Annotated in this window: 111 protein-coding genes, 3 tRNA genes and 6 pseudogenes (2 of these 120 only partly in view); 65 read left to right on the top strand and 55 right to left on the bottom strand. The window is 40.9% G+C overall.

The window, feature by feature from the left end:
- The 3 genes from K1T76_RS04090 to K1T76_RS04080 all read left to right on the top strand — a co-directional run.
- Positions 1 to 994 carry the 3' portion of a sulfate/molybdate ABC transporter ATP-binding protein gene (locus K1T76_RS04090; protein ID WP_230244161.1) on the top strand. Its footprint begins 68 nt before the window's first position, so 994 of the gene's 1062 nt are visible here — the last part of the coding sequence; the start codon falls outside the window, past its left edge; its stop codon occupies positions 992 to 994.
- A 53-nt stretch (positions 995 to 1047) separates the two neighbouring features.
- Positions 1048 to 1971 carry a CysB family HTH-type transcriptional regulator gene (locus tag K1T76_RS04085; RefSeq protein WP_230244160.1) on the top strand — a complete coding sequence of 308 codons (924 nt, stop codon included), beginning with the start codon at positions 1048 to 1050 and terminating at the stop codon, positions 1969 to 1971.
- Positions 1972 to 2160: 189 nt separating this feature from the next.
- A complete protein-coding gene (locus tag K1T76_RS04080; RefSeq protein WP_230244159.1) occupies positions 2161 to 3357 on the top strand; it encodes an outer membrane protein transport protein in 1197 nt (398 codons plus the stop codon).
- Positions 3358 to 3415: 58 nt separating this feature from the next.
- On the opposite strand, the gene carO is transcribed toward K1T76_RS04080, so the two are convergent.
- Positions 3416 to 4162, bottom strand: a complete 747-nt coding sequence (carO, locus tag K1T76_RS04075; protein ID WP_230244158.1) for an ornithine uptake porin CarO — start codon at positions 4160 to 4162, stop codon at positions 3416 to 3418.
- A 303-nt stretch (positions 4163 to 4465) separates the two neighbouring features.
- Here carO and dapD point away from each other — a divergent pair, with 303 nt between their 5' ends.
- From dapD to K1T76_RS04050, 5 genes are all read left to right on the top strand, one after another.
- Entirely contained in the window at positions 4466 to 5287 is an 822-nt protein-coding gene (gene dapD / locus K1T76_RS04070; RefSeq protein ID WP_070154148.1) for a 2,3,4,5-tetrahydropyridine-2,6-dicarboxylate N-succinyltransferase, read from the top strand.
- Between the two features lie 79 nt (positions 5288 to 5366).
- Positions 5367 to 6077, top strand: a complete 711-nt coding sequence (gene queE, locus K1T76_RS04065; RefSeq protein WP_230244157.1) for a 7-carboxy-7-deazaguanine synthase QueE — start codon at positions 5367 to 5369, stop codon at positions 6075 to 6077.
- An 89-nt stretch (positions 6078 to 6166) separates the two neighbouring features.
- The gene (gene queC / locus K1T76_RS04060; protein WP_230244156.1) at positions 6167 to 6838 is read left to right on the top strand and encodes a 7-cyano-7-deazaguanine synthase QueC; all 672 of its coding nucleotides are present in this window, start codon (positions 6167 to 6169) and stop codon (positions 6836 to 6838) included.
- A gap of 13 nt (positions 6839 to 6851) precedes the next feature.
- Positions 6852 to 7256 carry a hypothetical protein gene (locus tag K1T76_RS04055; RefSeq protein ID WP_230244155.1) on the top strand — a complete coding sequence of 135 codons (405 nt, stop codon included), beginning with the start codon at positions 6852 to 6854 and terminating at the stop codon, positions 7254 to 7256.
- 70 nt (positions 7257 to 7326) lie between these two features.
- Complete coding sequence (locus tag K1T76_RS04050) at positions 7327 to 7785, top strand: peroxiredoxin (protein WP_230244154.1); 459 nt, start codon at positions 7327 to 7329, stop codon at positions 7783 to 7785.
- 66 nt (positions 7786 to 7851) lie between these two features.
- Here K1T76_RS04050 and K1T76_RS04045 read toward each other — a convergent pair whose 3' ends face one another.
- Positions 7852 to 8439 carry a nicotinate-nicotinamide nucleotide adenylyltransferase gene (locus K1T76_RS04045; protein WP_230244153.1) on the bottom strand — a complete coding sequence of 196 codons (588 nt, stop codon included), beginning with the start codon at positions 8437 to 8439 and terminating at the stop codon, positions 7852 to 7854.
- A gap of 100 nt (positions 8440 to 8539) precedes the next feature.
- On the opposite strand from K1T76_RS04045, the gene K1T76_RS04040 reads away from it, so the two are divergent.
- Together K1T76_RS04040 and K1T76_RS04035 are read left to right on the top strand one after the other, a co-directional pair.
- Positions 8540 to 9340, top strand: a complete 801-nt coding sequence (locus tag K1T76_RS04040; RefSeq protein WP_230244152.1) for an enoyl-CoA hydratase-related protein — start codon at positions 8540 to 8542, stop codon at positions 9338 to 9340.
- 221 nt (positions 9341 to 9561) lie between these two features.
- Complete coding sequence (locus tag K1T76_RS04035) at positions 9562 to 10266, top strand: nitroreductase family protein (protein WP_230245614.1); 705 nt, start codon at positions 9562 to 9564, stop codon at positions 10264 to 10266.
- On the opposite strand, the gene K1T76_RS04030 is transcribed toward K1T76_RS04035, so the two are convergent.
- A complete protein-coding gene (locus tag K1T76_RS04030; RefSeq protein ID WP_230244151.1) occupies positions 10263 to 10580 on the bottom strand; it encodes an NGG1p interacting factor NIF3 in 318 nt (105 codons plus the stop codon). The two genes, K1T76_RS04035 and K1T76_RS04030, sit on opposite strands and share 4 nt — an antisense overlap.
- A gap of 264 nt (positions 10581 to 10844) precedes the next feature.
- Here K1T76_RS04030 and K1T76_RS04025 point away from each other — a divergent pair, with 264 nt between their 5' ends.
- The 3 genes from K1T76_RS04025 (at position 10845) to ruvB (ending at position 14066) form a co-directional block, all read left to right on the top strand.
- Positions 10845 to 12185 (top strand): deoxyguanosinetriphosphate triphosphohydrolase, encoded by a 1341-nt coding sequence (locus tag K1T76_RS04025; protein ID WP_019837718.1) that lies wholly within the window; start codon positions 10845 to 10847, stop codon positions 12183 to 12185.
- Positions 12186 to 12314: 129 nt separating this feature from the next.
- The gene (gene ruvA, locus K1T76_RS04020; RefSeq protein ID WP_230244150.1) at positions 12315 to 12917 is read left to right on the top strand and encodes a Holliday junction branch migration protein RuvA; all 603 of its coding nucleotides are present in this window, start codon (positions 12315 to 12317) and stop codon (positions 12915 to 12917) included.
- A gap of 147 nt (positions 12918 to 13064) precedes the next feature.
- Entirely contained in the window at positions 13065 to 14066 is a 1002-nt protein-coding gene (ruvB, locus tag K1T76_RS04015; protein ID WP_230244149.1) for a Holliday junction branch migration DNA helicase RuvB, read from the top strand.
- A gap of 84 nt (positions 14067 to 14150) precedes the next feature.
- Here ruvB and K1T76_RS04010 read toward each other — a convergent pair whose 3' ends face one another.
- Complete coding sequence (locus K1T76_RS04010; protein WP_230244148.1) at positions 14151 to 14729, bottom strand: hypothetical protein; 579 nt, start codon at positions 14727 to 14729, stop codon at positions 14151 to 14153.
- Positions 14730 to 14957: 228 nt separating this feature from the next.
- Here K1T76_RS04010 and ybgC point away from each other — a divergent pair, with 228 nt between their 5' ends.
- The 6 genes from ybgC to pal all read left to right on the top strand — a co-directional run bounded on the left by ybgC (position 14958) and on the right by pal (position 19896).
- Positions 14958 to 15365, top strand: a complete 408-nt coding sequence (gene ybgC / locus K1T76_RS04005) for a tol-pal system-associated acyl-CoA thioesterase (protein WP_230244147.1) — start codon at positions 14958 to 14960, stop codon at positions 15363 to 15365.
- Between the two features lie 27 nt (positions 15366 to 15392).
- Complete coding sequence (gene tolQ / locus K1T76_RS04000) at positions 15393 to 16091, top strand: protein TolQ (RefSeq protein WP_230244146.1); 699 nt, start codon at positions 15393 to 15395, stop codon at positions 16089 to 16091.
- Positions 16091 to 16540: a protein TolR gene (gene tolR, locus K1T76_RS03995; RefSeq protein ID WP_230244145.1), complete on the top strand. Its 450-nt coding sequence runs from the start codon at positions 16091 to 16093 to the stop codon at positions 16538 to 16540. The genes tolQ and tolR overlap by 1 nt, the downstream gene beginning before the upstream one ends.
- A 3-nt stretch (positions 16541 to 16543) precedes the next feature.
- Positions 16544 to 17779, top strand: coding sequence for a cell envelope integrity protein TolA (gene tolA / locus K1T76_RS03990; RefSeq protein WP_230244144.1), 1236 nt, complete (start codon positions 16544 to 16546; stop codon positions 17777 to 17779).
- Between the two features lie 193 nt (positions 17780 to 17972).
- Positions 17973 to 19256, top strand: coding sequence for a Tol-Pal system beta propeller repeat protein TolB (tolB, locus tag K1T76_RS03985; RefSeq protein WP_180038069.1), 1284 nt, complete (start codon positions 17973 to 17975; stop codon positions 19254 to 19256).
- A gap of 70 nt (positions 19257 to 19326) precedes the next feature.
- Positions 19327 to 19896 carry a peptidoglycan-associated lipoprotein Pal gene (gene pal / locus K1T76_RS03980; RefSeq protein WP_230244143.1) on the top strand — a complete coding sequence of 190 codons (570 nt, stop codon included), beginning with the start codon at positions 19327 to 19329 and terminating at the stop codon, positions 19894 to 19896.
- A 154-nt stretch (positions 19897 to 20050) separates the two neighbouring features.
- Here the strand turns inward: pal and K1T76_RS03975 are convergent, their stop codons facing one another.
- Entirely contained in the window at positions 20051 to 20236 is a 186-nt protein-coding gene (locus tag K1T76_RS03975) for an NF038105 family protein (RefSeq protein WP_230244142.1), read from the bottom strand.
- A 177-nt stretch (positions 20237 to 20413) separates the two neighbouring features.
- Between K1T76_RS03975 and K1T76_RS03970 the strand changes: the two genes are divergently transcribed.
- The 5 genes from K1T76_RS03970 to K1T76_RS03950 all read left to right on the top strand — a co-directional run bounded on the left by K1T76_RS03970 (position 20414) and on the right by K1T76_RS03950 (position 23694).
- Entirely contained in the window at positions 20414 to 21388 is a 975-nt protein-coding gene (locus K1T76_RS03970) for a class 1 fructose-bisphosphatase (protein WP_230244141.1), read from the top strand.
- Positions 21389 to 21438: 50 nt separating this feature from the next.
- Positions 21439 to 22215: a TrmH family RNA methyltransferase gene (locus K1T76_RS03965; protein ID WP_230244140.1), complete on the top strand. Its 777-nt coding sequence runs from the start codon at positions 21439 to 21441 to the stop codon at positions 22213 to 22215.
- Positions 22216 to 22371: 156 nt separating this feature from the next.
- Positions 22372 to 22986: an RNA polymerase sigma factor gene (locus K1T76_RS03960; RefSeq protein ID WP_230245613.1), complete on the top strand. Its 615-nt coding sequence runs from the start codon at positions 22372 to 22374 to the stop codon at positions 22984 to 22986.
- Positions 22983 to 23303, top strand: a complete 321-nt coding sequence (locus K1T76_RS03955) for a hypothetical protein (RefSeq protein WP_230244139.1) — start codon at positions 22983 to 22985, stop codon at positions 23301 to 23303. Before K1T76_RS03960 ends, K1T76_RS03955 begins: the two co-directional genes overlap by 4 nt.
- Entirely contained in the window at positions 23293 to 23694 is a 402-nt protein-coding gene (locus K1T76_RS03950; RefSeq protein ID WP_230244138.1) for a DUF3106 domain-containing protein, read from the top strand. Before K1T76_RS03955 ends, K1T76_RS03950 begins: the two co-directional genes overlap by 11 nt.
- Before the next feature lie 105 nt (positions 23695 to 23799).
- On the opposite strand, the gene K1T76_RS03945 is transcribed toward K1T76_RS03950, so the two are convergent.
- Entirely contained in the window at positions 23800 to 26214 is a 2415-nt protein-coding gene (locus K1T76_RS03945; protein WP_230244137.1) for a CSLREA domain-containing protein, read from the bottom strand.
- A gap of 57 nt (positions 26215 to 26271) precedes the next feature.
- A complete protein-coding gene (gene rbtA / locus K1T76_RS03940) occupies positions 26272 to 27636 on the bottom strand; it encodes a rhombotarget A (protein ID WP_268259883.1) in 1365 nt (454 codons plus the stop codon).
- Between the two features lie 95 nt (positions 27637 to 27731).
- Between rbtA and K1T76_RS03935 the strand changes: the two genes are divergently transcribed.
- Positions 27732 to 29057 carry an ISNCY family transposase gene (locus tag K1T76_RS03935; protein WP_079393426.1) on the top strand — a complete coding sequence of 442 codons (1326 nt, stop codon included), beginning with the start codon at positions 27732 to 27734 and terminating at the stop codon, positions 29055 to 29057.
- 33 nt (positions 29058 to 29090) lie between these two features.
- Here K1T76_RS03935 and K1T76_RS03930 read toward each other — a convergent pair whose 3' ends face one another.
- From K1T76_RS03930 to cxpE, 3 genes are all read right to left on the bottom strand, one after another.
- Positions 29091 to 29576 (bottom strand): CSLREA domain-containing protein, encoded by a 486-nt coding sequence (locus K1T76_RS03930; protein ID WP_230244135.1) that lies wholly within the window; start codon positions 29574 to 29576, stop codon positions 29091 to 29093.
- A gap of 122 nt (positions 29577 to 29698) precedes the next feature.
- The gene (hda, locus tag K1T76_RS03925; RefSeq protein ID WP_019837935.1) at positions 29699 to 30403 is read right to left on the bottom strand and encodes a DnaA regulatory inactivator Hda; all 705 of its coding nucleotides are present in this window, start codon (positions 30401 to 30403) and stop codon (positions 29699 to 29701) included.
- Between the two features lie 14 nt (positions 30404 to 30417).
- Positions 30418 to 31638: a chloramphenicol efflux transporter CxpE gene (cxpE, locus tag K1T76_RS03920; RefSeq protein WP_230244134.1), complete on the bottom strand. Its 1221-nt coding sequence runs from the start codon at positions 31636 to 31638 to the stop codon at positions 30418 to 30420.
- A gap of 134 nt (positions 31639 to 31772) precedes the next feature.
- Here cxpE and purM point away from each other — a divergent pair, with 134 nt between their 5' ends.
- Positions 31773 to 32843, top strand: coding sequence for a phosphoribosylformylglycinamidine cyclo-ligase (gene purM / locus K1T76_RS03915; protein ID WP_230244133.1), 1071 nt, complete (start codon positions 31773 to 31775; stop codon positions 32841 to 32843).
- Between the two features lie 10 nt (positions 32844 to 32853).
- A complete protein-coding gene (purN, locus tag K1T76_RS03910) occupies positions 32854 to 33483 on the top strand; it encodes a phosphoribosylglycinamide formyltransferase (RefSeq protein ID WP_230244132.1) in 630 nt (209 codons plus the stop codon).
- Positions 33484 to 33570: 87 nt separating this feature from the next.
- Here the strand turns inward: purN and K1T76_RS03905 are convergent, their stop codons facing one another.
- A complete protein-coding gene (locus K1T76_RS03905) occupies positions 33571 to 34389 on the bottom strand; it encodes an alpha/beta fold hydrolase (protein ID WP_230244131.1) in 819 nt (272 codons plus the stop codon).
- Entirely contained in the window at positions 34386 to 35408 is a 1023-nt protein-coding gene (gene sppA / locus K1T76_RS03900; RefSeq protein WP_230244130.1) for a signal peptide peptidase SppA, read from the bottom strand. Before sppA ends, K1T76_RS03905 begins: the two co-directional genes overlap by 4 nt.
- Positions 35409 to 35535: 127 nt before the next feature.
- Between sppA and K1T76_RS03895 the strand changes: the two genes are divergently transcribed.
- Positions 35536 to 36525 (top strand): lysophospholipid acyltransferase family protein, encoded by a 990-nt coding sequence (locus tag K1T76_RS03895; RefSeq protein ID WP_230244129.1) that lies wholly within the window; start codon positions 35536 to 35538, stop codon positions 36523 to 36525.
- On the opposite strand, the gene K1T76_RS03890 is transcribed toward K1T76_RS03895, so the two are convergent.
- From K1T76_RS03890 to K1T76_RS03880, 3 genes are all read right to left on the bottom strand, one after another.
- Positions 36482 to 38917, bottom strand: a complete 2436-nt coding sequence (locus K1T76_RS03890; protein ID WP_230244128.1) for a DNA internalization-related competence protein ComEC/Rec2 — start codon at positions 38915 to 38917, stop codon at positions 36482 to 36484. The genes K1T76_RS03895 and K1T76_RS03890 overlap by 44 nt on opposite strands.
- A 133-nt stretch (positions 38918 to 39050) precedes the next feature.
- Complete coding sequence (lolD, locus tag K1T76_RS03885; protein WP_019837944.1) at positions 39051 to 39734, bottom strand: lipoprotein-releasing ABC transporter ATP-binding protein LolD; 684 nt, start codon at positions 39732 to 39734, stop codon at positions 39051 to 39053.
- Entirely contained in the window at positions 39727 to 40962 is a 1236-nt protein-coding gene (locus tag K1T76_RS03880; protein WP_230244127.1) for a lipoprotein-releasing ABC transporter permease subunit, read from the bottom strand. The genes lolD and K1T76_RS03880 overlap by 8 nt, the downstream gene beginning before the upstream one ends.
- Before the next feature lie 26 nt (positions 40963 to 40988).
- On the opposite strand from K1T76_RS03880, the gene K1T76_RS03875 reads away from it, so the two are divergent.
- Positions 40989 to 41561, top strand: a complete 573-nt coding sequence (locus K1T76_RS03875; protein ID WP_230244126.1) for a PilZ domain-containing protein — start codon at positions 40989 to 40991, stop codon at positions 41559 to 41561.
- Between the two features lie 64 nt (positions 41562 to 41625).
- Here K1T76_RS03875 and K1T76_RS03870 read toward each other — a convergent pair whose 3' ends face one another.
- A complete protein-coding gene (locus K1T76_RS03870; RefSeq protein WP_070154096.1) occupies positions 41626 to 42537 on the bottom strand; it encodes a DMT family transporter in 912 nt (303 codons plus the stop codon).
- 12 nt (positions 42538 to 42549) lie between these two features.
- Positions 42550 to 43017, bottom strand: coding sequence for a YaiI/YqxD family protein (locus K1T76_RS03865; protein ID WP_019837948.1), 468 nt, complete (start codon positions 43015 to 43017; stop codon positions 42550 to 42552).
- 237 nt (positions 43018 to 43254) lie between these two features.
- Between K1T76_RS03865 and K1T76_RS03860 the strand changes: the two genes are divergently transcribed.
- Positions 43255 to 44187 (top strand): hypothetical protein, encoded by a 933-nt coding sequence (locus K1T76_RS03860; protein ID WP_230244125.1) that lies wholly within the window; start codon positions 43255 to 43257, stop codon positions 44185 to 44187.
- Between the two features lie 423 nt (positions 44188 to 44610).
- On the top strand, positions 44611 to 44751 hold the full coding sequence (locus tag K1T76_RS03855; protein WP_230244124.1) for a hypothetical protein: 141 nt from the start codon (positions 44611 to 44613) through the stop codon (positions 44749 to 44751).
- A 94-nt stretch (positions 44752 to 44845) separates the two neighbouring features.
- On the opposite strand, the gene serC is transcribed toward K1T76_RS03855, so the two are convergent.
- The 11 genes from serC to lptM all read right to left on the bottom strand — a co-directional run bounded on the left by serC (position 44846) and on the right by lptM (position 57016).
- The gene (serC, locus tag K1T76_RS03850) at positions 44846 to 45925 is read right to left on the bottom strand and encodes a 3-phosphoserine/phosphohydroxythreonine transaminase (RefSeq protein ID WP_230244123.1); all 1080 of its coding nucleotides are present in this window, start codon (positions 45923 to 45925) and stop codon (positions 44846 to 44848) included.
- A 171-nt stretch (positions 45926 to 46096) separates the two neighbouring features.
- Positions 46097 to 46540 carry a DUF3887 domain-containing protein gene (locus K1T76_RS03845; protein ID WP_230244122.1) on the bottom strand — a complete coding sequence of 148 codons (444 nt, stop codon included), beginning with the start codon at positions 46538 to 46540 and terminating at the stop codon, positions 46097 to 46099.
- Positions 46541 to 46623: 83 nt separating this feature from the next.
- The gene (gene gyrA / locus K1T76_RS03840) at positions 46624 to 49626 is read right to left on the bottom strand and encodes a DNA gyrase subunit A (RefSeq protein ID WP_230244121.1); all 3003 of its coding nucleotides are present in this window, start codon (positions 49624 to 49626) and stop codon (positions 46624 to 46626) included.
- Between the two features lie 434 nt (positions 49627 to 50060).
- A complete protein-coding gene (locus tag K1T76_RS03835) occupies positions 50061 to 50993 on the bottom strand; it encodes an electron transfer flavoprotein subunit alpha/FixB family protein (protein ID WP_230244120.1) in 933 nt (310 codons plus the stop codon).
- An 18-nt stretch (positions 50994 to 51011) separates the two neighbouring features.
- Positions 51012 to 51764 carry an electron transfer flavoprotein subunit beta/FixA family protein gene (locus tag K1T76_RS03830; protein ID WP_230244119.1) on the bottom strand — a complete coding sequence of 251 codons (753 nt, stop codon included), beginning with the start codon at positions 51762 to 51764 and terminating at the stop codon, positions 51012 to 51014.
- A 545-nt stretch (positions 51765 to 52309) separates the two neighbouring features.
- Entirely contained in the window at positions 52310 to 52681 is a 372-nt protein-coding gene (locus tag K1T76_RS03825) for a hypothetical protein (protein ID WP_230244118.1), read from the bottom strand.
- Between the two features lie 281 nt (positions 52682 to 52962).
- Positions 52963 to 53877: a site-specific tyrosine recombinase/integron integrase gene (gene xerA, locus K1T76_RS03820; RefSeq protein WP_230244117.1), complete on the bottom strand. Its 915-nt coding sequence runs from the start codon at positions 53875 to 53877 to the stop codon at positions 52963 to 52965.
- Positions 53877 to 54515 (bottom strand): alpha/beta fold hydrolase, encoded by a 639-nt coding sequence (locus K1T76_RS03815; protein ID WP_230244116.1) that lies wholly within the window; start codon positions 54513 to 54515, stop codon positions 53877 to 53879. The genes xerA and K1T76_RS03815 overlap by 1 nt, the downstream gene beginning before the upstream one ends.
- Positions 54516 to 54648: 133 nt before the next feature.
- Positions 54649 to 55494: a diaminopimelate epimerase gene (gene dapF / locus K1T76_RS03810; RefSeq protein ID WP_230244115.1), complete on the bottom strand. Its 846-nt coding sequence runs from the start codon at positions 55492 to 55494 to the stop codon at positions 54649 to 54651.
- 12 nt (positions 55495 to 55506) lie between these two features.
- On the bottom strand, positions 55507 to 56751 hold the full coding sequence (gene lysA / locus K1T76_RS03805; protein ID WP_004971882.1) for a diaminopimelate decarboxylase: 1245 nt from the start codon (positions 56749 to 56751) through the stop codon (positions 55507 to 55509).
- 25 nt (positions 56752 to 56776) lie between these two features.
- The gene (gene lptM / locus K1T76_RS03800) at positions 56777 to 57016 is read right to left on the bottom strand and encodes an LPS translocon maturation chaperone LptM (protein WP_004971884.1); all 240 of its coding nucleotides are present in this window, start codon (positions 57014 to 57016) and stop codon (positions 56777 to 56779) included.
- 358 nt (positions 57017 to 57374) lie between these two features.
- Between lptM and K1T76_RS03795 the strand changes: the two genes are divergently transcribed.
- The 4 genes from K1T76_RS03795 (at position 57375) to K1T76_RS03780 (ending at position 62779) form a co-directional block, all read left to right on the top strand.
- Positions 57375 to 58730 (top strand): alanine/glycine:cation symporter family protein, encoded by a 1356-nt coding sequence (locus K1T76_RS03795; protein ID WP_019837960.1) that lies wholly within the window; start codon positions 57375 to 57377, stop codon positions 58728 to 58730.
- A 157-nt stretch (positions 58731 to 58887) separates the two neighbouring features.
- Positions 58888 to 60279 (top strand): DNA repair protein RadA, encoded by a 1392-nt coding sequence (radA, locus tag K1T76_RS03790; protein WP_230244114.1) that lies wholly within the window; start codon positions 58888 to 58890, stop codon positions 60277 to 60279.
- Between the two features lie 114 nt (positions 60280 to 60393).
- Positions 60394 to 61380, top strand: coding sequence for a Tim44 domain-containing protein (locus tag K1T76_RS03785; protein ID WP_230244113.1), 987 nt, complete (start codon positions 60394 to 60396; stop codon positions 61378 to 61380).
- A gap of 266 nt (positions 61381 to 61646) precedes the next feature.
- A protein-coding gene (locus tag K1T76_RS03780) for an IS3 family transposase (protein WP_223287772.1) occupies positions 61647 to 62779 on the top strand; the annotation gives its coding sequence in 2 pieces (ribosomal slippage) (positions 61647 to 61899 and positions 61899 to 62779; 1134 coding nt in all).
- A gap of 233 nt (positions 62780 to 63012) precedes the next feature.
- Here the strand turns inward: K1T76_RS03780 and K1T76_RS03775 are convergent.
- A complete protein-coding gene (locus K1T76_RS03775) occupies positions 63013 to 64191 on the bottom strand; it encodes a S1C family serine protease (RefSeq protein ID WP_230244112.1) in 1179 nt (392 codons plus the stop codon).
- Positions 64192 to 64357: 166 nt separating this feature from the next.
- Here K1T76_RS03775 and K1T76_RS03770 point away from each other — a divergent pair, with 166 nt between their 5' ends.
- The 11 genes and pseudogenes from K1T76_RS03770 to K1T76_RS15020 form a co-directional block, all read left to right on the top strand.
- Positions 64358 to 65116 (top strand): Nif3-like dinuclear metal center hexameric protein, encoded by a 759-nt coding sequence (locus K1T76_RS03770; RefSeq protein WP_230244111.1) that lies wholly within the window; start codon positions 64358 to 64360, stop codon positions 65114 to 65116.
- A gap of 179 nt (positions 65117 to 65295) precedes the next feature.
- Positions 65296 to 65922, top strand: coding sequence for a superoxide dismutase (locus K1T76_RS03765; RefSeq protein ID WP_230244110.1), 627 nt, complete (start codon positions 65296 to 65298; stop codon positions 65920 to 65922).
- A gap of 147 nt (positions 65923 to 66069) precedes the next feature.
- A tRNA-Asn gene (locus K1T76_RS03760) sits at positions 66070 to 66145 on the top strand.
- 6 nt (positions 66146 to 66151) lie between these two features.
- Positions 66152 to 66227 (top strand) — tRNA-Asn (locus tag K1T76_RS03755).
- A 215-nt stretch (positions 66228 to 66442) separates the two neighbouring features.
- Positions 66443 to 66745 carry a hypothetical protein gene (locus tag K1T76_RS03750; protein WP_230244109.1) on the top strand — a complete coding sequence of 101 codons (303 nt, stop codon included), beginning with the start codon at positions 66443 to 66445 and terminating at the stop codon, positions 66743 to 66745.
- Between the two features lie 115 nt (positions 66746 to 66860).
- Positions 66861 to 66936 (top strand) — tRNA-Asn (locus tag K1T76_RS03745).
- 84 nt (positions 66937 to 67020) lie between these two features.
- Positions 67021 to 67344 (top strand): annotated as a pseudogene (locus K1T76_RS03740) (DUF2726 domain-containing protein); the annotation flags it as partial.
- Between the two features lie 110 nt (positions 67345 to 67454).
- On the top strand, positions 67455 to 68102 hold the full coding sequence (locus K1T76_RS03735; protein WP_230244107.1) for a hypothetical protein: 648 nt from the start codon (positions 67455 to 67457) through the stop codon (positions 68100 to 68102).
- Between the two features lie 79 nt (positions 68103 to 68181).
- A pseudogene (locus K1T76_RS03730) lies at positions 68182 to 69272 on the top strand (IS3 family transposase).
- Between the two features lie 40 nt (positions 69273 to 69312).
- Positions 69313 to 69788: pseudogene (locus tag K1T76_RS03725) on the top strand (transposase); the annotation flags it as partial.
- Positions 69789 to 69958: 170 nt separating this feature from the next.
- Positions 69959 to 70087: pseudogene (locus tag K1T76_RS15020) on the top strand (DUF2726 domain-containing protein); the annotation flags it as partial.
- Positions 70088 to 70103: 16 nt separating this feature from the next.
- Here the strand turns inward: K1T76_RS15020 and K1T76_RS03720 are convergent.
- The 4 genes from K1T76_RS03720 to glnA form a co-directional block, all read right to left on the bottom strand.
- Positions 70104 to 70361: a hypothetical protein gene (locus K1T76_RS03720; RefSeq protein WP_230244106.1), complete on the bottom strand. Its 258-nt coding sequence runs from the start codon at positions 70359 to 70361 to the stop codon at positions 70104 to 70106.
- A gap of 198 nt (positions 70362 to 70559) precedes the next feature.
- Entirely contained in the window at positions 70560 to 71438 is an 879-nt protein-coding gene (gene ubiA / locus K1T76_RS03715) for a 4-hydroxybenzoate octaprenyltransferase (RefSeq protein ID WP_230244105.1), read from the bottom strand.
- Positions 71439 to 71452: 14 nt separating this feature from the next.
- The gene (locus K1T76_RS03710) at positions 71453 to 71941 is read right to left on the bottom strand and encodes a chorismate--pyruvate lyase family protein (RefSeq protein ID WP_230244104.1); all 489 of its coding nucleotides are present in this window, start codon (positions 71939 to 71941) and stop codon (positions 71453 to 71455) included.
- A 207-nt stretch (positions 71942 to 72148) separates the two neighbouring features.
- A complete protein-coding gene (glnA, locus tag K1T76_RS03705) occupies positions 72149 to 73564 on the bottom strand; it encodes a type I glutamate--ammonia ligase (protein WP_171257426.1) in 1416 nt (471 codons plus the stop codon).
- 861 nt (positions 73565 to 74425) lie between these two features.
- Between glnA and K1T76_RS03700 the strand changes: the two genes are divergently transcribed.
- The 5 genes from K1T76_RS03700 (at position 74426) to folE (ending at position 78249) form a co-directional block, all read left to right on the top strand.
- Positions 74426 to 75010: an anthranilate synthase component II gene (locus K1T76_RS03700; protein WP_168417738.1), complete on the top strand. Its 585-nt coding sequence runs from the start codon at positions 74426 to 74428 to the stop codon at positions 75008 to 75010.
- Positions 75011 to 75027: 17 nt separating this feature from the next.
- On the top strand, positions 75028 to 76074 hold the full coding sequence (gene trpD, locus K1T76_RS03695; RefSeq protein WP_168417737.1) for an anthranilate phosphoribosyltransferase: 1047 nt from the start codon (positions 75028 to 75030) through the stop codon (positions 76072 to 76074).
- A 21-nt stretch (positions 76075 to 76095) separates the two neighbouring features.
- Complete coding sequence (gene trpC, locus K1T76_RS03690; protein ID WP_230244103.1) at positions 76096 to 76902, top strand: indole-3-glycerol phosphate synthase TrpC; 807 nt, start codon at positions 76096 to 76098, stop codon at positions 76900 to 76902.
- A 15-nt stretch (positions 76903 to 76917) separates the two neighbouring features.
- On the top strand, positions 76918 to 77607 hold the full coding sequence (locus K1T76_RS03685) for a Smr/MutS family protein (RefSeq protein WP_230244102.1): 690 nt from the start codon (positions 76918 to 76920) through the stop codon (positions 77605 to 77607).
- 93 nt (positions 77608 to 77700) lie between these two features.
- A complete protein-coding gene (gene folE / locus K1T76_RS03680; protein ID WP_230245612.1) occupies positions 77701 to 78249 on the top strand; it encodes a GTP cyclohydrolase I FolE in 549 nt (182 codons plus the stop codon).
- A gap of 86 nt (positions 78250 to 78335) precedes the next feature.
- Here the strand turns inward: folE and K1T76_RS03675 are convergent, their stop codons facing one another.
- The 6 genes from K1T76_RS03675 to K1T76_RS14925 form a co-directional block, all read right to left on the bottom strand.
- Positions 78336 to 79691, bottom strand: a complete 1356-nt coding sequence (locus K1T76_RS03675; RefSeq protein WP_230244101.1) for a diguanylate cyclase — start codon at positions 79689 to 79691, stop codon at positions 78336 to 78338.
- Positions 79692 to 79770: 79 nt separating this feature from the next.
- Positions 79771 to 81738: an Lnb N-terminal periplasmic domain-containing protein gene (locus K1T76_RS03670; protein WP_230244100.1), complete on the bottom strand. Its 1968-nt coding sequence runs from the start codon at positions 81736 to 81738 to the stop codon at positions 79771 to 79773.
- A gap of 95 nt (positions 81739 to 81833) precedes the next feature.
- A complete protein-coding gene (locus K1T76_RS03665; RefSeq protein ID WP_168417733.1) occupies positions 81834 to 82304 on the bottom strand; it encodes a DUF3015 family protein in 471 nt (156 codons plus the stop codon).
- 155 nt (positions 82305 to 82459) lie between these two features.
- Positions 82460 to 83293: a DUF817 family protein gene (locus K1T76_RS03660; RefSeq protein ID WP_230244099.1), complete on the bottom strand. Its 834-nt coding sequence runs from the start codon at positions 83291 to 83293 to the stop codon at positions 82460 to 82462.
- Positions 83294 to 83365: 72 nt separating this feature from the next.
- Entirely contained in the window at positions 83366 to 84436 is a 1071-nt protein-coding gene (gene hemE / locus K1T76_RS03655; RefSeq protein ID WP_230244098.1) for a uroporphyrinogen decarboxylase, read from the bottom strand.
- Between the two features lie 65 nt (positions 84437 to 84501).
- Positions 84502 to 84627: a hypothetical protein gene (locus K1T76_RS14925; protein ID WP_268259882.1), complete on the bottom strand. Its 126-nt coding sequence runs from the start codon at positions 84625 to 84627 to the stop codon at positions 84502 to 84504.
- Between the two features lie 80 nt (positions 84628 to 84707).
- Here K1T76_RS14925 and K1T76_RS03650 point away from each other — a divergent pair, with 80 nt between their 5' ends.
- Both K1T76_RS03650 and K1T76_RS03645 read left to right on the top strand, forming a co-directional pair.
- The gene (locus K1T76_RS03650; RefSeq protein ID WP_230244097.1) at positions 84708 to 85955 is read left to right on the top strand and encodes a L,D-transpeptidase family protein; all 1248 of its coding nucleotides are present in this window, start codon (positions 84708 to 84710) and stop codon (positions 85953 to 85955) included.
- Between the two features lie 204 nt (positions 85956 to 86159).
- Positions 86160 to 86852: a pirin family protein gene (locus K1T76_RS03645; RefSeq protein ID WP_230244096.1), complete on the top strand. Its 693-nt coding sequence runs from the start codon at positions 86160 to 86162 to the stop codon at positions 86850 to 86852.
- A gap of 129 nt (positions 86853 to 86981) precedes the next feature.
- On the opposite strand, the pseudogene K1T76_RS03640 reads toward K1T76_RS03645, so the two are convergent.
- Positions 86982 to 88037 (bottom strand): annotated as a pseudogene (locus K1T76_RS03640) (ArsO family NAD(P)H-dependent flavin-containing monooxygenase).
- 327 nt (positions 88038 to 88364) lie between these two features.
- On the opposite strand from K1T76_RS03640, the pseudogene K1T76_RS15090 reads away from it, so the two are divergent.
- A pseudogene (locus tag K1T76_RS15090) lies at positions 88365 to 89184 on the top strand (sigma 54-interacting transcriptional regulator); the annotation flags it as partial.
- Between the two features lie 17 nt (positions 89185 to 89201).
- Here K1T76_RS15090 and K1T76_RS03630 read toward each other — a convergent pair.
- The 5 genes from K1T76_RS03630 to K1T76_RS03610 all read right to left on the bottom strand — a co-directional run bounded on the left by K1T76_RS03630 (position 89202) and on the right by K1T76_RS03610 (position 92050).
- Positions 89202 to 89606: a DsrE family protein gene (locus tag K1T76_RS03630; RefSeq protein ID WP_230244095.1), complete on the bottom strand. Its 405-nt coding sequence runs from the start codon at positions 89604 to 89606 to the stop codon at positions 89202 to 89204.
- Positions 89607 to 89880: 274 nt separating this feature from the next.
- Positions 89881 to 90378, bottom strand: coding sequence for a DUF2505 family protein (locus K1T76_RS03625; RefSeq protein ID WP_230244094.1), 498 nt, complete (start codon positions 90376 to 90378; stop codon positions 89881 to 89883).
- Positions 90379 to 90542: 164 nt separating this feature from the next.
- Complete coding sequence (locus tag K1T76_RS03620; RefSeq protein WP_230244093.1) at positions 90543 to 90827, bottom strand: hypothetical protein; 285 nt, start codon at positions 90825 to 90827, stop codon at positions 90543 to 90545.
- Positions 90828 to 90839: 12 nt separating this feature from the next.
- A complete protein-coding gene (gene pnuC / locus K1T76_RS03615) occupies positions 90840 to 91418 on the bottom strand; it encodes a nicotinamide riboside transporter PnuC (protein WP_230244092.1) in 579 nt (192 codons plus the stop codon).
- 155 nt (positions 91419 to 91573) lie between these two features.
- Positions 91574 to 92050, bottom strand: a complete 477-nt coding sequence (locus tag K1T76_RS03610; RefSeq protein ID WP_230244091.1) for a hypothetical protein — start codon at positions 92048 to 92050, stop codon at positions 91574 to 91576.
- Positions 92051 to 92328: 278 nt separating this feature from the next.
- Here K1T76_RS03610 and K1T76_RS03605 point away from each other — a divergent pair, with 278 nt between their 5' ends.
- Positions 92329 to 92775 (top strand): GNAT family N-acetyltransferase, encoded by a 447-nt coding sequence (locus tag K1T76_RS03605; protein WP_230244090.1) that lies wholly within the window; start codon positions 92329 to 92331, stop codon positions 92773 to 92775.
- Between the two features lie 31 nt (positions 92776 to 92806).
- Here K1T76_RS03605 and K1T76_RS03600 read toward each other — a convergent pair.
- From K1T76_RS03600 to cysD, 3 genes are all read right to left on the bottom strand, one after another.
- A protein-coding gene (locus K1T76_RS03600; protein WP_223287772.1) for an IS3 family transposase occupies positions 92807 to 93939 on the bottom strand; the annotation gives its coding sequence in 2 pieces (ribosomal slippage) (positions 92807 to 93687 and positions 93687 to 93939; 1134 coding nt in all).
- Between the two features lie 242 nt (positions 93940 to 94181).
- A complete protein-coding gene (cysN, locus tag K1T76_RS03595; protein WP_070155315.1) occupies positions 94182 to 95798 on the bottom strand; it encodes a sulfate adenylyltransferase subunit CysN in 1617 nt (538 codons plus the stop codon).
- A gap of 142 nt (positions 95799 to 95940) precedes the next feature.
- The gene (gene cysD, locus K1T76_RS03590) at positions 95941 to 96849 is read right to left on the bottom strand and encodes a sulfate adenylyltransferase subunit CysD (protein ID WP_171257443.1); all 909 of its coding nucleotides are present in this window, start codon (positions 96847 to 96849) and stop codon (positions 95941 to 95943) included.
- Positions 96850 to 97197: 348 nt separating this feature from the next.
- Between cysD and K1T76_RS03585 the strand changes: the two genes are divergently transcribed.
- On the top strand, positions 97198 to 97419 hold the full coding sequence (locus K1T76_RS03585) for a hypothetical protein (RefSeq protein WP_230244089.1): 222 nt from the start codon (positions 97198 to 97200) through the stop codon (positions 97417 to 97419).
- Between the two features lie 400 nt (positions 97420 to 97819).
- Here the strand turns inward: K1T76_RS03585 and lysS are convergent, their stop codons facing one another.
- On the bottom strand, positions 97820 to 99346 hold the full coding sequence (lysS, locus tag K1T76_RS03580; RefSeq protein WP_070155311.1) for a lysine--tRNA ligase: 1527 nt from the start codon (positions 99344 to 99346) through the stop codon (positions 97820 to 97822).
- Positions 99347 to 99662: 316 nt separating this feature from the next.
- Between lysS and K1T76_RS03575 the strand changes: the two genes are divergently transcribed.
- On the top strand, positions 99663 to 100169 hold the full coding sequence (locus K1T76_RS03575) for a YqiA/YcfP family alpha/beta fold hydrolase (protein ID WP_230244088.1): 507 nt from the start codon (positions 99663 to 99665) through the stop codon (positions 100167 to 100169).
- Positions 100170 to 100270: 101 nt separating this feature from the next.
- Here K1T76_RS03575 and K1T76_RS03570 read toward each other — a convergent pair whose 3' ends face one another.
- Entirely contained in the window at positions 100271 to 100813 is a 543-nt protein-coding gene (locus tag K1T76_RS03570; RefSeq protein ID WP_230244087.1) for an adenine phosphoribosyltransferase, read from the bottom strand.
- Positions 100814 to 101296: 483 nt separating this feature from the next.
- On the opposite strand from K1T76_RS03570, the gene rubA reads away from it, so the two are divergent.
- The 6 genes from rubA (at position 101297) to K1T76_RS03540 (ending at position 106905) form a co-directional block, all read left to right on the top strand.
- The gene (gene rubA / locus K1T76_RS03565; RefSeq protein ID WP_070155307.1) at positions 101297 to 101461 is read left to right on the top strand and encodes a rubredoxin RubA; all 165 of its coding nucleotides are present in this window, start codon (positions 101297 to 101299) and stop codon (positions 101459 to 101461) included.
- 76 nt (positions 101462 to 101537) lie between these two features.
- Entirely contained in the window at positions 101538 to 102716 is a 1179-nt protein-coding gene (locus K1T76_RS03560) for an FAD-dependent oxidoreductase (RefSeq protein ID WP_230244086.1), read from the top strand.
- Positions 102717 to 102772: 56 nt separating this feature from the next.
- Positions 102773 to 103711, top strand: a complete 939-nt coding sequence (locus K1T76_RS03555) for an alpha/beta fold hydrolase (protein ID WP_230244085.1) — start codon at positions 102773 to 102775, stop codon at positions 103709 to 103711.
- Positions 103712 to 103724: 13 nt separating this feature from the next.
- The gene (gene oxyR, locus K1T76_RS03550; RefSeq protein ID WP_230244084.1) at positions 103725 to 104630 is read left to right on the top strand and encodes a LysR family transcriptional regulator OxyR; all 906 of its coding nucleotides are present in this window, start codon (positions 103725 to 103727) and stop codon (positions 104628 to 104630) included.
- 141 nt (positions 104631 to 104771) lie between these two features.
- Positions 104772 to 105923, top strand: a complete 1152-nt coding sequence (locus K1T76_RS03545; RefSeq protein ID WP_058951619.1) for an IS4-like element ISAbe18 family transposase — start codon at positions 104772 to 104774, stop codon at positions 105921 to 105923.
- Positions 105924 to 106269: 346 nt separating this feature from the next.
- Positions 106270 to 106905, top strand: a complete 636-nt coding sequence (locus tag K1T76_RS03540; RefSeq protein ID WP_230244083.1) for a response regulator transcription factor — start codon at positions 106270 to 106272, stop codon at positions 106903 to 106905.
- Positions 106906 to 107028: 123 nt separating this feature from the next.
- Here the strand turns inward: K1T76_RS03540 and ppk1 are convergent, their stop codons facing one another.
- Positions 107029 to 109110 carry a polyphosphate kinase 1 gene (gene ppk1 / locus K1T76_RS03535; RefSeq protein WP_230244082.1) on the bottom strand — a complete coding sequence of 694 codons (2082 nt, stop codon included), beginning with the start codon at positions 109108 to 109110 and terminating at the stop codon, positions 107029 to 107031.
- A 131-nt stretch (positions 109111 to 109241) separates the two neighbouring features.
- The gene (gene mtgA / locus K1T76_RS03530; protein WP_230244081.1) at positions 109242 to 109916 is read right to left on the bottom strand and encodes a monofunctional biosynthetic peptidoglycan transglycosylase; all 675 of its coding nucleotides are present in this window, start codon (positions 109914 to 109916) and stop codon (positions 109242 to 109244) included.
- A 71-nt stretch (positions 109917 to 109987) separates the two neighbouring features.
- On the opposite strand from mtgA, the gene K1T76_RS03525 reads away from it, so the two are divergent.
- Entirely contained in the window at positions 109988 to 110803 is an 816-nt protein-coding gene (locus K1T76_RS03525; RefSeq protein ID WP_230244080.1) for a rhomboid family intramembrane serine protease, read from the top strand.
- 45 nt (positions 110804 to 110848) lie between these two features.
- On the opposite strand, the gene K1T76_RS03520 is transcribed toward K1T76_RS03525, so the two are convergent.
- Together K1T76_RS03520 and K1T76_RS03515 are read right to left on the bottom strand one after the other, a co-directional pair.
- Positions 110849 to 113338 (bottom strand): ABC transporter permease, encoded by a 2490-nt coding sequence (locus tag K1T76_RS03520; RefSeq protein ID WP_230244079.1) that lies wholly within the window; start codon positions 113336 to 113338, stop codon positions 110849 to 110851.
- 1 nt (position 113339) lies between these two features.
- Positions 113340 to 114089: an ABC transporter ATP-binding protein gene (locus K1T76_RS03515; RefSeq protein WP_019837462.1), complete on the bottom strand. Its 750-nt coding sequence runs from the start codon at positions 114087 to 114089 to the stop codon at positions 113340 to 113342.
- A 12-nt stretch (positions 114090 to 114101) separates the two neighbouring features.
- On the opposite strand from K1T76_RS03515, the gene K1T76_RS03510 reads away from it, so the two are divergent.
- A complete protein-coding gene (locus K1T76_RS03510; protein ID WP_180060791.1) occupies positions 114102 to 114731 on the top strand; it encodes an arylesterase in 630 nt (209 codons plus the stop codon).
- A 39-nt stretch (positions 114732 to 114770) separates the two neighbouring features.
- On the opposite strand, the gene K1T76_RS03505 is transcribed toward K1T76_RS03510, so the two are convergent.
- Positions 114771 to 115343 carry the 3' portion of a carbonic anhydrase gene (locus K1T76_RS03505; RefSeq protein WP_019837464.1) on the bottom strand. It continues 42 nt past the right edge of the window, so the window shows 573 of its 615 coding nt (coding positions 43-615); its start codon lies beyond the right edge, outside the window; its stop codon occupies positions 114771 to 114773.

The raw sequence follows: 115343 nt of genomic DNA, 5'->3' as shown, positions 1-115343 counted from the left end.
CGATTTTCCAGATGGTCAACTGGTGGCACTGCTTGGACCTTCAGGCTGTGGTAAAACTACTTTGTTGCGTATTATTGCGGGTTTAGAATCGGCAGATCGTGGACAAGTCATTTTAGAAGGTCAGGACGCAACCGATGTGCATGTACGTGAACGTCAAGTCGGTTTCGTTTTCCAGCACTATGCCCTATTCCGCCACATGACTGTATTTGACAATATCGCGTTTGGTTTACGGGTACGTCCGCGTGCAACCCGACCATCAGAAGCCGAGATTAAAAAACGTGTGATGCGTTTACTCGACTTGGTACAGTTAGGCTTTTTAGCAGACCGTTATCCTGCGCAGTTATCGGGTGGACAACGTCAGCGTATTGCTTTGGCACGTGCCTTAGCGGTTGAACCACGTGTATTGTTATTGGATGAACCTTTTGGTGCGCTCGATGCCAAAGTGCGTAAAGAATTACGTCGTTGGTTAAGAACCTTGCATGATGAATTACACATCACTTCAATTTTCGTGACCCATGATCAGGAAGAAGCGCTCGAAGTTGCAGATCAAATTATTGTTATGAACAAAGGGAATGTCGAACAAATTGGTTCACCACGTGAAGTGTATGAACAGCCTGCCACTCCATTTGTATTTGACTTCTTAGGTCAAGCCAACCGTTTTGAAGGACAACATCATCAAGGAATTGTGCAAATTGGTGAAGATCGTGTACAACTTCTTAATCAACCCAATGCGCCACAAGGCAATGTCATTGCATTTGCACGTCCAGATGAGTTGCATATTCATGCCCAACCACAAGAAAATACCATTCAAGCGACCTTCTTACGTGAAGTTTGGATTGCTGGTAAAGTAGTTGCAGAATTGCAAGATCGCCAAGGGAATTTAATTGAAATTGCACTCACTGCAGATGAAGCTAAGCTGCACCAATTCCGTCCAAACCAAACGGTTTGGTTAAGTGTAACCACTTTACATTTATTTGAAAATCAAGTCGCATAAGGACATTAATATGGAGCCTAACCCGCTCCATCCTTTTTTAGGTTTGCACCACTATGAACTTCCAACAACTTAGAATTATTAGAGAAACCGTTCGGCAAAACTTTAATTTAACCGAAGCATCTGCGGCATTATACACTTCTCAGTCGGGCGTGAGTAAGCACATTAAAGACCTTGAAGATGAGCTAGGTGTGCAGCTTTTTGTCCGCAAAGGTAAACGCTTATTGGGTTTAACCGAGCCAGGACAAGCCTTGCTGTGTATAGTCGAACGCATGTTGATTGATGCAGATAACATTAAACGCCTTGCTGATGACTTTAATAAAGTTGATGAAGGCACGCTCACCATTGCGACTACACATACCCAAGCGCGTTATGTACTACCGCCCATTGTGAATTTGTTTAAAAAAGAATTTCCTAAAGTACATTTGATTTTACAACAAGCCAGCCCTGTAGAAATTGCTGAAATGCTGCTGCAAGGTGAAGCCGATATTGGTATAGCAACCGAATCTCTCACCACTGAAGAAAACTTGGCAAGTGTGCCTTATTATGAGTGGCGTCACAGCATTATTACTCCACAAAACCATCCTTTAGCCAGTAAAGCTGAGATTAGCCTGTCCGATTTGGCAGAATATCCAATTATTACTTACCACGGTGGCTTTACGGGTCGTTCTAAAATTGACAAAGCATTTACCGATGCAGGCGTTGATGTCAATATCGTGATGTCTGCACTTGATGCCGATGTCATTAAAACCTATGTTGAATTAGGCATGGGTGTAGGTGTGGTGAACAATGTAGCATACGATGCAGAACGTGATTACCGCCTAAAACAAATCCAGACCGATATTTTTGGGGTAAACACCACATGGATTGCGGTTCGCAAAGGACATTTACTACGTGGCTATGGCTATGAGTTTATTTCTTTATGTGCACCAAATGCCGATATTAAAGCTTTAAAACGTATCGCCTATCCCGAAGAATAAAACAGTAATACATAAGAGAGCCTAGGCTCTCTTTTTTGATCTTTAGCAAAACTCTTGCTTATTCTATACACTTAGAAATAATCAAAATAATGATTTTAATTCATAAGAAAAATGAATAAAATATAATCAAAAATAAAAAACTTAATTTGATTTTAAACACGATTCTATAATTTAGACCAAGGATGCAACATGAAATTTCACATTTTTTTCGGATTGCTGTATGTCCTGCCGCTAAGTTATGCCTCTGCCGCAGCTTTAGAACGTAGCGCTCAATCGGTACATGCATTATTTGAAAAAGGTAATTATGCGGAAGTTGCTTTGCTGCAAGTAGATCCCAATATTTCAGGTCAGGTCCAGCATCAACAAAATATTGCCGAATTAGGCGTTCAAGATTTTTCAACAGGTAATTTAGTCAATCATCAACACTTCATCCAAGCTGCATTAAAATTACAACCCCATCCACAAATTTCTGTGGCGTTATTATTTGACCAACCTTATTTTGTTGATGTGGATTATCACTATAGTCCTATTCTTTCAGGTGAACCCTTACCTATAGAAAATGCAGATATTAAGTTTGACTCAAGAAATATTACAGCACTCATTGGCTATCAACCCACACAACATTGGAACCTCTTTACAGGTCTAAGTTACCAGTCTTTTTCAGGTGATCTGAAAATTGGTACTCAAGTTGACTATACCTTTTTTGATTATCACGTAAATTTCCCCAAAGACCATGCGTGGGGTTGGTTGGCAGGTGTAAGCTACCAAATTCCTGAATATGCATTTAATACAGCAATCACTTATCGCTCTAAAATCAAACACAGGACCAATGCAAGCGAAAGTATTTGGGGATTTCCTTTAGAGATTGCACCACAACAAGCAACGGAAATTGAAACACCTGAATCGGTGAATTTAGATTTTCACACCGGTTTACCTGCACAAAATTTTCTGTACGGATCATTGCGATGGGTCAATTGGCAAGATTTTAAAATTCAACCCACTCAATTTGCTGCAATTCTGCAATCTGAAGGACTAGGTAATCAGTTCAACCTGATTGATTACCAAAAAAATCAATGGTCTACTCGTTTGGGTTTTGCCCATCAATGGTCACCTAAATGGATCACTGCGGTGGAAGGATTGTGGGATTCTGGTGCGGGTAATCCTGCCTCAAGCTTAAACCCTGTAGACGGCTATATTGGTGTTGGTACGGGCGCGGTTTATCACTTTAACCCTAAAACGTTTATGATTGCAGGTCTGCTTTATTTGCACTTTACTAAGCCAGACATGGTACAGCCGCAGTCATTCATCACGCAAATCTCAAGTTTTTCTTCACTTGAACAACGTGAGGCTTGGGTTTATCACCTGAAATTGGCACACCGCTTTTAAGCCACAAAAAAACGAGCCGCAGCTCGTTTTTTTAAGGTTTAGCTAAAGCTAACGGATATTACCAATGGTAACTTACACCTAGTTTAGCTACTGGCATCCATTCGTATTTGTCATCGTTACGGATTTTTTCAGCTTCACGATTAGCTGCTGCTTGGCCATTATCAGTGCCACCAACTTCTTGTAAGCCTACAGATTCCAAATTCACGCTTGGGTTACCTGTGTAAAAAGCACCGACTTCACCAAATACGCCCCAGTTTTTATTAATTTTAGGTGCAAAACCTAAGCCTAAATATGGTGCAATATCGTTATCATAAGACATATCGCCTTTTACATAACCTTGACCGCTTGGTGCGTTAAAGTTCTGATCACCAATTTTTAAAGTGTCATTGGCATTATTTAAACGTTTCTCTAGACCGTAGTCATTATCAATATAACCAACACCTGCTGCAACATATACGCCTTGTGCCCATTTGCTTGGGCTTGCACCCCATGGACGAATCTCAGCATTTAAATAGGTCAAGTTATTGTCCATATCCATATCGTACTTTGTACCATCGATAGATAAGTCATCCGACCAAGAAATATCACCACCGTTATAACCTAAAGCTAAGCCAACGTATGGGTTTGCAGTCCAAAGTAAGGCACCACCATAACCAGTTGTACCGACTTCAGCACGAACACCTGTTGGAATGAGTTGGTTACGGTCAAATGCATAACCATCTTGCACAACAGCTGTATCTGCCATTGCAGAACCTGCAACTGCTGCCAATACCGATGCGGCTAAAATTGTGTGTAAAGATTTCATTGTATTCTCCTCAAATTAAAACTTTTGAATTTTTCATTCGTTTTGTCATGGAAAAACTATAGGGCATGTTGCGCTCATCTTTTATGCAAGATTTGCTAGGTTTATGTTATTTTTTGATACAAATTCTTTTTTCTTGTTGATTGTTAACCAATTTAATTTCAAAACAGTAACAATTAAGCCGTATATAATCTGTTTAGCTTTCGACCTTTCATTATAATTTCTTCATTTAAAGCTTAATTTTCAATCTATTCTTGACACAATATAGTGTAAAATCTTGGGAAAATTTTTCAGGTAATTACATCGATGTCGCAGCTTTCAACAATTATTGAACAAGCATTTGAAGACCGTGCTAATTTTACAGCGGCAGATTGCCCTGCTGAAATTCGCCAAGCAGTTGAACAAGCAATTACTGGTTTAGACAATGGCACATTACGTGTAGCTGAAAAAATTAATGGTGAATGGATTGTTCACCAATGGTTGAAAAAAGCCGTTTTGCTATCGTTTAAACTCAATGACAACAAGCCAATTGAATCTTGTGACCTTCGTTTTTACGACAAAGTCGATACTAAATTTACAGACTGGACTGACGAGCAATTTAAAGCAGCAGGAGTCCGTGTTGTACCGCCTGCCGTAGCACGTAAAGGTTCATTCCAAGCCAAGAATGTCGTATTAATGCCTTCTTATGTAAACATTGGTGCCTATGTAGATGAAGGCACTATGGTAGATACATGGGCAACAGTGGGTTCTTGTGCACAAATTGGTAAAAATGTTCACTTGTCAGGCGGTGTAGGCATTGGTGGTGTACTTGAACCTTTGCAAGCGAACCCCACTATTATTGAAGACAACTGCTTCATTGGTGCACGTTCTGAAATTGTAGAAGGTGTGATTGTAGAAGAAGGCTCAGTCATTTCTATGGGCGTTTATATTGGTCAATCGACCAAAATTTATGACCGCGAAACGGGCGAAATCCACTACGGTCGTGTACCTGCTGGCTCTGTTGTCGTATCAGGTAACTTGCCATCTAAGTGTGGCACATACAGCCTATATGCAGCTATCATCGTGAAAAAGGTAGATGCCAAAACACGTGCAAAAACCAGCTTGAACGATTTATTACGCGAAGACTAATTTCCTTTCAGTCTTCAGCATCTCTACGATCAGCAATGATCGTAGGGATTTTTGTTTTTTGTATACTGTGATGAATATTATGAGTACGCTCCGATCTTCCGCTATTCCTGTTTCTGATCCGTCTGCGGGGTTACGCATTACGGAGATTTTTTATTCATTACAGGGCGAAGCCAATACATCTGGTTTACCGACGGTCTTTATTCGTCTTACGGGTTGCCCTTTACGCTGCCATTATTGCGATACCACCTATTCTTTTGAAGGTGGCGAACGTCGATCTTTAGATGACATAATCCAAACCACACTAGATTTCAAAACACCGTATGTATGTGTAACAGGCGGTGAACCTCTGGCCCAACCGAATGCGCTGCCACTGATGCAACGTTTGGCAGATTTAGGTTGTGAAGTGTCTTTGGAAACCAGTGGCGCTTTAGATATCTCTAAAGTGGATAACCGTGTATCGAAAGTGCTAGATTTAAAAACCCCTGCATCGGGTGAAATGTCACGCAACTTATTATCAAATTTAGATTTTTTAAACCCACATGATCAAATCAAATTTGTGATTTGTAATCATGATGATTATCTTTGGGCGAAGCAACAAGTTGAGCAATATCAGTTGCATAAAAAAGTCGATACCGTGTGGTTCTCCCCAGCATTTGCTGTCGAAAAAGGTGCAGTCGCCTTGCCACAACTTGCACGTGATTTAGCACAGTGGATTTTAGCCGACCATCTCCCTGTTCGTTTCCAATTACAACTACATAAATTGCTTTGGAATGATGAAACAGGTCGCTAATCTCCTCACGAATACACATTCGTACTACGGTCAATCATCACAGTTTTGCTCAAGTTCTATTGCAATATTTTAAAATTTGGAGTTCATTTATGCGCCCTCGTGCCATTGTATTGTTATCTGGTGGATTAGACTCAACCACGTGTTTGGCATGGGCACAAGCGCGTTATGAATGTATTGCACTAAGTTTTATGTATGGTCAACGCTCGACCACAGAGCTAGATGCTGCACGTGCCTTGACTAAATATGCAGGCATTGAGCATCGTGTGATTAATATTGATTTAGGCAACTTGGGCGGTTCTGCCCTGACCGATCACAGCATTGAAGTACCTGATCATGAGCAAGAAGGTATTCCTGTGACTTATGTGCCTGCGCGTAATACCATCTTCCTATCTTATGCTTTAGCAGCAGCCGAAGTTTTTGATGCAGAAGCAATTGTGATTGGCATTAATGCGGTAGATTATTCGGGCTATCCTGACTGCCGTCCTGAATTTATTGATGCATTTGCCAATATGGCACGCTTGGCAACCAAAGTTGGCGTAGAAGGCAAACCGTTAAAATTTGAGACACCTTTGTTACATTTATCCAAAGCAAATATTATTCGCTTAGGTATTGAACATGACGTAGACTATAGTCAAACGGTTTCTTGCTACCAAGCAGATGACCAAGGACGTGCTTGTGGTACATGTGACAGCTGTCGCTTACGCAAACAAGGTTTTGCCGATGCAGGTGTTGCTGACCCAACACGTTATATACCGTCATAACAAGGTAAAGTGTATGAAAAATTTAAAATCAAACATTATGGTTTCTGCGATTATGTCTGTTGCTGCATTATTCGCTACAACGACGTACGCAAATAATGACAAGTTGCAACAAGCTTATAAAAGCACCAATGTAAAAGCAGCTTTAATTAATGTTTGTAAAGAAGAAACTGCAAAAGGCAAAAAACTCACTACAGCTGAAGTAAGCAAATATTGTACATGTGCAGTAGAAGCAGATGGTAAATTAACCAACGCTCAAAAATGGGAAATTCAAAGCGCAATTAACCAGAAAAAGAGCCCTGCGACTTTAGCTTTTGTACAAAAGCAAAATAAAGATTTGCAAGCTTGTTTTGGTCCTCAGCTTACAGGTAAATTAAAAACCTTAACTGAAGAAGCAATGAAAGCGGGTGAGAAAAAATAATTTTTCTTAACAATTTCAACTAGCCACTTTATGTGGCTAGTTTTTTATGTGCATGATTTTGGAGAAAAATATGAGCACGACAATTCAATTACCAAATCAAGCTTTTCCTGCAACTACAGGCAAAGTCAACTTAACCGAGCTTGGTACAGATTGGTTAGTGGTGTATTTTTACCCGAAAGATTCTACCCCAGGCTGCACTACACAAGCTGTCGATTTTACTGCGCTAAAGCCACAATTTGATGCACTCAACACTACCATCATTGGTATTTCACGCGACTCGGTCAAAGCGCATCAAAACTTTACCGAAAAGCAATCTTTAGGCATTAACCTGATTAGCGATAAAGATGAAGTATTATGTCAATTGTTTGATGTGATTAAAGAAAAAAATATGTACGGCAAAAAAGTCAAGGGCATTGAACGCTCAACTTTTATTTTCCATCAAGGTCAATTGCTAAAAGAATATCGTAAAGTCAAAGCTGCTGGACATGCTGAGCAAGTGCTTGCGGATTTAACCGCTTTACAGGCTTAATTTTTAGTCTCTAAGCAAAAAAGACACAATAATGTGGATGATTGAATGCATTTTCAATCATCCTTTTTATTTCAAACTGGATGATTCCGTCAAATTACTGCTGTCCTGCTGCTGGTATTTATCTTGTAATTGACGATAAATTTCCGTGTTTTGAAATGCGGTTAAGAAATCAATTGTCCCTTGCGGGAAAAAATTGGGCTGAATTTCACCACGATAATAAGCTTCTCGTGCAGGCGTGGCAGACATCGCATTTTGCAAGCTGTCTAACTCTACCATTTCCCATTCAGGGAAAAACTTTAAATAATAAGATGAGTCATCTTTAAAATGCCCAATTAAACCAACACGATCTTGAGCTTGAATCAGTTCACCTACTAAAGATTTGACCATTTTTTGCCATTTTTCATCATTGTAGACATCGACGACATGCACAAATTTAATCCGTTCCTGCACTTCAGGTGAAAAGTTAGACAAAATCATCTGCTCACGCTCTTTGGCTAAAAACGGATTTTTTAAATTGCGCTCATTTTGTGCAGAACCTAATGCCAAAATCACATAATGACTACGTGCTAACGCAATTTGAATGGTTTGCAAATGTGCCAAATGAAATGGCTGAAAACGACCAATGAAAACCAAATAATCAAACGTATATTGCATAATAAATCTAACTTTTTATGAACTCATGAGTTGTGCTAACGCTGCAAATTTTCGACATAATGAGCCATAAATTCTAACCAATCAAAGCAAGGATAGTACGATGACACTGAGCTGTATTCAACAACCTCACCCACATTTGAATGCGAATTTAGACAATGGCGTACTGACTTTAGCCATCAACCGCCCAGAAGCAAAAAACGCGCTGTATGGTGAATTATATTTATGGATTGCACAAGCCTTAGATGAGGCCGATCAAGCCAATGAAGTACGTTGCGTAATTTTACGCGGCGCAGATGCAGACTTTAGCGCAGGCAATGACATGCAGGACTTTATGAAGTCTGCCGCACTTAAAGGACAATTACCTGCTGCCGAAGGTCCTCCGTTCATCTTATTAAAATCTGCTGCCAAGTTTTCTAAACCGCTAATTGTAGCTGTACGTGGGGTGGCGATTGGCATTGGTGTCACCATTTTATTGCATGCAGATTTGGTGTATAGCGACAATACTGCCCTATTCCAGATTCCATTTGTGAGCTTAGGCTTATCGCCAGAAGGCGCATCAAGCAAGCTTTTGGTAGAGCAAGCTGGCTATCACAAAGCGGCTGAACTGTTGTTGACTGCACAGAAATTCAATAGCGAAACGGCATTATCGGCAAATCTAGTTAATAGTATTGAAACCGATGTTTATGCAACAGCACAACAAAAAGCAGAGCAATTAGCGGCTTTGCCATTGGCTTCACTCAAACAATCTAAAGCCCTCATGAAACATAATGTCAATGAAATTGTGGCGTGGATTGACCATGAAGCAGAAATTTTTATGCAACGTGTCGGTTCAGCAGAAATGATGGAAGCAGTGCAAGCATTTATGCAAAAACGTAAACCTGATTTCAGCCAATTTAATTAAGTGCTGTTGAACTGAAATGCACTTATACCTATTTCAAGTGTACTAGCCGTTTTTAAAACCACATTCATATTGGCTGAATGTGGTTTTTTCTTTATTCGCCCCCATATTCTACGATGTGCTGTCAATCATTAAAAATTGAGGAAAATTGTAATGTCTAATCCAAATCCAGCCGATGTTCAAGTTGAAAAAAAGAACGTTATTTTGAACCTGCACCACAAGATATTGATGTAGAAAACTTTAAAAAAGTCATTCAAAGCCGTCGTTCGGTGCGTAAATTTACCGACAAAGCCATTCCTGCTGAAGTGTTGGATGATTGTTTAGATATGGCTTTATTGGCGCCAAACTCATCTAATTTACAACCCTGGACTTTTGTGGTGGTGCAAAACCCTGCCAAAAAAAAACAACTGGTTAAAGCCTGCTTAGGACAGCTTGCTGCCCGTACTGCAGCAGAGCTAATTGTATGTATTGCGCGGACAGACCGCGTTGATGAAATGGCAAAAAAGAATATCAGCGAGTTTCCTTTTCCTGAAGCACCCGCTGCAGTAAAAAAATATTACAAGTTTATTCCTTATAACTACAAGACTGGTTACTTAAATACAGTAGGTAACTTTAAGAAAGTCGCTTTCAAAATTGCACGTAGTTTAGATAAACAATTACCTGTAACGGCATTTAATCCTGCCGATGCCAAACTTTGGGCCAATAAAACCACAGCACTCGCCTGTGAAAATATGGTTTTGGCCCTTCGCGCACACGGTTTTGATAGCTGTATGATGGAAGGTTTTGATGAGCCGATGGTACGCAAACTCTTAAAACTGAATGATCAACAATTTCCAGTGATGGTAATTGCTGCAGGTGAACGTGCTGAAGACGGTGTCTTTTTCCCGCAATACCGTTTTGACCGTGATTTATTTATTCAGAAAATTTAATCATCAAAGACTAAAAGTTGCATAAACTCAAAGGCAGGCTCTTCGTAAGGATGGCTTGCCTTGAGCGCTTTTGCGACTGCCTGAGCATTTTGCTCAGGCACAATGGTTTCCACTCGCCACTCAGCAACGTGTTCCAAAGCATCTAACTCACCAATAAAAGGATTTGCTCCTTTTACAGGTTTAAATTGCCCTGTGCCTAAAACCTGCCATGCACATTGTTCATAATTGCCAATCCCCCCTGCACCTGCTGCAAAAACAGCCTGTTTGGTTTCTTCAAGATGAGATTGAGGCACATAGTAAATCAGTTTAAGCATATTTAAACTTCGCTATCCATTTCACGATTGACTAGAAATTATCATAAAAAATGATGATCGGTGCTGTTTTGGCAAGCTGTGCGAATTATCAAATCCTCGTTTTATACCGCTTGCCCCCCAAAAATTTAAAGTACGCTTCGCCATGAACGTATCTCCCATTTTGTATGATTTTAGATTTAAAAAGACAAGCCATGTCGCCTGCCCCTAGAGCTTTTGTCATTTTTTTGGCATGATGCAAAACAAGCACATAGTGAATAATGATAAATGACTCAAATGCGTTGGTTAGAACTGCTTTCCACAGTTCGAATTGGTAGTAAAAAACAAAGTACAGAACAGGCGCGCAGCCCTTTTCACAAAGATTATGACCGTATTATTTTTTCGCAAAGTTTTAGACAGCTAAACCGTAAAACCCAAGTCCATCCACTGACTCAACACGATGGCATTCACACTCGCCTAACCCATTCTTTAGAAGTGTCTTGTATTGGACGTTCATTGGGAATGTTGGCTGCAGAAAAAATTAAAGATCACTTGCCTATGTGGATTTCCCCTGCCGATGTCGGTGCGATTATTCAAGCTGCTTGCTTGGCACATGATATAGGTAATCCACCTTTCGGGCATGCAGGCGAATATGCCATTCGTGAATGGTTTGATGATGCTTCACACGGCAATTTCCTCGCCAAACTCAGCGATGAAGAAGAAGCTGATGTCCGTCAGTTTGAAGGCAATGCACAAGGTTTACGTCTACTCACCAAAATTGACTATCATCCAAATGATGGCGGCATGCGTTTAACCTATGCCACTTTAGGCGCTTATTTAAAATATCCATGGCTCTCCAAAACCATTGCCGAACAAGGCAACCGCCCTGCCAATCAACGTGATAAGTTTGGTTGTTACCAAGCCGAAAAAGAAATTCTCAAACAAATTGCAGAACAGCTTGGTCTGATTCAATTGGGCGATTATCACTATTGCCGTCATCCACTGACATATTTATTGGAAGCGGCGGATGATATTTGCTATGCCTTAATTGATTTGGAAGATGGTATTATTTTAAACATGCTCAGCTATGAAGAAGTGGAACCGATCTTTTTAAACTTGATTGGTGACTACGGTATTCCTGCAGAACTGGCGATGGCACGTACCACATGGCAACAAAAAATTGCCGCTTTGCGTGGTCGGGTCATGAAGCGTTTGGTCGATGAAGTCACCACGGCGTTTGCCAAACACCATTTTGAAATTCTAATGGGACAGCTCAAAGGCAGCCTTTTACAGTATTGCTCGGCAGATATTGAAATTGGTATCAATCGCGCCAAAGACTTAGCACGTGAGAAAATTTTCGAGCATCCGCAAAAAGCTGGATTGGAAATTATTGCGCATCAAAGTTTACAAAATATTTTGGATGCGTTTATTCCGCTCACCACACCCCATAAAACCCTAAGTTTTAAAGAGCAGCGTTTAATGTCCATCTTGCAACGCTCAGGTGCAGATTTTGCGCATAACCACTATGACAATATTATGCAAGTGTTGGACATTATCTCTAAGTTTTCAGATCACCAAGCCTATAACTTGTCGCAAGAATTACAAGGCAATAAGGTTGGCCTACTGTGATGACTCACCTGTATATCAATAACTTATATAAAATTGACGTAGAGTTTAAGCACGGATTTTGCCTTTTGTGAAAATGCGCTCTACTATGCGAACAGCAAATTATTTTAAATTAATCAGTGAATCACAAATATGATCGGATGTCTTATTGGCGAAGTTTTGGCTTTAGAAGCACCAACCGTGTTACTGAATGTGAATGGTGTTGGCTATGAAATTGACACGCCGCTCACCACATTTTGCCAATTACAAAAAGGGCAGAAAATTACCCTATGGACGCATTTAGCCGTGCGTGAAGATGCTCAATTGTTATATGGTTTTTTAGAAGCCCAAGAAAAAATCATTTTCCGAACCTTACTGAAAGTTAATGGTGTCGGCCCAAAAATGGCGCTAGGTATTTTATCAACCTTAAGCGTCGAGCTACTGATTCACACCGTAGAACATGAAGATATTAATACCTTGATTAAAGTGCCAGGTGTGGGCAAAAAAACTGCTGAACGCTTAATGATTGAATTACGTGATCGCTTTAAAGCCATGTCTAACGAAGTGAGCAGCAGCAATTCAACTGTGACTCAAATCCAGTTTACAGGCAATTCTGCTGTTGCCGAAGCCGAAGCCGCTTTACAATCTTTAGGTTATAAACCTGCCGAAGCACAAAAACTGATTAACGCAGTCAAGGGCGATTTTACTGAAGCCAGTGATATTATCCGTGCAGCATTAAAGTCGATGAATCGGTAAGCACATATATTGTCTAATTCACCTCATCTGATACGCGATGAATTCATTCGCAACTGTTGAGACAGAAAGTTCTATTGGAAAGACGCCGCCAAAAATGTTTTGCGGAATTTCTTATTAAAATCAGTTTACTTAAAGTTTAGATCACCTATGCAAGACCGTCTAATCAGTGGTTCTGAAAAACCCGAAGATCAAATTGATCGCGCCATTCGTCCCACCTCACTCGATGACTATATTGGGCAACCTGTGGTGCGTGAACAAATGGAAATTTTTATTGGTGCAGCCCGTGGACGCGCAGAAGCACTCGACCACACACTGATTTTCGGACCACCAGGTTTAGGTAAAACTACACTCGCCAATATTATTGCCAGTGAAATGGGCGGCAATCTTAAATCTACTTCAGGACCTGTCTTGGAACGCGCAGGCGATTTAGCCGCCATGCTGACCAACCTTGAAGAAGGTGATGTGTTATTTATTGATGAAATACACCGTCTATCACCTGTGATCGAAGAAATTTTGTATCCAGCGATGGAAGATTATCAACTGGATATCATGATTGGTGAAGGACCTGCAGCACGCTCCATTAAACTGGATTTACCCCCATTTACCCTTGTCGCCGCCACCACTCGCGCAGGTTTGCTCACCTCACCGTTACGTGACCGTTTTGGGATTGTGCAGCGCCTTGAATTTTACTCGGTTGAAGATTTGACCCATATTGTCAAACGCTCGGCGAGTCTGATGGATGTGCCTATGACCGAAACTGGTGCGAAAGAAATTGCACGTCGTTCACGTGGTACGCCACGTATTGCCAACCGTTTATTGCGTCGCGTTCGTGACTATGCACAGGTCAAAGGCACAGGTGAAGTCACACAAGAGATGGCACAACTTGCATTAGATATGCTGAATGTCGATAAAGATGGTTTAGATACTTTGGACCGTCGATATTTATCTATGTTATTAGAGCGATTTGATGGTGGTCCCGCAGGTGTGGAAGCCTTAGCTGCTGCTATGGCGGAAGATTCTGGCACTTTGGAAGATGTAATTGAACCATACTTAATTCAGCAAGGTTATGTGATGCGTACTGCACGGGGTCGTATTGCCACCAATATGGCGTATTTACAATTTGGGATGACACCACCTGAGCCGAAATAAAAGTAGGTCAAAAAAATAGATCAAAGGGAGGTATCTCCCTTTAAACTCTTAAATAATTAGGTTAATTGAGTCTGAAGATAGACCTTAATTTTCGATGACACGCACATCTTCAACGAGCATTAATTCACACGCGCCCGCCCCTGTGTCATGACGGCTTAAAGAACTGCGCCACAGCCAACCATCTGCAGCAGTAACTTCAACCAATTTACCTTTCAAATAAATCAAATCATCTTCATCAATCTGTTTTAACTGTGTCGCAATCGCGGGCGTGGCAGGAATTAAATGCGTATTGGCACTCAAACTTGCAATCTCTTGCACAGGAATTGGTGGTGCTTGTTCATAACGCCAATGATACCAACGGTTGCTTTGACGAATAGACAACTGTTTATACACTTCAGGCTTGGCCATTTCGCCCCATCCCAAGGCAAAATCGACAGGGCTAAGTTCGGCTTCACGTCCAAAATTATAATTTTCACGTGACAATACCCGAAACTCACCTTCATAGCTTTCCAAAACTTGAATGGTATAGTCTTTAAACTGATGGACTTGCTGCGAGGACTGATAGGTTGTGCTATCCGCAATTCCTCCATCTGATTGGAACAGCGTCATCCACAACAAATACAATATGGCAATCACTACAAAAAATTTAACTAAACGACTCATGTACTGCTCATTGGGATGGATCATCTGCATGTGTAAGGCAAGCAGCTAATTTTAACTTAAAAGCATGTTTGAAATCTTGTGCCATTGGACGAAGCGTTGAGAATGATAAACTGCCACGCTATACACAGCTTGACTTATAGCCCTGATTCACGTCAATTTCATCGACATGGCTTAAGCTATAAGTATTGCTTATCAAACAACTTTGTAACATCGAAGCGGAACATCATCATGGCGAATAAATTTGAATTTAAAATTCGTATCTATATGGAAGATACTGATGCAGGCGGCATTGTTTACCACGCCAACCATATTCGCTTTATGGAACGTACCCGTACAGAATGGCTTCGTGCGACGGGTGTTGATCATTATTGGCATCAACAAGATTATAACTTTGTCGTGCATAAAATTAACGTGAAATATTCACGTCCAATCTTAATGGATGACCTAATTACTGTTACAGCAAGTGTAGTTTCGTGTAAAGCGTCATCATTTGTATTGCAACAAAATATTTATCGTGGTGAAATCATGCTTGCATCTGGCGAGGTTGAATTGGCCTGTCTGGGTTCAGATATGAAACCACGTCGTCTGCCAGATGAAATTCGTAGCCTTATTCTGAAAGAATTAGGACAAGATTAAAAAAATGAATTGGCACATGTAGTAACTATGGCAACACAACTCGAATCATCTCTTCAAGTATCAGATCTTATTTTACAAGCAAGTCCTGTTGTTCAGCTGGTAATGCTCTCGCTGCTTTTAGCATCATTATACAGTTGGTATCTGATTGCCAAGTTACACATGAGCTATAAAAAGGCACAGGCAGATGATCAGCATTTCCAGAAAATCTTCTGGTCTGGTGCAGAATTAAATACGCTTTACAACAATGCACAGCTCAATTCAAAACGTGTCGGTTTGGAAGATATTTTCTATCAAGGCTTAGGTGAGTTTTTAAAACTCAAAAAACGCCAAGCGCCTGCTCCACAAACCATCGAAGGCACAGAACGTATTTTACGTGTCGGTTTAAGTCGCGACCAAGCTCAACTTGAACAAGGCTTAGGTGCATTGGCCAGCATTGGTTCGGTTGCGCCATACGTGGGTTTATTTGGTACCGTCTGGGGCATTATGAACGCTTTTATTGGACTGGCAGATGTCGATCAAGTCACATTAGCAACAGTCGCACCAGGGATTGCCGAAGCCCTCATTGCCACAGCCATTGGTTTATTTGCCGCTATTCCTGCAGTACTTGCTTTTAACCATTACACCGCCAAAGGTGAAGCGGTTTATTCTGATCGTGCTTTATTTGCCGAAGAAATGGTAGCTTTATTACAACGTCAATCTTTAGGCAATACTCAGGATCACGACTAATGGCCATTCAACGCTCAGGACGCTTCGAGCGCATTAAGAAACCACTCAAAAGTGACATGAATGTTGTTCCTTATATTGATGTCATGTTGGTGTTATTGGTGATTTTTATGGTCACCGCACCGATGATTACCAGTGGGATTCAAGTCGATTTACCACAAGCCAATGGCAACCCAATTGAATCGAAAGATGCTCCTGCTTTGGTGACGTTAAATAAAGATGGACAATATTTTTTAGAATACAAAGAACACAAAGCCGAGCCTTTGGAATTAGCCCAACTGAAACAAATTTTGACCGATGCTCAAATTCAAGCCAAAGCTGAAAACAAAGAGTTTCAGGTTGTTATTCGTGGTGATAATACACGCCCTTATGGTGATGTGATTGCGTTAATGTCTAACTTACAAGATGCGGGTTTAACCCAAGTTGGATTGCTGACTGAGCCTTTGAAGTAATTTATGAAAGATTTTAAAAAGCCACCTTTTCAACAAAAAGCTATCGCGATTGGGTTCACTGTAGGTGTCCACCTTATCGCAGTGGTTGGCTTGCTTTATTTGGGCATGAGTAAAGCACCTGAGCCACCTAAACCCATTAAAACCGTACTTATTAAACCCGAAGATTTAAAACCCTTATTAGAAACTGAATCTGCTGAAACTACACATGAAAATGTAGCAGAGCAAATTACTCAAACTGCTGAACCTGCGCTTCAACCTGCACCTGTCATTCCGACACCTGCAGCAGCCCATACACCGCCCGCGCCTCAAGTTGATACACAAAAAGCAGCTCAAGCGGCAGAGGCTCAAGCACGCGCAGAACGACAAGCTGCCGAAGCCAAACAAATTGCAGAGCGACAAAAATTAGAAGCTGAACGCTTAAAAGCACAACAAGCACGCGCTGAAAAACGTGCTCAACAAGAAGCTGACGCCAAAGCAAAAGCCCAAGCCGATGCCAAAGCACGTGCTGAAGCAGATACTGTACGTCGTAAAGAAGCCGAAGCCCTGAAAAAAGCAGAAGCGGCAGAAAGACGTCAACTCGAAGCCAATGCAGCAGCAAAACGCAAAGCTGAAGCAGATGCAAAAGCCAAGGCGGATGCTGAGGCAAAACGTAAAGCTGCTGCAGACGCAAAAGCCAAAGCAGATGCCGAAGCAAAACGTAAAGCTGACGCAGATGCAAAAGCCAAAGCTGATGCCGATGCAAAACGTAAAGCTGCAGCAGATGCAAAAGCCAAAGCTGATGCCGATGCAAAACGTAAAGCTGACGCAGATGCAAAAGCCAAGGCAGATGCTGATGCAAAACGTAAAGCTGACGCAGATGCAAAAGCCAAAGCTGATGCCGAAGCGAAGGCGCGTGCCGACGCTGAAGCTAAAGCTTCAGCTGCCAATAAAGCTGCAGAAGAAGCCGCTCAGAAAAAGGCCGAAGTAAGACGCATTGCATCCACAGCTAAACGTGATTTTGAAAATAAAATTAGACGAGCATGGGATACCCCAGCAGGTTCTTCGGGTCAACGTGCAACTGCCCGTGTGACTTTAAGTGACAGTGGCGCAGTTCAGTCTGTCGTGGTTAATTCTAGCGATCCTGATATGAAAGCAAGTGTAGAGGCTGCCGTTCGTGCTGCTGCGCCTTATCCGATGCCATCAGACCCAGAGGCACGACGTGAAGCACGTAGCTTCACCTCTACCTTTACAGCACAATAAGTTACCAGTTAGCTGAATAGCATCTATTCGGCTAACTCCTTCTCAAAATATTTATGAGTATATATAAATTTAAATTTTCACAGTGTTATAACAGTTTTATTATAAATTCATGCTTTCATTCCTACCAAAGCATGCCATTATGTACCACAATTACATCCAAAAAAGTTATGTTGATTTGAGAAAATAGCGAATGATGGAAACAACGCGTAAACACTTACTTTGTCTTGCTATTTTAACTGCGCTGAGTCCAGTTTTAAGCACACAATCTTTTGCACAATTGCATTTAGAAATTGCCAAAGCACCAGAAGAAGCACCTAAAATTGCCATTGTGCCCTTTGTCAATGATCAAAGTATTTATCCTATTGTAGAAAACGATTTAAACCGTTCAGGTAAATTCACCAGTTCATCTAAAAACCTTGCGGCGACTGCAAGCATGAACAACCCTAATGCAGCAGCATGGCAAGCCGCAGGTGTACCTTATGTCGTGACAGGAAATGTTAAAGCCACTGCAGAAGGCGGTTATGAAGTTCACTACCAACTTTATGATGTGCAAAAACAGCAATACTTATTGAATGAATTATTGAGCGTGCCTGCGTCACGCGTGCGTTCTGCTGCACACATGATCAGTGATGCCATTTATGAAGCACTTACGGGTATTAAAGGTGATTTTAGCGGACGTATTGCCTATGTACTGCGTAATCCTGCAACACCTGAACAACGCTATACCCTACAAATTGCCGATACTGATGGTGAACAACCTAAAACCATTTTGACTTCGCGTGATCCAATTTTATCGCCTGCATGGACACCAGATGCCAAAAAAATTGCCTATGTGTCGTTTGAAACCAAACGTCCTGCTATTTATGTGCAAGATTTGGCTACAGGTCAGCGTGAAAAATTAGCCAGTTTCCGTGGTTTAAATGGTGCACCTAGCTTCTCACCAGATGGTCAAAGCATGTTGTTTACCGCATCCATGCATGGCAATCCAGAAATTTATCAAATGAATTTAAGCACCCGCGAACTGCGACGCATGACCAATGACAGTGCGATTGATACCGAAGCACGCTATGCACCAGATGGTAAATCATTTATTTACACTTCAGATCGTGGTGGTTCCGCACAAATTTATCGTTATGACTTTGCCACAGGCAGCAGCAAACGCCTAACCTTCCGTGGCGCATTTAACGCACGTGGTACGCTCAGTGCCGATGGTCGTAAACTGGCATTGGTACATCGTCCAAGCGGCAGTAATTACAAAGTCGCAATCCAAGACATCAACACCAATATCACCAACATTTTAACCCCAACCAGTTTGGATGAGTCGCCAAGCTTCTCACCAAATGGGCAAATGGTAGTGTACGCGACACGCGAAGGCGCACGTGGCTTATTATCGATTATGTCTTTAGATGGTCGCTTCCGCATGAACTTACCAAGTGAGCAAGGCGAAGTGCGTGAACCTGCATGGGCGCCAAAATAATGAGTATCCGCAAGGTAAACACTTTTCAGTTCTATTTTAAAACCAAAAATCAAGCTTCATGGAGATGAGGATGAACGCAGTTAAATTATTGGTACTCCCTGTTTTGGCATCGGCTTTAGTGATGACGGGTTGTGCAAACCGCAAACCAACGACTGACTTACAAGCAGGTCAAACGCCAAGTGGTGCAACTACAGTCAACACTCAAGGTTTGAGTGAAGATGCAGCTTTAAATGCACAAAACCTTGCAGGTGCATCTGCCAAAGGTGTAACCGAAGCCAACAAAGCTTTCTTGGCAAAGCGCGTGGTGCATTTTGACTACGACAGTAGCGAATTATCTAATGATGATTACCAAACTCTACAAGCGCATGCACAGTTTTTAATGGCGAATGCTAACTCTAAAGTGGCGCTTACAGGTCACACCGATGAGCGTGGTACACGTGAATACAACATGGCTTTAGGCGAGCGTCGTGCCAAAGCAGTTGAAAGCTTCTTAATTACTAACGGTGTTAACGCAGGTCAGCTTGAGGCAGTGAGCTATGGTAAAGAAATGCCAGTCAACCCTGGACATGATGAAAATGCATGGAAAGAAAACCGTCGCGTAGAAATTAACTACGAAGCTGTTCCACCATTATTGAAATAATAATTTGCTGTTTGGGAAAAACTCGTTTAGAACGTGTTTCCCCAATACTAAAAAAGCGCTCTTGATTACAAGGGCGCTTTTTATGACCTGAAAAACTGGACGATGAATATTTTAAAAACTAACAGATGAGTGCAAAAATACAGCTTTGCTCCAGTTATTCCGACTCGACATCAGCTTTTGCAGTTTGCATAGATTCAATCAAATCATGCTTATTAAACTTTTTATATTCAGGTTTAGACTCGTAATCCTTCCAAGCGGCTTTCATCTTGTCTTCAGAAATATCGTCTAAACTAATCCCTTCGCTTGGCGTTGGAGTCGCATCAAACTTTAACGTTGTCATATCTGTGCTCCTATCTCAAATTAAATCCTTTACATCAACATAGCACTTTCTGTAGGACTTGCAAGGGTAAAATCACAGCAAATAGTCGAGTTTAATTTTTCTTTTAACGCGTTCTCATCTAAACTATTGCAGCATATTGTTATCTTAATTTTTGCAGTCATTCGGAGTTTTCCAGTCATGTCATACAGCACCCTTTCCCAATTTCTACAACAACAAACTGGAAATCTAACACCCGAACTTGCTCAAGTAATTGAAACTATTGCTAATACCTGTAAAACGATTGACCAAACATTACAAAAAGGTGCCTTGGCGGGCGTATTAGGCAGTGCGCAAAATGAAAATGTACAAGGCGAAGAACAAAAGAAGTTAGATGTAATTTCAAATGATTATTTAATTGATGCGTTACAAAAACACCCAAATGTGGGTGGTTTGGCATCGGAAGAATTAGACGAATTCACCCCTGCCCAGGAAAATGGTCAATATTTAGTGTTATTTGACCCACTGGATGGTTCAAGCAACATCGACATCAATATGTGTGTGGGTACCATTTTCTCAATTTTACCTGCAAAAAATGCCGTGACTCAGGCTGCAGACTTTATGCAAGCAGGTACACAGCAAGTCGCTGCAGGTTATGTGTTGTATGGCCCATCTACCATGATGGCGCTCACTGTTGGTGCAGGTGTAGTGTTCTTTACCTTTGATCCAGAAAGCCAAGAGTTTTTAGTGACTGCCAACAACATTCAAGTTGCTGCCGATACAAAAGAATATGCGATCAATGCTTCAAATCAGCGTCATTGGGAAGCACCTGTAAAACGCTATATTGATGAGCTTTTGGCTGGTAAAACTGGGCCTCGTGATAAAGACTTTAACATGCGCTGGGTTGCATGTATGGTGGGCGATATTCACCGTATCCTTTGCCGTAGCGGAATTTTCATGTATCCGTACGATTTAAAAGACCCTAAAAAAGCAGGTCGTTTACGTTTAATGTATGAAGCCAACCCAATGAGCATGCTCATGGAGCAAGCAGGCGGTGCGGCAACCACTGGTCGTGAGCGTATTTTAGACATCCAACCTACAGACCTACATCAACGTGTGCCTGTCATCATTGGCTCAAAAAATGAAGTCGATTTGGTCAGCAGCTACCATCAATAATTTTTAACAACAGCAGTCAGCCATCCGCTGACTGCTGTGGATTTTATCGCATGCCTACGATTTTTTTAGAATCAAAAGATAACCCGAAAATTAAACACTTACGTGGTTTAATTGAACAAAATAACTATCGCAAAAAACAGGGACAAACGGTACTAGAAGGTACACATTTGTGTCTGGCGTGGTTACATGAAAATAAAAAAATCAATTCGATTTTTACCACTGAACACGCACTGAGCCATCCTGACTATGAACGTATTTTGGCTAAATACACAGGCATGGTCTTTGTCATTGGTGAGTCTTTATATAAAGATCTAAGCACTTTAGGCACTTCCCTTGCCTGTTTAGCCATTGTCGATGTGCCAAGTTCAAGCCAAGCTTTAGACCTTAAAGCAGACACGCTGATTTTAGAAAATGTGCAAGATCCGGGTAATGTAGGCACATTATTGCGCTCTGCAGCAGCAGCAGGTATTGAACAAATTATTTGTACCAAAGGTTCTGCCTCGCTTTGGTCACCAAGGGTGTTACGTGCAGGCATGGGCGCACACTTTAGCTTGCATACCTTTGAAAATATTGAACTTGAAGATGTCTTGGCACAATTCCAAATTCCTGTATATGTGACCAGTTCACACCATGCAGAAAGCCTCTATTCCAAAAATCTGCGCAAGGCTTGCGTCTGGATTCTAGGCAATGAAGGACAAGGTGTGTCCGACTATGCTCTACAACATGCAGAAGCGGTAAGCATTCCGCAACCGGGTGGACAGGAATCTTTGAATGTGGCAATTGCAGGCTCAATTTGTTTCTTTGAAATGGTACGCCAGCGTCTGTAAATGGTTAATTTATTTTAAAAAGGCTAGCCCTGCAAAAAAAATAGATTAGACTGAAAATAATAATTTGCAATGTCAACCAAACCATTGTTTTTAGCGTTATAGAAATATGATGTTAAAAATAATGGTGGGTATCCAATGACAGGATTTTCCATCTCTATGGATTTAAACCCGAAGTCGTCACACTCGCAAAATTTGAGTGCTCTTAAGAGTACGGCTGAGCAACGTCTGAAGAATTTCATGCAAGACGTAACGGGGCGTGCCTTAGTGATGATGGAAAGTGCAACGCAAGGCCAGCACGGCATAGCGATGGATTTGGTGCAAGAGGCCTTTATTTCCTTGCATAAATCTTATGCCGACAAAGCCACAGATGAATGGTATCCCCTGTTTTACACCATTTTAAATAACAAATTACAAGATTGGCGTCGTAAAGAGGCTCGTCGCGCACAACCGTTTTCATTGTTTAAAAAAGTCAGTTTAGATAATGACGATGTTGAACAACTCGATATTGTCGATGAGCAAGCACTCAATCCTGCAGAGTTTTTAGATCAAGCTGTGACTGTAGAAGAAATTCAGGCAGCAATTGCGGGGCTTCCTGTGCGGCAACAACAAGCTTTTATGTTACGTGCTTGGGAAGGTTTTGATACGCAAACCACCGCACAAATTATGAACTGCACTGAAGGCAGTGTAAAAACGCATTATCACCGTGCCATTCAAGCTTTACGCAACAGTTTGGCACATATGAATCCGTATCTGGGAGGATCATCAGAATGAAACAAGATGATTTCTTAAAACAAGTGACATCCAAACTTGATGGATTGGCTCGCCACCATCAACACAAAGCTGCGGTCATGAATCATGTCTTGGATAATATTCAAGACAAGAAAACATCGCGCTATGGGCTTTGGAAAATGTCAGGTTTTGCATTGGCTGCAGCAATTGCAGGTTTTGTGGTCTTACCAAATTCAATAGAAATGACCACACAACCGCAGAATCAAGCAGTGTCTGTTCCTAAACTTTCTCCACAAATGGTCGAAGATTTAGAAATGTTAATGGTGTTGGGTGAGGACAAAGTTCCACATGGCAGCTAAACGAATTGTGATTGCGTGTTGTGCGCTCAGTTTTTTACAAACCAGTTATGCAGGGTTTGAACGTTTTTGGATTTTTTCCAAGGATGCAGATACGCAAATTTCAGAAACTTGGGAAAGCCTTTCTGAAGAAGAACAATTGGCATTAATTAAGCGCTATCAAAACTTAAAAGAAATTCCTGCTGAGAAAAGCGTGGCTTTGCAGCAGCGAATGGATTGGTTTACTCAACTGCCTGATAGTGAAAAGCAAAAAATGCGTGAAACTTGGCAAAAAATGAGTACACAGGAACGTCGTGAATTAGGACAACGTTTGCAACGAGCTACACCTGAACAACGGCCCTTGATTCGTCAAGAATACATTCTTAAATATCAGCAGCCTGCAATGAGTCACTAATTTTTATCTGTTATTATAGATAATCTATAAAGTGCCTAAACCCACAAATAACAAAAGCCTCATCATGTAAAACAGATGAGGCTTTTGCAATAAAGACTTGGTAAATTACGATTTTCTTGGACGTTGACGATAGATCGCCAATCCGATTAAACCAAACACACCCCAAAAACCTAAGCTTCCTCCGCCACCACCACTGGTTTCATAATTGGTATTTTTCGCTGTATTTTCTAAAGTAATGGTCGCTTCTGGCGATAATTCCAGTTCATGATCGAAAATTGTGTACTTCAGCTCATAATCAAATGGGCTAAAGCTATTTCGTACTTGAACCTGAATATTGCCACCATAACAAATTTCACGGGCATAATCCCCAGGACAAGGTGCTTGACGATCTGCCGTAAGTACCACACCTGAAGGCACTTGCATAAAACGAATTGCCAGTTCTTGTCCTGTACTATCTTTATAGAATGCAGGCTTATTGGTATTTTCTTTCAGAGTGCTGATAGAACCATCGCCTGCATCGCTATCATTCAGCAATGGATTAAAACTCACTTTGAGATCTGTACCATATTCAAGTCGTACACGATCATCTTTTGCAATTGGGGCAATATTGCTAAATTTGCCTTCAAGCAAGCCCGAAGAATGCAAATTGCTGTCTAATTTTGAGGTAATGGTGTATTTACAATACGCTGAATCGGTTGCTTCTGTGACTTTATCATTCAATCGATACATCACAATCCGTTGCAACTGTGCATCCCATTCACACTTGAATAGTGGGTCTTGGGTCAATTTATCTGTGCTAAATGTGGTACCTGAGCCCGAAATTGCACCAATCCCCAATACTTCAGTGCTAATGATAAAGTTGTCAGAATTAAGCTGTCTTAACTGAACAAATTTCCCATCTGCAGTTGGTTCATCTTGCTTTAATGCCATCGCAAATGGATCAACATATATGGCACGATATTGCTGCTTGGCTTTGGTATTGGCCAACAAATCCTGCATCGTTTTCAAATCAGCATGTGATTGAGAAACGACCGAAGATGCAGCATCTTTACTTTGATCTATCGCTGACTGAATACGGTCAATTTGTTGCTGATAATTGGCAAATAAACTTTCATAAGAGACATTACTCAAGCTTTGAATATCGGCAGCGTTTAAGCGCATTACTTCTACCGAGCCAATTTCACAGGTATTTTTTTCATCAGGATTTAAAGTCAAAGTTGCATTACTCACCCGCGCCAAACCACGTTGTTCATAATCACTACACCCCATGCTGTTTACATCAATCAAATCTTTCGCAGGGTCTGAACCAAGTTTTGGATAATACAACGGCAGGAATAAATTATAAGCAGATGGTTCTTGCAAGGGCTGCAATACTTGATCAAAGCTAAGCCCTGTCAAATCCAAATTTTTAGCACCATCATAAGAACTATTTGCTGTTTCAGGCAAATCACACTCGCCTTGCTCTGTCGCTGATCCCATTGCGAATAAGGCATTGCGAATTGTGTTGATGTTGCGCGCCTGCTCTAAGCTCGCAGGGAATGCATAACGACAAGATTTACCTTGGTTAAAGGCCAACATATTAAAAGAGAGGACAATACGTGGATAATTGTCATAAAACAAAGTACTCAATGCTTTATTTTCAACAATGGTATTACTTTGCAAATACACCTGTGACAAAGTGCTAAGCGGATGATTTTCTGCATTACTTAAGTTAAAGATATGACCTTTGCTGGTATCAGCTTGGTTTTGTGCAATCGTACTGGCAGTCAACGCAAGATCTGGTTGGCCGCAAAGATCAAAAGTACTAAGACTATTTGCAGCACCATTTTTCACAATACTGCTGCGGTCAATTTTCACCATAGAGCGTGTATTGACCAAGTTGGCACTACAATCCATTGCCAACACACTACCTACTTTGGCTTGGTTCGCATGGATATAAGCATTTTCTAAATTGACTTGACGCTCCGCTTGATGAGCAACAACGTAAATTGCACCACCTTGTTCTGCATGCGAATTTTGAATTTCGACATTGTTCGCAGCTAATGGGCCTGCCACAAATAATGCACCACCCTTGCCTGCATCTGCAGGGTTTGCATTACCACCACCATGGGCATTCCCATTTTTTAGAATGACATCGTATAGCGCCACGCTGGCTTGGGTATCTGAAGTATTGATAATGCGGCTATTGCCATGTGCATTAATAGTGGTTTTTAACGGTGCAATTGAAGGATAACGATGTGTAATTGGATCTACTTGGTTATAGTCGACCGCTGTCGCCCCATAAATACGCACCATAGATTGCGGGCGTAATTCTGAGTTTAAGGTATATTCTCCAGCCTGCAACTGAATCATATCTGTTACACCACGGTTGGTGTTGCCTGCACTACAACCACCAAACGCCATATTCTGCTTAGCTGCAACCAAAGCTTCACGTAATGAACATTTGCTTAAGTCTTCACCATTTTGATCTTCAAAGGTGGTCACCTGAATTATCGGATTATCTGCTGCCATAAGGGACATAGCAGACAGCACCATTATCCCTAATAGTGTTTTTTTATTATTTTTCATATTCATCCTTTATGCTTTTCTACGGCGTATACCCAACAAACCCAATAACGCCATTAATCCATAAGCGCTCCATGCACCGCCTGAAACATTTATTTTATCGCTTTCCATACGATTTTCATGTTCTTGAATAACTTGGACTTTCACTTCCATATAAGGTGTCGTGCTATTAAAACGTGTGGTGCTGGTGACTAATTTAATTTTAAAGACATCTGCACCATGCCAAGCAGAATCTGGGCTATATACCAAATTCCCCAACTCATCTACAGTCAATTTTCCTTTAGAGCGAGTATCAAGTTGCTCAATTTGCACACAACCTGCTTGCCATGCTTGGCCTGTCGGATTATTTGGATAAACTTGATCACAAAACTCTTTAGGCACCAAATCACTATCACCCAACAAATCACTCACCGACATCTTAGCAATTTGACCTGCCAAAATATTTTGACCAATGAGGCTCATAGTTTCAGGAACCACCACCTCAATTGCCCCACGATCACACAAGGTAATATCTGACTGACGGTTTTTACCGCGTTGATCTGAAGCAGTACAACCGACCACTTTGTGATCCGCCAGTTGTAATTGCCCACGGTTTAACACCACAGAATCTTTCAGGCTGTTATAACTGAGCAATACACGCGGACGCATAAAGCCCAAGAATGCATTTTCAGGTACTTGATATGGACAAAACAGTGCTGTTTTATCTTGACTGAGAGTTTTGCATGCACCTTCAAGCAGATTGCCAGCAAGTACCGAATTCGCAGTCCATACAGTATTTGGATAGTTGCTATCGCCTGCTCCACAGCCAGCACCGACTAAATTATTTTGTAATCTTGTTGCATCTGAACCTGCTTGCACACAGTTCGCTGCAGTACTCACACTGACAGGATGCGGATTGCCTAAAATCACACTATTGGCAATATAGGCTTTTCCTAGAGGTGCATTGAGATACACACCACGACTATTACCAATCAAGCTAATATTATTGACACCAATATCGTCTAGCACATTCATGACATAGCCTTCATTTGCAGTAAAAGTACTGCTCACGATCATATTCCCCATGCTAGGAAAAGCTTTGATTTCTTCATCTGCCAAACTTGCTGCAGAATAGAGATTGGCTGAAGTGGTAGATGCGGTCTTGTTCGCTTTAAATACTGATGTTGTAATGACAAAGCGCGGAAATTGCGTATAAATGACACCTCCTTCCTGCGCTTGGTTAGCTTCAAGCAAGCTATTTTTGATCTCAATAAAACCTGCTGGAATCTTTTCGCCAGTCACTTGTGCAAAGTTATAAATTGCCCCACCTTGATTGGCTAGCCCCTTACTCAATTTTACATAATCTAAAATTAAATGTTCATTATTTGTAAGCCCCAAGTAGAAATGTCCGGTTTCTCCAAAGTAAAAATGTCCGCTTTTAGAATATGCACTTTTGCAATTTTCTTAGCGGACGGTTTGATATGTTGGTGTCTATGTCGGATAAAGAACTTAAACGATTGTCGGTCTTGCAAGAAATCTGTGATCAACGCATAACCCAGTCCCAAGCTGCTCAGCTACTTCATATTTCAGAACGTCAGATCAGACGTTTATTGCAAAAATACAAAGCTCAAGGCCCAGCTGCATTAGCACATGCTGCACGTGGCCAAATCAGCAATTCCAGGCTTCCTGAAGAGCTCAGACTCAAGTGCCTCAATATTGTTTCGGATCAACTGCATGGTTTCGGACCCACTTTAGCGCATGAAAAGCTCACCACTGTTCATGGATTCGATATTTCAGTGGAAACACTGCGTTCCTGGATGATTGCAGCCGATCTGTGGATTCCTCGCGCCAAGCGCCTGAAACGCCCGTATCAGCCTCGTTATAACCGAGATTGTTATGGTGAACTGATTCAAATCGATGGCTCACACCATGACTGGTTTGAAGGACGCGCTGCTAAGTGCTGTCTGCTGGTATTTATCGATGATGCCACAGGAAAATTACAGCATTTACGTTTCTGTGAGTCGGAATCAGCATTTGACTATATGATTTCAACACGTTTGTATGTTGAGCAGCATGGTAAGCCGTTGGCGTTTTACAGTGATAAACATTCAGTCTTCAGGGTGAATCAAAGCAGCAAGAAAGACACCAAGATTACCCAGTTTGGACGCGTACTCAGTACCCTCAATATCGATATCATCTTCGCCAATTCACCACAAGCCAAAGGCCGTGTAGAACGGGCGAATAGAACGCTTCAGGACCGTCTGATTAAAGAAATGCGCCTGGAAGGCATCTATTCGATTGAGCAAGCGAATGCCTGGCTGCCCTGCTTTATCGAGCAATTTAATCGTAAATTTGCCAATATGGCCTTTAATCCCAAGGATCTACACCGGACTGTCACTGAAACAGCCGAAGAATTAGATGATGTTTTTACCTGGCGTGAACCCCGCAGAGTCACGAACAGCCTGACGATTACTTATGATAAATGCGTATATTTACTGGAAAATACCGAAGAAAATAAAAGGTTGATCGGCAAGTATCTTGAGTTTCTGGAATACCCGGATGGCACGGTAGCCATTGAACATCAAGGAAGAAAAATCAATTACAGCATCTTCGATAAATTAAGTCAGCTCAACCAGCGAGAGGTTGTTGAGAATAAACGTTTAGGTGCTGTTCTCAATCATATTCAACAACAGCACGAAGAATTAGAACAGCAAAACAAACGCAATCGTTCTCAAAAGATGCCGAGCAGACGTGCACAGAAAACAGTAATCAAAGAACGAAATCTGAATCCTGTGCTTGACTTGGAAGTGTCTGTATAGGACATTTCTATTTGGTTATTAGGTAGGACATTTCTACTTAGGAATAACATTATTATAAATCAGACCACCCTGTTGCTGACGACAACGTTCTTCACCGCAGCCCTGTAAAGTCAATTCTTTTAAAGAAACTTTTAAGAAACGATCTTTGCTGTCTTCAATGTGGAAAATGCGCTCATTACCGCGCATCTGAATCGTGGCGTTATTCAAACCTGGCGCAGTTTTATCATTCAGACTACTGTCATAGGTAGTTTTAATTTCAAGGTTTTCTGTAATTTTAAGTTCATTATCAATTTGATAGACGGCTTTCTTTTCTAATAAAATCACACTTGAGGCATTTTTGCCACCACAGCCCAAATAACCTTCTTCGGGCATGCCTAAATTTATATACTCGATAGCTTCACGCAAAGAACATTGTTGATCATCTGCTTTGGTGTCAGCAGTGGTGGTGACAATGATATTACTACTATATGCATGACCTGCGATAAACAGCATACCAATGCCGATGCTCTGCTTGAGCATAAGCGTACTCCTTGTAATTTTCTTTGTTTTTTTTGTTCTTTAGTTGCAAATTCCCTGCAACTTCGAATTATTTTCCGAGTAATTTGGCATAGCTTGCGCAAATTCTCAAGTAATTTTAATTTTTACCGATATTCGTCAATTAAAGCATAAATCTGACGCAGGTTTGCGCCACTTAATTTTGTTTTCTCTCCTTTGAGTAATTGCACCAACTGCTCAAGACTTTGCAGCAAAATCGAGGTCTGTTGGGGACCATGTATCAATAAATAATCAATAATTTGCGGATCGATAATAATACCACGACGCTCTAACACGGAACTCACTAAAGCTTGTCGATCTGCATACAAACTACCTGAAGGCACTTTAACACTCACCGCTTGCGTCAAACGTGATTGCAAATCGGGCAATTCGAGCTTTAATTCAATGGGTGCAAAACGTGATGAAAACACCAACTGACCACCAACTTCATTGCTGTAATTGATTAAATGAAACACCGCACGTTGCCAATGCGGTACACCACTAATCGCCTCAATATCATCTAAGGCGACCAAATCATAACGATCTAAAGAGGTAATCGCTTCAGTGGGGGCATCCAATAACTCAAGTAAGGATACTTTAATGGCAGATTTGCCAATTTCTAAATAGGAATCGCAAATTGCAGACAATAAATGACTTTTGCCTGTGCCCGCACCACCATAGACATAAAAGCGATTGACCAATCCTGCATGAAGCTGTCGAACTGCATCAATCACATGCCCCCAACCCGGACCAGAAAAATCACTGATCCGTGCATCTAATTGAGGCTCGATATCTAACTGCAGTTGACGCATAGAATTGTAATCACCTAGGAGTTTTGCTGATCTGAGGGTTTTATCTTACTTGATTTTTCAGTGTGTTGCAGTGAATTTGCTGAATGCGGATCAAGCTCAATATCAAGATGGACTTGTGCTGTATCAATACTGATGTCACCCGACATTGCATCTTCAGATACCACCACAGGTTGTCCATACAAGTAACTTTTTTCGTAATAATCACGCAAATGACGAAGCAGGACCACAATCACCGCAGCAACCGGTAAGGCAATTAACATTCCCATAAAGCCTGCGAGCTGCGCGCCTGCCAAAACTGCGAAAACCACGGCAACAGGTGAAAGTCCGATTTTATCACCCAATAAAAACGGTTGTAGAATATAGCCTTCCACCGCCTGTCCAATCATAAAGACCACAAGGACTAAAACCAATTGCATCCAGTCAATGCCAAATTGTAGGAAAGTGGCAATAATGGCTGCAACAATCCCTACAGCGAAACCTAAATACGGAATAATACTAGCAAGTCCCGCAACCATCCCAATAATCAAGCCGACTTCTAAACCAATCAGTTGCAATCCAGTCGCATAAACGACGCCCAACAAGATCATCACCAAAAACTGACCTTTAACGAAAGCGCCTAACACACTGTGACATTCTTGTACCACAGCCAACGTGCTTTGCTCATACGGACGTGGAATTAAACGGCGTAAACTGTCGAGCATGCGCTGCCAATCCAACAAGAAATAGAAAGCGATAATTGGAATGAGCACGACCGTACCCCCAATCTGGATAAAATTCAGTCCAGACTGTGCAACACGCAAGGCCATTGCTTGAATGCTATCAGCACTATAATTGGTCTGGACATAATCCATCACAATCGTGGTCATGTGCGAGGTATCAATTTCCATTTCTTCAATATTGAAAGTGGATGATACCCACGGCAAAAAGGTCGAATTAATCCAGTTAATACCTACAGGAATACTGTCACGCGCAATAATCAACTGTTTCCAAACCAATGGAATGATGTACCAAACAGCAAGCGTCAGCACGATACCAATTCCAATAAATACAATACTGATTGACAGCCAACGTGGCAAACCGACTTTGCAAAATTGTTCAACCAGCGGGCTAAATAAATAAGCCATGAAAAATGCGACCACAAAAGGAATGACCACTGGTTTTAATAAGTACAGCACCCAAAGAAGTAGAACTATCCCAGACAGGATAAAAATGCGACGTAAGGTACGATCGACCATAGAAATTCGCCTTTTTACAGTTTATTCGTTATAGAGGTTAAAATATTTGAATAAAGATAGCATTTTAGCGCATAAATAACATAAGAGTTTCGTATATTCAGGTATAATCGCCCCGCGAATGCGGAGACTTCATTATGAGCAACTCAACTTCTAACCCAACCACTGGTTTAAGCTATAAAGATGCTGGTGTCGATATTGAAGCGGGCGACGCGTTAGTCGATCGTATCAAATCTGTCGCTAAGCGCACCACTCGTCCTGAAGTGATGGGTGGATTAGGCGGCTTTGGCGCACTTTGTAAAATTCCGAAAGGTTATGAAGAACCTGTGCTCGTATCTGGCACAGACGGTGTAGGAACTAAATTACGTTTAGCATTGAACTTAAACCGCCATGACACAATTGGTCAAGATTTGGTGGCAATGTGTGTCAATGACTTGCTGGTGTGCGGTGCTGAACCTCTATTCTTCTTAGACTACTATGCAACAGGTCACTTAAATGTAGACGTTGCAGCCAATGTTGTTTCAGGAATTGGTAAAGGCTGTGAGCTTGCAGGATGTGCACTTGTTGGTGGTGAAACTGCAGAAATGCCAGGCATGTATGAAGGTGAAGATTACGATCTTGCAGGCTTCTGTGTGGGCGTGGTTGAGCAAAGCAAAATAATTGATGGTTCTAAAGTAAAAGCTGGCGACGTTCTAATTGGTGTAGCATCTTCAGGTGCACACTCAAATGGTTACTCTTTACTTCGTAAAATTTTAGACGTAAAAAATGTTGATTTAACTCAACTGGTTGATGGTCGTTCTCTGGCTGACGTTGCCATGGAACCAACTCGTATTTATGTCAAATCGATGCTTGAACTGTGCAAACAAGTTGATGTACATGCTATGGCGCACATTACAGGTGGCGGTTTACCAGGTAACTTACCACGTGTATTGCCAAATGGTGCGCAAGCAGTGATTGACGAATCATCTTGGGAATGGCCAGAACTGTTCAAATTATTACAACGTGAAGGCGGTGTAGAACAGTTTGAAATGTATCGTACCTTTAACTGTGGTGTTGGTATGGTTGTCGCTGTCGATGCAACCGATGCAGACAAAACAGTAGAACTTCTCAACAGCCTTGGCGAAAAAGCGTGGGTGATGGGTCATATTCAAGATCACGCCGAATCTGTTGAAGGCGCAGATGAAAAAATTCGCGTAATTTTTGCGTGATTTGACTCACATGATCAAAATAGCTGTCCTTGTTTCAGGCAGCGGAAGTAACTTACAAGCCCTGATAGATGCCAATCTTTCAGGGCAAATTGTTGGGGTTATTTCCAATAAGCCTGATGCCTATGCTTTACTACGCGCTCAACAAGCAGGGATTCAAACTGCCGTGATTGAGCACAAACACTATCCGAGTCGTGAATTATTTGATGATGTCATGCATCAACAATTACTTGATTGGGATGTCGATTTGGTCGTGCTTGCGGGCTTTATGCGTATTTTAAGTGCCCAATTTGTGCAAGCTTGGGAAGGTAAAATGCTCAACATTCATCCTTCACTCTTGCCGCATTATAAAGGCATGCGTACTCATCAACGTGTACTCAATACTGGCGATATCTTACATGGCTGTACGGTGCATTATGTTAGTGCTGAATTAGACGCAGGTCAGGCACTGGCGCAAGGTGTGTTGCAAGTAAATATCCATGATGATGCCGAAAGCTTGGCAAATCGTGTGCATGTGTTAGAGCATTTAATTTACCCGCAAGTGGTTGAATGGATTTGTAACGGTACGATTCAGCACACAGCACAAGGCGTGAGGTACCGCCAGCAACTAATGCAACAACCTGTGCAGTTTTGCCATTTTTAAATACTGTTTAGTATGTCGCTTTTGATATATACGAAAAACGCCTGTGAATCAGGCGTTTTTATGGTCTGTCTATTGGTTCAGACTGAATCAAAAGGAAGTAGTTTTGCTCTGCTGTACTTTAATTAAGTCTTTAATTAGCTGCACCGTAGCTTCAGGTTTTTCTAAAGGGAACATATGTTCACCTTCAACCACCTGATAAGCAATGTTGAATTTCTTGGCGGTAATTTGTGGGAAACCTGCTTTTAGGAACGGCCCTTGTTTTGCAATTATCAATTCTGTCGGCACTTGCAGTTTCGCTTGCGGCAACCACCAAAGCGAGGGATTGGTTCTAAAAATATTTACTTCGTCCATTTTTGGAATGGTCAATTGTACTCCGCCTCGAACATGGTCGTCAGTCAAAGCATGCTCAATATAAGCCTGAAAACAATCGGCATCGAAATCTTGATAAAAACCTTTCGGACGCAATAAATCAGCAGCTTGCTCACGACTTTCCCAATGATCACGACGACGCAAAGACAAAGACGCAGGCGACAGTTGATCTACAGCTTTGAGCTTAAACATTTTAGCAAAATGTAAAAACACCGATGCTTTGCCCATAATTAAAGGTGGATCAAGCATGATCACTTGTTCAAATAATTCAGGGCGTTGTAAAGAGGCTTGAAACGACAACACTGCACCTAAAGAATGTCCCAATGCAATTACTTTACGCCCCTGAGCTTGACGTACAATACTGTCAATTACTTGTTGAGTTAAGCTATGCCAATGATTATCAATCGGATAACGCTTATCTGGACCCAATAAAGGGACATAAATCACATCGTAGTCATCTTTAAGTAAATCAAACAGTTTTTGATAAACCTTCGATGGCACGCCATTGGCATGCGCAAAATGAATCAGTGGTTTCATTGCAATTTCGCGTTTTGCTCAGTCTGAATATGTTGAGATAAGGAAGTGGCAAAGCCCTCTCCCACTGCCGCGCCCATACGCCCCAACACAGAATCTAAAGGACTGTGTTCAATGGTATAGTTCACTGTTTTATCTAGATTTAAATCACGTTTCAGACTATTTAAACTGCCAATCTTATCGGCAATGCCTAAAGTCACAGCTTGCTCACCTGTCCAGAACAGACCTGAGAAAATCGCAGGATCTTGTGATTTTAGTTTCGCGCCACGTCCATCTTTCACTGCTTGAATAAAGTGACCATGCACATTATCCAATACAGCTTGTACATGTTTTTTCTGTTCAGGATCAACAGGTTGCGTCATCGACAACAAAGCTTTATTTTCTCCAGAGGTCATGGTGCGATCTTCTACACCCATCTTCTGCATTAAACCGCTCAGACCATAATTTGGCATAATTACGCCAATCGAACCCACTAAACTTGATGGATTGACAATAATTTCATCTGCAGCGGAAGCAATATAATACGCACCAGAAGCGCCAGTATCGCCAATCACGGCATAAAGTTTTTTACCTTGATGCTGTTTTTTCAAATATTGAATTTCTTGCCAGATTTCATCGGACTGTACAGGTGAACCACCCGGAGAGTTAATATTTAGCACCACCGCCTGACTGTTGCTGTTTTCATAGGCTTTTTTCAGTGACTTGATGGTGTCATTACTATTCACACTTTGCTTGTCAGATGCAATTGTTCCGACAATATCCACCACCGCGATATGTGGACCGGCTGCCGATGTATTCGTGGTTGTAGTACTGCACCCTTTGCCCATAATCACCAACAGTAAAAATATATAAGCAAAAGTTAAAAACTTAAAGAAAATCCCCCAACGACGTGCACGACGTTGTTCTTCAACTGAAGCTAAAACAGCTTTTTCTAATAGTTTCCACTCATTGCCTGTGGGCTGCTGTGCTTGTGGAGATATTTGTTGTGATTCATTTTGTGGTTTTGGTGGCCAATCGGACATGAAACAATCCAAAAAATAGTAAATTTGCTCCATTATATACACGGAATTGCCAAAAACTGTCTAAAGCCTGTATTTTCTCCTATAATATTTTACATCTTTATCCTTTCTATCAATTGATGCTGTCGTTATGACCGAACCTGCACCGACAACGGCTTTATCGCGCCTGCTTGATTTTGTCAGTCGACAACCTTTAACAGTTGCGCGTTTTATTGCAAAATCTTTGGCTTTTTTGGTCAATACACTGCGTTTGAGTAAAACCTCTCAAACCATTCAACTCAATCTACAAATTGCGCTTCCTGAGCTGAACTCACAACAACGCGAACAGATTACCCAGCAAGCAATTCGTAACGAACTGACCTCTTATTTTGAGTTTTTTCATATTTGGGGATCAAGCAATCAAAAAAATATTCAAAGAATCCATCAGGTACATGGTTTAGAACTATTACAAGATGCACTGGCTGCACAAAAGGGTTTGGTCTTAATTGTGCCGCATTTTGGCACTTGGGAAATTATGAATGCGTGGATCGCTCAATATACGCAAATGACCATCATGTATAAACCTGTCAAAAACCCTGCGGCAGATGATTTTGTGCGCCAAGCACGTAGCCGTGAACAGGCACATTTAGTCCCAACAGATGAATCTGGGGTACGTCAAATTTTTAAAGCACTCAAACAAGGCGGAACCACTGTCATTTTGCCAGACCATACCCCAAATATAGGTGGTGAGATGATTCCTTTTTTTGGTATTCCGTTGGAATCGAGTAATTTAAGCGCCAAATTGATTCAGAAAACTAAAGCAAAAGCTTTGTTCTTATATGCGTTAAGAAATGCAGATCAAGGCTTTGATATGTATATCGAAGCGATAGATGAGCACATTTATCAGTGTGATGCCAATGCAGGGACAGCTATTATTCACCGTGCAATTGAAGATTTGATCCGTCGTTATCCTACACATTATCACTGGAGTTATAAACGCTATAAAGCCCATCCAGATTTACGCGGGGTCTATCATAAACCTGTGCAAGAAGCCTTGGCAGATGTGCAGGCTGTACGTGCCCAGACACAGAACCAAACTAACGCTGCAACCACAATTTCTGCTGCCGATACGGCTGTATAAGCATACGCTGTTGTGCATCTACAGAAAAACGTACGCTGCCCTGTTGTATGGTATTGATGAACGGAATATTGAGCGCAGCCAAGCGTTGCTGAACTAAAGAACTAGGATGTCCATAACGATTATCAAAACCTGCAGATGCCACGGCCAATTTGGGTTTAAAATGTGCTAAAAAATCATAGGCAGAACTGTGCTTACTCCCATGATGACCCAAAATTAACACATCTACTTTTAAATCAGGATATTCCTGCAACAATTGATATTCAGTTGCCCAACCTGCATCGCCCATCACTAAAAAATGCTGATATGGCTGTGCTGATGGGACTGAAATATACAACACACATGACAACTCATTTTGTTGCTGTGCGGCATAGGGTAATTGACTCGGTTTAGGAGATAAAACTTGTATCTGTACCTGATGTGGTAAAGACCACTGTTGCCCTTGCTGACACAAATTAAACTTGCTATTTATTGCCACATCTACGGTCTGATTGGCAAAGACATGCTGAATATTGACTTCATTTTGCAAATGAGGAAATGCACCACTATGGTCTTGGTCTAAATGACTTAAAACCACCAAATCCAATTGCTTGACGCCATGTACCGCTAAAAATGGACGTAAAATTTGCTGTCCAATACTAAACTTACTTTCATCATAAGAACCACCCACATCAATCATCATGTTGTAATGACCTGAACGTAAAAATAAAGCTTGTCCCTGCCCCACATCGAGTACTGTTAATTCAAATGGTTGTCGTTGGCTATCGACTATAATCAGTGGAATAAAACATAAGATTGCCCAAGTTTTAGGCAATACCGATTGTGGTAAAAATAGCAGAAATAAGCCTAAACAAAGACAAACATACACCGTTGCAGACATCGACAAAGTGTGTAACCGTGGTGCAAAAATCGTTTCCATTCCCTGAAAAATCAAGCTTAATAAAGCCACGAGCAGATCATTTAATTGGAACAGCAGCGATGCCAAAGGTTCAAAAATAAAAAAGAAAATTCCTGCCAAAATATCTAAAGGCACAATCAGCATACCAATCAATGGAATTGCGATGATATTAATAAGCGGTGCAATCCACGCCACTTGTTTAAAAAACACAATCACCAAAGGAAATAAGGCAATAAAAATTTTCCATTGTGATTCAATTAAAATTTTGCTGGCATGTTTCAGTTGCTGCCAACGATTCAGGTCTATACGAGGTTGCTCACTCAGGCTTTGATAAATACGCAGCAGAATAAAACACGCACCGTATGACAACCAAAAAGCAGCAGACAGCACACTTAAAGGATCAAACCATAGCAATAATGCAGCACTATAAATAAGTAAGGCAAAACCTTGAAGCTTCTGCTTCATCACCAGCATCGCTGTAACGAGACTGCACATGAGCAAGGTTCTTAAGGCAGGAATTTCAAAACCAACAAAGGCGGTATACAGCAATACACAACTTAAAAATGGCAACATGAGCAAATATTGTTTAGGCATCCACAAATACCAATGCGGACGATAACACCGAATAAGCTGATGCAACGCCCAACAGAGCATGCCTGCAAAAATCAGCACATGCGGTCCTGAAATTGCCAATAAGTGACTAATTCCAAAACGCTGAAATTGCGCTTCGATTTCTGCATCTAATAAGCTTTTATCTCCTATAAGAAGTGCAAGAATGAGACCTGGGTGCTGCAAAGGTTGCTGCTGAATAAACAAACGAATTTGATAACGCTGCTGCTCAATCCATAAACGAAATTTTGCCCATAACGTTTGTTGTGCACGCCAATGTTGTGTAAAGCCCATGGCATAGATTTGTTCTGGCGGAATGAGCTGAACCTGCTCCACCCGAAAACCACTCATGATATTTTGTTGTAAATACCATCGCTCTACATCAAATGCCCCTGCGGTGGCATAACTATGTGCAGGGCGAATTTTTCCACTTAATTTGTAATAGTGTCCAAGTTCTAAATTTTGCCCATGATCTACTTGAGTCTGAGCTAAACTCGCTAACCAGGTCACTGTTTGAGGATGTCGGCTTAACACCTCGATCTTTTGTGAAATACCGTTGTCATTCAGTTGATTTAACTCTCTGACATAAACTACAACTTCGGTAAATTCAGGATTTAGCTCGCGCCATTGTAAACGCTGCTGCATCTGAGTATCGGCATAGATCAAGCCGAGAGCATAACTCAAAACCCCTGCTACACCAACATTCAAACATTTCCAATAAATTGAAGATAAGCGAACTTGCAACAAATACTGCGCGATGACACAGCATAGAATCAGTAAAACCATCGCACTGGGCATGGCAGTCAGAAGATGTATTGGAAAAGAAGAAGAACGTATTCCGACACAGGCGATCCCAATCACCCAAGTCAATCCCATCAATTGCAGCATGAATATTAGACTTATTATTTTTATTAACATGCATGATAAAGCCCACCGAAGTGGGCTTCAACAAAACAATCTTATTCAAGCAATTTATTGTAAACGCTGTCACTTTTGAATGCGTTTATCAGCTACGCTGCCCCTAAGTATCTACCCAAATACCATCTTGCATATGCAAAATTGTATCGGCAGATTTTGCCAGCTCCTCATCATGGGTCACAATCAGCATTGCCATGTTAAATTCACTGCGTAATTCACGCAGCAATTCAAAAATTTTAACTGCAGTTTTACGATCCAAGTTTCCAGTCGGTTCATCGGCAAGCATGAGTGCGGGTTTCGCCACCAATGCACGTGCCAATGCGACACGCTGACGTTCCCCCCCAGAAAGCTCACCGGGTTTATGGGTTAAACGATGCGATAAACCAACACGCTCAAGCAGATACTCTGCTTGTGCCTTCACCTCTTTATAATTTGTGCCCGCACGTAACATTAACGGCATCGCGACATTTTCAAGCGCACTAAACTCAGGTAATAAATGGTGAAACTGATAAACAAAACCGAGGTATTGATTACGCAAATAACCACGCTCAGCTTCACCTAAATTGTCAAAACGCTGCCCATTTAAAAATACTTCGCCTGTACTTGGGCGGTCCAAGCCACCCAAAACATGCAACAAAGTACTTTTACCCGAACCACTTGCTCCAACAATCGATACAAACTGTCCTTGCTGAACTTTTAAATCTAAACCACGAATCACTTCAACAGTGGTTTTGCCATCGGTAAAGTGTTTAGAAACTTGCTTGGCTTCCAGAACAATATTACTCATAACGCAATGCCTCTGCTGGTTGAATTTTCGCGGCACGTAACGCAGGATAGATCGTCGCCAAGAAACTTAAAATTAACGACAAACTTACAATCACCACCACATCCTGCCATCTTAAATAGGAAGGTAAGTAGTTGATAAAGTAGGCATCAAATAAATTTAGCCCTAATGTATTGTTCAGCCATGCAATAAAGCCACTAATACTAGACGCAAAAATAATCCCCAAGATCGCACCTGAAACTGTGCCAATAACCCCAATGACCGTACCTTGCACCATAAAAATTTTAGTTATCGTGCTTGGTGATGCGCCCAAGGTTCTTAAAATCGCAATATCCGATTTTTTATCAGTCACGACCATCACTAAAGACGACACAATATTAAATGCAGCCACCAAAACAATCAGGAATAACAATAGGCTTACCATGGCCTTTTCCATTTGAATGGCGCTAAACAAGTTGCCGTGAGTATACGTCCAGTCTGAAGCATAAAAGTTAGCAGGTAACTCTTGCACAATATCTCGAGATACTTGTGGTGCAGCAAAAATATCATCCAGTTTTAGACGTACACCTTGCGCACCATCGGGTAAACGCAGCAAAGTCGAAGCATCATTCAGGGCGATATATCCCATCATTGAATCAACTTCTGCACCAATACTAAAAATACCAACTACTTTAAAGCGTTTAAAACGTGGTACAACTCCTGCAGGTGACGGCGTCGCTTCAGGTAAAACCAAGGTGATGCTGTCATTTAAGCCCAAGCCTAAGGCATCAGTCATTTGTTTACCCAAAACAATACCAAATTCACCCTTTTTCAGGTTATCGATACTGCCTGCAACCATATGGTTTTGAATGATGGATACTTTCTTTTCGTATTCGGGTTCAATTCCCGTGACCATAATACCCGACACTTGCCCTTGTGCGGTCAACATGCCTTGCAATTGCGTGAATGGCGCAGCACCAACAACATGCTTATGCTGCTCAACTTTCGTTGCAAGTTCTGGCCAATTTGTTAAAATTTGCGTTGATGAAACAGTGGCTTGAGGTATCATACCTAAGACACGATTTTTTAACTCACGATCAAAACCATTCATCACCGAAAGTACGGTAATGAGGACGGCAACACCTAAAGTTAGACCGATCATCGAAACTAAGGCAATAAAAGAAATAAAGTGGTTACTGCGCCGAGCGCGCGTATATCTCAACCCTATATATAACGAGATTGGTTTAAACATACCATCAAAGTCCGAGGTAATACATTATGGAAAATTTACAGCATCAAAGCGTCGCGTCTGATCGTCGAGTCCTGTCACGAATTGATGCTGCCCTGAGAATCAATTACCAGATCATTTCTGAAGATGTTGCGCTAAATGACCCTTATGATGCTAATTTTGTTTTACCGCGTTATTTTCTACTACTCGCAGAATTAGATCAATTTGATCATGCATTAAACTACGAATTAGAACAATTAACTGAAAAAGATCAACAAATTGCACGAATCTTATCCTTATTCAACCAAAAATTAAACCTTATTACAGGGTCTTTATACGATACAATTGTACAAAGCATGTTACCTGTACCTGAACAGATCAATTTTTCAGAAAGCGGTTTAAGTTTTTATAGTGAACGTGAATTAAACCCTGGAAGTTATATTCATGTCACGCTCAGCCATCCTGAAAACTTTTTCCACATAGCCGCAACGGCGCAAGTGGTTTACAGCCGTGAAGAAGAAAATGGGCAGTATCGTACCGGGGCGTATTTTATTACTTTATACCCTCAGGACCGCGTCAAGCTTGCTGAAGTTGTTGCTTTACAACAAACGCAATCTAAATAAAATTCATCATTTCTGCATCTTCGCGTATACAAAATTAGGTGGATGACACCATCTTTGCCAATCTTTAAGATGGTGTTTTAATTTTCCGTGCTAATGCCCGACTCGCTTTAAGATCACGATAAAAATACAGCACCAAGCCTGACAATAAAATCAAAGCGCCCAAAAAAACCATAACCGACAAAGCTTCTTGATTGAGTAGCGCACCAATTAACAAGGCAATCATTGGCGTCATAACGGTGGTTAAAGATAAAGTGGTCGCCTGAATATTCTGTACCAATTTAAAATAACAAAACATCGCAATCAAAGAAGCCATGATCACGGTATAAAGCAAAGCTACAATAGATTTAAGACTTGGCAAGCTAGTCGGTATAAATGGCCAAATAAAGGGCACAATACATAAAGCCGCAATGGTCGATACCAAGATGGAACCTGTTGCCTGTGCTACAGGTTCAACCTGCGCATTGATTTTTTTCACCCAAAAAATTGATACAGTGTAGGTCAGTACACTAAACAACATTAAAACAATACCCAGAGGGTGCACATGCTGTGTTTCGCCACCAAAGCAGATAATACCAAGCCCTAAAATGGACACTGTCATCCCAATCCATTGAATACGTGCCAAATGCAACTGAAACACAAACCGACCAATCAACCCCGCCATAATAGGTGTTAGACCAAACATCAGAGCAATAATACCTGAACTTAAATAAGCGGTGGCAAGGTAGGTAAAAATTTGAGAACCGATCAGACTAAATGAGCCTGCCAGATAACTATGCCACGCTTGTAGATGATGTGGAAATTTCACTTTTAACAGCAGCAGTAAAATAACCGCTAAAGGCAAAGCAATGAAAAAACGCAGCACCAAAGCCCAAAGCATGTGTAAATCTGACACGCTCCAAACAATTGCTAAAGGCGTCGTTGCCCAAATAAAAACCAATAAGGCATAAGTCATCATAATATTGGTTTTAGAAGGCATACAGGACTCGTGTTAAGCGGTTTTACGTTTTTGCTTTTGGATGGTTTGGTCTAAACTACTTGAAAATTCGCGTTTATCACGTTCTGAAATAGGCGCTGGCCCGCCTGTTTGAACACCTGCGCCACGCAACGTATCCATAAAATCACGCAAATGCAGGCGCGCTTTCACATTGGCAATGGTATAAATTTCACCCCTTGGATGAATTGCAATTCCACCCTTTTCAATCACTTGTGCCGCCAATGGAATATCCTGCGTGATCACAATATCGTGTTCCTTCATGCGATCTACAATTTCCTGATCAGCAGCATCGGCACCATGCATGACTTGAATAGAGTTAATCCGTACCGAAGGCGTAATCCCCACCGATTGATTGGCAACAAAAGTAACTTCAAGCTGGTAACGATCTGAAGCACGTAAAATGACTTCTCTTAGAATTTTAGGCAATGCATCTGCATCAACCCAAAGTTTAAATGGCAGCACTGTGCATCCCTGATAATAATATGCGACTAGTGTATCAAACTCATTTAATTGCAGTATGTTTAAAATGCTCAGAATTGCATGTTAAAGTGTAGATAAATGGATTTTGTTGTGCTGTATAGCTATGCACAACCTTTGCAAATGCAGTTGCAAAACATGAAATTTTAGCCAAAGACTTGAAAAATCGAAATAACCCTCGATCTAAGAGTAAACAAAAGAACCTAACATCTCAAAGTGCTTATGAACAATCAAAATAGACCAGAAATCATCCGCATTGAAGATCAGAACTTCGGCAGCCATGTTGAACATTGGAATTTACTCACGGATGAACCCTGCACCGAAGTTCCAAAATGGTTAGGGCTGGCTCTAGATGCACCAATTATGCCAATGGGTTTATGCCGTCATGAAGCAGAAATGGATCAAAGTACGTGGCTAATTCAAGGCCCAAGCCAACAATCGATTCAATTGATGCAAGTGATTGCGGTTGAAAATAACAAACCACAAGCTGTACAAACTGCCTTCCCTTGCTTTGAAAGCCCTTACAAAGTTGAAGCTAAAATTGAACGTATCATTAGTTGCAAATCTAATACTCAAGCGGTGCTTCGACTCAATTTAGGTAACAATAGCATTGTCTATGCTTTTGATAGTTTATACAGTGTCAACCATCAACATTACCAAAAAGATCAAAGCTATTGGGTGAACTTAAACGCATGGGCGTATGAACTAGAAGCTGTAACTGAAGGTGAACAATTGGTAGTCGATGATCCTGCTTCAATTAAACATCACCGCGCGCTGAATGATATTTTAGCGGCTAATGATGGTGTTGCCCCTGCTAACCTGCAAGAACAAATTGATGCATGGCAACCTAAGTCTGAAGATGATAAAGCACCCGTCACAGTCGATTTTTCTAAAATGGTGGCATATTTATATGGTGAAAATATTGGTCAGGAAGATGAAGCATGGTTTCAGGGCAACGTGGTTGGCAAAACCAGTTTTGAATTCATGAATCAAAACTATACTGTTTATGATGTCACCCTGATTCATGACGAAAATCAGCCTGCTATTTTGATTCGTATTGCCACCAAAAACCCTGCCCATCAAAATTTTGAAATTGGACAATACATTCGTGGCAACATTTGGATTCAAGCCCACATTCACAATAAAAAACAGTAAGTTATTTATTTAACCTTTCTAATCGCCCATCGATACAATGTATCTAAAAGATGGGCGATTTTTTATTTTATTTAGGGTTAAATCGTTGCCTTTATAAAAGAATTGTGGATAAACTGCCGGTTATTTAATCGTTTTAAATTCAAAATAGGCACATTTATCCACAGTTTTAAATTTTATTATAAATTCAAAAATCAACTCAATTTAATATATAAGTTGTGGATAAATTATTTAAAATAGAATTGCATCAGATAATCGCAAAGCCTTAAACAGCAAGGATTTGGAAAATCTGCTGTAATTATTTCAATATCGATACTTAAATCTGCTTAAAATAAAATTAGTACTTTATTTAATCAATTTTTTATGCTAAAAATATAGCCGTATTTAAATATTTAACGATAAATAGATCATCGGAAAATAATATCTATGAAAATCGTGCAAGAAGAAAACTTACAGCATGTTGAACATCAACTTGAGCAACGCTTTCAGCTCGACCCGATGTCTTGTGTATTTTTTGCATTAGGCATGCTGCTCTCCGCCTATGGCTTACACTTTTTTGTGTTCTAAGCTTTACTCGCTCATAACCCACTATAACATCTTACCTATTTCTATAAAAAAACCCAGCTAATACAAGCTGGGTTTTTGCTTTCACCACTTTCTATTAATCATGACGTTTTGCAAAGTCATCCATAAAGTTAACCAAAGCTTGTACGCCTTCTAATGGCACTGCATTATAAATACTTGCACGCATGCCACCTACAGAACGGTGACCTGCCAGGTTCAACAAACGGTTGTCTTCAGCTTCTTGCAAGAATTGTTTTTCTAGTGCGGCATCAGCCAAAGTAAACGGAACGTTCATAATTGAACGGTTTGCGCTATAAATTGGATTCGCGTAGAAATCGCTTGAATCGATATAACCGTATAACAGTTTCGCTTTTTCTAGGTTAGCTTGATGAATCGCATCTACTCCACCGTTTTGCAATAGCCACTCAAATACTAAACCAGATAAATACCATGCATAAGTTGCAGGTGTATTCACCATTGATCCGTTTTTCGCCTGTGCTGAATATTCCAAAATGCTCGGAGTTTCAGGCTTGGCTTGATCAAGTAAATCTTCACGTACAATCACGATGGTTAAGCCTGCTGGGCCAATATTTTTTTGCGCACCTGCATAAATCAGACCAAATTTAGAGATATCTAAAGGTGCAGATAAAATGCTTGATGAGAAATCACATACTAACGGCTTGTCCGTTTCAGGAATATTGGCAAACTGTAAACCACCAATGGTTTCATTATCTGCATAATGCACATAGGCAGCATCACTCGATAAGTTCCATTGGCTTTGTTCGCTAATGGCATGCTTACCTTCAATCTGAATGCCTGCTTCAACGACATGAATATCGCCATAGCGCTGCGCTTCTTTTAAAGCTTTTTCAGACCAAATACCCGTATGGATATAATCTGCCTTATTATTTTTACCCAACAAATTCAATGGAATTGCAGAAAATTGTAGCGATGCACCACCTTGCAAGAACAATACTTTGTAGTTCTCAGGAATATTCAATAAAGTGCGTAAATCTGCTTCTGCCTTTTCTGCAACTGCCACATAGTCTTTGCTACGATGGCTCATTTCCATAATGGAAAGTCCCTTGCCATGCCAATCTAGCATTTCAGCTTGGGCTTTTTCTAAAACGGCTGTAGGTAATGCAGCAGGACCAGCACAGAAATTGTACGCGCGCATGATTTTTCCTTATCTATGTGAAACACAATAAAATGATGGCATTTAACCACATCTTGCCCTGACTTGCATAAAATTATTTCAATGCCAAGTGGCAGATGCAGTCATAAAATCAATCTTAATCAATTTTCGCACAATGTACATTTTGACATCAGCTATGCACAATAAATTTATTTACTCACCAAAGACCTGAATATTTAAATTCCGAATTTTAGGTTGATTCTTTGCGGTTAGCGCATTTGTTCCCTCATCAAAACTGACATCGTATTGCACCAAGTTTTTAGGATAGGCAATTTCATAGCTGACTTTGTATTGCTGACTGTGATTGGCTTGCTGCTCAATTTTCTTGATCATTAAGGTGCGGGAACGCTCTGTATCTTTAGGAATGGCACTAGTGAATTTTTTCATGACCCGTTGATTCTCCTGAAAATACTGTTGTAACTCAGGTTCTAAATGTGACAAAAATTGCTCGTATTGCCCCTTTTGTAGGTCGGTATATGCTGAGAATGCAACCTGTTGTTGTGCTTCTGTCGGTTCAGGCACATTGTCTTGTACCTGACCACAGCCTACTAAACTTAAAATTGTAGCGCATATTACACATCGTATTTTCATCGTCATGTTTATTTCCATTTATGCGGCATAAGAAGAAGGACGCCGAAGCGTCCTTAATTCATGCAATGCGAGCATCTTGCGCTCACACTTTAGTCAGTTGAGTTTTGGTCATCTGAAGCAGATTCAGTTTGATTGTTTTCTACTGGAGCATCTTCCGCTTGCACATCAGCTGCTGCAGGAGTTTCTGAAGATTCTGCATTTAGCTCCTCGGCCAGTAAATCGTCCTCTTCTTCCACAGCTTCAATTGCCTCTACACCCACCAATGTTTCGTTTTCACCTAAGCGGATTAAACGCACACCTTGTGCATTACGACCTGTTTGTGCCACTTCAGAAGCGCGAGTACGCACTAATGTACCGCCATCAGAAATCAGCATCAGCTCTTTGCTTTCATCAATCGCAACTGCACCGACCAATTCACCATTACGTTCAGAGGTCTTAATGGCAATCACGCCTTTACCGCCACGTTTTTTGGTTGGGAAGTCATCTACAGGTGTACGCTTACCATAACCATTCGCCGAAGCACACAAAACTTCGCCTGTTTCTGGTACTACAACTAGCGATACAATACGACTGATGAGTGCTGAATCTGAATTATCTTCATCATCGCTATCTACTTCTGCATCTTCGACATCTTCAACTTGCGCAGAACCAAAGCTGACGCGCATACCACGTACACCTTTGGCCGCACGACCCATTGACCGCACATCAGTTTCAGCAAAACGAATGGCTTTACCTTCATTAGAGAACAACATAATTTGCTGTTCGCCATCGGTAATTGCAACACCAATTAAAGTGTCTTCTTCATTCAATTCAATGGCACGTAAACCATTCGAACGCACGTTACTGAATTGTTCCAATTCAACACGTTTCACTGTACCTGATGCCGTTGCCATAAAGACATAGAAGTTTTTACGCAAGGCTTCTGCTTGTGATGCAAATTCCGCAATAATCTCATCATCTAAATCGGTTGCAGAAAGCTCTACACCCAATTGTTTCAATTGCACACGTAATGCGTCAGATAAATCATCACCATCTGCTAATTCAGCAAAGGCAGCCTCTAATTCTGGATAATGTGCAGCAATGATTGCGTTGGTTTGTAGATGTGCCGCATTGGCTTTCACATAGCTACGGAAGTCTGCCAACCGCTCAGTAAATTTCTTCGGTGCATCAATGACAGGTAAAATCGCGGTGATGGTTTCGTTGGCATCTAACGGCAACAAGTTCACCATTGGACGACCTTTAGCACCACGCGATGCTTGCGGCACTTCAAACACTTTCAGACGGTACACTTTACCCACATCGGTAAAGCACAACACCGTTGCGTGGTTGGACGTCACAATTAAATGCTGCACATAATCGTCTTCTTTCATCGACGTAGCAGATTTACCACGACCACCACGACGCTGCGCTGCGTAATCTGACAATGGTTGAGTTTTTGCATAACCTGTTTGTGATACTGTCAGTACCACTTGTTCTTCTGGGATTAAATCTTCACGCGAGAAATCAATGCGAGATTCTACAATTTCAGTACGACGTGCATCGCCATATTGCTGTAAAACTTGCGCCAACTCTTCACGAATCACGCCCATCAACAAATTAAAGTCATTCAAAATTGCAGTTAATTCAGCAATTTGTGCCAAAATTTCAGAATATTCTGCATGTAACTTGTCTTGTTCTAGACCTGTTAAACGATGCAAACGTAATTCTAAAATTGCGGTCACTTGCGCAGGTGATAAACGATAGATCTGACCATCTAAACCAAACGGGCGGTTAGGGTCTTCGCCTTCAATTTCATCTGGACGTACAGAAACTGAACCTGCTTTTTCCAATAACGCAACTACACCACCTGCTGCCCACTCGCCTGCCTGTAAACGCTCACGCGCTTCGGCTGGGTTGGCAGAAGATTTAATGGTTTCGATGATGGCATCAATATTGGCCAACGCAACGGTTAAGCCTTCTAAGATGTGTCCACGTTCACGCGCTTTACGCAACTCGAACATGGTACGGCGGGTCACTACTTCTTGGCGGTGACGAATAAATGCCGCAATAATATCTTTCAGGTTCATCAATTTTGGCTGACCATTGTCTAGGCAGACCATGTTGATGCTGAATGAGTTTTCTAACTGCGTATTTAAGAACAGGTTATTCACAATCACTTCAGCGTTTTCACCACGCTTCAGATCAATTGCAATACGCATCCCTTCTTTATCAGACTCATCACGTAATTCTGAAATACCTTCGAGTTTCTTCTCTTTCACCAGTTCAGCAATACGCTCAATGGTTTTGGCTTTGTTGACCTGATAAGGGATTTCAGTAAAGACGATGGTAGTACGACCAGACTTTTGATCTTCTTCAAAATGATACTTACCACGAATATGCAAACGGCCTTTACCTGTACGGTAAGCATCGACAATGCCTGATTTACCGTAAATGATGCCCCCTGTAGGAAAGTCCGGACCTGTAATATGTTCCATCAACCCTTCAATTGAAATATTTGGGTTGTCTGCATAAGCCAAACATGCATGCACCACTTCAGTCATGTTGTGCGGTGCCATATTGGTCGCCATACCTACAGCAATACCTGCAGCACCATTGACCAATAGGTTTGGAATACGCGTAGGCATCACTTGAGGAATACGCTCAGAGCCGTCGTAGTTATCTTCCCAATCGACGGTGTCCTTTTCTAAATCGGCCAGCAATTCGTGGGTAAGTTTGCGCATACGGACTTCGGTATAACGCATGGCTGCGGCACTATCGCCATCAATCGAACCGAAGTTACCCTGACCATCGACCAATTGATAACGCAAACTGAAATCTTGCGCCATACGAACAATTGTTTCGTAAACTGCAAAATCACCGTGAGGGTGATATTTACCGATGACGTCACCGACTACACGGGCAGACTTTTTGTAAGCTTTGTTGTAGTCATTGCCCAATTCGTGCATTGCGAATAGCACACGACGATGCACAGGTTTTAGACCATCTCGTACATCTGGCAGCGCACGTGACACAATCACGCTCATCGCATAGTCTAAATACGAGTGCTTGAGTTCATCCTCAATGGCAATCGGTCTAATTTCCGATACGCTCATGCATACTCCTTATTCTGCAAACAAATTTTGCTTGCATTTTATATGTCGTAAAACTTGCAAATGATTAGCCTGAAATGCAGGCTAAAAATAAAAACTAGCGAAAAATTATAGCATATACGCCTGTGTTTTTGTGCTTTAGAGATGATCTTAATCTTGTTAATTTACTTAAATTTAATGGTGGTTTTTTAGGTAAATCATATTCACACCCAAGAAACAAAAGTGCGTCATATTTTTAAGCGTAACGTCAAAATATCTTCAGCATCCGCGTGCTCAATATGTACCCACATATACGATTAGTTCACATGATGCACTTATAGCTAATCACTGCGTCTAAATTAAAAATACAACGAAATGAATCGAGAATATTAAAAAAAAGACAATAAAAAACGCCTCTATGTTATTCACATAGAGGCGTTATAGACTGTGTTCAGTAATTAGATTTTAGAAACCAATTCTGGAACAACAGTGTTCAAGTCACCCACTAACCAGTAGTCAGCTACTGCGTTGATTGGCGCTTCTTCGTCTTTGTTGATCGCAACGATCACTTTAGAGTCTTTCATACCTGCCAAGTGCTGAATCGCACCAGAGATACCTACAGCGATGTACAAATCAGGTGCAACGATTTTACCTGTTTGACCTACTTGCATGTCGTTTGGCACGAAGCCCGCATCAACCGCTGCACGAGATGCACCTTGCGCTGCACCAAGTTTGTCTGCTAATGGATCAAGTACTTTGTGATAGTTCTCACCAGAACCTACACCACGACCACCAGAAACTACAATACGAGCTGCAGTTAATTCTGGACGCTCTGATTTCACAATTTCTTCAGAAACAAATTTAGAAATACCAGCATCACCTGTCACAGTCGCAGCTTCAACCGCAGCCGAACCACCTTCTGCAGCCACTGGGTCAAATGCTGTACCACGTACAGTACCTACCACAATCGCTTCTGAAGATTCTACAGTTGCAATCGCGTTACCTGCATAAATTGGACGTTTGAATGTCTTTGCAGAATCTACAGCGACGATGTCTGTGATCATGCTAACATCAAGAAGTGCAGCCGCACGCGGTAAAATGTTTTTACCAGTTGTTGTAGAGGCAGCAAGGATATGGCTATAACCTTTGCCTAATTCTGCAACAAGTTTTGCTACGTTTTCAGCCAATTGATTTGCATAAGCTGTATCATCAGCAAGTAATACTTTGCTTACGCCTGCAACTTTAGCTGCTTGGTCTGCAACTGCTTGTGCACCAGAACCCGCAACCAATACAGTGATATCACCACCGATTTTTTGAGCTGCAGCAACAACGTTTAATGTTGCACCATTTAGTGCTTTATTGTCGTGCTCAGCGATAACTAAAATACTCATGATTTTTATCCTTCTGTATTAGATCACTTTCGCTTCGTTTTTCAATTTTTCTACAAGCTCATCTACAGATTTCACTTGTACGCCCGCTTTACGCTCGGCAGGTGCTTCAACTTTTACAGTTTTCAGCTTAGAACCTGTTGCAACGCCATAATCTGCAGGAGATTTGGTGTCTAGCGGTTTTTTACGTGCTTTCATGATGTTTGGAAGTGCCGCATAACGTGGCTCATTCAAACGTAAGTCAGTGGTGATGATTGCAGGAAGTGCAAGCTCAACAGTTTGTAAACCACCGTCAATTTCACGTGTTACCTGAACTTTGTCGCCATCTACTTTTACTTCTGAAGCAAAAGTACCCTGACCTGCACCCAGTAAAGCGCCAAGCATCTGACCAACCTGATTCGAGTCATCATCAATTGCTTGCTTACCAAGAAGGATCAATTGTGGTTGTTCAGCGTCAACAACGCCTTTAAGAATTTTAGCGATTTCCAGCGCACCCAGTTGGCTGTCATCAGCTTCAACCAGAATACCGCGGTCTGCACCAAGCGCCATTGCAGAACGGATTTGTTCCTGCGCTTCTTTAGGACCAATGGATACCACTACGATTTCTGAAACAGTTCCTTTTTCTTTTAAACGAACCGCCTCTTCCACTGCGATTTCACAGAATGGGTTAATTGACATCTTAACGTTAGTCAGGTCAACTCCACTATTATCCGGCTTAACGCGAACTTTAACGTTGGCATCTACCACTCGTTTTACAGCAACAAGAGCCTTCATGTAATCCTCGGCTGTTTTAGCAAAAGTAAATATTGAGAAAAGTTAATAATAACTCTTCGCTTTAAATTTTTTAGGTGTCCTATCTTGCTATGTGATTGGCATTTCGGTCAAGTCTGAATTGTCTAAACAAGTCTAAAAATGACCAAAATTAACTGAACGATGCGTTCATACTTTTTTATTTCTAAAAATAAACAAACCAAACGACGATTATATATTTAATTTTAAACTTTGATTTATATTATTTTTTATACTTGTCTATGTCATCACTAAGATTAATTAAAATTCAGTTTGAATTCTGTTCCGCCTACAACAAAGGTAAATTTCCTTACATAAAACCCTATAATCTGACTGTCATTTAAGATAGAAAACTTTATTTTTTTACAGTTTGTTTCAGATATAAATGCGCTTTTAAAATGTGACTGTTGGTTCACAAATCCGTATTTAGCAATTGATTGAATATGAATTAAACAATCTATTTTATTTTTATGGATATTTATGTACATTCACTACACTAGCTCCCTGATAAGGGAGATAAAAAACTCAGCTTAAACTTGCTGAGTTTCCAAGAAATCACGGTGGATATGACTCAGATCAATCAATTCATACGCATGTAAATTAAAAATTTCCCAGACTGCAATAAAATCTTGTTTCGAATCTATTTTACTGCTTGGATTTGGGCCTGCTTGCCACTGTTGATCTGAAATCCACACATAGCTTTGTTGTGTTTGTGGATGAATCGCTTGCATTTTACCTTCGGCATTAATGCCCTGCACTACACAATCGGCAGGTAATTCTTTTTCAATCATCGGCAAACTTATTTCAACAAAATGTTTCACTTGACGCAGGCCATAACCTGCAAAAATTTCTTTTTGGCTTGGGCTCAATTGTTCATATTTTTCTTGAAGATTTGAAATCATGGTTTTGCCTATCATTTGATATCCAAAGTGTTATGCAGTGGAACAAAAATAATGCCATCCATGTCTATTATTCATGTGACCCACTCTTTCTGCTTCTTTTATACTTCATAACTCACTTTTTTATTATTCTACAATAGTTGCAATGACATCTAGGTGAAAGCGCTTTGCTTAAAATATTAAGTACAGCACTAAGACTTAGCAACTGACTGTGAGAATAATATTTCAGTATGAAATAGCTATATTATAACCAGCAAAAATAATGCCTACTTTAAGCAAAAGCTTTACTTTTTACTCGCACGTGGATGTGCCTGATCATAAACCCGTGCTAACTGATCAAAATCGACATGGGTATAAATTTGCGTGGTACTTAAATTGCTATGCCCAAGCATTTCTTGGACTGCACGTATATCCCCACTATTCGACAGCATGTGACTGGCAAAACAGTGCCTCAATAAGTGCGGATGCAAATCGACATTAACACCTGCGCGCTGCGCCTGAAACTTCACCCGATTTTCAATTTGTCGTGCTTTTAAAGGTTCGCCTTTTTGGGTAATAAACAATGCTGCATCGGGTACAAAATCGCCCTGCCACAGAGGATAAATCTGTAACCATTGCATCACTGCATCTTTGGCTTTACGACCAAAAGGCACAATGCGGGTTTTATTGCCTTTACCTGTTATGCGCAGCAATTGACGGTTAAAATCCAAATCGCGGATATGTAAACTTTGTACTTCTGCTAGGCGCAAACCACTCGAATATAGCAATTCTAAAATCGCTTTATCGCGTCGCCACATTTGTTGTTGGACTTCAGTTTCAGGTTCTGGCTGATCCAAAATTTGATGAATCGTTTCAATATCAATCAAACCTGGCAAAGGTCTTGGCTGACGTTTTAACTGAAAATTATCAATTGGATTAAATTGTAAATATTGTCCATGCTCAGCCCATTTCATAAACTGACGAATCGCTGACAACATGCGCTGCAAACTGCTGCTATTTAATTGTTGCTGTTCTACTTTTTGCGCTAAATAATGGCGCAAATCTGCAGCTTCTACATCATATAAGGCAAGTTGTTGTTGCTCACAAAAGTTAAAAAAATCATTTAAATCGCGCGCGTAGGCTTTTAATGTATGTGGTGACTGCTGTTGTATTTCACGCTCTTTGAGCCACATCTTTAATAGTTGCTGCGGATCGTACATTAGTCACGCTCCGATTGCTGAAATGCGGCAAACTGAGATAAATAAGCAGCAATGTGTTCAGCCGCCTGATCTGCATGTGTTTCTAAAAACAAATGATCACCATCATGCACAATTTTTAATACGGCTTGTGGAAATTGTTGTTGTAAAAACTCACCTACCGCCAGTGGACTTATAGGGTCTTGATCACCCCATAACAACAAAATAGGCATGTTGATTTTAGCGAAGTCTGCTGTGTAATCGACTTTTGCCTCAACAAACCAGTCAGGATAATTTAAATCACTTGCTTTATAGTCTTGTCGCCAATCTTGCGCCTGAAAACTGCTTAAATCCATGCCACCAGATGTTGCAGCCAATACCAATCCTTTCACTTTTTCTGGATATTGCAACGCGGCAGCAACTGCAAAAATACCGCCCATCGACTGTGCAATGATAATGCAATCATCTGGGATATTCGCCAACACATAAGCCTGCAAACTTGTAAAATCATGTACCTGTGAATGTGCAGGTTGATGATTAAACTCAGGATAAGCCACAATTTTTACAACATTCTGCCACGGCAATTTTTCAATCTTTTCGATTAGAGGATGAAAAAATGCGGTATTGCCTGAAGCGCCAGGTAAAAAAATCAGTTGCGGCATAATGAGTAGAAGTTTTTAGAATGACGTTCGGTACAGCATACCTGATCCATGCCGCAAGATACAAAAAAGCACCATTCGTTTTGAATCGTGCTTTTAAGTAAGATTAATCATCCGTTCATGTTGGAACGAAGCATCAACCCTGAAAATAATTTAAATCCAAATGACCGTGATAGACGTTAGCAGTTGGCCCTGTCATCCACACCACATCACCTTCACGCCATTCGATTTGCAACTTACCACCTGCCAGTTCAATTTCAACTGAATTAGACAATAAGCCACGACGCATACCCGAAACGGCTGCAGCACATGCACCTGTCCCACAAGCCAAGGTTTCACCCACGCCACGTTCAAACACACGCAAACGTGCATGTTTTTCGTCAATGATTTGCATAAAACCTGCATTGACGCGCTGCGGGAAACGCTCATGTGATTCTACTTGTGGGCCAATTCCTGCCACATCGGCAGTCAATACATCGGGCACAATGGTGACAGCATGCGGATTGCCCATATTCACCACATCAATGGTCAATGCAGCACCATCTTTCAGCGCGATGTCGTATAAATTATCAGGCTCATCTGCAATGAATGGAATCTCATGCGGTAAGAATTTTGGATAGCCCATATTCACCCGCACCCAACCATTTTGCCCCAATTCAGGTTCTACAATGCCTGCCTTGGTTTGCACCTTGATTTTGGTTTTGGTCGTAAGCTGACGTTCATGCACAAAACGCGCAAAACAACGCACACCATTGCCGCACTGCTCCACTTCAGAACCATCGGCATTGAAAATGCGATATTTAAAATCAACATTTGGCAAATCGGGCGGTTCCACAATCAGGAGTTGGTCAAAGCCAATCCCGAAGTGGCGGTCTGCAAGGCGTTGAATAGTCAGCGCATCCAAATACGCACGCTGGCTGATGAGATCAACCACCATGAAGTCATTGCCCAGACCATGCATTTTGGTAAATTCTAATAACATCTCGAATTCCCCTTATGGCAATAAACGCTCTCTTTCCCACAGCGATTCAATGCTTTCACGTTCACGAATTAAATGTGCTTGATCTGCATCGACCATGACTTCAGCTGCACGACCACGGCTGTTGTAGTTAGAACTCATCACAAAACCGTATGCGCCCGCACCCATTACAGCTAAAACATCATTTTCTTTGATCGCAAGCTGACGTTCTTTACCCAAGAAATCACCTGTTTCACAAATTGCACCAACCACATCCCACTCTAGCGTTTCAACATCAGTACGTGGGGTTACGGGCTGAATGTCCATCCATGCTTCATATAACGCAGGACGGATTAAGTCATTCATGGCAGCGTCAATAATCGCAAAGTTACGATGATTGGTCGGTTTGAGTAAATCAACTTTTGTTAGCAGCACGCCCGCATTGGCAGAGATACTACGACCCGGTTCCATATACACTTTAAGACCTAACTTTTCTAAAGCGGGACGTAAAGCATTGGCATATTCTTCAACCGTTGGTGGAGTTTCATCTTTATAAGTCACCCCTAAACCACCGCCAATATCAATGTGTTTTAGCTGAATACCCATTTCTTTTAAGGTATCAATCATCACAATCACGCGATCTAAAGCATCGACAAACGGTTGTGTTTCGGTCAATTGTGAACCGATGTGACAGTCAATTCCAACGATATCTAAGTTTGCTAAAGAAGCCGCATATTCATAAGTGCTATATACCGAATCAGACGGAATCCCGAACTTGTTTTCTTTTAAGCCTGTAGAAATATAAGGATGGGTTTTGGCATCGACATCTGGGTTAACCCGTAATGAAATTGGTGCTTTGACATTCATGCTTGCCGCAACTTTTTGAATACGGTCTAATTCTGCATGCGATTCTACGTTAAAGCAGGCAATCCCAACTTCCAACGCTTTTTGAATATCGGCTTCAGTTTTACCTAAACCTGAAAAAACAATTTTCGATGCATCACCACCTGCTTTGAGAACACGCGCCAATTCACCGCCTGTCACAATATCAAAACCTGCACCCAACTTAGCCAATACATTCAATACCGCAAGATTAGAGTTTGACTTTACCGCAAAACAAATTTGATGATCGATAAAGTGGAAAGCACGATCCATATCTAAATAATGCTTTTCAAAAGTCGCTTTTGAATAAACATAGAGTGGTGTGCCAAATTGCTGTGCGAGTTGTTGTAGCGAACATTGCTCGGCGTGCAAAACCCCTTGAATGCGGGTAAAACTCATGAATGTATCCTTTATCTAGAAAGCGTTAAGGTGTAGTCGATGTAGATGCAGCAGGTGCAGCAAACTGCTGTTGCACAGGTACGGCTGTGTCTGACGATGTTGCCGATTGCGTTGCACGTTTAGGCGCAGCATCTGGATATAACAAATATTTTGCGCGTTTGTCGTAATTTGGGTCATTGGGTAACTGTAATGTACCTGACTGACCACAACCGACCAAAACCACTGTTGTAAGCAAAACACTCATGCAGCAAATGACGGTACGCATCTGACCACCTATAAAATATTTTCGATGAAGTATAACGCGATCACTGCCGCGACCAAAGTGCTAATGCAGAGAGATTATATTGAGCTTAGTAAAAATTCTAGCTTACTTACTATTCTGCTGGCATTGATTGACTTTGTCAGCTCTAAAAAAATGCGACTTCACACACAGATAAAGTTAATTTTATTTCTAGGCATCAATTGTCAAAATCTAAAAACTATGCAAAAAATATAGCGTGCTTAACACCAAGTTCTTTTAACATGAAGTTTAAAAACTGGCATATCACTTGCTTAATTTTTACAATTGTTCAATTACTGTCACAAACTAAGCATTTATACACTGCGTTTATAAGAAGAAATTTATGCAAAATTTACAATCGATGATGGAAACCTTAAGCGGTTGGGTCTGGGGTCCATACATGCTAGTTCTCATTGTGGGAACGGGCGTTTTCCTCACCTTTCGCTTATTGTTTTGGCAATTCCGTATGCTGCCACTGGCTTTTAAACAAGTCTTTTGCAAACACGACAAAGCTCAAAAAGAGCAGGGTGATATTTCACATTTCGCATCACTCATGACTGCACTCTCTGCCACCATAGGAACGGGAAATATTGCAGGTGTTGCAACGGCTTGCGTACTGGGTGGACCAGGTGCAGTGTTTTGGATGTGGATGACCGCCCTGTTTGGTATGGCGACCAAATATGGTGAAGGTGTTTTGGCGGTTAAATACCGTATCAAAAACGAAAAAGGACAAATGTCAGGCGGCCCAATGTACTACATTGAGCGTGGACTAAAATGGAAATGGCTGGCGATTATCTTTGCCTTTTTTGGCACAGTCGCCTCGTTTGGAATTGGTAGTTCAGTACAATCCAACACCGTAGCTTTAGCAGTTGAAAATAGCTTAGGTGTAGAAACTTGGATTACAGGTGTGGTGATTACCGTATTTTCTGCCTTGGTGATTTTGGGCGGAATTAGCTCAATTTCCAAAGCTTCTTCGGTGATTGTTCCAATTATGGCCATTCTGTATGTTACAGGCGGTTTAATTATCATCCTGAATAATTTACACCTTGTGGTGCCTGCACTCGAGCTAATTTTCCGTGATGCTTTTACTGGTGAAGCGGTTGCGGGCGGTGCAATTGGTGCAGTAATTCGTTACGGGGTTGCACGTGGCGTATTCTCCAACGAAGCAGGGATGGGTTCTGCCCCAATTGCTGCTGCGGCTGCAAAAACCGACCACCCTGCGCGTCAAGGTTTAGTGTCTATGACAGGTACCTTCATTGATACCATTATTGTCTGTAGCATCACGGGGATTGTTTTGGTAATGGGCTTCATTATGGCAGGTAATAGCTTTGGTGGTGCAACAGGTGCTGTACTCACCACACAGGTTTTTGACCAGTTATTGCCAGGCTTTGGTGGTTGGGTCGTCACTTTCGGGATCATCTTCTTCGCCTATTCCACCATTCTCGGTTGGAGCTATTATGGTGAAAAATGCTGTACTTATTTATTCGGCGAAAAATACGTGTTGATTTACCGCTTAATTTATATTGCTTCAGTGTTCATTGGCACCATCGCCACCCTAGATTTAGTCTGGTTATTTGCCGATACCTTTAATGGTTTAATGGCTGTACCAAACTTAATTGCCTTGTTGTTACTTTCTGGTGTAATAGCCAAAGAATCCAAAGACTTTATTGCGAAACGCAAGTCTGGCGAGTTGTATTAAATAAGCCCAATTCATTGAATTATTCCCTTCAAATCATAAATCATACAATCACCCACGTGGTTGTATGATTTTCCATGAAAAATCCAGATAACATTCATTTCGCGAACATTCCTCTGTATGCTGTAGTCAGTTTTTTAATTGATGCAATGACTGGGTTATGGCAAAAGTAAAAAGTGTCTATCGCTGTGAACAATGTGGTGCAGATCATCCTAAATGGGCAGGTCAATGTTCAGAATGTGGGGAATGGAACTCACTTCATGAGGTCAGTATTGCCCCTGCGGTGACGCATCGTGCCCAACCTAAAATGGGCGGTGGTTATGCAGGACAAGCGGCCGCCATTACCACCCTCAATAAAGTGTCTGTATCGCACGAAACCCGTTTAACAACAGGCATTGGGGAATTTGACCGTGTTTTGGGTGGCGGTTTGGTTACGGGCTCTGTGGTACTGATTGGTGGTGATCCTGGTATCGGGAAATCGACCATTTTGCTACAAACTGCCACTCACATGGCAGCTACCAATAACACCGCTTTATATATCACAGGTGAAGAATCTCTTTCTCAAGTGGCGTTACGCGCACAACGCTTGGACTTACCCACCGATCAACTGAAAGTCATGGCAGAAACCTGTGTCGAACGGATTTGTGAAGTTTTGTCGCATGAACGCCCTGCGGTAGCCATTCTGGACTCGATTCAAACTTTATATACCGAAACGTTGCAGTCTGCTCCAGGTGGTGTTTCACAAATTCGTGAATCAGCTGCCTTGCTGACCCGTTTTGCAAAAAATAGTGGCACTGCGCTGTTTATTGTCGGTCATGTGACCAAAGAAGGGGCTTTGGCTGGGCCGCGCGTCCTTGAACACATGGTCGATTGCGTCTTGTATTTTGAAGGACAGTCAGACTCACGCTACCGTATGATTCGAGCAGTCAAAAACCGTTTCGGTGCAGTGAATGAACTGGGCGTTTTTGGTATGACCGATAAAGGCTTACGCGAGGTTGCCAATCCATCTGCGATATTTTTAAGCCGTTATGATGAGGCAATTCCAGGTTCTATTGTCATGATTAGCCGCGAAGGAACGCGACCTCTTTTAGTTGAAGTACAAGCATTGGTGGATGATGCACATGGCCAGCCTAGACGTGTGGCTTTAGGTCTAGAACAAAACCGTCTGAATATGCTATTGGCGGTGATGCATAGGCATGGTGGCGTACAAACGTCAGGGCAAGATGTGTATGTAAATGTGGTCGGTGGTTTAAAAATTACCGAAACAGGTTCAGACCTTGCTGTATTGCTTGCTTGTGCCTCTAGCTTGCGTGGCAAAGCGCTACCACAACAATTGGCCGTATTTGGTGAGGTCGGTTTATCGGGTGAAATTCGTCCCGTGCCGAATGGTCAAGAACGCTTAAAAGAAGCGATTAAACACGGATTTAAATACATTATTGTGCCGCGTGGCAATGCTCCACAAAAAGCCATTGCAGGTGTGCAAATTATTGCGGTGGCGCGTTTGCATGAAGCCTTAACTGAAGCTATGAATTTAAGTGAAAACTTAGGCTAAACACTTGGATAATATTTTTTGTGTTTCAAGAAAAATATCATATTTATATTGAAATTCGCAGCAAATGCCTGCATAAATACACAGCTTAACTTTATTTTAATATAGGAAAATTTGATGGAAGTTCGACAGCGTGGTTTGATCGCAGCAATGCTCACAGCGACTTTATTGGTAGCGCCGTCAGCAGCAGAAGCAAAACGTGCAGGTGGTGGTAAAAGCCATGGCATGAGTCGTTCGGCTGCTCCAACTCAGTCTTACCAACAACCTCGTCAAACAACACCAGCACAACAACCAACAACTGCACCAGCACAGCAAAAATCTGGTCCAGGCGTAGGTGGTATGGTTGCTGCAGGTGTTGCAGGTGCGGCAATTGGTGCGGTTGCTGCCAATGCCTTGGCTGATGATCAAGCTGCAAGTGCTGCCGAAGCGCAAGAGGAAAAAGGTGGTATTCCAAGTTGGATTTGGATTTTACTCGCTGCTGCTGTTGCCTTCTTCATTTTCCGTAAGATGGGCGCAAAAAAAAAACTAACGCCTAATCCGTATGCGCCAAATAGCGGTGCCAATCAGGCACCGTTTGCGCAAACACCACCAGCTGCTGCACCACGTAATGACAATACCAATATTTTTGGTCAATCTGTTGGGGGTTCTGCGGCTTCTACACAAGCGCCTTTTGGTCAAACTGCCAATAATAACGCTCCATTTGGTGCAGCTTATACCAACAGTGGCAATCAATTGCCTGATGGCTCAGAGCCTGCAAGCTTTTTACGTGTAGCACGTCAGCGTTTTAACCATATTCAGTCTATGAACACCGCTAGTAATATCGCAGAAATTCAGCGTTATTTAAGTCCTGATCTATATCAGTCGATGTATCAAGACATTATGGCGAACCAAGACCAAGATGTGGCTGAGTTTTCTAACTTGAATGCCATGGTGGTCGATTCTGCAACTGAAAATGGTCAATATGTCGTAAGTGTACGTTTTACTGGTACAGTCAGCGAAGACCTGAACAGCCTACCACAACCATTTACAGAAATTTGGCACTTTGTAAAACCTGCATGTTCTAATCAAGACTGGTTGGTAGCAGGCATTCAACAAGAGCAATAATTTCAGTTTTTCAAAAAAAACAGTGACTTCGGTTGCTGTTTTTTTATGTCTTTATTTAAGTTGAGATCAATCCGTATAAACAGCACGTTTAACTCTTCTTTGACATCAACACCTAATTCATCCTCACCTGCCACAATAAATCCAAGCGCTCGATTGATTCATTCTACTAAATCAGTATAGAGATGGCTCCGTAAATTTGAACAACTCCTATAAGTGATATTTTGCTCCCCAAATGATGTTATAAACATCGATATATGGAGTATTTTATGGCACGTAGACCAAGAAGAAATCATTCAAATGACTTTAAAGCTAAGGTAGCGCTTGCTGCGATTAAAGCAGAAAAAACACTTGCTGAATTGAGTGCTGAATTTGATGTTCATCAAAACCAAATTATCGACTGGAAAAATCAATTGCTTTCAGCTTCCTCGCAAGCCTTCGATCAATCAAAAGCTCCAGCAGAACCGCCCATTGATCTAAAGAAACTACATGCAAAAATCGGTGAGCAGGCATTAGAAATTGATTTTTTAGAAGGTGTGTTGAAGAAACTGGGCCGCTTCAACCACAAAAGTTAATCGACGACTCACTTCAGATTTCAGTATCTAAGCAAGCTAAGCTACTGAAAGTCTCCCGTGGTTGTTATTACTATCGCCCAAAACCTGTGAGTGCATCAGATCTGAAGCTGATGCGCTGTATTGATGAATTACATATGCAATACCCTTTTGCAGGTAGCCGTATGATGCGTGATTTATTGAACCGTCAAGGACATCATATAGGACGACGTCATACACGTACTTTAATGAAGAAAATGGGCATTAATGCGTTATATCGTAAACCAAATCTAAGTCAGGCCAATCAAGCTCACCGTAAATATCCATATCTGCTCAAAGGATTGAATATTCAACGGAGTAATCAAGTGTGGGCAACGGATATAACGTATATCCCTATGGCAAAAGGCTTTGTCTACTTATGTGCTGTGATTGATTGGCACAGCCGTAAGGTGCTTGCCCATAGCGTATCGATTAGTATGGAGGTTGCATTTTGTATAGAAACATTAAATGAAGCTATTGAAAAATATGGCCGACCTGAAATCTTTAATACAGACCAAGGCAGTCAATTTACCAGTGATGCATTTATTGAAGTGTTAAAATCAAATGACATCCAAATCAGCATGGATGGTAAAGGTCGTTGGGTTGATAATGTGATGATTGAACGATTATGGCGGAGCGTTAAATACGAGGAGGTTTATCTCAAAGCCTACAGCAATGTTTTTGATGCGAAAAAGCAATTAAATGCCTATTTTGAATTTTATAATTTGAAACGACCTCATTCGAGTCTGGACAAAATGACTCCAGATGAGTTTTACTATGACCAGCTACCACAACAAAATAAGGTAGCTTAACTAGAGCAGAATATCACTTATAAATAAGCTTTTAGTTGTTCAAACAAGTGGGACCATCTCTGTATCCTCATTCATCAGTACAATTTATTTCCCGCCGTTCTCTTTGTATCTAATCAGGAATAAATCAATTCACCTTATCCGTATCACTTTATTATTTATTGTTGATCTTCATTGACTTAACCAATAAAAAAGCCCTGCAAACGGGCAGGGCTAAATTGTTATGGATAACTCTATTATTCAGGCAATGGAATAAATTGTTTATCGGCATTTTGAACTTTGCGCTCACCAACTACGACTTGCAAATCTAAGGCTTCTTCACCACGTTCCACTGAAACAGTCACCGTCGTATGCGGTGCTTGTGCAGCAACATAATTAATTAAATGCGAGGTTGAAGTAATCGCTTCATTATTCACTTTTAAAATTTTATCGCCACGTTTTAAACCAGCCTCTGCTGCAGGGCCGCCGGGTAGTACATCGGCCACCACTACACCGCCTTGTGTAGGTTCTAAAATATTGTCTTGTTGCACAGGCAATAAACTAATGCCTAACCAGCCACGAACCACACGTCCATCTTTTAAAATCGAGTTTAAAACCTGTTGACAGACTTTCGCAGGAATTGCAAAGCCAATGCCCAATGAACCACCCGATTGCGAGAAAATTGCGGTATTTACCCCAATCAAATTTCCTGCAACATCAATCAATGCACCGCCTGAGTTACCTGGGTTAATTGCTGCATCGGTTTGAATGAAATCTTCATAGGTATTAATGCCCAAGTCAGAACGTCCTGTCGCAGAAATAATACCTTGCGTCACGGTTTGTCCCACACCAAATGGGTTACCAATCGCAAGCACGACATCGCCCACCTCATTGCCACTGAGTTTAAATGGCAATACAGGCAGTTTTTCTAGGTCAATTTTAATTACCGCCAAGTCTGTGTCTGGGTCAGTTCCAACGACTTTTGCAACTGCACGGCGTCCATCATGCAAAGCCACCACAATTTGCTCAGCCTGCGCAATCACGTGATTATTTGTTAAAATATAACCATCTGGACGAACAATTACCCCAGAACCCAAACTATTTTCATTTGGGCCTTGCTTAAATTGATCTGGCAACTGGTTACCAAAAAATTCACGAAACGCAGGATCATTCAGTAATGGATGATCCAATTGTTTAACTTTTTGTGTGGTAAAAATATTCACCACCGCAGGCGCTGCCACTTTAACCGCAGCACTATACGACACCACCCCACCCGTGCGTGTTGTATCAATTAATGGTTCAACTTTTTCGGCAGGCATTTTGACCCCATCGGCAGCTACAGGCGCTTTCGGTTTTTGCAGCTGTTGCCAAGTCACAAAGCCAATAATGACTAGAATGAGTAACACCCAAGGTAACCAGGTAAAGGTCCGGCGCACGTTTTATACCTCTAAATAAATTTTTTTGATGATTAAGTCATTGAATGAGCTATTGTAAAACGAAATACAAATAGAAACATAAAAAAGCCCAAGAGTTTTGTCTTGCTTTAGTTACAATACAAAATATGTTTCGATATTCGCTAAATATGTGCAATTTGAGAGAGTTATGGCGCAATTAAAAGAAATTATTCAATGGTGTGATCAAACTTTAAATACACATGAATTTAAAGATTACGCGCCAAACGGTTTACAAATCGAAGGCAGGTCTGACGTTCAAAAAATTCTTTGTGCAGTAACCGCCTCTCAAGAAGCTATCGAGGCCGCTATTGCGCAAAATGCAGACTTATTGTTGGTGCATCATGGCTATTTTTGGAAAGGCGAACCTTACCCAATTACAGGCATGCGCGGTAAACGCATCAAAAGTTTAATCCAACATGATATTTCTTTGGTCGGTTATCACTTACCGCTCGATTCACATCCAAGTCTAGGCAATAACGCAGCCATTGCTGAATGTTTAGCGTTAGAAAATTTGCAAGCCTTAGATCCTAGTGAACGTCATCCTATTGGCAATATTGGTTTTTTAAAGCAAGCCATGAGTGCAAGCGAATTTCGTGATTATCTTACAGCACGTTTAGGCTTTAATACCATTCATCTTCCTGCCGATAAAAGTCAAATTCAAAAAATAGGTTTTTGTACTGGTGCAGCACAAGATTTTATTGGCAAAGCGGCTGAACAAGGTTGTGATGCCTTTATTTCGGGCGAAGTCAGTGAACGCACTTATTATGAAGCCAAAGAGTTAGGTGTGCATTATTATGCCTGCGGACATCATGCGACTGAGCGCTATGGTGTACAACGACTCGCAAAAGCTATTTCAGAACAGTTTAATATTGAGTATAGTTATTTTGAATTAAATAACCCAATTTAATACACTGTTTCACCTAACATTTCACTCAAATGACAGCTGTGTCTAACATCGTCTTTAGATGTATACATTCGAGTCTAATTCTGTATGGTTATTTAAACCTAATGCGCAATTTATCTCGAAATCTATTACAATAGAGCCACTTAATGTTAAAACCCAGCAAAATGCAAGGAATTGAAAACATGACAACCATTACTTTACCAGCTTTACCATACGGTTACGAAGATCTTGCTCCACACATCAGCAAAGAAACTTTAGAATACCACCACGACAAACACCACAACACTTATGTTGTGAACTTAAATAACTTGATCGCGGGTACAGAGCTTGAAGGTAAAACTTTAGACGAAATTATCAAAGCAACTGCAGGTGATACAGCTAAAGCTGGCGTATTCAATAACGCAGCTCAAGTTTGGAACCACACGTTCTACTGGAACTGTATGGCGAAAAACGGTGGCGGTAAAGCAACTGGTGCTTTGGCTGCTAAAATTGATGAAGCTTTCGGTTCTTACGAAAAATTCGCTGAAGAATTTGCTGCTGCAGCAACCACTCAATTCGGTTCAGGTTGGGCTTGGTTAGTGGCTGACGAAGTGAATGGCAAACTTTCTATTATGAAAACTTCAAATGCTGACACACCAATGGCACACGGCAAAGTTGCAGTATTAACAATTGACGTTTGGGAACACGCTTACTACATCGACTTCCGTAACGCACGTCCTGCTTACATCAAAACTTTCTTAGAAAGCCTGGTAAACTGGGATTACGCAAATGCGAAATACGCAGGTCAAGAAGCTGGTGTAGAAAAATAATTTCTATTTTTTATGTAGAAAAACTGCTCGTTATGGGCAGTTTTTTTATTTTTGCAAATGAAATGAATATTTATAACGCAAACAATCCATTTCTAATGATGAACATGTTGACGACTTAAACTTTCATCCCTAAAATGCCCCACAGATTCTCCAATAGCTCAGTCGGTAGAGCGACGGACTGTTAATCCGCAGGTCCCTGGTTCGAGCCCAGGTTGGAGAGCCAATCTATTCTCCCATAGCTCAGTCGGTAGAGCGACGGACTGTTAATCCGCAGGTCCCTGGTTCGAGCCCAGGTGGGAGAGCCAAGATTTTAAAAATCCCACGCAGCATGACGTGGGATTTTTTTGCAATTTTTATCGTTTTTATAGTGAATAAGATGTTCTAATCGAATTGAACATCCCCAACTCTCCCCATAAATTAAAATTAAAAAACATGCGATCAAGATCGAGCAGCTCCTCTTGTGATGCCTCTATTTTTTCGCTACCTTAAGTGCATCAACAACAATAAAACTTGAAAGCCCATGCAAGCGCCTTGGTTAAAATCCCTGATTTTTTGGACAATTCTGGTTGTGGTGATTTTTTCAATTTTTCAATGCACACAAAAATCTGAAAGCAATAAAACTGCTGCTGCGCTCATGTATGAACGTCTATATCAATGCAGTCGAGATCTGAAAGTACAGCAACAAGCAACATTAAGACAAATTCAAAACCAAGTGAAAGCAGACCTGGCCCAGCAAGAGATGCTGGAATTAATTAATTTATGTCGCAAAACTAACCATCTACAAACACGCGAAGATTATATAAAAGCGATTCGGTCACTTTAAAGTCCTATAAAACTGGCTAGGCGCTTATTTTTAAAGCAATTAATCTGCTTTTTAACGCTTTTTTTCAATTCCAGCTTGACCAAAAACATATACCCACATAGAATGCGTGTCAGATTCTCCCATAGCTCAGTCGGTAGAGCGACGGACTGTTAATCCGCAGGTCCCTGGTTCGAGCCCAGGTGGGAGAGCCAAAATTCTTAAAAAAACCCACGCAGCATGACGTGGGTTTTTTTTATTCCTGCTGTTTATTTGGGTCTAACGGCACCGCATCATCTATGTTTGAATCCAGTCAATCGACTTTCTTGCTTATTGGCAGCTTGGCGAGCCTTGCCCTGTTTATCTTAATTTTTAAGCCATTATTTTTTCCAAAGAAAAGTTTTTATCCCAAACCGATTATGACGGCTTTTGAACGCAGAATGTTTATGCGTTTAAAACAGGCTTTTCCTGAGCATCACATCTTGGCGCAAGTGGCATTTAGCGCATTAATTACGAACAGCCACTATAAAATTCGTGCCCTGTTTAATCGTAAAGTGACTGATTTTGTAATCTTAAATGCGGACATGCAAGTCATTGCAATTATAGAGTTAGATGATCGCAGTCTTTTCCTAATTGACCAAAGTTGTCAAATTGATTCTTTATAGATTTTTCATTGACATAGTACATTTTTTAACCTTTATTTATTTGACAATCGTCATGGATGGAACATTCTGTGAAAGTTAAATACCTTAAGGATTATGATCACTCAGACACTTTAGATATTGCTAGCCGTTACTGGCTAAAACAAGAAGAACAGAAGCTTAATAAGCTTACTGCACTAGTAGCCCTCTATTGCGCGTATATCGAATGTTTGAAGGGTACATCGAGTCAACACTCAATATTCAATTTAACATCGTCTGCTGCACTGGAGGATCATGTAGAGTGCTTTATAGGATTTATCTACACTGAAATAGATACAAGTAATTACAACAAATACCACTATAGCTATGAAGTTCAGTTAGTATTCAATAATCTAGCTTTATTTCTAAATAAAAGGAAAACTACAATTTTCCTTTCATTTAATACAATAAGTGAAGACGTAGAACATTGTATATTTCTATATAAAAATACTGAAAAAAATATAGAAAAAATTGAATATTATCAAGGTTGGAGCATTTGCAGCAATGATAAGAAAATTATGAATCTAAATATCAGTATTATTTACGATGCATATGGAAAAGAGTTCACACATAAATTACATCAAATAATGATAACTTATGGAAAAAAAATAATATCAACCACATTGTCAAAAAAAATTGGATATCTAGTTAGCTTATTTAGAATTTTAGTTCTAGTTTATCCAAATATTAAAAACTTATAGAGGGCAATGGTAATCCCCCCTAAAAATAATAGGATCTAAAAGTAGAATTTTCTCTTAAGATACGAGCAGGAGATTCTGCATGAAAACATCTAAATTTACTGACAGTCAGATCATGTCCATCTTGAAACAGGCAGAATCTGGCACACCTGTAGCGACCCTTTGCCGTGAACACGGCATGAGTAATGCTACCTTTTATAAATGGCGTGCCAAATATGGTGGTATGGATACATCATTAATGGCTCGACTGAAAGAGCTAGAAGCCGAAAATACCAGACTTAAAAAGATGTATGCGGAAGAGCGATTAAAGGCCGAAATCATCCAGGAAGCGATGGCAATGAGTAGCACTGCTACGCAAGGGTAAAGCCATCTTGCCGGCGTAAGATGGCACAACAGGCAGTTGCCCAGCATGCCATTAGTATTCGTTTGGCTTGTAAAGCATTTGGCATTAGTGAAACCTGCTACCGCTATCAAGCCAAACTCAGCTATGACAATGCACTCATTGCTGAACAGCTCATTGAACTCACTGAGGAAAATTCCGATTGGGGCTTTGGTTTGTGCTTCTCGTATTTACGGCATGTTGAGAGTTGCTGCTGGAATCACAAGCGGGTTTACCGCATTTACTGTGAGTTGGCACTGAATCTGCGTATTAAACCGAGAAGAAGACTAAAACGGCATGCGCCTGAACCATTGAAAGAACCAATCCGAGAAAATCAGGTTTGGTCATTAGATTTTATGCATGATCAGCTTTCCGATGGTCGCAAGTTTCGATTATTGAATGTGATTGATGATTACCGCCGCGAAGGCCTAGCCATTGAAGCAGGGTTCTCATTGCACACAATCAGGGTTATTCGTACGTTGAATCAATTGCTGGAGTGGAGAGAAAAACCGTTAGTGATCCGATGCGATAATGGTCCCGAATTTATCAGTCACGAATTTGTGCGCTGGGCTACTGAGCACGGTATTCGTATTGAATATATTCAACCGGGTAAGCCACAGCAGAATGCGTATATTGAACGCTATAATCGGACCATACGTTATAGTTGGCTGAGCAAGCATTTATTTGATACTTTGGATGAAGTACAAGATTATGCAACAAACTGGTTGTGGCATTACAACCATGAAAGACCACATCAAGCTAACAAAGGAAAGCCACCTCTAATGGCTGCTTAACCTCTACTTTTAACTTCGGTTATTTATGGGAGGATTACCGCGTAAACTGCATATTGGTATAGATGCTAAAACCCTGCAAATAAAAAAAGTTCAGCTTACAACCAACAACGTGAGTGATTCGCAAGTCCTTGGATATTTACTTAATCAAATGCCGTTGGGTGAGCAAATAGATTCCGTCTATACAGACGGAGCATATGATATGAAACAATGCCGCCAGGTCATTGCGGAGCGGCCGCATGCATTGGTTCCACCTAGAAAAAGATGAAGATTAGGAAAAATAAAAAATTTCATTCTCAGGAGCGAAATGAATTACTTCGAATAATTAAAAGTCTAGGCAGAACATTATAGAAAAAATGATCAGGCTATCATCATCGGATCTTGGTGGAAACCAAGATGTATTGCAATAAATTAACAGCAATAAGTTTTCCTAGTCAGGTAAATATGATTCATGCACGTGTGGCAGTGTTAAATAGACTTAAGGAATTAGGTCGTCCACACACCCAAGTTGTCACTTAAATTTAGATAACTTGGGGAAAATTTAGCTTTTGAGTATATGTGCCACAAAGCCTATCAAAATTAAGACTTTAATGAGTGAAATTTATTCATTAAATTTGCTCTCTTTTCTACTATGTAATTTCATATGAAATTGACTGTTTTTATTTGACAACTAAATTTATGAAATTAGGAAAACTTCACATATTGGCAAAGAACAAGAAGATGCAGAACGGGACGAAATGTTTCACGAGGCGGGTTATCGCGTTGTCCGATACACCGAAATTCCGAGTATCAGACAATTGCAATCAGATCTGAGCTGAAATCATCAACTTGATATTAAGGTGTAGCTTCTGAAGCGGCTTGTATCTGACTAGCCTGCTTCGCTTGTTGTTCTGCAGCTTCACGCGCTTCAATACGCGCAATAATTTCTGCCTGTTGTTGTTTATATTTTTCCTGATTTTTAGCATCACTATTAACTGCTAAAAATGCCATGCTAACCAAGAAAATAGGAATCAACAAACCTAAGCTTGCCAAGAAAATCATCTTTTTTAGGCTTGGCTTTTTTGCAGCTGCTTGCTGTTCAGACTGTGACATCATCTTTTCCTAATTCTAACTTCAAAATGACGCTCAATATATCAGAATAATGCTGATAGTGCTTTGTACATCAGGTATGTACGTTCTAATGCTCAGTTTATTTTTTAACAGAAAAAATTGATCAGCCATCTAATAAAAAAGCACCCGCCGCACAATACCATCAGATGCTTTACTCAGTTTTTTATCGCACAAAAATATTTACATTAAAGCCAATACAATTCCTACAAAAATAATCAGCCCCACCCAACGGTTATGACGAAATGCCCAAAAACAGCGTAGCGGGTCTTTATCTTTGGTTTTACGCCATTGATATATAAAGTCTGCCACCACCACCAACAACGCTGCCAAACCAAATGGAATCAGTATATTTTCCAACCACAATGCCGTACCAATTAAAAGTACACTGCCTGCTTGCAACAATGAAATAATTTGAATGTCGTAGCGACCAAATAAAATTGCGGTAGATTTCACTCCAATTTTTAAATCATATTCACGGTCTGTAATTGCGTATTGAGTGTCATACGCCACAGTCCATGCTAAATTGCCAAAATACAATAACCAGCAAGTGAGATCAGGCGTTGCGCCAACAGCGGTATAAGCCATGGGGATAGACCATGAAAATGCCGCTCCTAAGAACACTTGCGGCAAATGAGTGTAGCGTTTCATAAACGGATAAATAAACGCTAAAAACAATGCCCCAAAAGACCAATAAAACGTTTCAATCGGTAAGAACAACAACATGGCTGCGCTAAGTGCAACCAAACCCAAGAATACATAAATGGCTTCTTTGGCACTAATCACACCCGTGGCTAAAGGACGTGTTTTGGTACGTTCTACATGACCATCTACCTTACGGTCAGCAAAGTCATTAATAGCACAACCTGCGGCGCGCATAAAAATTGTGCCTAGAATCATAGGGATTAATATCCCGATAGATGGCATGCCCTGATTGGCAATCCATAAAGCCCACATCGTTGGCCAAAACACCAGTTCTGTGCCAATTGGTTTATCGAAACGACACAAATAATAATATGCTTCTAAACGCTCACGCCACGTGATCTGCTGTGCCAATGCCATACCAATCTCGTATCTTAATATTGTTGAATAAATTGCTCAAAACGAGGTAAAAAAGTTTCTTGCACAATAAATTTACAGCCATGCCAAGTATAGCAACTCTGCCGTGTCCAGCCTTCATCGAGCAAAACCACACGTCTTTGACATAGAGGATTGGTGCGCTGAAACAAAAACCAGCCAATCGGTTTATTGCCAATGTGCCGAAATAAACGGGCTTTGCTTTGTAAACTTAAAATCGGAAAAATACTTTTGGCTTTGACCCATGGCTGTTCATCACAGCCATATAAATAGCTTTCACGCACCCATGAGGTGTGCCAATGTGGCATTTGCATCCACTGGGCATCTTGTAAATTTAAACGCTGAAAAGATTGTTGCAGCGGTTCAACTTTAAATTGTCCGCCTGCGAGCTGAGTCAGTTGTTGGGTCAAAGAACCTGCTGCGTATAGCCATGTTTTTAATTCAGAAGGCAGATTTGCCTGCTTGGGAAAAATAGGCTGTGTTCGCATGTTCCGCCACCTTAACAAGATAGCCTAGTGTAGCCCAAATTTAGGCAAAGTTTTGTGACCGAGGGCGCAATTCTCTGCAATTATCCACAATAAATTAAGCGATTTGTTATATTTTGATAAAATCCATGCCAACTTAAAACCATGATTGAGCAATCTAAAACAAAAAACCCGCCGAAGCGGGTTTTTCAAATTTGAAATTTTCGAGTATTACAAGCTGTAGTACATATCAAATTCAACTGGGTGAGTAGTCGTGTTCAAACGACGTACATCTTCAGTTTTCAATTCAATATAAGCATCAAGCATGTCTTTGGTGAATACACCACCTTTTAATAAATAGTCGTGATCTTCTTTCAAAGCATCAAGCGCCATTTCTAGGTTGTGTGCCACAGTTGGGATTTTTGCTTCTTCTTCAGGCGGAAGGTCATACAAGTTCTTGTCTGCTGCTTCACCTGGGTGAATCTTGTTTTGAATACCGTCAAGACCCGCCATCAACAAAGCTGCGAAACCTAGGTACGGGTTCATCATTGGATCAGGGAAACGTGCTTCAATACGTTTGCCTTTCGGGCTAGAAACATAAGGAATACGAATAGATGCAGAACGGTTACGCGCAGAGTAAGCCAACATAATTGGCGCTTCAAAGTGCGGTACTAAACGCTTGTACGAGTTTGTAGATGGATTCGTGATCGCATTCAATGAACGGGCATGCTTGATGATACCGCCAATGAAGTACAGTGCCATTTCAGACAGACCTGCGTATTCATCACCCGCGAACAGGTTTTTGCCATCTTTAGAGATGGACATGTGTACGTGCATACCTGAACCGTTATCGCCTACCATTGGTTTAGGCATAAACGTCGCAGTTTTCGCGTATTGGTGCGCAACGTTCCAAACCGCATATTTGAACTGTTGTACTTCGTCAGCTTTACGAACCATGGTGTTGAAGCTCACACCAATTTCTAACTGGCAAGATGCAACTTCGTGGTGATGTACTTCTACACGACCTGGGCCCATGATCTCTTCGATTTTTGCACACATATCTGCACGCATATCATGGTGAGAATCAACTGGAGGAACCGGGAAGTAACCGCCTTTCACTCGTGGACGGTGGCCAGAGTTACCAGACTCGTAGTCTTTACCTGTAGACCAAGCCGCTTCTTCAGCGATTAATGTATGACGTGCGCCAGACATGTCGATGTCCCATTTCACTTCGTCAAATACGAAGAATTCTGGTTCTGGACCAAAGAATGCAGTATCACCAATACCTGTAGATTTTAGGTATTCTTCTGCACGGCGAGCGATAGAACGTGGGTCACGGTCATAACCTTGACCAGTTGAAGGTTCAATGACATCACAAGTCACAACAACTGTAGGCTCGGCGAAGAACGGGTCGATGAAACCTGTTTCAGCATCTGGGCGTAAAATCATGTCTGACGCTTCAATACCTTTCCAGCCAGAGATTGAAGAACCATCGAACATTTTACCGTCTTCAAATGTATCTTCATCAATAGTGTCTGCTGGGTAAGTCACGTGTTGCTCTTTACCTTTAGTGTCTGTAAAACGGAAGTCTACCCATTTTGCGCCACTTTCTTGGATGAGTTGAAGGACCTTGTTCGCCATGCTCAATTTGCTCCGATGTTTTTTTGTTGCACTTACGAAGTGCGTGTTAGTAGTTGGCAGTTATTAAGCAATTAGCGTACCAACTTTTAAAAGCAAAGATAAAACTATGAATTCCGCATGAGAATACATCATTTTAAAAATTACTTTATCGTTATTATACTGTCAGAAATACGATTTGCACCATATTCAAACATTGTTGATGTGATTAGATTTAAAACTGCAAAATATGGCACCATTTTAGTGCATTAATGTTTTATTTCTGTTGAATTTTAGATCAGAATTAGCTAAACCATATCTAGGCAGACATTTTGTTGCGCCATGCTTGCATTAAGCAAGACAAACTATCCAATAATATTAAACAACACTTTATTTTTTAATGAGCAAAAATAATTAAATCGCTTTACAATTTCTAAATCTGCATTCTTTTTGAGCAAATAGATTGAAAGGACACATTACTGCAAATTTGTTTTTCTTACAAAACGCTGCAATCAAACCACCGATTTGAGTCGCAATAGCATGCGGCAGGATGCTACTTTTAGCGCATTTTTTATGCTGTCTTAAGTGTGAAGCTAAAATATAACTGCTGAATAACTCAGTTTGAACCAATGATCATTTCTTTCAGAGCGAACCTGAATAATGCATCACAAGCTTTGAAGTGGCGAATTCGCTAATAAGCTTTAACAGCGATTATCATATAAATAGTCCGCAGAAAATGCTTATTTTTTGCTATGATGATAAGTGCTTCCTTATTCCATCTTCTTTTCGACAAGAAAAACAAAGCCCTTTCTCATTTATAGGCGTAGGAATAAAGCACATTATCTCAGACTCTTTAACACTTAGAGTGTTTAATTTTCAATAGGTTAGCTCATGCTTTTGATGATCGACAACTATGACTCTTTTACCTATAACATCGTCCAGTATTTTGGCGAGTTAAATCAGGAAGTAAAAGTCGTTCGTAATGATGCCGTGACATTAGAAGACATTGAGCGATGGCAACCCAAGTATTTGGTGATTGGTCCAGGTCCATGTTCTCCCTCTGAAGCAGGTATTTCAATTCCTGCCATTCAGCATTTTGCAGGCAAAATTCCATTACTGGGCGTGTGCTTAGGCCACCAAAGTATTGGACAAGCTTTTGGTGGGAACATTGTGCGCGCTAAAACTGTCATGCATGGTCGTTTATCGGATATGTATCACAGCAATACAGGTATTTTTAGCAACCTGCCTTCACCATTTTCTGCAACCCGTTACCACTCTTTAGTGATTGATCAGGCGACTTTGCCTGATTGTTTAGAGGTCACTTGCTGGACTAACGAAGCAGATGGCTCGATGGAAGAAATCATGGGTGTTAAACATAAGACTTTGCCTGTAGAAGGCGTGCAATTTCACCCTGAATCGATCCTGAGCCAACACGGCCATCAAATTTTTAAAAACTTTTTGGACATTTACGCCTAATGAACGAGTCAAATACCATGAATATTCAACAAGCTTTAAATCACATTACTAAACAAATTCATCTGACTCAGCCACAAATGGAAGATGTGATGCGTGCCATCATGTCGGGCGAAGCAACTGATGCCCAAATTGGTGCGTTAATGATGGGCTTACGCTTAAAAGGCGAAAGTATTGATGAAATTACTGCTGCTGCACGTGTGATGCGTGAATTTGCCATCAAAATTGATGTCAGCGATATTCCTTATTTGGTGGATATTGTTGGTACAGGCGGAGATGGCCAAAACCTATTTAATGTGTCTACAGCATCTTCCTTTGTCATTGCTGCTGCTGGTGCAACTATTGCCAAACACGGTAACCGTGGTGTTTCCACGAAATCAGGCTCATCTGACCTATTAGAACAAGCAGGCATTAATCTTGATTTAAATATGCAACAAACTGAACGCTGTATTCGTGAAATGGGCGTAGGTTTCTTGTTTGCTCCGAATCATCACAAAGCTATGAAATATGCGGTGACTCCACGTAAAGAATTGGGGATTCGCAGTATTTTCAACCTGCTTGGCCCACTGACCAACCCTGCGGGTGTGAAGCGTTTCGTGATTGGCGTATTCAGTAATGAATTGTGCCGCCCAATTGCAGAAGTGATGAAACAGCTGGGTGCTGAGCATGTCATGGTGGTGCATTCTAAAGATGGTTTAGACGAAATTAGCCTTGCTTCGAGTACTTATGTTGCAGAACTCAAAGATGGTGAAATTACCGAATGGGAACTTACACCTGAAAGTGTTGGTATTGAATCTCAAACCTTAACTGGACTGATTGTGGAAAACTCGGCTGAAAGCTTGGCACTGATTAAAGATGCTTTAGGTAAAAACAAGTCTGACAAAGGCGAAAAAGCGGCCAATATGATTGCCCTCAATGCAGGTGCGGGTATTTATGTATCAGGCTTGACCAACAGCTACCAACAAGGTGTGGCTTTGGCACATGACATTATTTATGGCGGACAAGCCTTGGAAAAAATGGGCGTGTTGTCTGAATTTACCAAAACGCTTAAACAGTATGAAGCTTAAGACAGGTTAGGAAGAATCATCATGGTTGATATTACAAATACAATTTTAGGTAAAATTGTAGAACGTAAGCAGGAAGAATTTGCCGAGCGTCTAAAGCAACGTAGTTATGCAAACTTAGAGGAATTAGCACGTGCAGCAACACCTGTACGTGGCTTTGCACAAGCCTTGCACAGCAAACGCCCTGCTGTAATTGCCGAAATTAAAAAAGCGTCTCCATCTAAAGGCATCATTCGTGAAAATTTCAATCCTGCCGAAATTGCACAACAATATGAAGCCGCAGGTGCTGCCTGCTTATCTGTACTCACAGATATAGATTTCTTTCAGGGTGCAGATGAAAATATTCAAATTGCCCGTTCGCACTGCAGCCTACCCGCCCTGCGTAAAGACTTTTTAATTGACCCTTATGGCGTGATTGAAGCGCGTGCTTTGCATGCGGACTGTATTTTGCTCATTGTGTCTTGTTTGTCTGATCAGCAATTGCAAGAAATGTCTGAAACGGCGTTTGAACATCATTTAGATGTGTTGGTAGAAGTGCATGATGAAAGCGAACTCGAACGTGCACTAAAACTGTCTGAACGCTGCATTTTAGGGGTCAATAACCGCGATTTAAAAACCTTTCAGGTCGATTTAAATAACTCGTTGCGTTTAAAAAATCTTTTGTCACCTTCTCGCCTTTTGGTTACAGAAAGTGGGATTGCGACTCCTGAAGATGTACGCATGATGCAGGAACACGATATTCACAGTTTCTTGGTAGGCGAAAGCTTTATGAAACAAGAACGTCCAGACCTTGCCTTTCAGGCACTGTTTGGTCAGCCTGAAAATCTTTAATTCATTCAAAGTACCATGAGTAAACATGATTCCTCGCTTTCTAAAGAACAGTACAAGCTACTGAAGTCTTTTAAAAAGCAAATCACTCAGCCACATTCTGCTCCTATTGCCAAATCGTCTGAACCTAAAGTTCAGACACCTGAGCAACAGCAGGAAGATGATTTGGCGTTGTTTCATCAGCAAATGCAAGGTGTCCGAAAAATGGATGCGGGCAATATTGCTAAACTTGAAGCACCTGCCAGAAAAAAACCTGATGCACAAACACTGGCCAAACGTGCTGCAGCGATGGGGCCAATGGAAACAGATGAAACTTTGCTGTCCGATACGCAAGCCATGCTGAATCCTGTTGGTAGTCAGGCTGCATTGAGTTATCGGATTGCAACCCTGCAGCATAAAGTCTTTGAAGATTTAAAAGCAGGCAACTTACGCTGGTTTGAAGCTGTAGATTTACATGGCTGTACCGTAGAAGAAGCGCGGGTAGCGGTGTTGCAAATCATTCAAATGGCCAAAGATGAAAATCAGAACGTGATTAAAATTGTACATGGCAAAGGCCCTGAAGCCATTTTAAAAACTTATGTGAATGGTTGGCTGCGTCAGCATCGTGATGTTTTGGCTTTTGTGAGTGCGCCTGAAAAACAAGGTGGCACTGGTGCTGTTTTAGTGTTGCTCAAACGCAGCGAAAAAAAACCAAAGTTTAAACAGTAATCGGTTTCATCTTTTAAACAAGGCATTGCAATAGTTTTCTGTTACAATGCCGTCCTTGTTCAATATCAGTGTAAGTGAACACGTCTTATGTCTATGCAGCAATCCTACGCAAACATCCTAACCGCCGTTGGTGAAGATCTTAATCGTCCAGGTCTAAAAGATACGCCGATGCGTGCTGCTAAAGCTTTTTCGTATTTAACTTCGGGCTATAGCCAAACCTTAGCCGAAGTGACCAATAATGCCGTATTTCCATCCGACAATCATGAAATGGTTTTGGTGAAAAATATTGAGTTCTACTCACTGTGTGAACATCATTTATTGCCATTTTATGGTCGTGTGCATATTGCCTATTTACCTGAAGGCAAGGTTTTAGGTTTGTCTAAATTTGCTCGCATTACCGAAATGTTTGCACGTCGTTTGCAAATTCAGGAAAACCTGACTCAGCAAATTGCAGAAGCCGTGGCTGAAGTGACCAAAGCACGCGGAGTTGCTGTGGTGATTGATTCAGCCCACATGTGCATGATGATGCGTGGTGTAGGCAAACAGGAATCGACCACACGTACTGTATCTTTTGTAGGTGACTTTAAAACCGATAAAGAAGCACGTCGCGAATTTTTAAGTGCGGTGCCTGAAAGTTTTTAAATTGAGTCTTAATTCCACAATCAAACAAAAAATCCCGAAATTTATGTTCGGGATTTTTTTGATTTTAGATTAATACATCTTCATATTTAGCCCATATAAACATTATTACGACCATTATTTTTTGCAACGTATAATGCTTTATCTACAGAATCCAAGAAGCGTTGATAGTCTGGATGACCATCATATTCAAATACGCCTATACTGACGGTAAAACTAAAACTTGCACCTGTTGAGGTATTTACCGTTCTTTCAGCAATTCGTCTGCGAATATTTTCTGCAACTTTTACAGCCCGCTCTACATTGGTATCGACCTGTAACAATAAAAATTCTTCTCCACCAATACGGAAGGCATAGTCACTACCTTTGGTATATTGCAAAATTGAGTCTGCTAAAAACTGCAGTGCTTCATCCCCTGCCGCGTGTCCATAACGATCATTAATATATTTAAAATGGTCAGCATCAATTGCAAGAATGGTCAGCGGTGTTTTGTGTTTACGGGCAAAATTAATTTCACGCGCCACAATTGTACTTAAATAACGACGGTTAAGCAGTTGGGTTAAGGCATCATTGCCCGAACTGATATATTCAGACACCTGAAAAATCTGATCAATTAAGTACAAAATCTCACGATTCTTAGCACGAATCAGTTGAATCATTTCCACAACCTGAGCCTGATTTTCACAGCTTTTAATTTGTTGAATCAGCTCATCGACCTGATAAATACGTTCTGTAATCGTACCGACCTGTTCTGTATCAGAAAAAGCATAAGCCGCTTTATGAATAAACCACAAACCAAATTCAGTTTTAGATAATATAGGCTGTTGTAAATTATGATGATCTGAGACGACTTGAAACATCAACTCATTTTCCCAATCCAGCAAAGTCCCGCGTTGTCGGTCTTTTTGTACTGCAACATCTTGCATGGCAGAAAATAAGCGATAGGTATGTTTCATATCATTATGAACTTCGACCTTCATTTCATAAGATCGACACATAATTTCTGTGGCAAAACACAGAATTTGGCATAAATAATTAATTTGATTGAGATTGGTATAAGCTTCTTGCGCTAAAAAAACAAATGCTTTTTTAATAATAATACGCACACCACGAATAACCATCCATGATGGAATATGTACGCGTGCATGCACATCGCCTACTTTAAATTGTTTTTCTACAATTTCTAAATAATTTTGCTTGAATGGTACTTCAAAGCTTGAGACTAACCATTGATGCAACGAGTTCTTTAAACGATTTTGTACCATTTCAACCGAAAGGAACTCTAAGGCTTGTTCTTCTAGCATCATTTGTTTGTAGAATTCGAGTACAAATGCATCTGCATGGCGTTGAACAAACTGAAATGTAGCTTCTAAATCAGCTTGGCTATACTGCTCGCAAATTATTTTCCACTGATCTGCGAGTTCACGCATACATTCTTGATACATTCCAACCGCAATCTAGACGATCAAATTTTAACGAATTTGTAGAATAACTCAATTTATATTTATTTTTTTGTTATATAAATCAGATTTTTATAAATATTTTAAAAAAATAAACATAGCCTAAACTAGTCTTGTTCCAGTCCTGTTTATCCTGTTGTTGATATTCCCAACCCAATCGCAACACATGTTGCGGATTGAGTACATATTGCAACTGGCTAAGCAGCTTAAATTGCCATTGATGACGATCCTCCCAATAGGGTAATTCAAGCTGAACCAAACTATTCACTCGCACAGACCAAATATTTTGGCAACCCAGTTTTGGGCCCACTCCGACACGCCAACCTTTGTCTAAAGCCTTACCCGCTTGCACATGATTTTGAATTTGCGCATAACACAAATGCTCACGCGCTTGATTAGCCACGCTATAACCAAACTGTGTTTTTAAACTCAAAACACCGTGCTGTTCTGTTTCGCTAAAAGCACCATGCGAATTTAAGGCTTCTTGCTGCCAACCCAAATTAAAACCCCAACTGAGTGGTGTTTTAAATGCGGTTAATGGGTTATAAGAATTCACAGAAAGTAAATCTAACTGATTCAGTTTTAAGCGATCTTCACGATATTGCACCGAAGCTTCTAAAAAGTTGAGCTGTGTCCCTGTACGAAAACCACCTTGTGGATCAAGTAAATCATGGTAAGCCTGTCGATGACTCAACTCAAAAAATGGCTTGCCTTGAACTTCTCCAGTACGCACAGCAAAGTTACGTGCATGATGCCCCTGCACAGGATCAACCTGAGGGCGTGCTACATCCTGACGCTGCTTTTCTAAATTGATCTGACTTCTTAAACTTAAAATTTGTCTGAGTCGCGGTTGTGCAGCTTTGGCTTCAATTTTGCGCCCAATTAGTTTTAGATATAAATCATCATAGGCCATTTCTAGAATTTTAGCCTGATCACTTTGGCTATGATTTTGCAAAATTGCCGCCACATTTTCAGGTTCTGCTTCGGCTACTTGATGGGCAGTTTTTGCCAATGCTGTACCATGTTGTCTGGCTTGCGCCAATAACTGAGTTTCCAAAGCAGGACGATAGACTACATCGGCCACTAAATTTTCCTGCTCTACGGCTTTTAGTGTTTCAATTGGAATAGATGCGACTTTAAACTGCTGCTGTAAATTGAGTTCAGGGCGCACCAAATCCATTAAACCCAATAAGCGATAGGCACAGTTGTCACTAATAAAATAATACGGAAATTGCACATGCTTCATTTCCCAAATGTGCTGCACTAAAAATGTGGTTTCTTGTTCATTCAGTGCCAGTTCATATTCCCATAAATCACGGCTTTCTAAATCGCCATATTCTTTTACTTTTCGGTAATACGGCATCAGTGAGTATTCACCTGGATACTGCCCTGTAAGCCCTTTCCACGCATAAGACCAACCTTCACTACCAGTCACGGTTGCCGCATAATTGACCGCATAGGAAATTAAGTTCAATTGTTTTTGATCTTTCGGGTCTAAGCGCAACAAAGTATGCCCAAACATAGAACTTGGATTGCCCATAAAGTCTGTGGCGTAAATTAGCACCGCTTTATAAGGTTTAATTTGTCCAATCCATTCATCCAATTCAGGACATTGCACCTGCGCCAAATCTTGTTGAGGAATTTGTAATTGTTCAACCAACCAGCGACTACGTGCAGGAAATTTGCACTGCACCGATTGATTGGCAGGTACTGTTTCAAATAATGCCTGAACATTGCGAAGTAACTCTTGGTCTAAATTGCTTCCGCCTTGTTCCGACACAAAATAGCCTGCATATTGCACTTCACTTTTGCCTTGCTGCGCATACATTAAACGCTGCCAAGTCACCTGTTCTGCCAAGTATAAGTCTTTGGCTTTTTGCACATATTGCGCTGCAGATTTTGCTAATTTATTTGTATTTTGTGCTGCAGAAGTCACTGAAAGTGGCTGAATCTGTATTGGAGATGTTTCAGGAGATAATGCAAAAACCGTAGGAGATAAAAAAACTAAACTAATTAAAATAATGGATTTCATGGACATTTTATAAATTTTATATATATATTCAGGTTTAAACGTATTCTTGTGCTATAAAAAAAGCCCTGCGAATAATGCAGGGCTTTTATTCAAACTTAAACGTATGCTTTTAATACGTCATCATTTGCCATTACGTTTTGTAAAGAAGCCAGAACTTCTAAGGACGTTTGGTTTTCTGCAGAGTAGATAGAAGCAAAGTTTTGCTTAGAAACTGTAAAGAAGTGTGCTTTATCTTCAGCTTTAATGCTTAGCAATTCAGCCAATACGTTTAAGCTTTCACCTTCACCAACTGCCATATCACGTGCCAATGATTCAGCGTTTTCATTGGTAAAAGTCACGACTTGTGCAGTTACTGTACCTGTACCGCTACAACCTAAAGTACCAAATGTAATACCAAATAATTGGTTAGCAAAAATACCGTTGGTGGTTGCTGCTAAAATTTTAGCTACTTTACCAGACTGACCTGCCCAAACTTGTGAACCGATACCACAACCTGCATCACGGTCTGCAAATGCTGCTGTAGAACCCACTGCCAACACTGCAGCCAATGCTAATTTTTTCATCATAGTCGTACTCCAGAAATTTATTATCCGAAAAGTTATGCTTCGAATCATTATTATTGCTTTGTGTAACTTTTATTACACCGCTTTAAGATAGCGAGATGCGACTAAGAACGCAAAACATTTATACCAAAGTCATGCATTATTTTTGTAGCGTAAGATCATCCCTGAATTGAGTCTGTTTTCGGAGCCTCATCTTTAAGTGTCCATCGTCCTTGAGCATCACGAATACCAAGTATTTGCATGACTAAAACTAGACTCAATAGCAGCAACAAGTACCAAGACCCCAACTTGCCCCAACCCACCATGTGCCACGTATCGACCTGACTTGGATATAGCCAAATTTGATAAAAGGTACTGATATTCTCTGCCACCCAAATAATAAATGCCAATAGCAACAATATAGGTAACATTGGCAGCTGCAATTGATGCTGTTGCAATTGAAAACGGATTTTGGTTTTCCAGAAAATCAGCACACTCCACGCAAATAAGCCGTAGCGAATATCTGGAATAAAAAATTTGCTCATGAAATTAATATAAGACAAAACCGCTAAAGCCAGCATATTCGGGAAAGTTGGCAAATTCAGTAACGATACCCGATACAAACGCAAGGAACGTGCAAAAAAACTACCAACTGCTGAATACATAAAGCCTGCAAACAGCGGCACAGTCATAATTTTAAACACAGCAGGTTGCGGATATTGCCATGAAGCAATCTGTGGATGGGTCAGAAAAATTTCCATGATCATTGCCAAAATATGAAATAAAGCAATCACCTTGGCTTCAGCCCAAGATTCTAGTTTTAAATATAAAAGACAAACCTGAATGATTAAGGCATAGAATAATAAATAGTCGTAACGGAAAAATCCGAAATATTCCTGGCTACCCATTGATGCAGTGAGTGCAAATGCAATCAGCAATAAAATTCCAAATAAGGCAGCCGAAGCTGCCTTAGTCGAAAACTCAAGTCCTGACTTTAACCATGTTATCCACATGATCTGACAACCTGACCGAAGCTGAAATTACTCTGATACATCTAAAAATGATCCATCTATATCATTACGTGATTATAGATATTTGGCACTGTATTCATGAACCGTGTCGATAAATACTTTAGGACGTTCAGGATCTACCCATTGGGTAATGCCGTGACCTAAGTTGGCCACATAACCTGTTTTTTCACCATTGGCATAGGCATCATCAAGCATCGCACGTGTCGCTTTGGCAATTCCTTCAGGTGAACCATATAAAGTCGCTGGATCTAAGTTACCTTGCAATGCGGCTCGACCATTTACCGTTTGACGTGCGACATTTAACGGTGTGGTCCAGTCCAGACCAAAAGCATCTGCACCTGTTGCAATCATTGGCTCAAGCCATTGACCGCCACCTTTGGTAAATAAAATAACAGGGATTTTACGTCCATTTTTTTCACGTTGCAGACCTGACACAATTTTCTGCATATAGTTCAGTGAAAATTCATGATATTCACGATGGGCCAATGCACCGCCCCAACTGTCAAAAATTTGCACTGCCTGCGCGCCTGCATCAATTTGTGCATTTAAGTATTCGGTCACTGCATCGGCCAAACGGTCTAATAGTGCATGTAAAACTTCAGGCTGTGCGTACATCATGTTTTTGGTGAAACGGAAATCTTTACTTGAACCGCCTTCTACCATATAGGTTGCTAAGGTCCACGGACTGCCTGAAAAGCCAATTAAAGGTACTTGTCCGCCTAAAGCAGAGCGAATGGTCGATACTGCATTCATGACATAGTCTAAATCTGACTTGGCATTGAATTTAGGTAAATTGGCAACATCTTGCTCAGTACGTACGGTTTTATGAAACTTTGGCCCTTCGCCTGCCTCAAAATACAGTCCTAAACCTAAAGCATCTGGAACGGTTAAAATATCGGAAAATAAAATTGCAGCGTCTAATTCATAACGGCGCAGCGGTTGCAAGGTCACTTCACATGCAAATTCTGTATTTTTACATAGAGAAAGGAAGTCTCCTGCCTGCGAACGTGTGGCACGATATTCTGGTAAATAACGTCCTGCCTGACGCATCATCCATACGGGCGTGCAATCTACTGGCTCACGTAATAAGGCACGAAGAAAACGATCATTTTTTAAGGTCGTCATTTACTTTCCCAACTCATTTTCAATCTTGCAGCCATCATATCAAAAAGGTTGAAGTTTTAATAACTTCATTTCTGGTTGGTCTTTTTATCCTGAACTTTACGTGCAATTTCAATTTTTATTTTCGTGAAATACATCACATAAACAAAAGCATCGGTAAAAGCATCATCCTCTTGCACATTTACACAAAACAACTACTGCATCTCCTTAGTTTTTCTGTAATACTTGGCTAGTTTTTATCTATGTAAATGAATAATTCTCAAGGTTGAATTACATGTTCGTTCGCACAATACTCGCAATGAGTTTAAGTTGCATTTTTGCAGGAACTACTTTTGCTGCATCTACTGCTGAACAACCGTTAAATCCACAAGTGATCAGCAATACTGCGGTTGAAGATCCAATTGATCCTTTAGCAACAGAAGCTTCTGCAGCACAAAGCACGCTCAATGCAACCGATACTGCTATTACGCAACAAGAACAAAATGATTTAAATAAGGCATCACAAACCTTAGATGATCTACACAAAACTAAAGATACCACTGCCGATGTAGGTGCAGCACCGACCACAACCACGCCAAGCCAGCCTGTTGAAACCACAACCACTGCAGCGCCAAAAGCTTCGTGGACTTTAGACGGTCTTAATAATGCCACTTGGTATGAAAATATTGGCAAAGGTCAATTTCCAGTGTATGCGCGTGCGCATGTCATGTTGAATAATGCCCATGCTTCTCCGGGTGCAATTGATGGTACCAGTGGTAAAAATACCCTGAAAGCCATTGCATCTTTCCAGCAAATGAACGGCATTAAACCTACAGGTATTTTAACCCAAGAAACTTGGGATGCTTTGGTGGCACGTCAAGGTTCACGTCCTGCATTTGTAGAATACACAATTACTGAAGCTGACCTAAAAGGTCCGTATGCCAAGTCCATTCCACATGACTATGCAGAACAAGCCAAAATGAAAGGCTTGTACTACACCCGTGTCAGTGAAATGCTAGGTGAAAAATTCCACATGGATGAAAATTTCTTAAAGAAATTAAATCCAAATGCGACATTTAACAAAGCGGGTGAAAAGTTATTGGTGACCAATGTCCGCAATGACTTACCAGAAGACATTCACCTGATTGTGGCGCACAAAGGTGCAAAACAATTGTATTTGTTCAATAAGCAAAATCAAATGGTGGGTTCATTCCCTGCAACCATTGGTAGTGCAGATACACCATCACCAACAGGTACCTATAAAATTACGGGTGTTGCACCAAACCCTTGGTATAGCTATTCACCTAGTAACTTTATTCAGGGTAAAAACTTAAAACCACTGTCTTTACCACCTGGCCCGAATGGCCCTGTAGGTAATATCTGGATTGGTTTGAGCAAAAAATCCTTTGGTATTCATGGTACGCCAAACCCATCGACTATTTCAAAAACAGCATCACACGGTTGTATTCGTTTAACCAACTGGGATGCCAATGACTTAGGTCGTAAAGTACGTTCTGGTGTGACTGTGAAATTCCTTGAATAGTCGCACACCGTATAATCCCCCTGCTTAGGCAGCAAATGGCCCACGTTTTACGTGGGTTTTTTGATGTTTGAAAAAAGTATGCTTTTACAGATTACCACCCTAAATGTTGCAATTTTAGAACGGCATGTTGCAGAACGGCTGTAGGTTGGCAACATAAAAAAGCATAAGATGGCTTTAAGTTAAAAAAATGATAGGAGCATGATCATGAATGCTTATTTACACCGTAGCGAAGATCGTGGTCATGTAAAAATGGGTTGGTTAGACACCAAACACAGTTTCTCTTTTGGTAGCTGGTATAACCCGAAATATATGGGTGTGAGTGCTTTACGTGTCATTAACGATGACCGTATTGCAGCACACAATGGTTTTGGCACACACCCACACGACAACATGGAAATTTTGACCTGTGTTTTAAATGGTACGATTTCCCACCGTGACAGCATGGGCAATGAGCGTCATATCAGTGCAGGTGAATGGCAATTGATGAGCGCAGGTACAGGCGTTCAGCATAGCGAAATTAACAATGGTGATGAAGAAGTGCACATGTTGCAAATTTGGATTCAACCTAATGTACGCAATGCAGAACCGACTTACCAACAAATTCAGCGTGACCCAAATGCCGAACCGAACCAATGGCACCTGATTGTAGGCCCGAATGACAATGCACCAATGCATATACGCCAACAAGCAGAAGTGAAAACTGCAGTATTGCAAGCAGGAAAACAGCTAGATGTTGCAGCAACACAAGCTGTTAACTATGTGCATGTGATTCGTGGTGAAATCAGCATTGGTGAGCATACCGTAAAAGCAGGCGATGCCTTGTTATTTGCTAATGATGCCGTGATTGAAGCAACGCAAGACAGCCAATTTATTTGGTTTGATTTACCAAAACAGTAACTGCTTATTTTTGGTAGTGCCTGTAAATACTTTTGAGTTACCCTCTTGCCCTCTACTACAGAGGGCTTTTTTATGGTTATGGTTGCTGTTTTCAGTTTTTAATCATAACTTTTAGTCACAATGGTGACCTTACACTGTTGTCTGTAAATACTGTGCGACTTGCTCCGCCACATCTCGAGCTGTTCGGGAAACGCCAATTAAAGTTGCCGATGCTGCACCAGTCCAATCACCATAACCGACCAACCACAAATTTTGCTGTTGTAGTGCTCGATTTTCTAACACATCGACTGTGCCGTGTGCATTGACCACACCCAAACTTTGCAAATGTGACACTGCTGCCTTAAAACCTGTACACCAAATAATGGCATCAATGTCCTGTTCACTTCCATCTGCCCAAACTGCAGTATGTTCAGTTAAATAGTCAAATGGCGGTAGGCCATGCAATACATTGCGTTGCCGTGCATCTTTGACACTTGGAATCATCACAATATCACCCAAACTGCCAATCGGTTGTTCAATGCTGCGACCTTCTTGCTGGGCTTTTAAGCGTTCCGTGGCACGTAAAAATAAAACCCGTCCATCTACATCATCGGCTAAAAAACTTGGGGGTTGCTGTGTAACCCAAAAGGTTTCAGCCACTTTAGACACTTCTGCCAAAATTTGTGCGCCAGAGTTACCACCACCGACAATCATCACTTTTTTGCCCTGAAAAGCTTCAGCATTGCGGTAATGGGTCGAATGAATTTGTGTACCTAAAAATCGTTCGCATCCTGTATAAGCAGGAATAAAAGGCTGACTCCACGTTCCAGTGGCGCTCACAACGGCTTTGGCACGCCAGCTTTACTGTGCCGAACAAACAATTAAATCATTGCCTTCAGTTAGGACTTTTTCGACCTGCACAGGACGCAACACAGAAAATTGATAGCGTGTTTCATACGCTGTTAAATAGTCAATCACTTCTAATCGTTTCGGATATTCCTGTTCAGTTTTTGGCATTAACCAACCGGACAAAGAACTCCATGTATTGGGAGAGAATAGCTGCAAAGAATCCCACGCATGTTGCCACGCACCGCCCGACTGCTCTTGATTATCCAAGATCAGAAAATTGATTTTTTGCCGTTTTAAAAAGTAAGCCGTGGCTAATCCTGCTTGTCCGCCACCAATAATAATTACATCGGCATCCATGGTTTGATTCAAAATGGCTCTCCTGCTCGCAATACGCAGCCTGTTGCTATGTTTGATTCTAACCTTGTATGAATAAAGTCTATGGACAATTCATCTATAAACTTTAATCGAATGGTTTATTCTATTTTTGATCTTAGCGTACAAATACAGTGCATGAGGAATTAAAAATTCAATCCATCGAACTCAACTTATGCAAGCACGTAATTAGAAGCAAGCAATCTTGGAAAATGATGCTGCAAAAAAGCCAAGTCCTTCAACTTGGCTTTGTTTTGTAAGATAGCTTGATGTGCAAAACTGTAGAATCAAGTTCAGGTGTTAAAACGCCCTGCCGATGAGCTAATTCAGTTCATGTCGCCCGAACCGATGGAACAGGAACTCATTGCACTGCAAGCCGAATTGTATGAACTAAAAAAGTCGATTTATACCACCAGTCAAAATGACTACAGTATGTTCAGCTCAGTCGGGCAATCAGCAGCTTATCAACGGGTTTGTGACTTACTCAAAAAACCGGCAGGTGCCAAAGTTTCCATTTTGCTGCAAGGTGAAACAGGTGTCGGGAAAAAAGCCATTGCTCGTGGTGTGCATGAACTCAGTCAACGTAAAAAACATGCTTTTGTCGCGGTCAACTGTGCAGCTATTTCACCTGAACTGATTGAATCTGAGCTATTTGGTGTCGAAAGGAGCGTTTACAGGTGCACATCAATCACGCTTAGGTAAATTTGAACGCACCCATGGCGGTACTATTTTTAGATGAAGTGATTGAACTTTCACCACGCGCCCAAGCGGCTTTGCTGCGTGTGCTACAAGAAGGTGAAGTGGAACGTGTCGGAGATTCACAAACCCGTCATATTGATGTTCGCGTGATTGCTGCAACCAATGAAGATTTAGAACAAGCGGTTAAAGCTGGGCGTTTCCGTACCGATTTATACTACCGTTTAAATATTTTTCCTGTGCAAATTCCACCACTGCATGAACGCCGTGAAGATTTAGCGTTTTGGTTGCACATTTCTTAATACGCTTTGAAAAAATGTATGACAAACAGATTCATGGCATCAGTGAAAAAGCCACTGATTTTATGCAAAGCTATGCTTGGCCTGGCAATATTCGTGAACTGGAAAACCTGTTGGAACGTGCAGTACTGCTGACGTAAGATCAACAACTGAATTACCAACTCAATGTTTGTGTACCTAGACGGAAAATTGCGTCACCCATGGCATCTGGATTGGCAAATTTGAGACCTTTCATTAAGTCACCTTCAGCAACACTGTACTGATCCATACACATTTTGCAGATATAGACATCACCACCTTTGGCGATAATACTTTTCAGCATGTTTTGATGCTCTGCATATTTATGTTCAAAACGGTTAGATGCCAACATTACGCCTTGATCGACCAAATAAATCGTCAATGGATGACCTTTGCCAAATTGGTTATTGCTCATGCCAATAACCATTTTGGTGCGGTGTGCATCACTGCTAGTAAGCAAGACAAAAAGTGGATCTTTTTTGCTCTCTGCCATTGCTGGATATAGACTGGCAAAGTTCAGCAAGACCGATAAACATAACAACTGAATCTATTTCATAGCAGAACTCATACTCAATTTAAATTTGGTCAAAATATTAGCATAATAAATATGCCATATTTAAATAATAAATTAAGACAATAGTCAGTATGCAATAAAGCCAAGCACCAAAACTTTTGCAAAAATTAAAATTGATCACTGTAAAATGACCTCAGCACTAACAATCACAATTCTATACGTCCAAAAAAACAAAGCGCCACCGGAAACGGCAGCGCCAAGCATGTATATAAGAGCAATCTTTTCTATTAGAAATGCAGGATTAAGCCGCTAAATTTTTCTTAAGCTCATCTTCAACAATACCAATTTCCAACTCACTGAAACGACGGATTTCCCCTTCTGCGTGTTTTTCTAACATACCGCCAATCAATGGCACCTTAACCTTAATTGTCCAGTTTAATTGAATATCAATTTTTTCATGATTGCCCGTCACACTACGCTCACCTTTGGCTTCTAAAGGCAAGTTTGCACCAAGCTCCACTGTTGAAGTTAGGTCAGTTAAATGGGTCACATCATTTCGTTTTAAACGAAATGCATCTTTTAATAATTTTTTAGCCATATCTGGAATATTCACATCCAAATTATAGGCACGGCGTAAAATATAAATATCCCCGTTCTTTTTAGATTCTAAAATTTCCAAATTTTCACCAGGAATACGTTTGCAAACTGCTTCATGCAAAGCAACATCTGCCACTAAACGCTTAAATTCGTCAATTGAAACGCCATGAATCGTCGCGTTCACAGTAAATTGATGTGCCATTTGAGTTCCTTTTATGTTGTTTTTGATGGAGTAGGTCTAGCATCATCGTGCAATATAATTTAGCTGATGCCCAACAGGTATAAGTTGTTTTATATCCTACATACAACTTTATTTTCAGGTTATTAAAGCGTTTGTTCCTTCTGCTGTCATTGACTCTATTTTGTCTATTCTGTGTGAATGATGCCAAATTCAGCAGCATAGGTTTCATGACTATAAATAATTAAATAATGCCCACATAATTCAATTTTGGCATAAAAATGTTCTGCGCCATCATCTAGTCCTGTGGCACACCATGTCGTCCCTTTAGGAAAATTATCTAACCACTGGGCTTGGTAAAAATCTGCAATCGAATCAAATTGTAAATAACGCTCAGGATACGCCAAAATATCCATTGCCAATAAATCAAATTGTTTAAGCTGCGCCTGTTTAAAATCAATCAGATTACTCATCGCTACACACCATCACAGCGCAGAATGTACTGTATGTTGTTGACGGATTTTATACCATTCGCGCCAGCCCAAATAAGCCAGCACCACAAAGCCTGCATATAACACAGCCGTTAGCAGCAACTCTTTGTAAATAAACATGCCGATATACACTAGATCGACCACAATCCATAACACCCATGTTGCCAAGTATTTACGACTGGTCCAATAGGTTGCCAATAGACTCATGGCGGCCAGTTGTGCATCCAATAAAGGCAGTGAAGCTTGCGTCCACCACTTTAAAATCAGCCCAAACAATAAACCAAGTAAGCTACACAGTGCAATTTGCAGCCACATTTTAGAGAGTGGCAAGCTCTGAATGACGATATGTTGTTTTTGCTGCTGTGCAGTTTTCCACTGCAAAAAACCATAAACAGCCATGCCCATAAATAGGGTTTGTAATACCGTTTCGCCATACAATTGATATTCAAAGAACAAATAGGCATACAGCAAACAGGCAATAAAATTCACCCCCCAGCAAGCAATATGTCGCTTAATGGTTAATGTCACGCCTAAAACACTAATCAACACAGCAATGATTTCTAGAACCGACATTGTTGCTGCCTATGTAAAAGAAAAAGGCATGATACCTCTTTTCGGGAAAATAGCGCAAAACTCAACATTTAACCAAACGCTTAACTGATTAGAAGATGCTGCAATTCATTTAAAAAAACTTCTCTAAACCATAAATAGAAAATCAGGTATGGAAATTAATCTGCTTTAAATTGCTCTGAATTATTGTATTTATGCTCTCGTCCAAAACGGTCTACATGGGTAATATAAACTCCGTATTTGCCGACATAATATTCAAGGGATTGCTCGCAAAAGCTCCAGTAAATCGACCATTCACCCAAGTCTAACTGACGAATTTGCGTATGCGCTTTGGCAGGCATTTTATTCAGCACTTCTTGTTGAATGGTTTCGGCATCTTCAGGGTCATGACTAGATACTTTTAAGCTTAAAAATATTTCTGCGATATCATCAAATAATTGCTGTTCGTATTCGGCAACTTCTTCCACCACCTCTTCTACAGGGCGCGGTGCTTTGTGGGTAATCGGGTCTTCGACAATATTGGCAATATCTTGACAGCTTTGCTGAAAAGTACGATTTATTTTTATTTTGAACCAGACTTTCCAGACTGCATAAACAGCAATCAACAACAAAATCCATAACAATAGTTTTGCCATCTTGGTCTTCGCTCTTATTTCAGGCGTTTCAATAAAGTATAACTATTTCAGAACATAGCGTCTATTCACTGCTACACGATTCAACGCTTAAGCTTTAACAGATCAATCAGCCTGCATCGCCAAAAAGCGCAGTATTTAATTACATAATGATACTGAATGCCTCAAAATTAGGACTTGTGCTGTTATATAACGCAGCAAAACACAACAATTTTCTGCTATTTCTTTAAACGCTTTTCACTTCCAATAGAGCCTTGTTTTATCTATCACACTAAGCCTAGATGATTAGAGCTGCACAAATTCAAGATGTCACCAATTTGGTTGCGGTATTACATGCCAGTATTCGCTCTTGTATTCAAGATCATCAACGTAATGAAGCCAAAATTCAGGCATGGCTAGAAAATAAAAGCTACGAAAATATTTTAATGCTGCTGCATTACAACAATTGTTGGGTCTATGTCTTACAGCATGTGGTAGTCGGCTTTATTATGATGAGTGATCACGGGCAAATTTTACAACATGCCATTGCACCCGAAATGCAACAACGCGGTATTGGTCAAGCCTTATTATTTGAAGCAATAAGCGAGTTACAGCGCAAAAATGTATCGCACATGAGTGTATTTAGCACGCAGACCGCTTTAAGTTTTTATGAAAAAAATGGTTTTGAAGTACAACCACAAAAAATTAGTTATGGGCATAGAGATGGTCCCACTTGTTTGAACAACTAAAAGCTTATTTATAAGTGATATTCTGCTCTAGTTAAGCTACCTTATTTTGTTGTGGTAGCTGGTCATAGTAAAACTCATCTGGAGTCATTTTGTCCAGACTCGAATGAGGTCGTTTCAAATTATAAAATTCAAAATAGGCATTTAATTGCTTTTTCGCATCAAAAACATTGCTGTAGGCTTTGAGATAAACCTCCTCGTATTTAACGCTCCGCCATAATCGTTCAATCATCACATTATCAACCCAACGACCTTTACCATCCATGCTGATTTGGATGTCATTTGATTTTAACACTTCAATAAATGCATCACTGGTAAATTGACTGCCTTGGTCTGTATTAAAGATTTCAGGTCGGCCATATTTTTCAATAGCTTCATTTAATGTTTCTATACAAAATGCAACCTCCATACTAATCGATACGCTATGGGCAAGCACCTTACGGCTGTGCCAATCAATCACAGCACATAAGTAGACAAAGCCTTTTGCCATAGGGATATACGTTATATCCGTTGCCCACACTTGATTACTCCGTTGAATATTCAATCCTTTGAGCAGATATGGATATTTACGGTGAGCTTGATTGGCCTGACTTAGATTTGGTTTACGATATAACGCATTAATGCCCATTTTCTTCATTAAAGTACGTGTATGACGTCGTCCTATATGATGTCCTTGACGGTTCAATAAATCACGCATCATACGGCTACCTGCAAAAGGGTATTGCATATGTAATTCATCAATACAGCGCATCAGCTTCAGATCTGATGCACTCACAGGTTTTGGGCGATAGTAATAACAACCACGGGAGACTTTCAGTAGCTTAGCTTGCTTAGATACTGAAATCTGAAGTGAGTCGTCGATTAACTTTTGTGGTTGAAGCGGCCCAGTTTCTTCAACACACCTTCTAAAAAATCAATTTCTAATGCCTGCTCACCGATTTTTGCATGTAGTTTCTTTAGATCAATGGGCGGTTCTGCTGGAGCTTTTGATTGATCGAAGGCTTGCGAGGAAGCTGAAAGCAATTGATTTTTCCAGTCGATAATTTGGTTTTGATGAACATCAAATTCAGCACTCAATTCAGCAAGTGTTTTTTCTGCTTTAATCGCAGCAAGCGCTACCTTAGCTTTAAAGTCATTTGAATGATTTCTTCTTGGTCTACGTGCCATAAAATACTCCATATATCGATGTTTATAACATCATTTGGGGAGCAAAATATCACTTATAGGAGTTGTTCAAATTTACGGAGCCATCTCTCATTTCACACCCATGCTCAAACATCTCAATAGCGAACCCGTAGAGTACACTTAAAAACCAACTTTCCAATATAATAAGCGCGCATAAAAAACCGCTTTCAGATGAAAGCGGTTTTTTATTGTATGCGGATTCGATTTTATAAACGTATCTAATTTTACAAACGAACTAGGGCAATTATTTTTTCTGCAAGTTCTTCAGCACTGATCGCAGTCAACTCTGCATCTGCGCCACTGTTTACATCGCTAATCACCACAATGCCTGTTTCGCGCAGTAGTGCAACCTGCGCAGCATCTAAACCTGCTTTGGCAATGGCAACAATACCCTGCTGAATCAGCAAACTTTCAAGCGCTTGCGCCTGTTCAAGTGCTTGGCTTGGTACACATACCGCTGCAGGTTTTTGACCTAAACGTGCAGCACGGTCTTCTGCTGTGACTACTGCATTGTGTGCAGACCATTCTACACAAGCTTCAACCATACCTGCGCCAATGGTCACGTTATTTAAACGGTCAATGAAAATAAACGAACCTGTATAACGACTATCTTGATAACGGTCAAATACTACAGGCGCATCAAATTCGATGGTGACATTGGCAATTGCATTCAGTTCAAGCTGTTCAACCTGTACCTGTTCCAAAGTATTTACGTTGGTGCGGTAATGAATGGCTGTGACTTTCGCAGGAACGGTTTGTGTACCCACTTTTAAGTTATATAACTTGCCAATAGATAGTGGCTGATCAGCCATCCACACCACAGTGGCATTTACAGCTCGTGAAATTTCAGGGCGTGCCTGATCTTCACGCACCAACACATTACCACGTGAAATATCAATTTCATCGTTCAGTGTTAGGGTAACGGCTTGACCTGCAATTGCATGTTCAAGATTGCCATCAAAAGTCACAATCTCTTTAACTGTCGAGCTTTTCCCTGAGGGCAATGCCACAATGCGGTCACCCACATGAATATCACCCAAAGCAATCGTACCGCAAAAACCACGGAAGTCGAGGTTTGGACGGTTGACATACTGCACTGGGAAACGGAAATCATTTTGAGCCGATTTACGGTTAATTTCTACCGACTCCAATGTTCCCATTAACGTATCGCCAGTGTACCAAGGCGTATGCTCAGACTTGTTCACTACGTTATCGCCGTTTAAGGCTGAAATTGGAGTGAAAATAATATTCGCTGGTTTACGATCACCCAATTGATTCACAAAGTTCGCATATTCCGCCTGAATTTCGTTGAATCGTGCTTCGGAATAATCCACCAAATCCATTTTATTGATGGCCACCACAATATTGTTTATGCCCAATAAACTAGAAATATAGGTATGACGACGGGTTTGCGTTTGTACACCATAACGTGCATCAATCAAAATAATCGCCAAGTCACAGGTCGATGCACCTGTGGCCATGTTACGTGTATATTGCTCATGCCCTGGCGTATCGGCAATGATGAACTTACGCTTTTCGGTAGAGAAATAACGATAAGCCACATCAATGGTAATGCCCTGCTCACGCTCAGCTTGCAAACCATCCACCAATAAAGCCAAGTCAGGTGCATCGCCCGTAGTGCCGACTTTTTTCGAGTCACGAGTCACCGCTTGTAACTGATCTTCATAAATCAATTTTGAGTCATACAATAAACGACCAATTAATGTCGATTTACCATCATCTACGTTTCCGCAAGTTAGAAAGCGCAGTAGATCTTTGTTTTCGTGCTGTTTTAAATACGCCAAAATATCTTGGCTAATTAAATTCGATTGATGAGACATTGCTCAAAGCTCCGCATATTCTTTAGAAATCGGTTTTTAATCCTTAATCTCTCTAAATCTAACTGGATAAAAGGGAGGCTTGGCTCCGCTTTTTATAAATCCCTCTTTATAAAAAGAGTTTTAAGAAATTCTAGAGGAGAGATTAGAAGTAACCTTCTTGCTTTTTCTTTTCCATTGAGCCAGCTTCATCGTGGTCAATCATACGACCCTGACGTTCTGAACTGGTTGCCAATAGCATTTCCTGAATAATTTCAGGCAAGGTATTCGCTTCTGACTCGACTGCACCCGTAAGCGGATAACAACCTAAAGTACGGAAACGTACAGATTTCATTTGAGGAACTTCACCTTCTAGCAGTGGCATACGTTCATCATCGACCATAATTAAAGTACCGCTACGTTCAACGACAGGACGTTTTGCAGCCAAATACAACGGTACTAATGGAATACTTTCGAGGTAAATGTATTGCCAAATATCCAATTCAGTCCAGTTAGACAATGGAAACACGCGGATGCTTTCGCCTTTATTGACCTTGCCGTTATACAAATTCCACAATTCAGGACGCTGATTTTTCGGGTCCCAACGGTGTTTTGCATCACGGAAAGAATAAACACGCTCTTTGGCACGTGATTTTTCTTCATCACGACGTGCACCACCAAATGCCGCATCAAAACCGTATTTGTCTAAAGCTTGTTTTAAGGCTTGGGTTTTCATGATGTCGGTATATTTAGAACTACCGTGGTCGAACGGGTTAATACCTGCTTCAACCCCTTCTTTATTCTGATGAACAATCAAGTCAAAACCGTGTTGTTTTGCCATGTTGTCACGGAAAGTGATCATATCTTTGAACTTCCAGCCCGTATCCACATGTAGCAGTGGAAATGGCAGTTTCGCTGGATAGAATGCTTTTAAAGCCAAATGCAACATTACCGCTGAATCTTTACCAATCGAATACAACATGACTGGATTTTCAAATTCGGCTGCAACTTCACGGATAATATGAATACTCTCAGCTTCAAGCTGCTTAAGATGAGTAAGTCTTTCCTGATTTATTGACATTGATCACACCGGATATACTTAAACTTGTGTACGAATAACACAGATAGAATTTGATTTTCATTATAGTGACTTAGTTATGCAAACTATTGCTTGTTTTATTATATTTATATGCAAAAAGCTCATATAAAAGAAAACCAATAAGTAATATAAGCTTTATTTAATCAATAGTTTATTCTGTTACCCATTAAAGTTTAAGGTCATTTTCGCTGCGTTTAATACACATCAATCACGCTAAAGTTGCTCTTTTTTAAATAACTTACTAGATTATTCATCTAATTTAACGCGTCAAGCATGAACAAGAAATGCTTAAAGTAAAACATATTTTTATTTTAGGATGCTCCCATGTCACAGATTAAACAGATCAAATCCAAACTTGAACAGACGCAACTGGCTGGTTTTTTGTATCAGCACAGTCCTGAACTACTCGTCCTGCAAGCACCTTTAAACGATGATACTTCAATGCTGAATATTTTTGTGCAGCATCAACACAGTGCAGATCAAATACGGCTGCCATTTGGATTAGGTTGTCGTGATCATCAACTTTCGGTTTTTTTATTGGCGTAACATAGCAATCAAGACCACAGCTATGAAATTGGCGGGGATCATCTAAAAGCCGAAGAAAAAACCTTTACTGAATGTATGCAATCTATAAATATACTAAAGGTTTTTATTTGGTAGATGCCCCTATAAATACAAGCACGACAGAATTGTATCAGTCGATTGAAACACAATTATTCGCGCAAGAAAAATTATATTTCTTAAACACGACTATTTAAACTAACCCAAGGGATGCACAAGTGGCTTGGCTAAATTAAAAATGCAGCATGATTTATGGCTCGCAAGCCAACGCCAGCGACCTATGATCAAAAAATTGGTGGCAAGTGTTTAATTCTTAAGTTGCAACAAAAAAACAACCTGCATTTCTGCAGGTTATTTTTTTATGTAATCAACAATGCGCTAAAACTTAGTTTTTATGACGCATGTGTGGGAATAAAATCACATCACGGATACTTGCAGCATTGGCAAACAACATGACCAAACGGTCAATCCCGATGCCTTCACCAGCAGTTGGAGGTAAGCCGTATTCCAAAGCTTCAACGAAGTCTGCATCGTAATGCATCGCTTCATCATCGCCTGCGTCTTTTTCTGCAACCTGTGCTTGGAAACGCTCAGCTTGGTCAATCGGGTCATTTAATTCCGAGAAACCATTCGCCAATTCACGACCACCAATAAAGAACTCAAAACGGTCAGTAATGTGTGGATTATCGTCATTACGACGTGCTAAAGGTGACGTTTCTGCAGGATATTCTGTAATGAAAGTCGGCTGACGCAATTGAGTTTCTACAGTTTCTTCAAACACTATCGTTTGTAGTTTGCCCAAACCAAAACCTGGTTTCACCTGTTCTTTCAATTCTTCCTGCACAAATTTAGCCAAGAAATCACGGTCATTGACATTTTCTGGCGTGAATTGTGGATTATGCTCAAGAATGGCATCAAACATCGAAATTTTCTTGAATGGACCTTTGAAGCTATACACTTCATCGCCATACGGTACATCGGTAGTGCCCAAAATATCCAAAGCCAATTTTTCTAGCATTTGCTCTGTCAATGCCATTAAATCTTTATAGTCGGCATAAGCTTGGTAGAATTCGATCATGGTAAATTCAGGGTTATGACGTGTAGACACCCCTTCATTACGGAAGTTACGGTTAATTTCAAACACACGTTCAAAACCACCCACCACTAAACGCTTTAAATATAATTCAGGTGCAATACGCAAGAATAACGGCATATCTAAAGCATTATGATGCGTTTCAAATGGACGCGCAGATGCACCACCAGGAATCACATGCATCATTGGCGTTTCAACTTCCATAAAACGCTGTTCGGTTAAAAATGCACGAATACCCGATATGACTTTAGCACGAATTTCAAAGGTTTTACGGGTGTCTTCATTTACGATCAAGTCTAAATAACGCTTGCGGTATTTCGCTTCGGTATCGTTTAAACCATGATATTTGTCTGGTAATGGACGTAGAGATTTGGTCAACAATTCAAAATGTTCAATATGAACGTATAAATCGCCTTTGCCTGAACGACCAATATAGCCTTTCACTGCAATAATATCGCCCAAGTCGAGGCTCTTGATCGTATCTAAAGTTTCAGCACTAAGTTCTTTACGCGCCACGTACAACTGAATACGACCTGTCATGTCTTGAATGACGATGAATGAACCGCGGTTCAACATCACACGACCAGCCACAGACACATAAACTTTTTCGCCTGCTTCAATTTCTTCTTTAGAAACTTCTGCGAATTGTGCCTGCAAATCTCCTGCGTAGTTTTCACGCTTAAAAGTATTTGGCCAAGGGCTGCTTCCCTTCGCCTTCGCTTGTTCTTGAATTTGCTTTAACTTGGCATGACGCTGCGCAATTAAATCGTTTTCGGAAATAGTGGGTTCTGAAGTCGATTGAGCGTTATGTTGCGTCATCTCTGCCTCGAATAATTACTAAAAAAAGAAGTTCAATAGAATAGCAGATTTAGATGCGATTTCGTATGCCTTCTCTGACTCGGGCAATTTATTTTTTCAATTCCCCCTTGCTTTTGTGATTTTTTGTAGACTTAGACCAAAAGCTAACTTCTTTCTCAAATCAAGCGCACTACAATATTATTCAGAAATAGATGAAAAAGACCGTATTTTGCTGTTTTTTTAAACTTCGCGATGTATCAGTCTAAATATCTTATTTTCTACCCTCTTTATCTTAGGCTCAGTTTGTATCAAGATGCTTAACTTCGTGAATCTGGCAATGAATACATGTGCTTTAAAAGTCTTGTTTTTACATGGATTAGATTCCTCACGTGAGTCGACTAAATTCCATGCCATAGATGCAAAACAAAAATTTTGTATCGATGTCGATTATCGCAACTTAAATTATCAAACCGTTGCCGATTTTTATCACAATATCATCCAAAAAATTAAGCCTGAAATTTTGGTGGGACATAGTCTAGGTGGCTATTGGGCGCTCAAAATGTCATTGTCGCATCATATTCCGTGCGTGGTGGCAAATCCAAGTTTAGCTCCCACATTTCGCAATGATTATCCTGCAATTTCAGAAGTTGACTTGCAGCACGATATTCCACAATTGGCTTATTTAGAGTTGGGCGATGAAATTTTGGATATGCATGCCGCACAAGCATTTTTAGAAAACTATATGCAGACCTCTACTTTTGAGTCCGGGCATCATCGCTTATTACATCCAGAAAATATTAATTCTTGTATTCAACAAATTGAGCAAGCTTATTTGGGCAAATAGTTTTTCCATAAACTTTTTCTAGCCATTGATTCCATAAAAAAAGCCTGATCACAACTATGGAGATCAGGCTTTTTTACAGCAGTTACAATAACTTAAAAGGATTAAGCCACTGCTTGTTCTGGTTTAGATTTATTGTCCAATACGGACCAAATATCTAAACCTAAATTTTTGTGTAAATCTGGTAAGTCTAGGAAAATGCTTGCACCTAAAACTTGATGCTTACATTTTTCTGCCAATTGTTTTACTGCTTTTAAAGTACCGCCAGTCGCCAATACGTCATCTACAATAATCACTTTTTGTGATTTTACATCGGCAGCCATTTCTAAACGGTCTAAACCGTATTCTAAGCTATACCCCACACCCACAACTGGTGGTGGCAATTTACCTGCTTTACGTACAAGTACCAAACCTTTGCCTGTACGCTGTGCTAAAAGGCTCGCCAATACAAAACCACGCGCTTCTACTGCAATAAAGCTTTCAACTTCAGCTAATTTTTCTGCAGGAATGTTGGCAATTAAAGCATCTGTTAATGAATCCAAATTATTCATGAACAAAGGCGTTAAATCATAAAAATCTACGCCTGGTTTTGGGAAATGAGGAACTGTACGAATATGCGACCACAAAAAAGTAGACAAATTGCTCATGGAAGATCAGAAATGTGACTAAAGAATGGTTGAATTTTACCGTTTATTTTCACACAAGGCTAGTGATCGAATCGGCAAGACCGCCTTCAATCACGCGCCCTAATATTATAAGATTTTGATTTTTATAAACTTAAATATAATTAAAAAATTAATATATATTTGTTCGATCATAAAATAGCAAAAATATAAGATTCTTACTCTACGACCAAGGTCTTAAAGATTGGTTATAGGCATAAAAGGTGATTTTTTCCTGCAGTCTTGCTCTCATTACAGTAAGGTATCTCTCTCAAAACAGGTTTTTTTTGTATAGTTTTGTCCCATGCGACTATTCATTCTATAAAAGCACAGATTAAAATCGCTTATTGACTTTACTTTAGCCTTATAACTGCGTAAAAACTTAATCAAATAGAGATATCATACAACTAGTTGTAGATAAGTTTTTTGCTGATCTGGAAATTTATAGGTCGGTTTATGGAGAATGGAATGAAAAAGTATCAATGCATCGTTTGTGGATGGATTTATGACGAAGCAGAAGGCTGGCCTCAAGATGGTATTGTGGCAGGTACATTATGGGAAGATATTCCTGATGATTGGACTTGCCCAGACTGCGGCGTTTCAAAAGCTGATTTTGAAATGATTGAAATCTAAGACCACGAAAAGACCATGTCCGATGGTCTTTTTTTAACGCCAACTTCTATGCCCTTATTATTTGGAGTACACCTTAATGCATCCCATCGTTATTATTGGTTCAGGCATGGCAGGTTATACAGTTGCACGCGAGTTTCGTAAGCTAAATGCAGAACAAGCCTTAATCATGATTAGTGCAGATGATGCTGCCAATTATGCCAAACCAACTTTATCTAACGCCTTGGCGGGCAATAAAGCACCAGCTCAAATTGCATTGGGCGATGCCGCAAAAATGGCAAGCCAACTCAATATGCGTATTGAAACCCACACTTGGGTGAAAGCAATTGATGCAGAGGCGCATGTACTTGAATTAGAAAAAGAGGGAGTGAGCAGTCAACAACCTTATTCTAAATTGGTTTTGGCAGTGGGTGCGAGTCCTATGCGTTTAGCAATTGCGGGCGATGGCAGTGATGATATTCATGTGGTAAATAATTTAAGTGATTACACTGCATTTCGCCAACAGCTTGAACAACGTCAAGATAAACGTGTGGTGATTTTAGGTGCGGGTTTGATTGGTTGTGAATTTGCTAATGACTTGCAACAAACAGGACACCAAGTCACGGTGATTGATCTTGCACAACAACCGCTAGCTCGTTTATTGCCAGATTATGTAGCAAATGCTTTTAAGCAAAACCTAGAAGAAACGGGCATCCATTTTGTATTAGGTACAACCGTTGAAAAAGTTTCAAAAATAAAAAATGACGACTATTTAGTGACGATTACCAGTGGCCAGTCTTTAATTGCCGATGTCGTGCTGTCTGCAATTGGTTTACAACCAAATATTGCTTTGGCTAAAACAGCAGGCATTGAAACCAGTCGTGGCGTACTCACCAATGCACAACTTGAAACCAGCCAAGCAGATATTTATGCAGTGGGTGATTGTGCGGAAGTGAATGGTATTTTATTGCCCTATGTCATGCCAATCATGCAGCAAGCACGCGCCTTAGCCAAAACCTTAAATGGTGAAACCACTCAGGTACACTACCCTGCCATGCCTGTTGCAGTGAAAACACCAGCTGCACCACTGACCGTTTTACCTGCGCCACTTGGGGTAGATGTTAATTGGCATACCGAAGAATTTGACGATGGCATGATTGTAAGAGCCTATGACCAAACCGATACCTTACGTGGCTTTGTCCTATTAGGTGCAACTGCGGCTAAACAACGCTTGAGTTTGACCAAATTAGTGCCAGACTTATTGCCTGTATCGGAATAAAATAAAAACAATAAAGGGCGATTGATTTCGCCTTTACCTGACATGAGGATCACAACATGAATAGTGCACTTCAGTTCCACACTTCGCCCTATACGGCATTTATGCACGAAACTAAAGTCGATTTAGGCAACGGCATTCAGTTGCATGTCGAAGTGGGCGGAAAAACTGAAGATCCACCTATTTTACTGATTATGGGTTTGGGCGCACAAATGTTGTACTGGCCCGATTTCTTTTGTAAATCACTGATTGATCAAGGTTATCGGGTGATTCGCTATGACAACCGTGATATTGGTTTATCATCCAAAGTTCGGCACAAAGGTCCTCGTCTGAACACCTATAAAATGATGGGGCGTTTCAGCTTAGGTTTGCAAAACCACGGTGCACCTTATAACTTGTTTGATATGGCAGATGATGCTGCATTACTATTAGAGCGCTTAGGCATTGAAAAGACCGAGGTGATTGGTGCATCTATGGGCGGCATGATTGCACAAATTTTGGCAGCCAAATATGCAGATCGCGTGAGTAATTTAGGTTTATTATTTACCAGTAATAACCAGCCTTTTTTACCACCACCATTTCCAAAACAACTGTTCAGCTTACTAGAAAGACCAAAATCGCAAGATGAAAATAGCATCGTTGATCATAGTTTAAAACTCTTTAAGGTGATAGGCTCACCAGGTCATGTAAATCAACTCGAAGCGATGCAAACTGCACGCAAATTATATCAGCGAAGTTATTATCCTGCGGGTGTACTTCAACAGTTTTTAGCAATATTATGTACAGGCTCGTTGCTACATCTGGACAAACAAATTCAGCAACCTACCCTAGTGGTACATGGTTCGCAAGATCGTTTGCTCCCACCAGGGCATGGTAAGGCTGTTGCGAAAGCGATTCCGGGCGCTAAGTTTGAATTAATCAAAGGAATGGGGCATGATATCCCTCCACACTTTATTCCTCATCTTAGTGAACTGTTTGCTCACCACTTTAAATCATAATCATTAGGACACTATGGCTGCATTACCATCTTTAAGACAGCTGTCATACCTCGTTACACTGTCTGAAACGTTACATTTTACAGAAGCGGCTCGCCGTTCTTTTGTAACTCAGTCGACTTTGTCTGGCGGGATCATGGAACTAGAGCGCCTGCTTGGCGGTGTACTGGTAGAACGTGATCGACAGAATGTACGTTTAACCCCATTGGGTGAACAAGTCGTTGCACGCGCGCGGGTTCTGTTAGCAGATGCACAGGATTTAATGCGTTTAAGCCGTGAAATGAGTGAGCCTCTCACAGGTGATTTACACCTAGGCGTGATTCCAACCATTGCCCCATTTATTTTGGCGCAACTGTTAGACGAAGTGCATCAGCAGCTACCTAAAATTCACTTGCATTTACACGAAGCTCAAAGTGAAAAAATTGTCGAAAAATTGGAACACGGCAGTTTAGATATGGTTGTGTTAGCCCTGCCATTCGATACGCGTGGCTTGAAAGTCGCAGAGATTTCTAAAGAAGATTTGTTCTTGGTTTCTCACAAAGGCGATCATCAATCGGCGCAGGCTCACTCTTTAGATGATTTGGATTTATCACGTTTAATGCTACTTGAAGAAGGTCATTGCTTACGTGATCATACTTTAAGTGCTTGCCCAATTGGTGAGCGTAAAAACGATCAACGTTTAAAAGCCAGCTCTTTGCCAACCTTGGTTGAAATGGTCTCTGCAAATTTGGGCTTTACTCTATTGCCTGAAATTGCAATTCATAATGCCATGATCAAATCGAATCCAGATATACAGATCAAAAGTATTGAGGCTGCACCAAGCCGTACTCTGGCTTTGGTGACGCGTAAAAGTACACCACTACAAAGTGAATTTGATGTTTTGCTACAGATTTTACAAAAGATCACTCAAAACACAGACTAAATTTAGACACACCAACCTACTTTTCATTAAGGAGCCAACTAGGCCACTGCTGTCCCATAGTTTGCTTTAAATAAAAAAACCTGAGTCCTAACAGTTAAAATATGAGTGCAAACAAACACTTTAACGACCAGGATTCAGGTTTTGTCCCATCAGAATACCGTATTTCATGAGCTAATTAAACCTGTTGTGCGACAGGATTTTGAACAACTTGCTAAAGTACACCATGTTGGACAGAAATTTAGAGCGGCTTCCCGGTGGGATCAGTTTATTGCCATATTGATGTCTCAATTCTCTTGTAGGCAAAGTCTGAGAGATATTCAATCCAATTTGGAGTGCCAACAGGAAAAGCTAAGTCATCTCGGAGCAAAGTCTATTCCCCGAAGCACGCTGGCACGAATCAATGAGCAGCAGCCTGCTGCCTTGTATCAACAGCTATTTTACAAGTTGCTTAAATACTATGAACACTCAAAAGTAGCTCATAAATTTCGCTTTAAGAATCCCTTGTATTCCTTGGATGCCAGTCATATTGACCTGTCGCTTTCCTTATGTGAATGGGCCAAAGTTCACGACTCAAAAGCCAGCATGAAACTCAGTATAGGATTGAATCACAGCAATGATATTCCTGAGTTTGTTGCAGTTGAAAATGGCAAAGAAAATGACATGGTACAAGGCCGCAAATTCCAGTTTCCTGCTGGCAGCATTGTAGTTTTTGATAAAGGCTATGTCGATTACCAATGGTATGCAAATCTGACTGCTCAAAACATTGGATTTGTCACACGTTTTAGGCCTAAATCTGTGTATCAGGTGATCCAGCAACATCCAGTGCTTGAATCCAAAGGTATTCTAAAAGATGAAACCATTCAGCTGAATAGCGCACATGCCCTAAAAAGAAAAGCCCCAGTGTTAAGAAGAATTGAATATAGAGATCAGCAAAGTGGCAAGCACTTTAGCTTTCTCAGCAATAACTTTCATTTAGCCGCCTCCACCATTGCGGCGATTTATAAAGATCGTTGGAAAGTTGAGCTGTTCTTTAAGGCGATTAAGCAGAATCTCAAATTAAAAGCGTTTCTAGGCCGCAGCAGGAACGCAATTCAGACACAAATCTGGATTGCGATGATCGCCTATTTATTGGTGAGTTTCGCTCAACATTTAGGAAAAACAGGTTGGACAGTTCAACGTTTACTCAGAATAATTCAAGTGAACTTGTTTGAAAGAAGAACTTTAAAAGCTTTATTTTCACCCGATAAAATACCCATAAAACAAGAGGAAGCTCATTTGAGCTTCCTCTTGTGAAAAATTGTGGGACAGCAATGCCAACTAGGCTCCTTTTTATTTTCGTTCAAAAAATCCTTATATTTTTGCAATTCAATATGTTGAAGTGATTTATGAATATAAATAAGTTCCAATATGTGCTCTTAAACACAAATTTAACATTTCATTGTTCATACTAACTAAAATAAAAAGCAGTCTCGAGTAAGCTTACTCACATTTTCAAAACGATAAAAAGTACCTAACAACAAATACTTAGATTTACTCTTTTCATATAATAATCACTATATCTAAGGGTATTCAGTTACAGTAATAACACGCACAATCTATTTATCAAAATTATTTATAGAACAGCACAGGAGTATTTGACATGATTCACAGAGATCTCATTTTACCTGTACCCGTTCTGCTGATTGATGATCAGATGGAAGCATCAGAAAATTTAAGCCATATTTTACAAAATTTTGGCTACCCTAAAGAGGTGTTACTTTGCAGCCCATCGCTCACAAATGCAGTGTTGATGGTGCAGCAACATTTACCTAATTTGGTATTTATCAATTTACAGTCTTGGTCAAAAGCACAAATTGATTTTATTCAAAATCTCAAACATTTCCGTAAAGACACCTTAATTGTGGCGGTGCTGCCTTCAAGTATGCCCAAACAATTGCTACAAGCTATTCATTTAGGCATTTCAGCCTATGTCTTTAGCGACCAATCTGCGACAGGCATGCAAAACCAGATTCGCACCATTTTACGTGGCGGATCACCGCTAGATGGTAACTTAGCCAATGAAATTTTAGCCTGCGAACAATCCATTGTCGCACATGGTCATTCTTTGGCACTCTCTAAAACTGAACATGAAATATTGGCGCTTTCAGGACAAGGTTTACCCTCACAGCAGGTTGCTGCCAACCTGAATGCTTCCGAACAACTGGTGCATGCTTATGTAAAAAGTATTTATCGGAAAATTATGACTGCGGATGATGCGATGGGCTGTTTTTCTTAAATTATTGATTAATATAAAAGATAAATCAAAAAACATAAGTATTAAATAAGCATCAAATGAATATTGGAAACGAAAAAGAGCGATGTCTAGCATCGCTCTTTATCCTGCTATACAAGTTTTAAACTAAATAATACTCTCGGTAAGGATTCGCTGCGCATTATGCGGCTCTTCACCATCAGCCGCTTTTACACGCACCCAAGATCCATCGCCCTGCAACAGCCATGCCTGTTGATTATCTTGCATATAGGTCAATAAGCCCTGCTCATAAATCCGCTTTTTCAAGGCTGGATCTTCAATTGGAAAACACGCTTCAACGCGGTTAAATAAGTTACGATCCATCCAGTCTGCACTTGAACAATAAATACGCGGATTGCCGTTATTAGAGAAATAATAAACACGGGTATGCTCAAGGAAACGCCCTACTATCGAACGCACACGAATATTTTCCGATAAGCCTGGCAAACCTGGACGCAAGCAGCAAATTGAACGGATAATAAGATCAATTTGCACACCTGCCTGAGAAGCCTCATACAATTTATTGATCAATTGCATCTCAGTCAGTGCATTCACTTTCACAATAATTTGCGCTGGCTTGCCTGCTTTGGCATTGGCAATTTCTTCATCAATATAATTGACCAACTGCGCGTGCAGGGTAAATGGTGCATGCAATAACTTTTTCAGTTTTGCCATTTTGCCCATGCCTGTCAGCTCTTGGAAAATACGATGCACATCTTCACATAGCTCTTTATCTGTGGTCAGTAAACCATAGTCGGTGTAAATACGCGCATTGCCTGCGTGGTAGTTACCTGTGCCTAAATGCACGTAACGCACCAATTTATTATTTTCACGGCGCACCACCAAAATCATTTTGGCGTGGGTTTTGTAACCCACAATACCGTACACCACTACAGCGCCCGCTTCTTGCAACACGTTAGCCACAGCAATGTTAGATTCTTCATCAAAACGTGCGCGCAGTTCAATTACCGCAGTCACTTCTTTACCGTTGCGTGCAGCTTCTGCAAGCACTTGCACAATTTCAGAATCTGCGCCACTGCGATATAAAGTTTGTTTTATTGCCAAGACTTGTGGATCACGTGCAGCTTCACGCAGCAAGTTAATCACAGGAGCAAAAGATTCAAACGGATGGTGCAATAAAATGTCTTGTTTTTGCATTGCTGAAAAAATATTTTCAGACTTTTTCAACACCTTTGGAATGGCGGGTGTATGTGAATCATAACGTAAATGCGGACGCTTAAAATTTGACAATAAACGTGCCAAGTTGACTGGACCATCGACTTTATAAAGTTGTTCTTCTTCAAGATCAAATTCATCTAACAAATAATCATAAATGGCTTTAGGGCAGTTCTGCGTGACTTCCAAACGAACAGCACGACCAAAACGGCGTGAATTTAATTCGCCTTTTAGGGCTTTGGCTAAATCTTCTACATCTTCATTTAACGCCAAATCTGCATTACGGGTGACACGAAATTGATAACAACCTGTTGCGGTCATGCCTGGGAATAAGTCTGACACATGCTCGTGAATAATCGCAGAAAGCATGACGTGATGCTCTTTACCGCCTGTAAGTTCATCGGGTAAACGAACTACACGTGGTAATGAACGTGGTGCGGGAACAACCGCCAAATCAATTTGACGACCAAAAGCATCTTTTCCTTCCAAAGTCACAATAAAGTTGAGACTTTTATTGACCAACCGTGGGAATGGATGTGCAGGGTCTAGGCTAATTGGAGTTAATACAGGGGCAACTTGCTCTTGGAAATATTTTTTTACCCACGCCGATTGTGCAGGAGTTAATTCACCGCGACGTAAGAAACAAATGTCTTCTTCACGTAATTTTGGCAAAATTTCCTGATTTAAAATACGGTACTGACGTTCAATAGCAGCATGTGCTGTTTTAGAAATTTGATCTAACACTTGTTTAGGCGTTAAACCATCTGGAGTTCGGCTTTCATTGCCCAGGTCCAATTGTTCCATCATGCCTGCAACACGAATTTCAAAAAACTCATCCAAATTACGTGAAAAAATTAGCAGGAAGTTCATACGTTCCAACAAAGGATGCAACGGATCTACAGCTTGCTCAAGCACGCGCAAATGGAAATCTAAAATAGACAGTTCGCGGTTAATGTAGCGATCATTATATGTATATTCTGGTTGCGCAGGATTCGCGCCTGTTGCCGTATTCATACCCACCTATGCTTTTTTAAATGTTTGGCACTGCTACAAGTATGCTTCAATTTTGTGACATTTTCATAAAAAAAGCCTAAAAAATTAGGCTTTGTGAATGTATTCAGATTTATAGTATGTTTTCCCTCGATTCAGGGTATTTCCGCATAACGCATATAACGCTGTACCATCCGTTTACGGGCTTTTAACGCCCCCGCATTACGGTGTTCCTGAAAATATTTGGGATTAGTTAAAATTGCAGCCAAGAAAATCGCTTGGTCACGGCTTAAACTTTTTGCACTTTTGCCAAAATAATGCTGTGCCGCAGCTTCAGCACCATAAATATTATCGCCAAATTCTACCGAATTTAAATAAACTTCCAAAATTCGCTGCTTTGACCACATACGTTCCATCATCCAAGTGGCTACCACTTCTTGCCCTTTACGCAAAAAAGAGCGCTTGTTGTATAAAAATAAATTTTTAGACAACTGCTGCGAAATAGTCGATCCACCCGCAACAACTTTACCTTCGTCTTTGTTGCGCTCTAATGCAGTCTGAATACCTTCCCAGTCAAAGCCATGATGCTGCATAAATTTACCATCTTCTGCAGTCACTACAGCGCGTTTTAAGTTGTCGCTGATTTGGTCATAGTCACGCCATTGATGTTGAATAGGCTTGCTTGGTTCAGCCCAATAATCTAAACGCATCATCATGGTCGATTGCACAGGTTGCGTACGCCACCATGCCAAGCTGGTAAAAATCCACAATTGAACCAAAAGCACCACACTGACAAGAATTAACAAAGTTCGTATCAAAAAAGCTTTCATGTCAGTGCATTGCTCCTGAAGCGTGATTTTTTCGTGTTAAGCTTAGAATTATTGACAGCCTATTTAAGCCTATGTCCCAACATCCCCCGATTGCTGTACGGCATAAACCTGAAATTCATTTGTGGTGGTTTACCGCACTGCTGATTGCAGTCAATGTGGCTTTGTTTGCATGGCAAGTGTTCAACGGTATGAACATTAGCAATCCAAGCCCGCAAGATGCAATACGCTGGGGTGCTGATTATGCACCTTTAACCTTTTTGGCGGAACCCATTCGCCTGTTCAGCAGCATGTTTTTTCATTTCGGTTTAGTACATTTAATGTTAAATATGTGGGCTTTGTATATTTTTGGCAGCGTCAGTGAGCAGTTGTTTGGGCGTGCTTATTTTATAGTGTTATATGTTTGTGCAGGTTTAATGGGCAGCCTGCTCAGTGGCTATGTCAGCATTCAAGACAGTTATACCCTACTCGAGCAAGGCGTCGCCAATCCGAAACTGTTACCTAGCGTGGGTGCAGGTGCTTCAGGAGCGGTGATGGGACTTGGGGCTGCACTGACGGTATTGGCTTTATTGCCCCAATTACCGCGCCAAAAATTTCTGTTAGATGGCAAAACTTTAGTGATAGTGATGGCGCTGAACTTAGGCATGGGCTTTATGATCAGTGGCATTAATAATGCTGCACATATTGGTGGCATGCTCATGGGCGCAGCCATGACACTCATTTGGTACCTTGGACAACGCAGCAAACACCGTAACTTAGTGAACAGTTTTGCGATGCTCCTTGCACCATTGGGTTGTGCTGCATTTTACTGGTATTGCCATAAACTGCTTGCTCCAATTCAACCTCTTTGGCAAGAACTGCTTAGCATGATGCAACGCAGTCTGGGTTGAGCAATCAACCTTACAACTAGCAGAACACCATAAACGAGAGATGAATCAGGACTGATTCATCTCTCTTAAACTTTGTAGTGGTGGAATATCGCACAAATAACTTAAACGATAACGTCCTATCAAGGCACACAACACGGTCATAAATACAGGCAAAATCAGCCAGATTTCCCAGTGCGGTTGCAGCATTAAATCCATGCGGTAACTGGCAACAGCACTAATGACTTCGGCAAATAAACACGCCACAATTCCCGCCATAAACCCCATAAAACCAATTTCTAGACTTAACATACGTTTGAGCTTTTGTTTAGAACTGCCAAAAGAACGCAGCAATGCCACTTCGCGTTTGCGCTCATCCATCAACAAGTTTAAACACGCGATTAATACCAACAACCCAGACACACTCACCAAAATGGCTAAAATGGTGATGATCTGCACCAACACATTCACAATGCGTTTAATTTCATCCAAAATTAGGCTGACATCTATAAATACTGTATTGGCAAATTGCTGAATCAATTGAATCAGTTTCGGTTTATCTGCCTCAGGTACATAGAAACTACCCAAATAACTGCCTGCATTTTCATCCATAGTTTGCGGTGAAAAAATAAAGAAAAAATTTGGACTAAAGCTTTCCCACTCCACCGTACGCAGATTAATCACTTCGGCTTCAAGTATGCCTTCAGGAAGACTAAAACTGAGCCGATCACCAATTTGAATTCCCAACTCGGCAGCCGTATCTGCTTCTACTGAGACTTGCCCCACTGCACTAAAATTGGCTTGCCCATTCACAATCACATTATCAGCAGGATAACGATCCGACTGTGTCAGGTTGAGTTCGCGACTTAACGTATTGCTTTGCTGAATTAAGGCTTCGGCAAAAGGTTGATCATTTTTGGCAACCAAACGCCCACGTATATTTGGATAAAGTGGCGTACTATTCCACTGCTGCTGCGCGAGTTGTTGTTGAAATTCAGGCATATCAAACGGTGGTAAGCCGTAAACAAACTGATTGGGTGTTCCTTCGGGCAATTGTTGTTGCCAACGATCTAACAAGTCAGTACGCAACACTGCAAGTACCGTAATCAAACTTAATCCTAAAGCCAATGCGGTAATTTGAAAGGCCGTGACAGCAGGCGCACGAATATACGCTGCGACTCTACCTTTAGAATGACGTATTAATTTTAATACACCCCACACCACCCCATACAGCAACACACACAATGCAATAATCGCGCCAATCACCCATGCACTGAGCACTACACTTTCGGTCAAGACCACACAAAATACGATCAGACTTAGCGTTCCTGTCAGCAGCATCCACCACCAAGCGCGCATGTTTTTGTCTTGTTGGCGAATCACGCGGATCGGTGCGGTATTCAGTAATTGCAATAAATTAGGCAGTACAAAACCCAACAACACTACAGCACTGGTGAGCATGGCAATTGGCAATGGCCCAAGCAACATTTCTATGGCTGAAAATTGAATTTCCAAATGCGGAATCAGTTGCAGCATGATTTGCAACAAAGCATAGCCCAAGATCACGCCCAAAATACTGCCAATGCCCATAGCGATAATTAAGACCAAAGCCAGCAACGCCAAATAAGCGGCTAAAATTTGACGTTTACTCGCACCAATACAACGTAATAAGGCGATATGATCCTGATTTTGTTGCACATAACGCTGACTGGTCAAACCAATCGCAATCCCGCACAATAAAATGGTCAGGATGTTAGCCAACTGTAAAAAGGTATCTAAATTGGCAATTGGGCGCATTAAGCGCGTATTGCCTTCACTGGCATTGCGTAGTCTTAAACTGCTTTGTTCTTCAAAGTTTTGTTCAGGGTTGGCTGTTTGCTGTGCCTGTGTAGGCTGCTGTGTATGCGTTTTAAAATACTGCTCAAAATTTTGCGTATCTTTGGCGCTGCCTGCCAACAACAAACGGTAATCTATACGGCTACCCACTTGAATGGCGTGGGTACGTGCTACATCGGCCTGTGAAATTATCACTGTCGGCGAAAAACCTGAAAAACCGAGTTCCTGATTAGAATCATGTTCAATTTTGGCAGTCACCGTAAATGCTGCATCGGCAATATTCACCGTTTCACCCAGTTTAACGTGAAGTAAATCCATAGCACGTTGGCTCAGCCAAATTTCGCCAGACTGAATCTTGTCCGCTGCAGGACTGACCCGCAACGCACCGCGTAGCGGAAAATTATGCTCAATCGCTTTGACATTCACCATCACAAATTGAGCTTGAGTATGTGCCATCGAACTAAATACAGTCACATTCGACTGTTGTAATTGATGTGCAGTCGCCTGATTCTGCCAATCTTGTGCAATCGGTTCATTGTCACTCAGTACTAAATCACCCGCCAGCATTTCTGCCGCTTGCAACGCCACTGCATTTTGAATTTGCTCATTACTAAACTTTAAGGCTGTAGTCGCGCTAATCGCCAAAGTCAGCGCAATAATCAATAAGTAGACACCACTGCTTTTAAAACTCTGCTTTAACAGTGGATGAAATAATGCGTTCATTTCATCCTCCTGTTATGGCAGCAGTTGGCTTAGCTGCAAATTGCTCAACCAATTGTCCATCAATTAAGGCGTAATGGCGCTGACATTGTGCTGCTAGTTTCGGGTCATGCGTGACCAACACCAAGGTTGTGCCCAACTCGCGGTTCAACTCAAATAACAACTGCTCAATTTCAGTTGCAGTTTCACCATCCAAATTTCCTGTCGGTTCATCAGCAAAAATAATTTTAGGTTCACGAATTAAAGCGCGTGCAATGGCGACACGTTGTTGCTCGCCTCCCGAAAGCACTTTCGGCGTTTGCTGTGCCTGACGCTCTAAACCGACACGTTTCAGCAAATTCAGCGCTTTTTGTTCTGCTGCTGCATATTTAAATTTTTCCTGCAAACGTAGGGGCAACATCACATTTTCTAGAGCAGTTAAATGCGGCAATAACTGAAAAGACTGAAACACAAAACCAATATGCTTTAAACGAACTTCTGCACGTTGTTCTTCATTTAATTCTGCAATTGACTCACCACAAACCAGTAATTTTCCACTGCTGGCTTGATCTAAAGTTGCCAAAATACCCAATAAGGTCGATTTTCCCGAGCCCGAACGGCCTGTAATGGCGACTTGTTCACCTGCTTGAATATCGAGGTTTAAATTCTCAAAAATGGTCAATTGTTTTTGTGCAAGTTGTATCTTTTGTGTCAAATTTTGGGCAGAAATAATCGTTTGTGGCATGATATTAGATTCTTTAGTGTTTTGAGTCATATGTTTCCCATTATGCAAAATCGCAATCTAACTAATCGTGTCTTCCCGCGTGTGTTGCTGCTTGGACTATGTTTCAGCCCATTCGTGGTATCTGCAAAAACCATTATGATTGTAGGTGACAGCTTGAGTGCAGGTTACGGCATACAACCACAACAAGGTTGGGTTCACTTATTGCAAAAACGTTTAGAACAACAGTATCCGAAACAGCATAAAGTGGTCAATGCAAGTGTCAGTGGCGAAACCACCAGTGGTGCTTTGGCTCGTCTGCCTAAATTGCTACAGACCCATCGTCCAGACGTTGTAGTCATTGAGTTAGGCGGGAATGATGGCTTGCGTGGACAACCGCCACAAATGATTCAAAAAAATTTAGCGAACCTGATTCAGCACAGCCAAAAAGCCAAAGCGAAAGTGGTGATTTTTGGGATGAAAATGCCACCTAATTACGGCTCGGCGTATAGCAAAGCATTTGAAAATAACTACAAAGTGGTGAGTCAGCAATATAAAGTCAAATTGCTGCCGTTTTTTATGGAAGGTATTGCGGGCAATAAACAATTGATGCAAAAAGATTTAATTCACCCAAATGCCAAAGCTCAGCCTATTTTATTGAATAATGCTTATCCATATATCAAAGGCGCTTTATAAAGCGCCTTTGAGGAAAATTTACTTAATGTGCGGTTCAGATTAAAAATCAAAAAAAACCACTTCACCTGTTTCCAGTGAATATTCTGCACCAACCACTTTCAACTGACCTTGTTCAATCAGGTTTTCTAAAACCGCTGAACCATGACGCAATTGATTTACCGATGCAAACACATTAGAACGCACTGCATGCTTAGACAATTTCGCCAAATCATTTTTCAGTTCAGTCTGCATTAAGGTCTCAACTGAAGGTCGAACACGGTTCACAATCGACATTAAATTTGCCGATGGCGGGCAGTCTGGGCACATTAGAGTATCAATTGTCGCTTGAATTGCACCACAGTGACTGTGTCCTAAGACAACAACCACAGCACAGTCATAACGCTCTGCCGCAAATTCAACACTACCCACCTGTGATGGCGCAACCACGTTGCCCGCAACACGAATTACAAAAAGATCACCCAATCCTTGGTCAAATACCATTTCTGCAGGGACACGTGAATCTGAACATCCTAAAATAATGGCAAATGGATTTTGGTCTTCTGCCATTTCTGCACGTTGTTGGTGCGACAATTGCTTCGGATGTTTGGTATCACCAGAAACAAAACGTTGGTT

Source organism: Acinetobacter sp. PW68 (genome assembly GCF_020982655.1).
GTDB classification, from domain to species: domain Bacteria; phylum Pseudomonadota; class Gammaproteobacteria; order Pseudomonadales; family Moraxellaceae; genus Acinetobacter; species Acinetobacter towneri_A.
This window is presented reverse-complemented; position numbering and strand designations above follow the sequence as displayed.

Excerpts from the sequence above, each read along its gene's own strand:
- K1T76_RS03525 (WP_230244080.1), top strand. The coding sequence starts at position 109,988 with ATGTCCCAACATCCCCCGATTGCTGTACGGCATAAACCTGAAATTCAT.
- trpC (WP_230244103.1), top strand. The coding sequence starts at position 76,096 with ATGGTTGATATTACAAATACAATTTTAGGTAAAATTGTAGAACGTAAG.
- K1T76_RS03685 (WP_230244102.1), top strand. The coding sequence starts at position 76,918 with ATGAGTAAACATGATTCCTCGCTTTCTAAAGAACAGTACAAGCTACTG.
- K1T76_RS03875 (WP_230244126.1), top strand. The coding sequence starts at position 40,989 with ATGGAAAATTTACAGCATCAAAGCGTCGCGTCTGATCGTCGAGTCCTG.
- K1T76_RS03560 (WP_230244086.1), top strand. The coding sequence starts at position 101,538 with ATGCATCCCATCGTTATTATTGGTTCAGGCATGGCAGGTTATACAGTT.
- lysS (WP_070155311.1), bottom strand. The coding sequence starts at position 99,346 with ATGACGCAACATAACGCTCAATCGACTTCAGAACCCACTATTTCCGAA.
- ruvB (WP_230244149.1), top strand. The coding sequence starts at position 13,065 with ATGCAAGACCGTCTAATCAGTGGTTCTGAAAAACCCGAAGATCAAATT.
- K1T76_RS04010 (WP_230244148.1), bottom strand. The coding sequence starts at position 14,729 with ATGAGTCGTTTAGTTAAATTTTTTGTAGTGATTGCCATATTGTATTTG.
- K1T76_RS03870 (WP_070154096.1), bottom strand. The coding sequence starts at position 42,537 with ATGCCTTCTAAAACCAATATTATGATGACTTATGCCTTATTGGTTTTT.
- purM (WP_230244133.1), top strand. The coding sequence starts at position 31,773 with ATGAGCAACTCAACTTCTAACCCAACCACTGGTTTAAGCTATAAAGAT.
- ppk1 (WP_230244082.1), bottom strand. The coding sequence starts at position 109,110 with ATGAATACGGCAACAGGCGCGAATCCTGCGCAACCAGAATATACATAT.
- K1T76_RS03665 (WP_168417733.1), bottom strand. The coding sequence starts at position 82,304 with ATGATGAAAAAATTAGCATTGGCTGCAGTGTTGGCAGTGGGTTCTACA.
- K1T76_RS03835 (WP_230244120.1), bottom strand. The coding sequence starts at position 50,993 with ATGAGTATTTTAGTTATCGCTGAGCACGACAATAAAGCACTAAATGGT.
- K1T76_RS04030 (WP_230244151.1), bottom strand. The coding sequence starts at position 10,580 with ATGCTTAAACTGATTTACTATGTGCCTCAATCTCATCTTGAAGAAACC.
- queC (WP_230244156.1), top strand. The coding sequence starts at position 6,167 with ATGCGCCCTCGTGCCATTGTATTGTTATCTGGTGGATTAGACTCAACC.
- tolR (WP_230244145.1), top strand. The coding sequence starts at position 16,091 with ATGGCCATTCAACGCTCAGGACGCTTCGAGCGCATTAAGAAACCACTC.
- serC (WP_230244123.1), bottom strand. The coding sequence starts at position 45,925 with ATGCGCGCGTACAATTTCTGTGCTGGTCCTGCTGCATTACCTACAGCC.
- K1T76_RS03975 (WP_230244142.1), bottom strand. The coding sequence starts at position 20,236 with ATGACAACGTTAAAGTTTGATGCGACTCCAACGCCAAGCGAAGGGATT.
- K1T76_RS03895 (WP_230244129.1), top strand. The coding sequence starts at position 35,536 with ATGACCGAACCTGCACCGACAACGGCTTTATCGCGCCTGCTTGATTTT.
- K1T76_RS03880 (WP_230244127.1), bottom strand. The coding sequence starts at position 40,962 with ATGTTTAAACCAATCTCGTTATATATAGGGTTGAGATATACGCGCGCT.
- ybgC (WP_230244147.1), top strand. The coding sequence starts at position 14,958 with ATGGCGAATAAATTTGAATTTAAAATTCGTATCTATATGGAAGATACT.
- K1T76_RS03645 (WP_230244096.1), top strand. The coding sequence starts at position 86,160 with ATGAATGCTTATTTACACCGTAGCGAAGATCGTGGTCATGTAAAAATG.
- K1T76_RS03890 (WP_230244128.1), bottom strand. The coding sequence starts at position 38,917 with ATGCTGCAATTGATGGGATTGACTTGGGTGATTGGGATCGCCTGTGTC.
- K1T76_RS03585 (WP_230244089.1), top strand. The coding sequence starts at position 97,198 with ATGTCACAGATTAAACAGATCAAATCCAAACTTGAACAGACGCAACTG.
- K1T76_RS03625 (WP_230244094.1), bottom strand. The coding sequence starts at position 90,378 with ATGGCACATCAATTTACTGTGAACGCGACGATTCATGGCGTTTCAATT.
- lptM (WP_004971884.1), bottom strand. The coding sequence starts at position 57,016 with ATGCGTACCGTCATTTGCTGCATGAGTGTTTTGCTTACAACAGTGGTT.
- hemE (WP_230244098.1), bottom strand. The coding sequence starts at position 84,436 with ATGACGACCTTAAAAAATGATCGTTTTCTTCGTGCCTTATTACGTGAG.
- folE (WP_230245612.1), top strand. The coding sequence starts at position 77,701 with ATGCAGCAATCCTACGCAAACATCCTAACCGCCGTTGGTGAAGATCTT.
- K1T76_RS03950 (WP_230244138.1), top strand. The coding sequence starts at position 23,293 with ATGGCAGCTAAACGAATTGTGATTGCGTGTTGTGCGCTCAGTTTTTTA.
- purN (WP_230244132.1), top strand. The coding sequence starts at position 32,854 with ATGATCAAAATAGCTGTCCTTGTTTCAGGCAGCGGAAGTAACTTACAA.
- K1T76_RS03555 (WP_230244085.1), top strand. The coding sequence starts at position 102,773 with ATGAATAGTGCACTTCAGTTCCACACTTCGCCCTATACGGCATTTATG.
- lolD (WP_019837944.1), bottom strand. The coding sequence starts at position 39,734 with ATGAGTAATATTGTTCTGGAAGCCAAGCAAGTTTCTAAACACTTTACC.
- tolA (WP_230244144.1), top strand. The coding sequence starts at position 16,544 with ATGAAAGATTTTAAAAAGCCACCTTTTCAACAAAAAGCTATCGCGATT.
- K1T76_RS03795 (WP_019837960.1), top strand. The coding sequence starts at position 57,375 with ATGCAAAATTTACAATCGATGATGGAAACCTTAAGCGGTTGGGTCTGG.
- trpD (WP_168417737.1), top strand. The coding sequence starts at position 75,028 with ATGAATATTCAACAAGCTTTAAATCACATTACTAAACAAATTCATCTG.
- ruvA (WP_230244150.1), top strand. The coding sequence starts at position 12,315 with ATGATCGGATGTCTTATTGGCGAAGTTTTGGCTTTAGAAGCACCAACC.
- K1T76_RS03700 (WP_168417738.1), top strand. The coding sequence starts at position 74,426 with ATGCTTTTGATGATCGACAACTATGACTCTTTTACCTATAACATCGTC.
- K1T76_RS04045 (WP_230244153.1), bottom strand. The coding sequence starts at position 8,439 with ATGCAATATACGTTTGATTATTTGGTTTTCATTGGTCGTTTTCAGCCA.
- K1T76_RS03785 (WP_230244113.1), top strand. The coding sequence starts at position 60,394 with ATGGAAGTTCGACAGCGTGGTTTGATCGCAGCAATGCTCACAGCGACT.
- K1T76_RS03860 (WP_230244125.1), top strand. The coding sequence starts at position 43,255 with ATGAACAATCAAAATAGACCAGAAATCATCCGCATTGAAGATCAGAAC.
- pal (WP_230244143.1), top strand. The coding sequence starts at position 19,327 with ATGAACGCAGTTAAATTATTGGTACTCCCTGTTTTGGCATCGGCTTTA.
- lysA (WP_004971882.1), bottom strand. The coding sequence starts at position 56,751 with ATGAGTTTTACCCGCATTCAAGGGGTTTTGCACGCCGAGCAATGTTCG.
- K1T76_RS04050 (WP_230244154.1), top strand. The coding sequence starts at position 7,327 with ATGAGCACGACAATTCAATTACCAAATCAAGCTTTTCCTGCAACTACA.
- pnuC (WP_230244092.1), bottom strand. The coding sequence starts at position 91,418 with ATGTCGGTTCTAGAAATCATTGCTGTGTTGATTAGTGTTTTAGGCGTG.
- gyrA (WP_230244121.1), bottom strand. The coding sequence starts at position 49,626 with ATGAGCGTATCGGAAATTAGACCGATTGCCATTGAGGATGAACTCAAG.
- K1T76_RS03650 (WP_230244097.1), top strand. The coding sequence starts at position 84,708 with ATGTTCGTTCGCACAATACTCGCAATGAGTTTAAGTTGCATTTTTGCA.
- K1T76_RS03515 (WP_019837462.1), bottom strand. The coding sequence starts at position 114,089 with ATGACTCAAAACACTAAAGAATCTAATATCATGCCACAAACGATTATT.
- K1T76_RS03825 (WP_230244118.1), bottom strand. The coding sequence starts at position 52,681 with ATGATTTCAAATCTTCAAGAAAAATATGAACAATTGAGCCCAAGCCAA.
- K1T76_RS03710 (WP_230244104.1), bottom strand. The coding sequence starts at position 71,941 with ATGCGAACACAGCCTATTTTTCCCAAGCAGGCAAATCTGCCTTCTGAA.
- K1T76_RS03670 (WP_230244100.1), bottom strand. The coding sequence starts at position 81,738 with ATGAAATCCATTATTTTAATTAGTTTAGTTTTTTTATCTCCTACGGTT.
- K1T76_RS03720 (WP_230244106.1), bottom strand. The coding sequence starts at position 70,361 with ATGTCACAGTCTGAACAGCAAGCAGCTGCAAAAAAGCCAAGCCTAAAA.
- dapD (WP_070154148.1), top strand. The coding sequence starts at position 4,466 with ATGTCGCAGCTTTCAACAATTATTGAACAAGCATTTGAAGACCGTGCT.
- tolQ (WP_230244146.1), top strand. The coding sequence starts at position 15,393 with ATGGCAACACAACTCGAATCATCTCTTCAAGTATCAGATCTTATTTTA.
- K1T76_RS03620 (WP_230244093.1), bottom strand. The coding sequence starts at position 90,827 with ATGAGTAATCTGATTGATTTTAAACAGGCGCAGCTTAAACAATTTGAT.
- mtgA (WP_230244081.1), bottom strand. The coding sequence starts at position 109,916 with ATGAAAGCTTTTTTGATACGAACTTTGTTAATTCTTGTCAGTGTGGTG.
- K1T76_RS03770 (WP_230244111.1), top strand. The coding sequence starts at position 64,358 with ATGGCGCAATTAAAAGAAATTATTCAATGGTGTGATCAAACTTTAAAT.
- sppA (WP_230244130.1), bottom strand. The coding sequence starts at position 35,408 with ATGTCCGATTGGCCACCAAAACCACAAAATGAATCACAACAAATATCT.
- K1T76_RS03510 (WP_180060791.1), top strand. The coding sequence starts at position 114,102 with ATGCAAAATCGCAATCTAACTAATCGTGTCTTCCCGCGTGTGTTGCTG.
- tolB (WP_180038069.1), top strand. The coding sequence starts at position 17,973 with ATGGAAACAACGCGTAAACACTTACTTTGTCTTGCTATTTTAACTGCG.
- K1T76_RS03540 (WP_230244083.1), top strand. The coding sequence starts at position 106,270 with ATGATTCACAGAGATCTCATTTTACCTGTACCCGTTCTGCTGATTGAT.
- ubiA (WP_230244105.1), bottom strand. The coding sequence starts at position 71,438 with ATGGCATTGGCACAGCAGATCACGTGGCGTGAGCGTTTAGAAGCATAT.
- K1T76_RS03610 (WP_230244091.1), bottom strand. The coding sequence starts at position 92,050 with ATGGCAAAACTATTGTTATGGATTTTGTTGTTGATTGCTGTTTATGCA.
- K1T76_RS03830 (WP_230244119.1), bottom strand. The coding sequence starts at position 51,764 with ATGAAGGCTCTTGTTGCTGTAAAACGAGTGGTAGATGCCAACGTTAAA.
- K1T76_RS04055 (WP_230244155.1), top strand. The coding sequence starts at position 6,852 with ATGAAAAATTTAAAATCAAACATTATGGTTTCTGCGATTATGTCTGTT.
- K1T76_RS03930 (WP_230244135.1), bottom strand. The coding sequence starts at position 29,576 with ATGCTCAAGCAGAGCATCGGCATTGGTATGCTGTTTATCGCAGGTCAT.
- cysN (WP_070155315.1), bottom strand. The coding sequence starts at position 95,798 with ATGTCTCATCAATCGAATTTAATTAGCCAAGATATTTTGGCGTATTTA.
- dapF (WP_230244115.1), bottom strand. The coding sequence starts at position 55,494 with ATGTTATTAGAATTTACCAAAATGCATGGTCTGGGCAATGACTTCATG.
- K1T76_RS03935 (WP_079393426.1), top strand. The coding sequence starts at position 27,732 with ATGTCGGATAAAGAACTTAAACGATTGTCGGTCTTGCAAGAAATCTGT.
- K1T76_RS04025 (WP_019837718.1), top strand. The coding sequence starts at position 10,845 with ATGACTCAAATGCGTTGGTTAGAACTGCTTTCCACAGTTCGAATTGGT.
- K1T76_RS03960 (WP_230245613.1), top strand. The coding sequence starts at position 22,372 with ATGGATTTAAACCCGAAGTCGTCACACTCGCAAAATTTGAGTGCTCTT.
- K1T76_RS03905 (WP_230244131.1), bottom strand. The coding sequence starts at position 34,389 with ATGAAACCACTGATTCATTTTGCGCATGCCAATGGCGTGCCATCGAAG.
- K1T76_RS03765 (WP_230244110.1), top strand. The coding sequence starts at position 65,296 with ATGACAACCATTACTTTACCAGCTTTACCATACGGTTACGAAGATCTT.
- K1T76_RS03815 (WP_230244116.1), bottom strand. The coding sequence starts at position 54,515 with ATGCCGCAACTGATTTTTTTACCTGGCGCTTCAGGCAATACCGCATTT.
- queE (WP_230244157.1), top strand. The coding sequence starts at position 5,367 with ATGAGTACGCTCCGATCTTCCGCTATTCCTGTTTCTGATCCGTCTGCG.
- cxpE (WP_230244134.1), bottom strand. The coding sequence starts at position 31,638 with ATGGTCGATCGTACCTTACGTCGCATTTTTATCCTGTCTGGGATAGTT.
- K1T76_RS03575 (WP_230244088.1), top strand. The coding sequence starts at position 99,663 with ATGAATACATGTGCTTTAAAAGTCTTGTTTTTACATGGATTAGATTCC.
- K1T76_RS03955 (WP_230244139.1), top strand. The coding sequence starts at position 22,983 with ATGAAACAAGATGATTTCTTAAAACAAGTGACATCCAAACTTGATGGA.
- xerA (WP_230244117.1), bottom strand. The coding sequence starts at position 53,877 with ATGTACGATCCGCAGCAACTATTAAAGATGTGGCTCAAAGAGCGTGAA.
- K1T76_RS03660 (WP_230244099.1), bottom strand. The coding sequence starts at position 83,293 with ATGTGGATAACATGGTTAAAGTCAGGACTTGAGTTTTCGACTAAGGCA.
- oxyR (WP_230244084.1), top strand. The coding sequence starts at position 103,725 with ATGGCTGCATTACCATCTTTAAGACAGCTGTCATACCTCGTTACACTG.
- K1T76_RS03945 (WP_230244137.1), bottom strand. The coding sequence starts at position 26,214 with ATGTCCCTTATGGCAGCAGATAATCCGATAATTCAGGTGACCACCTTT.
- K1T76_RS03965 (WP_230244140.1), top strand. The coding sequence starts at position 21,439 with ATGCCTACGATTTTTTTAGAATCAAAAGATAACCCGAAAATTAAACAC.
- K1T76_RS03675 (WP_230244101.1), bottom strand. The coding sequence starts at position 79,691 with ATGTATCAAGAATGTATGCGTGAACTCGCAGATCAGTGGAAAATAATT.
- K1T76_RS04085 (WP_230244160.1), top strand. The coding sequence starts at position 1,048 with ATGAACTTCCAACAACTTAGAATTATTAGAGAAACCGTTCGGCAAAAC.
- K1T76_RS04080 (WP_230244159.1), top strand. The coding sequence starts at position 2,161 with ATGAAATTTCACATTTTTTTCGGATTGCTGTATGTCCTGCCGCTAAGT.
- K1T76_RS03520 (WP_230244079.1), bottom strand. The coding sequence starts at position 113,338 with ATGAACGCATTATTTCATCCACTGTTAAAGCAGAGTTTTAAAAGCAGT.
- K1T76_RS03605 (WP_230244090.1), top strand. The coding sequence starts at position 92,329 with ATGATTAGAGCTGCACAAATTCAAGATGTCACCAATTTGGTTGCGGTA.
- K1T76_RS03845 (WP_230244122.1), bottom strand. The coding sequence starts at position 46,540 with ATGACGATGAAAATACGATGTGTAATATGCGCTACAATTTTAAGTTTA.
- hda (WP_019837935.1), bottom strand. The coding sequence starts at position 30,403 with ATGCGTCAACTGCAGTTAGATATCGAGCCTCAATTAGATGCACGGATC.
- radA (WP_230244114.1), top strand. The coding sequence starts at position 58,888 with ATGGCAAAAGTAAAAAGTGTCTATCGCTGTGAACAATGTGGTGCAGAT.
- K1T76_RS03750 (WP_230244109.1), top strand. The coding sequence starts at position 66,443 with ATGCAAGCGCCTTGGTTAAAATCCCTGATTTTTTGGACAATTCTGGTT.
- K1T76_RS03970 (WP_230244141.1), top strand. The coding sequence starts at position 20,414 with ATGTCATACAGCACCCTTTCCCAATTTCTACAACAACAAACTGGAAAT.
- K1T76_RS03855 (WP_230244124.1), top strand. The coding sequence starts at position 44,611 with ATGAAAATCGTGCAAGAAGAAAACTTACAGCATGTTGAACATCAACTT.
- carO (WP_230244158.1), bottom strand. The coding sequence starts at position 4,162 with ATGAAATCTTTACACACAATTTTAGCCGCATCGGTATTGGCAGCAGTT.
- rubA (WP_070155307.1), top strand. The coding sequence starts at position 101,297 with ATGAAAAAGTATCAATGCATCGTTTGTGGATGGATTTATGACGAAGCA.
- K1T76_RS04040 (WP_230244152.1), top strand. The coding sequence starts at position 8,540 with ATGACACTGAGCTGTATTCAACAACCTCACCCACATTTGAATGCGAAT.
- K1T76_RS03570 (WP_230244087.1), bottom strand. The coding sequence starts at position 100,813 with ATGAGCAATTTGTCTACTTTTTTGTGGTCGCATATTCGTACAGTTCCT.